Source organism: Clostridium sp. CM039, assembly GCF_055081075.1.
Genome location: NZ_CM143649.1, coordinates 3312844 through 3428186, shown reverse-complemented (window position 1 = coordinate 3428186; position 115343 = coordinate 3312844). Strand labels below are relative to the sequence as shown.

Annotated in this window: 105 protein-coding genes and 1 pseudogene (2 of these 106 only partly in view); 25 read left to right on the top strand and 81 right to left on the bottom strand. The window is 30.8% G+C overall.

Annotation, left to right across the window (positions count from 1 at the left end):
- From galU to ACWJJ2_RS16030, 13 genes are all read right to left on the bottom strand, one after another.
- Positions 1–91, bottom strand: the beginning of a protein-coding gene (gene galU, locus ACWJJ2_RS16090; protein WP_462953521.1) for a UTP--glucose-1-phosphate uridylyltransferase GalU. 824 nt of this gene lie to the left of the window's left edge; 91 of the gene's 915 nt are visible here — the first part of the coding sequence; it begins with the start codon at positions 89–91; the stop codon falls past the left edge of the window.
- Positions 92–183: 92 nt separating this feature from the next.
- A complete protein-coding gene (locus ACWJJ2_RS16085) occupies positions 184–351 on the bottom strand; it encodes a hypothetical protein (RefSeq protein WP_462953520.1) in 168 nt (55 codons plus the stop codon).
- Positions 352–406: 55 nt separating this feature from the next.
- Positions 407–1642 (bottom strand): glycoside hydrolase family 5 protein, encoded by a 1236-nt coding sequence (locus tag ACWJJ2_RS16080; RefSeq protein ID WP_462953519.1) that lies wholly within the window; start codon positions 1640–1642, stop codon positions 407–409.
- The gene (locus tag ACWJJ2_RS16075) at positions 1643–2008 is read right to left on the bottom strand and encodes a sugar nucleotide-binding protein (RefSeq protein WP_462954351.1); all 366 of its coding nucleotides are present in this window, start codon (positions 2006–2008) and stop codon (positions 1643–1645) included. It lies immediately after the preceding gene.
- A gap of 41 nt (positions 2009–2049) precedes the next feature.
- Entirely contained in the window at positions 2050–3147 is a 1098-nt protein-coding gene (locus ACWJJ2_RS16070; RefSeq protein ID WP_462953518.1) for an EpsG family protein, read from the bottom strand.
- 345 nt (positions 3148–3492) lie between these two features.
- Positions 3493–3723: a hypothetical protein gene (locus ACWJJ2_RS16065; RefSeq protein ID WP_462953517.1), complete on the bottom strand. Its 231-nt coding sequence runs from the start codon at positions 3721–3723 to the stop codon at positions 3493–3495.
- A gap of 613 nt (positions 3724–4336) precedes the next feature.
- On the bottom strand, positions 4337–5809 hold the full coding sequence (locus tag ACWJJ2_RS16060; protein ID WP_462953516.1) for a lipid II flippase MurJ: 1473 nt from the start codon (positions 5807–5809) through the stop codon (positions 4337–4339).
- A 19-nt stretch (positions 5810–5828) separates the two neighbouring features.
- Entirely contained in the window at positions 5829–6905 is a 1077-nt protein-coding gene (locus ACWJJ2_RS16055; protein WP_462953515.1) for a polysaccharide pyruvyl transferase family protein, read from the bottom strand.
- Positions 6906–7552: 647 nt separating this feature from the next.
- Complete coding sequence (locus tag ACWJJ2_RS16050; protein ID WP_462953514.1) at positions 7553–8620, bottom strand: glycosyltransferase family 2 protein; 1068 nt, start codon at positions 8618–8620, stop codon at positions 7553–7555.
- 23 nt (positions 8621–8643) lie between these two features.
- The gene (locus tag ACWJJ2_RS16045; protein ID WP_462953513.1) at positions 8644–9834 is read right to left on the bottom strand and encodes a Coenzyme F420 hydrogenase/dehydrogenase, beta subunit C-terminal domain; all 1191 of its coding nucleotides are present in this window, start codon (positions 9832–9834) and stop codon (positions 8644–8646) included.
- Positions 9835–9838: 4 nt separating this feature from the next.
- Positions 9839–11032 carry a polysaccharide pyruvyl transferase family protein gene (locus ACWJJ2_RS16040; protein WP_462953512.1) on the bottom strand — a complete coding sequence of 398 codons (1194 nt, stop codon included), beginning with the start codon at positions 11030–11032 and terminating at the stop codon, positions 9839–9841.
- Between the two features lie 233 nt (positions 11033–11265).
- The gene (locus tag ACWJJ2_RS16035) at positions 11266–12459 is read right to left on the bottom strand and encodes a glycosyltransferase family 4 protein (RefSeq protein WP_462953511.1); all 1194 of its coding nucleotides are present in this window, start codon (positions 12457–12459) and stop codon (positions 11266–11268) included.
- An 86-nt stretch (positions 12460–12545) separates the two neighbouring features.
- Positions 12546–13214 (bottom strand): sugar transferase, encoded by a 669-nt coding sequence (locus ACWJJ2_RS16030; RefSeq protein ID WP_462953510.1) that lies wholly within the window; start codon positions 13212–13214, stop codon positions 12546–12548.
- A gap of 645 nt (positions 13215–13859) precedes the next feature.
- On the opposite strand from ACWJJ2_RS16030, the gene ACWJJ2_RS16025 reads away from it, so the two are divergent.
- The 8 genes from ACWJJ2_RS16025 to ACWJJ2_RS15990 all read left to right on the top strand — a co-directional run bounded on the left by ACWJJ2_RS16025 (position 13860) and on the right by ACWJJ2_RS15990 (position 20727).
- On the top strand, positions 13860–14084 hold the full coding sequence (locus ACWJJ2_RS16025) for a DUF1659 domain-containing protein (protein ID WP_216303881.1): 225 nt from the start codon (positions 13860–13862) through the stop codon (positions 14082–14084).
- A gap of 55 nt (positions 14085–14139) precedes the next feature.
- Entirely contained in the window at positions 14140–14376 is a 237-nt protein-coding gene (locus ACWJJ2_RS16020) for a DUF2922 domain-containing protein (RefSeq protein ID WP_220319832.1), read from the top strand.
- A gap of 1263 nt (positions 14377–15639) precedes the next feature.
- Positions 15640–15798: a hypothetical protein gene (locus tag ACWJJ2_RS16015; protein ID WP_462953509.1), complete on the top strand. Its 159-nt coding sequence runs from the start codon at positions 15640–15642 to the stop codon at positions 15796–15798.
- Between the two features lie 203 nt (positions 15799–16001).
- Positions 16002–17819: a group II intron reverse transcriptase/maturase gene (gene ltrA, locus ACWJJ2_RS16010; RefSeq protein ID WP_258876409.1), complete on the top strand. Its 1818-nt coding sequence runs from the start codon at positions 16002–16004 to the stop codon at positions 17817–17819.
- A gap of 154 nt (positions 17820–17973) precedes the next feature.
- Positions 17974–19809, top strand: coding sequence for a group II intron reverse transcriptase/maturase (gene ltrA / locus ACWJJ2_RS16005; RefSeq protein WP_462953508.1), 1836 nt, complete (start codon positions 17974–17976; stop codon positions 19807–19809).
- Between the two features lie 74 nt (positions 19810–19883).
- On the top strand, positions 19884–20012 hold the full coding sequence (locus ACWJJ2_RS16000; RefSeq protein WP_216303880.1) for a YvrJ family protein: 129 nt from the start codon (positions 19884–19886) through the stop codon (positions 20010–20012).
- A gap of 193 nt (positions 20013–20205) precedes the next feature.
- Entirely contained in the window at positions 20206–20430 is a 225-nt protein-coding gene (locus tag ACWJJ2_RS15995) for a DUF1659 domain-containing protein (protein ID WP_165413853.1), read from the top strand.
- Between the two features lie 60 nt (positions 20431–20490).
- Complete coding sequence (locus ACWJJ2_RS15990; RefSeq protein ID WP_220319832.1) at positions 20491–20727, top strand: DUF2922 domain-containing protein; 237 nt, start codon at positions 20491–20493, stop codon at positions 20725–20727.
- Positions 20728–20862: 135 nt separating this feature from the next.
- Here ACWJJ2_RS15990 and ACWJJ2_RS15985 read toward each other — a convergent pair whose 3' ends face one another.
- The 28 genes from ACWJJ2_RS15985 to ACWJJ2_RS15850 form a co-directional block, all read right to left on the bottom strand.
- Positions 20863–21363, bottom strand: a complete 501-nt coding sequence (locus ACWJJ2_RS15985; protein WP_462953507.1) for a VanZ family protein — start codon at positions 21361–21363, stop codon at positions 20863–20865.
- 89 nt (positions 21364–21452) lie between these two features.
- A complete protein-coding gene (gene wecB / locus ACWJJ2_RS15980; RefSeq protein WP_462953506.1) occupies positions 21453–22601 on the bottom strand; it encodes a non-hydrolyzing UDP-N-acetylglucosamine 2-epimerase in 1149 nt (382 codons plus the stop codon).
- Positions 22602–22619: 18 nt separating this feature from the next.
- On the bottom strand, positions 22620–23846 hold the full coding sequence (locus tag ACWJJ2_RS15975) for a nucleotide sugar dehydrogenase (protein ID WP_462953505.1): 1227 nt from the start codon (positions 23844–23846) through the stop codon (positions 22620–22622).
- Complete coding sequence (locus ACWJJ2_RS15970) at positions 23833–25113, bottom strand: lipopolysaccharide biosynthesis protein (RefSeq protein ID WP_216303884.1); 1281 nt, start codon at positions 25111–25113, stop codon at positions 23833–23835. Before ACWJJ2_RS15970 ends, ACWJJ2_RS15975 begins: the two co-directional genes overlap by 14 nt.
- Before the next feature lies 1 nt (position 25114).
- Complete coding sequence (locus ACWJJ2_RS15965) at positions 25115–26221, bottom strand: glycosyltransferase family protein (RefSeq protein WP_462953504.1); 1107 nt, start codon at positions 26219–26221, stop codon at positions 25115–25117.
- A complete protein-coding gene (locus ACWJJ2_RS15960; protein ID WP_216303886.1) occupies positions 26218–27693 on the bottom strand; it encodes a hypothetical protein in 1476 nt (491 codons plus the stop codon). Before ACWJJ2_RS15960 ends, ACWJJ2_RS15965 begins: the two co-directional genes overlap by 4 nt.
- A 1-nt stretch (position 27694) precedes the next feature.
- On the bottom strand, positions 27695–28780 hold the full coding sequence (locus ACWJJ2_RS15955; RefSeq protein ID WP_216303887.1) for a glycosyltransferase family protein: 1086 nt from the start codon (positions 28778–28780) through the stop codon (positions 27695–27697).
- Positions 28781–28860: 80 nt separating this feature from the next.
- Positions 28861–30078, bottom strand: a complete 1218-nt coding sequence (locus tag ACWJJ2_RS15950) for a glycosyltransferase family 4 protein (protein WP_462953503.1) — start codon at positions 30076–30078, stop codon at positions 28861–28863.
- A gap of 82 nt (positions 30079–30160) precedes the next feature.
- Complete coding sequence (locus ACWJJ2_RS15945; RefSeq protein ID WP_462953502.1) at positions 30161–31558, bottom strand: GNAT family N-acetyltransferase; 1398 nt, start codon at positions 31556–31558, stop codon at positions 30161–30163.
- A gap of 52 nt (positions 31559–31610) precedes the next feature.
- A complete protein-coding gene (locus tag ACWJJ2_RS15940; protein ID WP_462953501.1) occupies positions 31611–32828 on the bottom strand; it encodes a DegT/DnrJ/EryC1/StrS family aminotransferase in 1218 nt (405 codons plus the stop codon).
- Positions 32829–33114: 286 nt separating this feature from the next.
- Positions 33115–33816 (bottom strand): CpsD/CapB family tyrosine-protein kinase, encoded by a 702-nt coding sequence (locus ACWJJ2_RS15935; RefSeq protein ID WP_462953500.1) that lies wholly within the window; start codon positions 33814–33816, stop codon positions 33115–33117.
- Between the two features lie 48 nt (positions 33817–33864).
- On the bottom strand, positions 33865–34557 hold the full coding sequence (locus tag ACWJJ2_RS15930; RefSeq protein ID WP_462953499.1) for a YveK family protein: 693 nt from the start codon (positions 34555–34557) through the stop codon (positions 33865–33867).
- Between the two features lie 245 nt (positions 34558–34802).
- Positions 34803–36707: a hypothetical protein gene (locus ACWJJ2_RS15925; protein WP_462953498.1), complete on the bottom strand. Its 1905-nt coding sequence runs from the start codon at positions 36705–36707 to the stop codon at positions 34803–34805.
- 1 nt (position 36708) lies between these two features.
- Positions 36709–37800, bottom strand: a complete 1092-nt coding sequence (locus tag ACWJJ2_RS15920; protein ID WP_220286360.1) for a glycosyltransferase — start codon at positions 37798–37800, stop codon at positions 36709–36711.
- Positions 37801–37912: 112 nt separating this feature from the next.
- Positions 37913–39289 carry an oligosaccharide flippase family protein gene (locus ACWJJ2_RS15915; protein WP_462953497.1) on the bottom strand — a complete coding sequence of 459 codons (1377 nt, stop codon included), beginning with the start codon at positions 39287–39289 and terminating at the stop codon, positions 37913–37915.
- A 35-nt stretch (positions 39290–39324) separates the two neighbouring features.
- Positions 39325–40374 carry an alcohol dehydrogenase catalytic domain-containing protein gene (locus ACWJJ2_RS15910; RefSeq protein WP_462953496.1) on the bottom strand — a complete coding sequence of 350 codons (1050 nt, stop codon included), beginning with the start codon at positions 40372–40374 and terminating at the stop codon, positions 39325–39327.
- Positions 40374–41084 carry a 2-C-methyl-D-erythritol 4-phosphate cytidylyltransferase gene (gene ispD, locus ACWJJ2_RS15905; protein ID WP_216303897.1) on the bottom strand — a complete coding sequence of 237 codons (711 nt, stop codon included), beginning with the start codon at positions 41082–41084 and terminating at the stop codon, positions 40374–40376. The genes ACWJJ2_RS15910 and ispD overlap by 1 nt, the downstream gene beginning before the upstream one ends.
- A 13-nt stretch (positions 41085–41097) precedes the next feature.
- Positions 41098–42177 carry a CDP-glycerol glycerophosphotransferase family protein gene (locus ACWJJ2_RS15900; protein ID WP_216303898.1) on the bottom strand — a complete coding sequence of 360 codons (1080 nt, stop codon included), beginning with the start codon at positions 42175–42177 and terminating at the stop codon, positions 41098–41100.
- A 56-nt stretch (positions 42178–42233) separates the two neighbouring features.
- Positions 42234–43649, bottom strand: a complete 1416-nt coding sequence (locus ACWJJ2_RS15895; RefSeq protein ID WP_220286355.1) for an O-antigen ligase family protein — start codon at positions 43647–43649, stop codon at positions 42234–42236.
- Positions 43650–43665: 16 nt separating this feature from the next.
- On the bottom strand, positions 43666–44805 hold the full coding sequence (locus ACWJJ2_RS15890; RefSeq protein WP_216303900.1) for a glycosyltransferase family 4 protein: 1140 nt from the start codon (positions 44803–44805) through the stop codon (positions 43666–43668).
- Between the two features lie 2 nt (positions 44806–44807).
- Positions 44808–45932, bottom strand: a complete 1125-nt coding sequence (gene wecB, locus ACWJJ2_RS15885) for a non-hydrolyzing UDP-N-acetylglucosamine 2-epimerase (RefSeq protein ID WP_462953495.1) — start codon at positions 45930–45932, stop codon at positions 44808–44810.
- A 5-nt stretch (positions 45933–45937) separates the two neighbouring features.
- A complete protein-coding gene (locus ACWJJ2_RS15880; protein ID WP_462952707.1) occupies positions 45938–47047 on the bottom strand; it encodes a capsular polysaccharide biosynthesis protein CapF in 1110 nt (369 codons plus the stop codon).
- Positions 47048–47129: 82 nt separating this feature from the next.
- Positions 47130–48146, bottom strand: a complete 1017-nt coding sequence (locus ACWJJ2_RS15875) for a polysaccharide biosynthesis protein (protein WP_216303903.1) — start codon at positions 48144–48146, stop codon at positions 47130–47132.
- Positions 48147–48233: 87 nt separating this feature from the next.
- Positions 48234–49481 (bottom strand): glycosyltransferase family 4 protein, encoded by a 1248-nt coding sequence (locus ACWJJ2_RS15870; RefSeq protein ID WP_462953494.1) that lies wholly within the window; start codon positions 49479–49481, stop codon positions 48234–48236.
- Positions 49482–49522: 41 nt separating this feature from the next.
- Entirely contained in the window at positions 49523–50419 is an 897-nt protein-coding gene (locus tag ACWJJ2_RS15865; RefSeq protein WP_462953493.1) for an NAD-dependent epimerase/dehydratase family protein, read from the bottom strand.
- A 66-nt stretch (positions 50420–50485) separates the two neighbouring features.
- Positions 50486–51070, bottom strand: a complete 585-nt coding sequence (locus ACWJJ2_RS15860) for a sugar transferase (protein ID WP_165413783.1) — start codon at positions 51068–51070, stop codon at positions 50486–50488.
- A gap of 39 nt (positions 51071–51109) precedes the next feature.
- Positions 51110–52981, bottom strand: a complete 1872-nt coding sequence (locus ACWJJ2_RS15855) for a polysaccharide biosynthesis protein (protein WP_220319813.1) — start codon at positions 52979–52981, stop codon at positions 51110–51112.
- Positions 52982–53330: 349 nt separating this feature from the next.
- Positions 53331–54167, bottom strand: a complete 837-nt coding sequence (locus ACWJJ2_RS15850; protein ID WP_165413785.1) for a YihY/virulence factor BrkB family protein — start codon at positions 54165–54167, stop codon at positions 53331–53333.
- Between the two features lie 146 nt (positions 54168–54313).
- Here ACWJJ2_RS15850 and ACWJJ2_RS15845 point away from each other — a divergent pair, with 146 nt between their 5' ends.
- A complete protein-coding gene (locus ACWJJ2_RS15845) occupies positions 54314–55144 on the top strand; it encodes a nitrilase-related carbon-nitrogen hydrolase (RefSeq protein ID WP_220286350.1) in 831 nt (276 codons plus the stop codon).
- Between the two features lie 699 nt (positions 55145–55843).
- Here the strand turns inward: ACWJJ2_RS15845 and ACWJJ2_RS15840 are convergent.
- Positions 55844–56113: a DUF1294 domain-containing protein gene (locus ACWJJ2_RS15840; protein WP_216303908.1), complete on the bottom strand. Its 270-nt coding sequence runs from the start codon at positions 56111–56113 to the stop codon at positions 55844–55846.
- 484 nt (positions 56114–56597) lie between these two features.
- Here ACWJJ2_RS15840 and ACWJJ2_RS15835 point away from each other — a divergent pair, with 484 nt between their 5' ends.
- The 3 genes from ACWJJ2_RS15835 to ACWJJ2_RS15825 all read left to right on the top strand — a co-directional run bounded on the left by ACWJJ2_RS15835 (position 56598) and on the right by ACWJJ2_RS15825 (position 58175).
- Positions 56598–56795: a helix-turn-helix transcriptional regulator gene (locus ACWJJ2_RS15835; RefSeq protein ID WP_216303909.1), complete on the top strand. Its 198-nt coding sequence runs from the start codon at positions 56598–56600 to the stop codon at positions 56793–56795.
- Between the two features lie 4 nt (positions 56796–56799).
- Positions 56800–57195: a hypothetical protein gene (locus tag ACWJJ2_RS15830; RefSeq protein WP_462953492.1), complete on the top strand. Its 396-nt coding sequence runs from the start codon at positions 56800–56802 to the stop codon at positions 57193–57195.
- Between the two features lie 158 nt (positions 57196–57353).
- Positions 57354–58175, top strand: a complete 822-nt coding sequence (locus ACWJJ2_RS15825; RefSeq protein WP_462953491.1) for an FtsX-like permease family protein — start codon at positions 57354–57356, stop codon at positions 58173–58175.
- Positions 58176–58315: 140 nt separating this feature from the next.
- On the opposite strand, the gene ACWJJ2_RS15820 is transcribed toward ACWJJ2_RS15825, so the two are convergent.
- The 8 genes from ACWJJ2_RS15820 to ACWJJ2_RS15785 form a co-directional block, all read right to left on the bottom strand.
- On the bottom strand, positions 58316–58939 hold the full coding sequence (locus ACWJJ2_RS15820; RefSeq protein WP_462953490.1) for a DUF2812 domain-containing protein: 624 nt from the start codon (positions 58937–58939) through the stop codon (positions 58316–58318).
- A gap of 14 nt (positions 58940–58953) precedes the next feature.
- On the bottom strand, positions 58954–59265 hold the full coding sequence (locus ACWJJ2_RS15815) for a PadR family transcriptional regulator (RefSeq protein WP_462953489.1): 312 nt from the start codon (positions 59263–59265) through the stop codon (positions 58954–58956).
- 242 nt (positions 59266–59507) lie between these two features.
- A complete protein-coding gene (locus ACWJJ2_RS15810; RefSeq protein ID WP_462953488.1) occupies positions 59508–60935 on the bottom strand; it encodes a HAMP domain-containing sensor histidine kinase in 1428 nt (475 codons plus the stop codon).
- Entirely contained in the window at positions 60925–61623 is a 699-nt protein-coding gene (locus ACWJJ2_RS15805; RefSeq protein ID WP_462953487.1) for a response regulator transcription factor, read from the bottom strand. Before ACWJJ2_RS15805 ends, ACWJJ2_RS15810 begins: the two co-directional genes overlap by 11 nt.
- Before the next feature lie 112 nt (positions 61624–61735).
- On the bottom strand, positions 61736–61882 hold the full coding sequence (locus ACWJJ2_RS15800) for a hypothetical protein (RefSeq protein WP_462953486.1): 147 nt from the start codon (positions 61880–61882) through the stop codon (positions 61736–61738).
- The gene (locus tag ACWJJ2_RS15795) at positions 61875–62618 is read right to left on the bottom strand and encodes a lantibiotic immunity ABC transporter MutG family permease subunit (RefSeq protein WP_462954350.1); all 744 of its coding nucleotides are present in this window, start codon (positions 62616–62618) and stop codon (positions 61875–61877) included. Before ACWJJ2_RS15795 ends, ACWJJ2_RS15800 begins: the two co-directional genes overlap by 8 nt.
- A gap of 35 nt (positions 62619–62653) precedes the next feature.
- Positions 62654–63400 carry a lantibiotic immunity ABC transporter MutE/EpiE family permease subunit gene (locus tag ACWJJ2_RS15790; RefSeq protein ID WP_462953485.1) on the bottom strand — a complete coding sequence of 249 codons (747 nt, stop codon included), beginning with the start codon at positions 63398–63400 and terminating at the stop codon, positions 62654–62656.
- Entirely contained in the window at positions 63393–64112 is a 720-nt protein-coding gene (locus ACWJJ2_RS15785) for a lantibiotic protection ABC transporter ATP-binding protein (protein WP_462953484.1), read from the bottom strand. Before ACWJJ2_RS15785 ends, ACWJJ2_RS15790 begins: the two co-directional genes overlap by 8 nt.
- Positions 64113–64748: 636 nt before the next feature.
- Between ACWJJ2_RS15785 and ACWJJ2_RS15780 the strand changes: the two genes are divergently transcribed.
- From ACWJJ2_RS15780 to lepB, 4 genes are all read left to right on the top strand, one after another.
- The gene (locus ACWJJ2_RS15780) at positions 64749–66977 is read left to right on the top strand and encodes a HelD family protein (RefSeq protein ID WP_462953483.1); all 2229 of its coding nucleotides are present in this window, start codon (positions 64749–64751) and stop codon (positions 66975–66977) included.
- 161 nt (positions 66978–67138) lie between these two features.
- A complete protein-coding gene (locus ACWJJ2_RS15775; RefSeq protein WP_462953482.1) occupies positions 67139–67690 on the top strand; it encodes an RNA polymerase sigma factor in 552 nt (183 codons plus the stop codon).
- The gene (locus ACWJJ2_RS15770) at positions 67674–67913 is read left to right on the top strand and encodes a hypothetical protein (RefSeq protein WP_216302450.1); all 240 of its coding nucleotides are present in this window, start codon (positions 67674–67676) and stop codon (positions 67911–67913) included. Before ACWJJ2_RS15775 ends, ACWJJ2_RS15770 begins: the two co-directional genes overlap by 17 nt.
- 22 nt (positions 67914–67935) lie before the next feature.
- The gene (gene lepB / locus ACWJJ2_RS15765; protein WP_216302449.1) at positions 67936–68475 is read left to right on the top strand and encodes a signal peptidase I; all 540 of its coding nucleotides are present in this window, start codon (positions 67936–67938) and stop codon (positions 68473–68475) included.
- Positions 68476–68685: 210 nt separating this feature from the next.
- On the opposite strand, the gene ACWJJ2_RS15760 is transcribed toward lepB, so the two are convergent.
- On the bottom strand, positions 68686–68871 hold the full coding sequence (locus ACWJJ2_RS15760; RefSeq protein WP_165414431.1) for a cysteine-rich CWC family protein: 186 nt from the start codon (positions 68869–68871) through the stop codon (positions 68686–68688).
- Positions 68872–69233: 362 nt separating this feature from the next.
- Positions 69234–69413, bottom strand: a complete 180-nt coding sequence (locus tag ACWJJ2_RS15755) for a hypothetical protein (protein WP_220319811.1) — start codon at positions 69411–69413, stop codon at positions 69234–69236.
- Between the two features lie 334 nt (positions 69414–69747).
- On the opposite strand from ACWJJ2_RS15755, the gene ACWJJ2_RS15750 reads away from it, so the two are divergent.
- A complete protein-coding gene (locus tag ACWJJ2_RS15750) occupies positions 69748–70446 on the top strand; it encodes a DUF1129 domain-containing protein (protein ID WP_462953481.1) in 699 nt (232 codons plus the stop codon).
- Between the two features lie 255 nt (positions 70447–70701).
- Here the strand turns inward: ACWJJ2_RS15750 and ACWJJ2_RS15745 are convergent, their stop codons facing one another.
- The 3 genes from ACWJJ2_RS15745 to ACWJJ2_RS15735 form a co-directional block, all read right to left on the bottom strand.
- Positions 70702–71151 (bottom strand): MarR family winged helix-turn-helix transcriptional regulator, encoded by a 450-nt coding sequence (locus ACWJJ2_RS15745; protein ID WP_216302441.1) that lies wholly within the window; start codon positions 71149–71151, stop codon positions 70702–70704.
- A complete protein-coding gene (locus ACWJJ2_RS15740; protein WP_462953480.1) occupies positions 71135–72478 on the bottom strand; it encodes an MATE family efflux transporter in 1344 nt (447 codons plus the stop codon). The genes ACWJJ2_RS15745 and ACWJJ2_RS15740 overlap by 17 nt, the downstream gene beginning before the upstream one ends.
- A gap of 474 nt (positions 72479–72952) precedes the next feature.
- On the bottom strand, positions 72953–73135 hold the full coding sequence (locus tag ACWJJ2_RS15735; protein ID WP_462953479.1) for a hypothetical protein: 183 nt from the start codon (positions 73133–73135) through the stop codon (positions 72953–72955).
- 138 nt (positions 73136–73273) lie between these two features.
- On the opposite strand from ACWJJ2_RS15735, the gene istA reads away from it, so the two are divergent.
- Both istA and istB read left to right on the top strand, forming a co-directional pair.
- A complete protein-coding gene (gene istA, locus ACWJJ2_RS15730) occupies positions 73274–74836 on the top strand; it encodes an IS21 family transposase (protein ID WP_258280587.1) in 1563 nt (520 codons plus the stop codon).
- Positions 74824–75567 (top strand): IS21-like element helper ATPase IstB, encoded by a 744-nt coding sequence (gene istB, locus ACWJJ2_RS15725; protein WP_258280588.1) that lies wholly within the window; start codon positions 74824–74826, stop codon positions 75565–75567. Before istA ends, istB begins: the two co-directional genes overlap by 13 nt.
- Positions 75568–75771: 204 nt before the next feature.
- On the opposite strand, the gene ACWJJ2_RS15720 is transcribed toward istB, so the two are convergent.
- The 10 genes from ACWJJ2_RS15720 to ACWJJ2_RS15675 all read right to left on the bottom strand — a co-directional run bounded on the left by ACWJJ2_RS15720 (position 75772) and on the right by ACWJJ2_RS15675 (position 85416).
- Positions 75772–75942, bottom strand: a complete 171-nt coding sequence (locus ACWJJ2_RS15720; RefSeq protein WP_462953478.1) for a hypothetical protein — start codon at positions 75940–75942, stop codon at positions 75772–75774.
- An 8-nt stretch (positions 75943–75950) separates the two neighbouring features.
- Positions 75951–76094, bottom strand: a complete 144-nt coding sequence (locus ACWJJ2_RS15715) for a hypothetical protein (RefSeq protein ID WP_462953477.1) — start codon at positions 76092–76094, stop codon at positions 75951–75953.
- 13 nt (positions 76095–76107) lie between these two features.
- A complete protein-coding gene (locus ACWJJ2_RS15710; RefSeq protein ID WP_462953476.1) occupies positions 76108–78111 on the bottom strand; it encodes an FtsX-like permease family protein in 2004 nt (667 codons plus the stop codon).
- Positions 78098–78865 carry an ABC transporter ATP-binding protein gene (locus ACWJJ2_RS15705; protein WP_462953475.1) on the bottom strand — a complete coding sequence of 256 codons (768 nt, stop codon included), beginning with the start codon at positions 78863–78865 and terminating at the stop codon, positions 78098–78100. Before ACWJJ2_RS15705 ends, ACWJJ2_RS15710 begins: the two co-directional genes overlap by 14 nt.
- Positions 78866–79207: 342 nt before the next feature.
- Positions 79208–81844, bottom strand: coding sequence for an ABC transporter permease (locus tag ACWJJ2_RS15700; protein WP_462953474.1), 2637 nt, complete (start codon positions 81842–81844; stop codon positions 79208–79210).
- Positions 81841–82524: an ABC transporter ATP-binding protein gene (locus ACWJJ2_RS15695; protein ID WP_462953473.1), complete on the bottom strand. Its 684-nt coding sequence runs from the start codon at positions 82522–82524 to the stop codon at positions 81841–81843. Before ACWJJ2_RS15695 ends, ACWJJ2_RS15700 begins: the two co-directional genes overlap by 4 nt.
- A gap of 118 nt (positions 82525–82642) precedes the next feature.
- Complete coding sequence (locus ACWJJ2_RS15690) at positions 82643–83848, bottom strand: sensor histidine kinase (protein WP_220286326.1); 1206 nt, start codon at positions 83846–83848, stop codon at positions 82643–82645.
- Between the two features lie 7 nt (positions 83849–83855).
- Entirely contained in the window at positions 83856–84521 is a 666-nt protein-coding gene (locus ACWJJ2_RS15685) for a response regulator transcription factor (protein ID WP_462953472.1), read from the bottom strand.
- A 417-nt stretch (positions 84522–84938) separates the two neighbouring features.
- A complete protein-coding gene (locus ACWJJ2_RS15680) occupies positions 84939–85136 on the bottom strand; it encodes a helix-turn-helix transcriptional regulator (RefSeq protein WP_462953471.1) in 198 nt (65 codons plus the stop codon).
- A gap of 1 nt (position 85137) precedes the next feature.
- Complete coding sequence (locus ACWJJ2_RS15675) at positions 85138–85416, bottom strand: hypothetical protein (protein ID WP_462953470.1); 279 nt, start codon at positions 85414–85416, stop codon at positions 85138–85140.
- 329 nt (positions 85417–85745) lie between these two features.
- Here ACWJJ2_RS15675 and ACWJJ2_RS15670 point away from each other — a divergent pair.
- The 3 genes and pseudogenes from ACWJJ2_RS15670 to ACWJJ2_RS15660 all read left to right on the top strand — a co-directional run.
- A pseudogene (locus ACWJJ2_RS15670) lies at positions 85746–85929 on the top strand (RNA-guided endonuclease TnpB family protein); the annotation flags it as partial.
- 117 nt (positions 85930–86046) lie between these two features.
- The gene (locus tag ACWJJ2_RS15665; protein WP_462953469.1) at positions 86047–86295 is read left to right on the top strand and encodes a hypothetical protein; all 249 of its coding nucleotides are present in this window, start codon (positions 86047–86049) and stop codon (positions 86293–86295) included.
- 15 nt (positions 86296–86310) lie between these two features.
- Positions 86311–86505: a hypothetical protein gene (locus ACWJJ2_RS15660; RefSeq protein ID WP_462954349.1), complete on the top strand. Its 195-nt coding sequence runs from the start codon at positions 86311–86313 to the stop codon at positions 86503–86505.
- A gap of 59 nt (positions 86506–86564) precedes the next feature.
- Here the strand turns inward: ACWJJ2_RS15660 and ACWJJ2_RS15655 are convergent, their stop codons facing one another.
- The 13 genes from ACWJJ2_RS15655 to ACWJJ2_RS15595 all read right to left on the bottom strand — a co-directional run bounded on the left by ACWJJ2_RS15655 (position 86565) and on the right by ACWJJ2_RS15595 (position 108855).
- A complete protein-coding gene (locus tag ACWJJ2_RS15655; RefSeq protein WP_462953468.1) occupies positions 86565–87596 on the bottom strand; it encodes a helix-turn-helix domain-containing protein in 1032 nt (343 codons plus the stop codon).
- Between the two features lie 639 nt (positions 87597–88235).
- Complete coding sequence (locus ACWJJ2_RS15650) at positions 88236–88559, bottom strand: hypothetical protein (protein ID WP_216302426.1); 324 nt, start codon at positions 88557–88559, stop codon at positions 88236–88238.
- Positions 88560–88977: 418 nt separating this feature from the next.
- Positions 88978–89229: a hypothetical protein gene (locus ACWJJ2_RS15645; RefSeq protein WP_220286322.1), complete on the bottom strand. Its 252-nt coding sequence runs from the start codon at positions 89227–89229 to the stop codon at positions 88978–88980.
- 150 nt (positions 89230–89379) lie between these two features.
- A complete protein-coding gene (locus ACWJJ2_RS15640) occupies positions 89380–92997 on the bottom strand; it encodes an SbcC/MukB-like Walker B domain-containing protein (protein WP_462953467.1) in 3618 nt (1205 codons plus the stop codon).
- Entirely contained in the window at positions 92978–94237 is a 1260-nt protein-coding gene (locus ACWJJ2_RS15635) for an exonuclease SbcCD subunit D (protein ID WP_216302420.1), read from the bottom strand. The genes ACWJJ2_RS15640 and ACWJJ2_RS15635 overlap by 20 nt, the downstream gene beginning before the upstream one ends.
- Positions 94238–94278: 41 nt before the next feature.
- On the bottom strand, positions 94279–98193 hold the full coding sequence (gene addA, locus ACWJJ2_RS15630; RefSeq protein ID WP_462953466.1) for a helicase-exonuclease AddAB subunit AddA: 3915 nt from the start codon (positions 98191–98193) through the stop codon (positions 94279–94281).
- A complete protein-coding gene (addB, locus tag ACWJJ2_RS15625; RefSeq protein ID WP_462953465.1) occupies positions 98193–101804 on the bottom strand; it encodes a helicase-exonuclease AddAB subunit AddB in 3612 nt (1203 codons plus the stop codon). Before addB ends, addA begins: the two co-directional genes overlap by 1 nt.
- Positions 101805–102812: 1008 nt before the next feature.
- The gene (locus tag ACWJJ2_RS15620; protein WP_220319792.1) at positions 102813–103148 is read right to left on the bottom strand and encodes a 50S ribosomal protein L7/L12; all 336 of its coding nucleotides are present in this window, start codon (positions 103146–103148) and stop codon (positions 102813–102815) included.
- Positions 103149–103367: 219 nt separating this feature from the next.
- Positions 103368–103706, bottom strand: a complete 339-nt coding sequence (locus tag ACWJJ2_RS15615) for a hypothetical protein (protein WP_220286318.1) — start codon at positions 103704–103706, stop codon at positions 103368–103370.
- Between the two features lie 344 nt (positions 103707–104050).
- A complete protein-coding gene (locus ACWJJ2_RS15610) occupies positions 104051–105775 on the bottom strand; it encodes a phospho-sugar mutase (protein WP_462953464.1) in 1725 nt (574 codons plus the stop codon).
- A gap of 582 nt (positions 105776–106357) precedes the next feature.
- Positions 106358–107749 carry a nucleoside recognition domain-containing protein gene (locus tag ACWJJ2_RS15605; RefSeq protein WP_462953463.1) on the bottom strand — a complete coding sequence of 464 codons (1392 nt, stop codon included), beginning with the start codon at positions 107747–107749 and terminating at the stop codon, positions 106358–106360.
- Positions 107750–107765: 16 nt separating this feature from the next.
- Positions 107766–108527 (bottom strand): FeoB small GTPase domain-containing protein, encoded by a 762-nt coding sequence (locus ACWJJ2_RS15600; protein ID WP_216302412.1) that lies wholly within the window; start codon positions 108525–108527, stop codon positions 107766–107768.
- A gap of 82 nt (positions 108528–108609) precedes the next feature.
- On the bottom strand, positions 108610–108855 hold the full coding sequence (locus tag ACWJJ2_RS15595) for a FeoA family protein (RefSeq protein ID WP_165413825.1): 246 nt from the start codon (positions 108853–108855) through the stop codon (positions 108610–108612).
- A gap of 295 nt (positions 108856–109150) precedes the next feature.
- Between ACWJJ2_RS15595 and ACWJJ2_RS15590 the strand changes: the two genes are divergently transcribed.
- A complete protein-coding gene (locus ACWJJ2_RS15590; protein ID WP_165413826.1) occupies positions 109151–110068 on the top strand; it encodes a transposase in 918 nt (305 codons plus the stop codon).
- A 307-nt stretch (positions 110069–110375) separates the two neighbouring features.
- Here ACWJJ2_RS15590 and ACWJJ2_RS15585 read toward each other — a convergent pair whose 3' ends face one another.
- The 3 genes from ACWJJ2_RS15585 to ACWJJ2_RS15575 all read right to left on the bottom strand — a co-directional run bounded on the left by ACWJJ2_RS15585 (position 110376) and on the right by ACWJJ2_RS15575 (position 114166).
- A complete protein-coding gene (locus tag ACWJJ2_RS15585) occupies positions 110376–111779 on the bottom strand; it encodes a sensor histidine kinase (RefSeq protein WP_268064060.1) in 1404 nt (467 codons plus the stop codon).
- 3 nt (positions 111780–111782) lie between these two features.
- Entirely contained in the window at positions 111783–112463 is a 681-nt protein-coding gene (locus ACWJJ2_RS15580; protein ID WP_165413827.1) for a response regulator transcription factor, read from the bottom strand.
- Between the two features lie 635 nt (positions 112464–113098).
- Positions 113099–114166: a C40 family peptidase gene (locus ACWJJ2_RS15575; RefSeq protein WP_462953462.1), complete on the bottom strand. Its 1068-nt coding sequence runs from the start codon at positions 114164–114166 to the stop codon at positions 113099–113101.
- 310 nt (positions 114167–114476) lie between these two features.
- On the opposite strand from ACWJJ2_RS15575, the gene ACWJJ2_RS15570 reads away from it, so the two are divergent.
- Both ACWJJ2_RS15570 and ACWJJ2_RS15565 read left to right on the top strand, forming a co-directional pair.
- Positions 114477–114731, top strand: a complete 255-nt coding sequence (locus ACWJJ2_RS15570) for a hypothetical protein (protein ID WP_165413829.1) — start codon at positions 114477–114479, stop codon at positions 114729–114731.
- Between the two features lie 165 nt (positions 114732–114896).
- Positions 114897–115343, top strand: the start of a protein-coding gene (locus ACWJJ2_RS15565; RefSeq protein WP_220286314.1) for a polysaccharide deacetylase family protein. 450 nt of this gene lie beyond the right edge of the window; only the first 447 of its 897 coding nucleotides appear in the window; its start codon is at positions 114897–114899; the stop codon falls past the right edge of the window.

The following is a 115343-nucleotide window of genomic DNA, read 5'->3' as shown; positions in this document are numbered from 1 at the left end:
TAGGTAACATCTCTTTAGGTAATGCCTTTGTGGCAGGTAGAAACCTCGTTCCAAGTCCTGCTGCTGGTATAATAGCTTTTTTAACTCTCATATAAATCTCTCCTTTTCACATTTTTAACCAAGTACCCGTCACCCTACTGAGGAGCGCCGCCGACGAGCTTGCTACTTCTATAAGCTTCGTAGTTATCCCCTCTGGCCATCCCCAAATTTTTTATCTCTATTTTTTTCACATTCTTCCAACTTCTTACACTCTAAATCTGCATCAAAAGTCCCATCGTCTCCCAGCTTTCGTATATACCATTTTATCGCAACGGTCTGATTCCTTACAGGGTTTGGAAGTAAATCGGACAATCTCTGTTACTAATTCCCAGAGTAGCCTTGCAAGTGGCTCTCCTTAATCTAAATACTAATCTGAATCAATAATATAAATAACACTTTGACTTATACTATATATATTTTTTACAATTCTACCGTTAAAATCTACCGCCTTAGTCTTATTACTAAGTAGCTCAATATTTATTGTATGCCTTTTTCCTGTTGTCCATAATGCATAGGCTACCTTATCTGCTTTTTTAAACATAAGAATATAATCAGAATCCTGTCCATTATTTATCCTTTTTACAAATTTATAATTTTTAAGAACAGTAGTTAATGTTGTAATGGCATTATAAGCGTCTTTAGGTTCTAAATCATTATAAACACATCCAAAATTATGCTCAGCATTTTTTTTGTCAACACCATCGTCCTTCCAATCATACCAAATAGTTAAATTTATTCCACACATTAAGTTAGTTAAATATTCCCTGACACAGTATTGAGCTTGCTTTGTTTCATCTAATGCTTGCCAAGTGGTTGAATATCCCCACTCACCACAAAATAGTTGTATACCTTCTTTATGCGGGTATTTGTTTATTAGATCCTTTATTTTATTATAATCGCCAATAACTGTTTCAGGATTACGTTGTCTATACGGATGTACACTTACAGCATCTATATATTTAAAAAAGTTGCTTTCACCTAAATACCCTAAATACTTGTAATCCATACTAGCCACCGCAGGTGCAACTATAAATGCGTTACTATCTGCAAACCTTATTGCAGTTATAGTATCCATTGCAAGTTTATAATAATTCTCTACACTAATCTTAGGTGTCCAAGATCTTTTATTTGGCTCATTCCATATTTCCCACATTATAGACTTTCCTTTATAATGTTTCACAGCTTCCCTTGCAAAATCAGCAAATGCTTGCCTTCCTTGTTCTGAATAAGGAGCTAATCCATTATCATATAGTACATTACTATAATCTAATATAAAGAGAATATTCATTTTATTTTTATTCATTTCATCCACAAGTTTATCATATTTTGAAAAATCATAAACTCCTCTACTTTTCTCTATATTCCTCCAAAAAATATCCATCCGTACAGTTTTGAACCCCGCATTATAAATTTTTTTTGTTTCATTAAGTTTAGAATTTACAAAATGTATATTTACACCTATTGAATTTTGCACTTCATTGCCCACAACAGGAATACTATCAACTTCAAAGCTCTTCTCATTTGATTCAATACCAGTTTTAATTAACGTACAAAAGATGAATACCATCAAAATAGCACATAATGTGATAGATACCTTTTTCATCTAATTATCACCCAAATGTTCTCTCAAAGCTTCCTTCCAGTCTCGAGTAGCATCCCCTGTAGTTAATTCCAACATATAATTTCTAAGCACTAAACATTCATATCGTTTTGATACTGCTGCTAAGTTTTTAGATCCTATTGTATTTATCTTATGCGTCATATATATTTCTGTCTCACTCTTATCGACAGCTGTAAGTGCAGCACGGTTTATAATTACATCTGGTTTATTTTCATTTGCACAACTATATACCTCATTACCGTTTGCTATTTCTAAACTCAATTTGCCCGTAATTATTAAATCAATTCCCTTTTTCTCTTTATATTGCCTAGCTACCTCTCTACCTAGCTGACAATTAGCTCCTGTAATTAATGTTTTAATAGTTCATTCACCTCTTTCTGTTCTAATTGTTAATTAAACCAAAAAAACCTATATGGTAAAACACCTGATATATTATCATTTAGTTGAACTAGCATAGGAATAGCAGTTATAATCGTTAGAGCATAATATAGGATGTGCTTCACTCTTCCAGAATTACTAATAATTAAAGGTATATAAATAATAATAAACAAAGAAAAATATATTTCAATACGACTTATTAATAAATTATTGTAGAATACAATCCCTATCACCACTGCTATTGTCAGTATTGCAGACAAAAGATATAATTCATCTTTAACTGGAAAATCAATATGCTTTTTATACTTTAAAATAATCATACATAATATAACAATTGACAGATAGAGTAATGTAACAATTACTTTCCTGCCTTGGCCTGTATCTGATATAGAAACTATTCCATCATTAAGGTATATTGAATACCTTGGGAATAAAACTAAAAATATATTTAGCACTTTGTCATATAAAAACATTGCAATTGTAGTTATAATAGCTAGTATATATATTTTTAAATTAGACCATCTTATTTTCTTTAATGGATATAATAATAAGGCTACAATTGCAGTATTGTGTACCAATATAGCTGTAATAACAAGCGCTAGGAATTTTTTTATGTTATTGTTTTTTAAATAGTAATATGAATTTGCAATTAAAACCACAGCTATAAATTGTCTTGAAATATTAAAACTTTTAAAATAAAAATATAGGGTAATATAATAATAAACTGACATTACTACATTCGATGAATTTTTATATATAAATGATCCTACACCAGCAATTATAATTATGCTATTAAAAACTGTTATCCACTGGGAATTATTAAATAAAAGCGAAACAGCCTTATTATAGACTGCATATAATGGCGCTGATTTTGTAACATTAAATATATCATTTGTATAATATATTTGTTTAAATAAATTACTATATAGTTCTGTATCAGTCCCAACGCTTGTACACCTTAAAGCCATAATTAAACCAAGATGAATACAAGTTATAATTATAAAAATCTTGTTACTTTTCTTTTTATTTCCATATTTACTTGTTGCATATAAACTTGAGAAAATACCATAACACATAACAATGAATATATTCGCTAAATAAAATACCATATTAGCCCCCCATTTATTGATGGTTCTTACTGTTTTTTTTTTAATAAAAAAAATAATGGAAATTATTTCATTTGACTCTATTATATCTATTTTAATTTTTTATTTCAATTAATTACTCACGCTGTTCGGCATTCTCCAAATATACTTTGCAAACCCGAATATTTACTATTTTTTCATTTTTCTACATATTGTTTAAACAGTATTGGTGCTGTATCAGATCCAACTGGAAACTAACAAAACTTATATTTATTTCGTCTAGCTTGCTTCCATTTGTATTATTGTCCTTATAATGTTAACTTAAGCTCAATTAAGACAGACCTAAAAATACCTCTGTAAGGAAAAAAACTATTCCCACATCAAACAATGGAAAAACAATACAAAGTTTACATTATCCATACCCAGTAGAGCTATGCTATCTTTATCTCGAAAGATATAATTCGATTGATTAGTAATTGATCCTATTTTTTTAGTTGTTGCTGTTGTAATAGAAACTTGATTACATATTTTATCTAAGAATTGCGCTTGGAAACTTATATTCAAATTTCCACTAGCTCCTATATAAGAAATACTCACCATTTATATAATATTCCCTGTTTAATTCTATAGGCTTCGGTAATAATTTTGAGCCAATTGGAATCTACTGTACATGTTAGTTTTACTGCTCTAGCCTTTCGACAATATATCTATCTTAGCTACTCTGTTTAGTACGGACTATATTTGCAGTAGATTCGTCATCACCAATTACAACTATACCTTAGTGTTTTAACCTAGATTATTTTCTATAATACATTCACAGCTTTGAATCGCAACATTGCTTTGCTTCGTCATTTGCAAGCATAGATACTTTTGGTACTCTATACCTCATTATGACCGCTCTAATAATAGCTTCTTCACAATGTCCTCTTAGTTTTTGCCTACATACAGTTACCCGTTTTCATTGGCTAAAGTTAATCACTTCTATGGATTAATATGCCACTCGCACTATAGCTTATCTCCCTTGTGTTCCCATATATTTGAACTTACCTATTTAATATGATAGTACAGGTTTCTCTTGATAGGCCTACCTGCCTAAATGTGAACACATCCATCTTAACTAATAAAGTTCAGCCTATCTGCTCAGCAAACACGCTGCGACATGCCAAATTAGAAAGTAGGCAAACTTTTTATAACTTCCCCCTTCTCAGTATTTTTATAATTTTACTTTATATACTTTTGCTCGAGCCAAAAACAAAACTACGACATAGATTACTATAACCATAATACCATACACAATTAGCGCCGCTAAATTGTTATATATCGGAAATTTATTTTTTATGATTAACGTTATTATAGTTGATATTGAAGCTGATACTAAGACTTTGCTGTTTTCTATAAATAAATTTTTCTTAGAAAAGTTCATACCATAACATTTCTTGAACCTAATTATAATACTAATAAAAGAGAATATCGCCGCAATTGATGTCCCTATTGCTATTCCATATATTCCAATAAATTTTGATAAGATTACACTAAATACAATATTAATAATACTTGCACTTACACTATTATAAAATGTTTTTTTGGTGTCACCTTTAGCATAAAAATATCTATAAGTTACATCTCTCATAACATTCATAGGTAAACCTATCATAAATGAAATACCGCATAAATAAACTATAGTAGTTAGTGAAGTATCAAAATTACCTCTTTGATACAGTAATGCGATCCCTTCTTTACCTACTACTATAAATCCTGAAACTACTAATAGCATAATACAATTAAATAATATAAAATAATCAAAAAGGCGCCTTTGACTATCTGATTTTTTTATACTCTCTGTTATTTTGGGATAAATATAAGTTATAAGATTTGCTACTAAAAGCATATTTATCATCGACATTATATTACTAGAATATGTAAGTGTAGATATCTGCCCCTCCCCTAGTCTAGACGCAATCATAGAATCAATCAATAAAGATATTTGATATAACCCCGAACTAAAAACTGTAGGCAAAAAAACTTTAAACATTGGAATTAAATCTTTATCCTTTAATTTAACAATTAACTTATACTTAAACCCACCTTTGACTGCAAGATATATCTGCAGAATTGTATTTATTAAACTAGTAATTAAAATATATAATACATATTGATAAATAGTTAATTCTTTATTTATTAGTATAAGAAATGCTAACAATACTGTTGTTAGCAAAGTCAATACTTTAGGAACATTATATTTTCCATTGCATTGAAAAATCGCATTGGTAACTCCAAGTATTGTATTAAAAAATCTACTTAATATTGTTATAAACATTACGTTACATGTTATTATTACAAATTCATCTGACCCTATAGAAAAAGTTGTTAATATATATTTCATTCCTAAAATAACTATAATCATAATTAAAATTGATAATAAGTATACAATAGATATAAAATTATTTATAGTATTTCTATCCTTTTTATTAATAATTGCAGGAATTAAAACAGTAGTAATTCCTGTGCCAATAAAGCTAAAAATAAAAGTTCCAATACTATTAGCAAAATTATATGCATCCATTTGAACTGTAGCACCAAATTTAGATGCTATGATTGACATCTGTACTAAAATAATAGCTTGAGTAATTAGTGTTAACAACACCATTGTAGATAGTTGACTATATGCATTTTTATTAGAACTCATTTTCCACACTCTCTTTTATTTATAAACTTAAATTATCGACTAATAATTTATCTAACATATTAAACTGGTTTTCTGAATCCTTTAAAATGTATTTATTTAACATTTTATTATTATTAATTACTCTATTAATATCCTCAAACTTTAAATCATTTATATTCTGTATATATTTAAAATTATTATCTAATCCAATATCTTTTAATACATTATATGTCTTATCGCTATAGATAATTGGATATAATCCCTGATTAAATACCTGGGAAAGTATACAAGCATGAAATCTAGTTCCAATAATATTTTCCATTGATTTAAATTTATTAATAAATTTATCTATATCGCCATCATAATTGATAACATTTATAGCGTATTTATATTTATCGTCTATTAAAGATATTATTTTATTGATTTCTGCTAAATCTCCTTGATCTTCACAAAAAGAATAAAAATAAATTTCCTTCCCATTCTCTATAAATTTCCAAGCAATCTCTGCAATTTTTTCTCTATATTCTTTTTCATAATTTTTTAATTTAGCTCTGCTAGATAAATCTATAACAGATATTCCTACTGTGTCCTTTATCTTATCAACCTCTTTTGTTTTTAACTGAAATACTATGTCTGGTTCCTTTCTAACTGTTGTCAAGTTCTTAAACAAATCATATGAATATTGATCTCTAAAACACACATCTGTTAATTGAGTAAATATTTTATTATATTTCAGTTTAAACTCTTCTCTGTCAAATGGTCCAAAATTTGCACCTATTACATATTTAGGTTTGCCTTTGAATATTTTTAAATTTCTTTCCCACCTTTTATATTGTCTTTTCGAATTTACACCTTGCATAAATATTGAACCTCCAATATATATGAGTGCATCAAATGACCTGTAATATATTCTATCTAAATTCAATATACTAAGCATTTCTCTAGTAATTATATTTTTCACTTTTAAGTTAATGTCTTTTGAAAATATTTCTTGATACTTTTTATCTGATGTGTATACATACCATTCAATGTTTTTATATCTATCAAAAAGTATTTTCAAAAATAAATCATCACCAAAATTACGTTTTAAATATGCTGTAACTAAAATTTTCTTCATTATTTCATCCCCTTATCCTTGTATCCTATCTATTAAGTTATATGGCCATTATTCTTCTCTAAACAAGTAAATATAATAAGTTTAAAGACCAACTATATGTCCCTTGAAAGAGATTGATATTTGTTATGCGGGTTGTCTCATAGATTAAAAAAAGTATTAATTAAGTGAAATCATTGCACTAAATTTCTATCTACGAGCCTTAACTAATACACTAGTTACCAACAAATCAATATATCTTATAGCCATTAGATTGCTTTTCAAAGTAGCTATAGATCACATCACTATATAAAATTCATCCTAAATTTGAAAATCAATTAAAATTAACGGGTTACCGCAAAGAACCTCAGGTACAAAAATCTGCGTGTTATTTTAATTCAATAGAAAAATTTTATATGGCACGACACCTAATATATTGTTACTTAATTGAACTCTTATAGGACTCTACTGCTTTGTTATAAATCACATAAAACGGAGCTGATTTTATCCCACTGAAAATATCTTCTTCATAATATATTTGATTAACCATATAACAATATAGTTTTGTATCCAACATCTATATCGCTAATGCATACCGGGATAATTGATCGCTTAAATCATCCTTTACATTTACATAAATCACTGTATTTACCTGTACTCATTACTGAATTTTAAAATATAGAATCAATAATGCTTTTTAATTTAAAAAGTGTAAACAATAAATAAGCCTTATTTTTTTTTGCCATCCAAAGTATTATTTTTTCATCAAACTTAAAAAAGCTCGTAATCGGTTTGTTTAAGGCAGTTTGGTATATACTCTCATTTAGCATTAGTCTAATTTCACGAATTTTTTTTTGCAAACTATTTGTATTCTCACGGTGAATAAACTTGCAATCAAAACTTCTTGCAATGCAAGAACAAACCATTCTCATATAACATAAATCAAATGCTTCCCTATAATCTTTTTCATATAAGGAAGCATAAAAGGACTCTAATATATTTCTATTAATATCACAAATATTAAAATGATAACTTCTAATAGCAGACGATTTATCTACTCTATAATGATTAAAATATCGGTTAATCATTATAACCCTATTTACCTTTTCAAAACAACACAAATTAAAAAATGCATCTTCTGATATAACAAGTTTTTCATTAAATAATATTTTATTTTTCTTAATCAATTCTGTCTTGTAAAGTTTTGCCCATACTCCTCTGATTGCTCCAACAGAAGTATTGTTAACTCGTTTATCATACTCTGGCGCAACGGTATCCAATGCAAGCATTTTCATATCATTAAAATTCGAATTATACCTGACTAATGGACTTGGATATATTTCATCTCTTTTGACTTGTCCTCTTGAGGTCTCATAATAATGATTCCATGCTAATATATCAACATCATTGTTTTCACTATAGTTAACAACATACTCAAGTGTATCATAATCAATCCAATCATCTGAATCAAGAAACATTAACCACTTTCCAGTTATAATTTTTAATCCTGCATTTCTTGCAGAAGAAACCCCACCATTTTTTTTATGTACTACTTTAATACGATTGTCCTTCTTGGCATACATGTCACATACCATACCCAAATTATTTTTAGATCCATCATCAACAATAATAATTTCTATTTCTTTCATTGTCTGCTTCATTAAGCTTTCTATACAGGTTTTAAGATACTTTTCCGGCACATTATATACCGGAACAATAACACTTACCAAAATTTCCATTTCATACACTCCAATACATTCTACTACTTCTTTAAAAATATTTTTACTATCTTTTTCATTTGCTTATAGATTCCTAATTGATAACTAGTTTGTCTTGCAAATCGTTCTGCCTTTACCCTTAATGTTTGCGAAAAATATTTATTTAACAAATCTTTTCCATCCATCTTTTGCATATCCGCAATGAATTGTTCTCTTTTATAACTTACCTCAACCGGATAGAACATTTCTTTCACCCCATCAATTGCTTTATCTACATCAATAGAACAGGATATTACTTCATCTTTAAGTAAATCTAAAAGTTTTTCTCCTTTTTCTGAGTGTATAATCATTCTGGTAGTTCCTTTATCATCATCCATGCCCTTATCAAAGACATCTACTGAAAAACAATCCCAGATAGTAAAATCACTAATTCGATATCTTTTCTTAAATTTGCATTGGTGACATGACGGTCTGACACAAATACCGGAAAAGAATGCTCTGAGCCATTGATCCGACTCAACCCCACTATGATACTCCTTCATATCTGAGCAGATGGTCATTGTAGAATACTTATATCCGAAATGTTTATCCCTAAACATGACCTTGTTAATTTTAGTACCCATCTCCACTTTCTTCATATCTAAATACTTTTTCCACAACAACGGTGATGGAACTGCACGACAAACTACATCTACTGTAATTAGATTATCATATTCTTTTCCAAGATAACATTTAAGGCCTTCTATCTGACAAGGAGTACCACTAAAGCAAACCATTCTATTGTTAGTCAAAAAATGCTTTGCTTTACTAAATGTATCTCCAATTTGGCTTTGGACATATTTACTGTTTCGAAATTTCTTTAAATCTTCCTCTGTTTCAACATATGTATGCTTTACTACATAATTCTCATCAAACCCTGCACCAAAAACCACCCCCCCACGCCTTAAAACATGATTAGCTATGGCAGTAAAAGCTCCACCAGAGGTACTTTCTCTTCTGATTTGATCATCCTTACTCTGAATAAGAAAGGCTTTTTGATCATGTTTTTCTTCAGAAGTCGGGTTAATAATTGGGCAACTATGCTCACAAATATTACACTTAATGCAGACCGATTTATTTACTTTTGGATATAAGAAACCTTCTTTATCCATTTGCATAGTAATGCAATTTTTAGGACATATATTAGCGCATGAACCACACCCACTACAATTTTCTTTTCTAGTTATTTCAATCATTACCTTAATTCCTCCGAATCTCTTCTAGTGCATTTAAAATAAATTGTTTGGATTCGTTTCGAAATACTTCAAGTTTTTCATTCACTTTATCATAGTCAATCCGCATCTTCATACATTTCGGAACGTCTTCATTTGCTTTTAATAATCGTTCTTCCAATCCTAAACGACTAAGGAGTGTATCTAATCTAGTATTTGTCGATGCCGAATTACTTTTAGTGAATCTTCTAAAAGTAAAAAATAATTTCCTGTTCAGTATCGAAAAAATACTTCCATGAAAAGAATCCGTAAATACATATTCAGCATTTCTTATCAAATTTACAAACTCACCTGGCCCTACATCATAAGGGGCTATATCTGCAAATTCACAATCGCTTTTTATGTACTCATCATTATGCAGTAAAGCCACTATCTTAAACCCAGTAGCTACTTTAAGGTTCTTAACAAATGCCCTTTGCTCCGGATTATTCCCTAAGAAGTAACAAAAAATATATTTTTCATCAATGATTCTTTCATTTTTTTGGATATCCATCCACTGCTCGGCAGTAAATAAAAGTGTTGGGTCACAAACCACTTCACATTTTCTATTTGCTAGCTGTTCTACTATTTTTTGGCCTGTCTGTTCTCTAACAGAAATATAATCAATTCTTTTCAAAAAATTTTCAGCTTTTTCCTTCTGATATTCAGGAAGATATGTAACGCCAAAACTGGTCGCATAAGAAATTTTTGGCACGTTGTCTGGAACAAATGTTAAAGTATAATAATCAGCATCTATGTTTGCTGGAGTCCACAACTGGTCACTTCCAACTATAATTGCTGAATAATCTTTACAAGCTTTTGATAATTCATCCTTGGAATCATACGGCCTAGATACTTTAAAATATTGATTGCCAAATGCCTCAAACATTCTGTTTCTAGTCGCAATCTGATTCCCAAAGGTGCTTTTTTTAAATTTTCGTTGCAGCGAACGCTTTACAGAATTCATTCTTCCTTTAAACATATCTTGATCAGTAATATTACGAAGATAAAACTTTAATTTTGATAAGGTAATTTCTTTACTGATCCCCGCTATATTAATAGTTTCATTATCAATATTCAGTTCATCAAAATACTTCTGAGTAGCATAAGCCTGTAATTGGCTACCATAATTTTTTTGGAAATAACAAGATACAATCCCTAATTTTTTCATATATTTCTCCATCCTATCTATTTTATTTTACTTTGCTTAAATAAATTCACTTTATCATACAATCTATTATATTTAGTTTCTTATCAACTTGAATTGCTATGACAAATTTCTAATTTTAGTTCTCAAACCGTTCCCGTTTTCTATCTTTTCTCTATGTATATCATATACTACCCTTCAACAGCGAATATATTTTACAAACCTATTACTCTTTATTGAACGTAATCTTTAACATAGTCTAATCTTCTTTATAATGCTTTATTTTGTTGACTTGTAGTTTTCATTACATTTTTAAATGAATTGTTTTTATCCCTTTGTTTAATAATTTCCATATATAAATCCTGATGCTCTTTCACAACTCTCTTTATATTAAACTTATTATTAACCACTTCATATCCATTAGTAATATATTTTTCACATAAAGTTACGTCGTTTTTTAATTTAATAATGTGATTCACAAAATCGTTTATATTATTATTTTCAATTAGTTCTCCATTAAAACCATCTTCAACAACATATGGTATTCCACCTACATTTGAGGCTATTATAGGTTTTCCCATTGCCATATACTCAGCTAACACTAATCCAAACCCTTCCCATTTTGAAGTTAAAATCCCAATATCAAATATTGATATGTATTTAGCTACCTCATTTGTCCATCCTGTTATCACAACCTTGTCTTTTAATTTTTTCTTTTCTATAATTCCTTGTATTTCTTCTTTTAAATCCCCATCTCCAACAAGTATAAAATAAGCATTTTCAAATGTACGAGATATCTTTTCTGCTATGCTTATAAATGTTTCCGGAGATTTTTGTTTTGTTATTCTTCCAACCATTCCTATTACAAAAGCATTTTGAGGTATATTTAATTTTGATAACACATCATTTCTAATATACATTCTATTATATTTAATTAAGTCAATCCCATTATATATAGTAATCATTTTATCTTCTTTTGCTATTTTATATTTAATAGCTAGTTTTTTTTCACCATCTGATATATTTATTATTTTTGCTGTATATCTAGCACAGATACGTTCAATAAAAGCATATATCGTTTTTTTCATTTTACTAGTATCCATAGAAAATGACCACCCATGCGCATTATAAACGCATGGAACCTTACTTCCAACAGCAGCGATCCTTCCAATTACCCCCGCTTTACTACTATGGACATGTATTATATCAGGATTAATGCTTTTTATATATCCTTTAATCTTTATATAAGCCTTTAAATCAAAAAATAATGACATATTCCTTTTCATGTTAACAACATGAACTTTTACACCTAATTTCTCCATTTCTTCTATCATTGACGGATAGTTTGGACAAATAATTTCCACTTCAAAATGCTCTTTATCTATATGAGAAAAAAACATTTTTAAATATTCCTCAACCCCCCCATTTGATTGAGTTATATGAAGAATTCTTCTTTTTTTCATGAATTGCCTCCTAACATATCTTAACTAGTGATAATTTGACTGTCTACTAACAAATCATATTATCACTTTCAATTCTCAACTAATCCTTACCTTGCCCCCTCATCCCCAAACAGCACTCCCACCGTTTTGAAGATAAGACTTATATCTATCCATGTATTTCTTTCTTCTATATACTCAACATCCATTTCCATCCACTCTTTAAAGCTAATATCACTTCTACCCCTAACCTGCCAATAGCAGGTTAGCCCTGGTTTTGCAATTAACCTTAGTTTTTGGAAAGATGTAAACTGTGTTACTTCTTTTGGCAGGCTTGGTCTCGGTCCCACAAGTGACATGTCTCCCTTTAATATATTAAATAGCTGAGGTAACTCATCTATACTTGTCTTTCTTATAAAGCTTCCTATTTTAGTTACTCTTGGATCTTCTTTCATCTTAAACATAGGTCCTGACATTTCATTTTTTGTTTTGAGCTTGTCCAAAAGACATTCTGCATCCATGCACATAGATCTAAACTTATACATTTTAAATTGCGTACCATCTTGTCCAACTCTACACTGACCAAAAAAAACAGGTCCCTTTGAATCGAGTTTTATCCAAATGCCAACAATAATCATCACTGGGCTTAGAAGTATTACCCCACATAAAGCACCTATAATATCAATTATTCTTTTAATTATAAAATATCCTACGCTTTTGTCATACTCGCGGACAATCTCCGCCTGTGTAACTTTTGAATTTCTTTCTAATTCTTGCATTTATGTTCCCACCCCCATTTTATTTTCCCAAAATTTCTATCTCCCCAAATAACAAGCAAATTGCCAATTAGAATTCTTCCAATTTCTACAAAATGTACCGCACCTTATTGTATAACTTTGTAAGTTTTATGTCAAATTTTAAACTCACCACTTCATTGATTTACTGTTCGCATACTCCGAAATACATCAAATCATTACTTATTTTACAGTTTTTGAAAAACGAAATTACCTTTAAATCGTTGTATATCAATGGTTTTTCATTCTACATCTATCGACCTTATACATTATTTTATAATCCTTTCACTTTATATATTGTAAAAAACCGGTCAATTTATTATCATTTCTTTTATATGATTAAATCCCCTATTAACATACAATTTTATACATTTAAATCTAATTTAACCACATAATTGATTATACCATAAAATTCACACTGTTTTCCCCATTATTTTCACAATAAAACAAGAATGCTAAGACTTTTGATAAAATCCTAGCATTCTTATTAGCTTTCATATAGATTCATCCTAAAACGTTGTTGCCTTGTTCTTTCTTAGCTCTTATATATTATTTTTCAAAACTCCGCACAAAATTTCAGAGCAGCATATATATTTAGTGAAAATAAAATAAAAGGAAGGAGTGATCAACATGGCAGTTGTATCTACAAAGGTATCAAGCGCACTAAAACTCACTATGAAAGTAGGGGTCGATATCGATGGTAATGACAAATTCGCAACAAAAACACTAGGTAATTTAAAAGTTACTGCAGTGGATGAGGACATTTTTGCAATAGGAAAAGCAATATCTAACATTAAAACTTATCCATTATTTACACTAGACAGACAAGACCAATTTAGCTTGGTTATGGAATAGTTTTTCAACTTAAAATTTAGAGTTAAATTAAATAATTAAAAGGAGGAAAAGACATATGCATAAATTAGTTATGAGATTTTTAACATCAATAGAAGGTAAATATTTCACTTTAACCGTAGATGACATTAAAGCTGATGAAAAGGGAGTGCCAACTATAAAAGAAGCTGAGGTAAATGCTCTTATGGATCTAGTTATTGCAAAGAACATTTTTGCATCAGCCAGTGGCAGCTTAACAGGCAAGAAAGATGCTAAAGTAGTTACTACTGATACTAATGAAATTGAAGTAGCATAGTAAAATTATCACCTGAGGTGAAAAAGCTTACAAATATATTTAAGAAACCTATAGAAAACAATTAGATAAAGCATATATATTATCTATAGCGGTGAGGGAGGTAATGCACTATGTATGATGCATTTATTAAACTGGTTAATACAGTTGGCTTCCCTATAAGTGTGAGTATATATTTATGTGCGACTTGTTGCTAGACAATACTGAGCGAGGGTTCAGAACAAAACTAGCCTAATTTAGAAATAAATTAGAACTATTATCATGATAGGTAGAATGATAGGGTAACGCCTTGAAATGCCTCCCTAAAACTACGATTAGCGTTTTAGTAGGTGAATACTAAAGGGTTAAAAGCTCGTTGAAGTCGGCTGAGATAGTACCCTAACAAATCCGATAGGATGTTGAGGAATAGCGAACCAGAGGTGGTCGAGTACTAAATAGGCCGGGGGTCTATAAAATATCTATGGTTAGTATGATACTAAGTATCTGACAAAATTGGGAATGTACAGGTCTAAAATATGAATACTCATAACTGGGTATACCACTACAGTGGGATAAGTGAGGACTAGTAAAATTATAGGTTATGAAAATCCTTATAGTGTTAAAGGCACTATCAAGCTTATAGGCTTAATCCAATGACCTAAGGATATATGCAAAGATAATGATAATGGAACAAGGTAAGCTGAGAATACGGAGATTTTACCGTCTTTGAAGTAGTAATAAGGAAAACAGCATAAAGCTGTACAACTTATTTTTATCTCAGTAAAGTGGTGCCACAGTACCGATAAAACCTTGATAATAAGGGGTGGAGGGATAGGCACTAGACAATTTGTTATTTGAAAATTAAATACTGAATAATTCAAGGTTCGGGTAAGACTAAGGTGCGACTTGTTGCTAGACAAAAGTAAGCGTGGGTTTACTACAAAACTAGCCTAATCAGCCAATTAAAACTTGGAAATTAGAACTGTTATTACGATAGGTAGAATGATAGGGTAACGCCTTGAAATGCCTTCACAAAGGTATACGAATAGCGTTTAGCTAAATAAATAGTAAAATGTTATAAGCTCGTTAAAATGCTTGAGAGCTACCGTAAGTAGAAGAAAAATAATCCCTACACGAAATGCGAACCAGAGGTGGTCGAGTAGTGATAGAGCCAGTGTCTATAAAATATCTATGGTTAGGATGTTCCATAAGGAACTGACGAAATCGGGAAGGTAAGGGTCTTAACTTACGATACTTAGAAATGAGTATAACACATAAGTGTAGTAAGTGTGGATAAGTAAAACTTTTAGTTATGAAAGTCCATATAATGTTATAGGCATTATCAAGCTTACAGGCTCATACCGATTACCTAAGGATATATGTAAAGATAGTAATAATGGAACAAGGGAAACTTGGAATACGGAGGTTTTACTACCAATGAAGTAGTGATAAGGAAAACGTAAGTATAACTTATCTTAATCCAAGCGAAAGTGGTGGCATAAAGCAAAGATGAATATTGTAATGATGTTCTAGCAATAGCCACTAGACAAAATGTTGATTAAAAATTAAATACTGAATAATTTCAAGGTTCGAGTAAGAAGAAGAGATATGAAACCGAAATTGTGCAAACAAAGGAGGAAGTAATAGACTTGAAGGAAAGCTTAAAATTAGAGAAAAAGCAAAAACTAAGAAATAATGAATATTACGCAATGCAACCAATACTTGACGAATTGTATAAGAAAGCTTGTAGTAAAAATAAATTTACAAACTTGATGCAGTATATAACGTCTAAAGAAAATATTTTACTAGCATATAGAAATATTAAGAAAAATAAAGGTTCAGCAACAGTTGGAACGGATAAACTTAATATAGATTTCTTTAAGGAAATGGATAATGATGAATTTGTGAAATATATACAAAATAAATTCAAAAATTATTTTCCCAAAAGTGTTCGCAGAGTAGATATTCCAAAACCAAATGGTAAAACTAGACCTCTAGGAATACCATGTATAGATGATAGAATAATGCAACAATGTATTAAACAAATAATTGAACCAATATGTGAAGCTAAATTTCACAAACATAGTTATGGTTTTAGACCGAATAGGTCAACAGAACATGCTATTGCAAGATGTATGAGTTTAATGAATCAAGCTAAATTACACTACGTTGTAGATGTAGATGTAAAAGGCTTCTTTGATAACGTAAACCATAGTAAACTAAAAAAGCAACTATGGAATATGGGAATACAAGATAAAAACCTCATAAGCATCATTGGTAAAATTCTTAAATCAGAAATACAAGGAATTGGAATACCGACAAAAGGAACGCCTCAAGGGGGCATAATTAGTCCATTATTAGCCAATGTGGTATTAAATGAACTTGATTGGTGGATAAGTTCTCAATGGGAAACATTTGTGACAAAACATAAATACTCTAAACCTGAACACAGATATAATGCCCAAAAGAAAACTAATTTAAAAGAAATTTGGTTCGTAAGATATGCAGATGATTTTAAAATATTTTGCAGAGATGCTAAAACTGCTCAAAAAATCTATAATGCTACAAGAAAATGGTTAGAAGAAAGATTAGGGTTAGAAATTAGTCCTGATAAATCTAAGATAACTAATCTAAGAAAGAATTATACAGAGTTTTTAGGTTTTAAACTAATGGTTAAACCTAAAAAGAATAAGTATGTATGTCAAAGTAGAATGTGTGATAAATCTGTTCAAAAGACTATTAATAAGTTAAAAGAACAAATTAAAATAGCACAAAAAAAATGTATTGCAAAAGAAATATCAAAGTTAAACTCCATAATATTAGGAAGTCACAACTACTACAGGTGTGCTACCAATGTTGTAAAGAATTTTGGTTACATTAACTTCTTAGTTACAAAAACCTTAGAAATACGATTAAGGAATTATATATCGGATAAACCGAAACTTTCGGAAACCTATAAACGGTTATACGGTCAATATAAAGGTAAAATAAGAACGATACAAGGAATGACTATATTTCCAATCTATGGTTGTAGAACTAAAGTCGCATTATGTTTTAATCAAGTGAAATGCAATTATACTGAAAAAGGAAGAAAGGCAATCCATGTACAACTTAAAGGTAGTAGCATTAAACTAATAAAATACTATTTGAGCACTGTACACGAAAGTCAGACAACTGAATTGAGTGATAATAGTATTTCACTTATAGCAGGACAACAAGGCATGTGTTACGTTACTGGTGAGCCACTAGAAATTGGAAATATGGAATGTCACCACAAGATGCCTAAACAATTAGGCGGAATGGATGAATATAAAAATCTTGTATGGTTAAAAATGAGTGCACATAAATTAATACATTGCACACTACCCACAACTATTGAAAAATATCTAGGTTTATTGTCCCTTGATGAAAAAGGGTTAAAGCGAATTAATTCTCTAAGAAAGCAAGTAGGAAATTCAGTTATTTAATTAAATAAAAACAAATTGTTGGAACGCCGTATGAGCTGGAAACTCTCACGTACGGTGTGAGGTGGGGGAAAAGTTGGAGATAACTTCAAAGATTTACCTATCACTATAGATATGAACCTAAATTTGTATTTATACAAAGGAGGAAGTAGTAGACTTGAAGGAAAGCATTCTAGAGAAAAGACAGATACTAAGAAATAATGAGTACTACACTATGCAAAACACATTCGATAGCTTATATGAAGATAGTAGTAAAGGTAAAAAATTTACTAAGTTGATGCAATATATAGCATCTGAGCAAAATATTTTATTAGCCTATAGAAACGTTAAGAAAAACAAAGGATCTATAACTGCTGGTACTGATAAACTAAACATTTATTATATCAAGAATATGGGTATAGAAAAATATGTAAAACATATTCAAGATAAGTTCAATAACTATCAACCTAAGAGTGTAAGAAGAGTTGAGATTCCAAAAGCTAATGGAAAAACAAGACCACTAGGAATACCTTGTATTGATGATAGAATAATTCAGCAATGTATAAAACAAGTATTAGAACCAATATGCGAAGTTAAATTCCACAATCATAGTTATGGATTTAGACCGAATAGGTCAACCCAACATGCGATAGCTAGAAGTATGTTCTTGATGAACCAATGTAAACTACATTATGTGGTTGACATAGATATTAGCGGTTTCTTTGATAATGTTAATTATAGCAAATTAAAAAAGCAAATGTGGAATTTGGGAATACAAGATAAAAATTTATTAAGCATAGTGGAAAAAATCCTTAAATCAAAGATAGAAGGTATAGGTATTCCATATAAAGGAACGCCTCAAGGCGGGATTATTAGTCCATTACTATCCAATATTGTGTTGAATGAATTAGATTGGTGGATAAGTTCTCAATGGGAAACATTTGAAACTTCTCATGACTACAGAAGTTATAGAAAATCCGGTCAAATAGATGTTAGTCATAAATATACGGCAATGAGAACCACTAAACTAAAGGAACTTTGGCTAGTGAGATATGCGGATGATTTTAAGATTTTTTGTAAGGACATAAAAACTGCACAAATCATTTTTATTGCAACTAAGAAATGGCTTAAAAAAAGATTAGGATTAGACATAAGTATGGAAAAATCTAAAATAACCAATCTTAGAAAAAATCATACAGAGTTTTTAGGCTTTAAGTTAATGGTTAAACCAAAGAACAAGAAATTTGTTTGTCAAAGTAACATGTGTGATAAAGCAAAAATCAATACTATAAATAAGTTAAAAAAGCAAATAAGAAAAATACAGAAAAAACCGACACCTAAAGAAGTATGTAAATTAAATGCAATAATACTAGGTATCCATAACTACTATAAAATAGCAACGAGGGTTAGTATAGATTTTGGTGAAATAAATTTCTTAGTAAGAAAAACCTTGAATATAAGACTAAGAGGGTTAATGAGTAATAAGCATAAAAAATCCAAAAGTTATGAAAAATTATATGGAGATTACAAAGGTAAAACCCATTCAATTAGAGATGTGACAATCTTCCCTATAAGTTTTGTGAGGACCAAAAATGCCACAAGCCTTACTCAGAGCATCTGTAATTATACCCCAAAAGGAAGGGAGCTAATACATAGTAAACTAAAAGGATTTAATACTCTTATTAAGTATCTTTTGATAAATATAGATATTAAAAATAGTGTTGAGTTTAATGATAATCGTATATCCCTAATGATTGGACAAAAGGGTAATTGCTATGTAACGGGTAAAAGACTGATAATAGGTAACATGGAGTGCCATCATAAAAAACAGAAAAGTGATAATGGTACAGATGAATATAAGAATCTAGTGTGGTTAAGTCATGAAGCACATAAATTAGTCCACTGTTCAACAGTGGAAACAATTAATAAATATGTGAATGAGTTGGATTTGAATGCTAAAGGATTGAAATACATTAATTCTCTAAGAAAGTTAGTAGGAAATTCAGTTATTTAATAGAATAAAATACAAAATGTTGGAACGCCGTGTGAGCTTGAAAATCTCATGCACGGTGTGAAGGAGGGGAAAAGGTGGAGATAATCTCAAAGCCTTACCTATTCCTATTGGTTAGATTTGAGAAGAAAATTGAGGACCTCAATAAATCTATCGCGGGTTTAACTATAGTTATATCCACCGTTATAGGAAAATCTGAAAAATAAGGGTACCATTATAGATTGGTATTCTTATTTTTTTATTTCTTCTACTCTAAAATCTCTCCCTGTTCATAACAAACTTTAAGAAATTGTGGTGTCATATAATAGATTGCCATATAAATTTTTCAAACCTCCGCACAAAATTTCAGTGCAGCATATATATTTTGTGAAAGCAAAATAAAAGGAAGGAGTGATCAACATGGCAGTTGTATCTACAAAGGTATCAAGCGCACTAAAACTCACTATGAAAGTGGGGGTCGACATCGATGGCAACGACAAATTTGCAACAAAAACACTAGGTAATTTAAAAGTTACTGCAGAGGATGAGGATATTTTTGCAATAGGAAAAGCTATATCTAACATTAAAACTTATCCATTATTTACACTAGACAGACAAGACCAATTTAGCTTAGTTATGGAATAGTTTTTCAACTTAAAATTTAGAGTTAAATTAAATTAAATAATTAAAAGGAGGAAAAGACATATGCATAAATTAGTTATGAGATTTTTAACATCAATAGAAGGTAAATATTTTACTTTAACCGTAGATGACATTAAAGCTGATGAAAAGGGAGTGCCGACTATAAAAGAAGCTGAGGTAAATGCTCTTATGGATTTAGTTATTGCAAAGAACATTTTTGCATCAGCGAGTGGTAGCTTAACAGGCAAGAAAGATGCTAAAGTAGTTACTACTGATACTAATGAAATTGAAGTAGCTTAGAAAGATAGTTTCTCGCACTAAACTGGTATCTATAGAACAGCCACTTTGAAAAAAGTGCTTGATCTATAGGTGCTTTTTTGCATGTTTTATATGAAGCTATTGTTCCACAGGTTAGAGTTCCATACTATAAAAAAACTAGTGAGCGTTTTTTTTAATCGAATATCTAGCATATATCTTATAATATGCTAGATAAAAAAATCCCAAGCCTATTAAAGAACCTCCGAAGTCTATTAACACATCGCTTACTGATGAGCCCCTACCTAAAACAAACATTTGATGGTATTCATCAGTTACTGCATAAAATAAGCATATAAACATTATACAAAATAAAGCATCCCGTCCTTTAAGTTCAAATAAAAATAAAAAATTTGCAACAAACACTGCTAATATACCATACTCAATTGCATGTGCATTTTTTCTAATAAGTATATTTATTTTTTTATCTCTTAAACTTTTAGGTAACACGCTGGGTTTCGCCTTAGTTAAATTATTTTTACCCTCCAAAGCATTCTTATTGTTTCTTATAGATTGAACAATTTCATAACTTCGCAAATTTGACGATGAACCAGGTTTAGAAGAATTATAAAATATTAATCCCATCCATAATAAGCATAATACAATACTTAGTTTTTTCAATATATCACCATCCAATCTTCCAATAAAATATATTATATCATGCTTTAATATAATCCTTCTAATTTTAACATTTAATAGCGGCTATGAATTTAATATTCGCAAAACTCTTCCGACTTAACTCCTAATCCAAATCTATAAAGTATCGCTGCCACTATTCTCTCCGATGCTCTTCCATCTCCATATGGATTAATAGCTTTAGCCATTTTTTGATATTCTGCTTTATTTAAAATTAACTCATTGGCCATATTATAGATATCATCTTCAATAATTCCAGCTAATTTAACAGTACCAGCTTCAGAAGCCTCTGGTCTTTCGGTCTCTGTCCTTAAAACTAATACTGGTTTCCCTAAAGCTGGAGCTTCTTCTTGTAAACCTCCTGAGTCCGTCATAACCATATAGCTTCTATCTATCAAGTTATGCATGTCTTGAACATCAATTGGATCAATCAAATAAATTCTATCCTTATTTCCAATAATCGAATTAACAGTTTCTCTAACTGCTGGATTCAAATGAACAGGATAAATAAATGATACATCCCTATGATCTTCAGCTAATCTTTTGATAGCATTGCAGATATTTTCTAAAGGTTCTCCGAGATTTTCTCGTCTATGAGCCGTAACAACAATATATTTACTTGAATTAAAATCAATTTTTTTAAGTATTCTATTTTTAAATTTATAGTCTTTTCTTACAGTATGTTTGATTGCATCAATAACAGTATTGCCTGTTAAATAAATATCCTTATTAATGCCTTCACTTAACAGATTTAACTTATTTGTTTTTGTAGGTGCAAAATGCATCTCAGCTATACTCCCAGTTAGTTTTCTATTCATTTCCTCTGGAAATGGTGAATACTTATCAAAAGTTCTAAGTCCAGCTTCAACATGACCTACAGGCACTTTGTTATAAAATGCTGCTAATGCTCCTGCAAAAGTTGTTGAAGTGTCACCATGAACCAGAACAATTTCTGGTTTAAGTTCTAGGATAACTTCATTTAATCCATTAAGCGCATCGCTGGTTATTGTAGTTAACGTTTGCCTTTGTTTCATAATATCTAAGTCATAATCTGGTTTTATATCAAATATTTCCAACACTTGATCAAGCATCTCTCTATGCTGAGCTGTCACACACACGTAGCTTTCTATTTCAGAGTATCTTTCTAATTCTTTAACCAGCGGTGCCATCTTGACAGCTTCTGGTCTCGTCCCAAATATACTTAATATTTTGATTTTATTCAAGAACATCACCACATCTTTCTATAATTTATAAGCATTATCAAAAACACAAATATTTTTAGTATCAAGAACTAACTTATTCTTGATTAATTTCATATTATCCACAATATGATTATGAGCTACCATAATAACCAATATTTCTATTTCATTAATAAAATCTTCAAAGTCCATAAACTGATGATCAACAATTCGAGTTTTAACAAATGGATCAAATACTTTTATACCGAATGCTAAATGCTCATCCATTTTCTCTAAAAGTTGTAATGTTGGACTCTCTCTTGTATCATCAACATTTTCTTTATATGTCAATCCATATAAACCAACTTTTGAAATATCCTTAATACCATATTCTCTCATTATGTCTCTAATTCTACCTAACACATGAGTTGGCATAGAATCATTAATCTTTCTTGCAGATAGAATTAAGCTTGTTAAATCAGGATAATCCCCCACTAAGAACCATGGGTCAACTGATATGCAGTGACCACCTACACCCGGTCCTGGTTGTAAAATGTTTACCCTTGGGTGCATGTTGGCAGTTTTAATAATTTCATAAACATCCATATTGTCTACTCTGCAAATTTTAGTAAGTTCATTTGCGAAGGCAATATTTATATCACGATACGTATTTTCAACGACCTTGGACATCTCAGCCGTTCTGATGTCTGTAACTATTATTTCGGATTTACAAAAACTAGAATATAATAATTTTATTTTTTCACCGATTTCCTTAGTATCAGCACCAATTGTTCTTGAATTAAATTCAAGTTCATGAATCATGTTTCCAGGTATAATTCTTTCAGGAGCATGAACTAAGTGAACATCTTTTCCGATTACAAGTCTTCTCTTTTCAATTTCAGGACGAACATACTTATCAATTGATCTCGGCGATATCGTAGACTCAATAATTATTATCGAACCTTTTTCACAAACATCTAACACATTATTTACTGCTGAAATAACATATTTAGGGTCAATCTTTTTACTTTCTTTGATGTATGGTGTAGCAACAGCAATTATATAAGTATCTGTTTTGATATATTCAGTGGTAAACTTGATGCCATTTATTAATGCGTCATCAAATAACTGCCCTAAGCCCTTTTCTTCAAAAGTAAGTCTCCCTTCACTTAAAGTTTTTACCAACTCTTTATTATAATCTGTCCCTATTATGTTCGCCCCATTTTTAGCAAACATTAAAGCTGTTGGTAATCCTATATAGCCTAATCCAATTATATTAATTTTTGACATGATTGTCACTCTCCTTACTCAATTTATACATAACAATAATCATATTACTATGCATAATCATATATAGTAATGAAATCAATAGTAAGAACTGCTCGATTGGTAAGTTTCTAAAATAGGAAATTAAATATACAGCAAATTCTCCCACAAGCAATATACTTTGTAAAATCAACTCAATATGTTGCTTATTTGATACAATAAAACTTGTTGTGAGTGATTCTGCAATAAGCCTTAAACAAAACATTGGTGCAAGTAATCTCACATACTTCCCGGCTGTTTCCCACTCCGCTCCAAAAAACAAAGAAAATATCCAAGGCGCTAATATAGCCATCAGCATAATCATAGGAATAATAATGATTGATAACACTATTATTGTTTTTCTGAATGTTCTTTTATAATTTCCACATTCCATTATTTCTTTAACTGCGCTATCGAAAAATACCCTTGCGATATTAGCACTAATTACAGAAAAGGGGATACCCAAAACACGATATGATAATGAATATAATCCTAACTGTTCTGTAGAATAAACACTTTTAATAAAAAGATTAATGCTAGAATATATTGAAGTAGTTATTAATGCAGAAGATGCATTGTAGATAGGTTGTTTTCTATGTTTTAAAAAAGATTTTTTAATTGCCTCAAAATCAATTTTTTTAAATTCTCCCATTTTCTTTCGAATATCTTTTGACTGACGGCCTAAACCGACAAATGAACTTACTATTTGAGAACAGATTAAACCCGGTATTCCAACATTAAACAAACCACTTATAACCAGCAAAGTATTGTTAACTCCTGATTTAATCACCGTAACTGATGAAATCAATTTATATAATGAATTCTTGTTGTTGTGCGCAAGTAGAATATTATTTAATCCATATGCTGCTAGCAAAACAGTTATTGCGCAAATACACATCCACAATGAAAAACCAGAATAGTCACTTCCCATAAAAACCATTCCATAAACAATTCCAATAATTACGCTTAATGGTATAAAAAGAAATAGACATAGTTTCATAACAGAATAAGTATCTTTTTCAGTTTTTGCTACAACAATGGCCATATCATATTTCAAACAGATAACAGGCCCAAACAATGATACAGCAGTTGCTACCACTGTATAGGCTCCCAACTGTTGCGGTGTAAACAGCCTAGTTGTAATTGGAGATACAATTATAGAAATAACTTGCGCTATTAAAGATCCACTTGCCAACATAGAAAAAGATAGTAAAAATTTATTCGCTTTAAATCTATTCCAAAGCTTTTTCATTTTAAGTAATAACCTCACTATTAATAATTTTCAGTATTTCACAGGCTATTTTTGAGTTATGCTTGTCGACAGAGATACTTGAAACATAAGATTCAACCCGTTCTTTATAATCACCCATATTGTTGCTTACTTTAACAATCCCTTTATAAAAACAATCATCAGACTCTCCTATACCGTACTTTGCACAAAAATCCTTTAGCGGTAAGTTTTCAGTCGTTACAATTGGCAGCCCTTCAGCTAGATATTCATATACTTTTCCTGAAGCACAATACTTGTTATTCAAGTCGTTTTTATGATAGCTGACTATACCAATATCGCATCTTTGAACAATATATCTTAGTTCTGGTAAAGGGACTTTACTGATTAACATTACATTAGTCAGATTATTTGTATCAATAATGTATTGTATAATTCGCTTATCTTCATCAGTTCCATCTCCAATAATATATAATCCATAATCGTTTGGAAGTTTTGCCATAGCAGAAACAAGTTTATCTGTAGTTCTCAAAACTGATGTTCCTCCAGTACTTACGATATTTACTTTATATTTAAAGCAATTACTATATTTTTCATCTAATGCTTTTTTATCATACTGTCCTGTTAGAAATCTAATATTTTCAAAGACTAGTGGAAATGTTTTTAATTTATATTGTTCAAACATAATTTTCGACCGATAATCATTAGCACATAATACCACATCAGATTTCTTCATTAGAGCAGTCTCAAATTTACAAAATAGTCTGCCAGATATGTTTTTTATATCTTTATAAAAATAAAGTTCTCTAACATCTTGCACTATAAATTTTGGTTTAAACAGTTTTCTAATTATTAAAGCAGGTATAGATGCAAAAAGGTTATCGGAAAATAAAATATCAATATTTTCAATTTCCTTTGCAGATTTCAAACAAGTGAATAGAAAAGAAATATACAAGCGCAAACTCAAATATTTTGATTTATTTATATTCACTATGTTTTCTTTAACATTACTACACTTACTATTACCACAGCATACTAATGTAACGTCACCTATTTTTTTTGCCACATTATATATTTCTGTGAGTCGACCATCATACTCTTTTATTCCATATGAAATTAATAATATATTCATTTATTAAATCCCCCAATAGTCTTTATGCACTTTGAGCATTCGTCTCTAATTGTTAACGTTATTCGATTAGAATTATTCTTAAATAACTTTGCTACAAAGTATATTAAACCTGCAGTAAAAAGCATAATGGTAGAGAGGCTAATTAGAGGCGGTGTGTTAGCATAAATATTAGTAACAAATCTAATTAAAATATATCCAACGATATAAGTCATTTCATATGAATTTGTTTTATTAAAATATTTTTCTAATTTAATTGAAATAAATATATTTAAGCATGCAATTATTGGTGAAAATAACGCTCCAAAATAAATATAGCCATAACCTAAGCCAGAGATAACATGACCGTTCGCTTTACTTACTCCATAAATAAATGTGTTAAAGTACTCTGTTGTCATCATCATTTTGTTTTTCAATAAAAAACTAACACCAAATATTGAACGCCCAAAATCATAAAACATATTCATTATATTTAAATCCGTTACCTTTTTTAATTCAATTGTGACTGCTAGATTTTGTGTTCCAAAGAAATAAGCTTGCAAGTTTTTAGAGATAAATTCTAAATTTACATTATTTGCATTCAGTGCAGCTGTATATGAACCATAATAAGCTACAGAAAATTGTTTATATATAGTCATAACAAAAGCAACTGATATTGCAGTTATTACTATATAAGTAATTATTCTCTTTCTATATTTTTTAAAAGCTCTAGTCAAAATAAATATTACTACTAAACAAGTATATAATTGTTCAGATCTTCTACCTCCGATAATAATCCCCACATTAATAATTCCAACAATTATTGCATAATAGACATACCGTTTTTTTCCTTTTGATTCATATCTATTTTTACAGTAACTTACACTCCAAACAAAAAAGAATATCACACCACTTTTTATAATATATCTTAATAATAGAATGGGGGTGCTTGTAATATCAACAAATGCTTCCGTTTTTTCAGTCGAAATGAAGAACAATTTGATTATATTCAAGTTTCGACCAATTAATAAATACAAACTTAAAGCTATGAATATGAATATTAGATAAATATATTTATTTCCCTTTAATTTAAGTTCATCATTTGGTCTTAATGGAACTTTATTAGATAACACCATAATCCATAAGAAAAAGCTAGTAATAATTAACTCATACGGCACGAGCCATATAGCTAATTCAATGGACCCAGTAAAAGTTTTCATATATGAAATACCATTATATACACCCGATAAAGAACTGACAATTGGTATTAATACACATCTTATCCATGATAACAATATCGTAAAATAAACTGTTATTTTAAATTTTTTATATCTAATTAAATTTGAAAAAATCAAAATAAATACAATTAGGAACGTTAGTGGATGTATCCACAATAATTGATATCCATCAGCAACTGAGTTTTTGGGTAATATACAAATAAGAACTCCACTTATAGAGCTTATAATAATTGTAAAATTTATTAGAAATTTTTTCATTTTAATCTTCCTCTATGAAAAGCTTATTCATTAATAAATCTAGCTTTTTATGACCTTTTAATATAACTTTTTTGAACTCTTCACAGTTCTCATGAATTTCGTCTTGATTTAGCTTACGATACCAATTATACAAATTATCACCTAAATTATTAAAGCCATCTTTTTCTATAGCATACCCAAAACCATATTTACATGATATTTCTTCCATATATGTGTTTTTGAATACTAAAATAGGAACATTAAGATAAGTTGCATAATACAATTTAATGGATAATGCAGTATCCAAATTAACCTCTCCTACTCCATATAAATTGTAAATAATATCTGCATCTTGAATTAATCCAGCTGTCTCATAAGGTTCAAATCTTCCAGAACAAAATACATTATTTATTTTTTTTTCTTTAGCGTAATTTACAATAAGTTCAGAACCTTCTCCATAAAAATTAAGTTTAAATCTACTATCATTGCCCAGGTAATCAATCAATCTATAGCAATTATCATATAAACTCATATATCCAATATAAGTAATATTGATTGGACCTTCCGCGTCTTTTAATTTTGTATGAGGAGTAGAATCAGCCAAGACTTTCATATTCATGCTATGTATTATTACATAGTCGAACTCAGGTAAATATCTTTTAAATCCTTCGGATGACAAAGTAGAAAACGCTGATGAATATACTGCACTTTTTAGTTTAAACTTTACTATGGGATTATCTTGAAAGTAGATATCTCTAATATTTAAACAATATTTTTTATTAAAATGCTTTTTTAAAATATTTGAAAACATAAAGGCCGTAAATATATTCCAAGATATAATAAAGTCATATTTGTTTTCCAATAATATCTCTTTTGCAAATTTTTTAAAACCCCAATAACTAATTAATTTTCTAAAAAAGGACCATTTACGCTCTATATTTAAATCATATTTGTATACATTTGTTGCATTATTATTTTCTTCAGCATTATACTTATCAATATAGATTAAATCATAGGGTATATTGTTTTTATCTAAAAATTCAGTATACAAACTAACTAATGTCATATGTTTTAAATTTACTGTACTCAAAATGCATATCTTTTTCATGTATATGTTCCTCCATATAATATTTATATATATATTTTTGTAAGATTTAAGTCTTCACCTAATTTCTCTAATATCAGTATTTAAAATTTTTCAGTAATCTTTCCTGAAAATAACTCAATAAATTTAAGGGTATTCGTATTTCTCCCATAATACTTCTTCCCAAATTCATGTCCAATTTCAGCCAAACTTTCACGCTTTTCTTTATTTTTATATAAATCAAAAATTGCATCTGCCACTGCTTTAGGATCATCGTTTGGAGCTGAGATCCCCATTTCATTTTCATTGAACATCTTATAATAATCAGAGTCATCATCCACCGAATTCACAATAGTCCTGCTACATGCCATAAGCAATCCAGCCTTACTTGGCACAGAGTTTCCAATGATTCCTTTCTTCAAAGGAATTAAGCAAATCGAGCAGGTGCTATAGACATCTGAAACCATATCCTGTGGTTCGAGTGGATAAAAAACTATATTATCTAACCCACGTTTTTCTTTTTCTCCTATAAAAGCAGCCCTCTTACTACCTTGGCCTATCATCTGAAACTCTATATCTTTGTAACCTTTGAGTAAATCCGCAACATTTAAAACCATTTTGTAATCAAATACATATCCCATTGTTCCTGCATATTGTACATAAAACTTATTCTTTTGAAGATTATATTTCTTAACAAAACGATTATCTTCCCATAGAACTTCATGTACTGTTCGATCATCAAACCAGTTTACTATTGAAAAAATTTTCTTAGGTGGAACCCCCTGCTCCACCACTTTCATTTTCATGTCTTCAGAAATAACTGTTAATATATCACTATTTTTGTACGCTACTTTTTGAATTTTATAAAATACCCATTTAATAAATCTATTGTTTATAACACCACTACTAACAGCACTACCTGGAAACATGTCTTGCACACTATATAATATAGGTTTTCTCATAAATAATTTCAAAAGAACAATTGAAAACACTACTGTGGGGCAAGACTGAACAAAGACTTCATCAATATCTTTCATCTTTATCCATATTTTAAAACATTTGAAAGCATATAAAGCCTCCTCAAAATACCTATGAATAAAGGAATTTTTATTAATTATCTTCCTGTTAATAACAGTCATTTCAAGATTACGTTTATTTTTCAATGTATCTGGTATTTCACTATTAATTTTTTTTCTTCTACTCTGTATTAAATGAATACTAAATCCACTATCGAGTAAGTCTTCTATTAATGAACTAACTAAATGGTTAGATGGACCTGGTGTGTCAAATCCTTCCGTACATATAAACAATATCTTTTTCATCGCTTCCCCCTTTTAGCTAGTCACAACAAGCTTATGCATTTAGAGTTATGTCCTTTTTATTATGAATCATCTGCTTTTCAATTTATCTATTCAAAGAAGCCACTGCTTCGTCCATGAATTCAAATCCCATATCCTTATTAGGCCAATAATGATAAACCGATCTAATCTCCTTAACTCTAAAACCATTTCTCACATAAAAATTAATAGCATTTATATTGTTACTTTGTGTACCAACTCTTATATCTTTAATATCCTTATGGTTATCATATATATATTTTTCTAAATATATCATCATCTCTTTACCTATAAATCCATTTTGCATGCCTTCTTTAACTGAAATTAATTCTATTATTGCGGTATTAGTTTTATGCTCTAATGAAAATAATATATATCCAGCTACTTTTGAATCCATATAACAATTTATAAAATATTTATTTTCATTTAAGAAAGATGATTGAACCCACTGCCCATAAACATTTTTAGCTTTGGCTTTATTTAAATATGGATCATTGAAAAATCTAGAATGCTTATAGGAATTTTTACTTATTTCTAGTATTTCGTTGTTAACCGGCAACTTATTTTGAATAGCTATATCGAATTTATTAGCATGTTTTATAGCTACATTTATTTCTTTAGTGAACTGGAAATTTATATCGGTTACAAATGCACCTGATAATTTGGATATATATAAATTGTTAATCGAATCATTATTTACATTATCTATGACATTAAACTCATTTTTTTTTAATACTTTGCTTATTATGTTCCACTCTTTGCTCCCTATTGTTTCATCTAAAGTTACTCTTCCACTATTAACCCCAAAGTAATTAGTATCCCATTCTAAAAATTTATAATGAAGTTTGTTCATTTTCATCTCTTCTTTTCTGAGCTGTTCACAATTATATATCCCCCGCTTTAATAATATAACAACTATTGTTTTAATAAATATTTTTAAATCAAGTACAAATGATACATTATTTACATAATACAAATCATTCTGTATCCTTTCTTTCCACTCAATAGAATTTCTATGATAAACTTGGTTATATCCGGTAACACCTGGTAAAACATTTAATTTATTCTTTTCATCCTTTGTGTATAAACTAAAATGATCTTCCAAATCTGGCCTTGGTCCAATAAAGCTCATATCCCCCATTAAAATATTAATTATTTGTGGTATCTCATCTATGCTTAGCTTCCTTATGACCTTACCAATCTTCGTAAGTCTAGGATCATCAACTGAATTAAATGTTGAACCGTCATTATTCCTTATATCCGGCGCATTTATTTTCATAGATCTAAACTTTTTAATATTAAATATTTTACCATTCTTCCCTAACCTTTTCTGAGTATATATTATTGGTCCTACGTCTTCTAATTTAATAAATAAACCTATTACTATATAAAATATCAAAAATGCAGGTAATATTATTAATGCTAATAAGAAATCAATTATTCTCTTAAAAATCCTTTCATACATTCCTTTTCCCCTCACATACAATATTAAAGATCGTCTTATAATTGATGTCAAACTATGATAAACTAGGTGCTACCTCACCCGTCATAATTTCTTTTAAGCTCTCCACCACATACTCGACCTGTTCGTTCGTTAATCGCTGATATAATGGCAATGTAATCTCATTTTTATACATGTCAAAAGCATTCGGATAATCTATTATATCGAATCCCAACCTCTTATATGCTGTATGCATCGGCAATGGTTTATAGTGTACATTTGTTGCAATATCCTTTTGTGCCATTTTTTCTATTATTCTATTTCTATACGCTTCATCTTTACCAATGAGCCTTACCAAGTATAAATGACCACTTGATGAAAACCCTTCTCCATAATGCTTCATAGTTTCAACATTACATTCATTTAATGCTTTATCATACATTTCAATAATCTGTTTTCTTCTTTCCAAAATACCGTTGTATCTCCCAAGCTGTGCTAATCCCAAAGCTGCGATTATATCAGTCATATTGCACTTGTAAGCAGGATAAATAATGTCATATTCCCATGAGCCGACCTTTGTTTTTGCCAGTGCATCCTTCGACTGACCATGAAGAGAAAGGAGCATATATTGTCTATAAATTTCTTCATTATCAATCTCATGAATATCACGCCATGTAACTGCACCACCCTCGCCTGTGGTTAAATTTTTTACTGCATGAAATGAGAAGCATGTAAAATCTGCTACCTCTCCACTTCGTTTTCCTTTATATGAAGCACCAAATGCATGGGCTGAATCAGCTAATACTACCACTCTACCAAATGCCTTCTGAATGTCATTCGCTGGTCTATAAAGTTCCTTTTTTCTATTAACTATTTCAAATATCTTATCATAATCACACATCACCCCTCCAATATCTACTGGAATGATTACCTTTGTTTTTTCTGTTATTGCTTTTTCTAATTGCTCATAATCCATTTGAAAAGAGTTCTTTGCAGTATCCACAAGGATAATTTTAGATCCTACATGATCGATAACGCTTGCTGAGGCGGTATATGTATAAGCAGACGTAATGACTTCATCTCCTTTTCCTACCCCTAAAACCCTAAGTGTCATTTCCATGCTTGCTGTATCTGAATTTAGGCATACCACTTTTGAGGTGTTCATATACTCTGCCATTTTTTTTTCAAACAATTTTGTTTTTGGCCCTGTTGTTATCCACCCTGATTTCAATGTATCTATAACTTCATTGATTTCAATTTCTGAAATGTCTGGTGGCGAAAATGGTATTTTCATATTTATCCCCCTCTTATTTTAAAGATTTATACTCTATTTTACTCACATATGCTTCAGATTGAAGCACCAATATATAAGTTGTTTTATGTTGTATATTTCATATTGTATGTAATTTTCTTTAATTGTGTTCCAAAAACTTACATTTGATCCGCAATGCATCACAAAAAAATAAATAGATAGAATTTGCTGCAGTTCGCAAATTCTATCTATTTTGTGGTATTTATCTTTTTGATTTTTTTCTACTGCTCTTTCCTTTGCTATTATCGCTGTATTAATATTGAAAGTGTTAATAGCCACTCTTTTTTAGATCTAATTTATTAATTACTACTCCTAATATTTTTGCATTAACCTTCTCAAGGAGTCCTTTAGATTTAATAACTGAATCTCGTTCCGCTTCCCCTGAAGAAATAACTAACAGACAGCCATCCGTATACTGAGCTAGAATCTGTGCATCCGTAACTAATATTATTGGAGGAGTATCTAATATTATAAAGTCATATATTTCCTTTAATTCCTCAATAAAATCTTTCATTTTTGCAGATCCTAAAAGTTCCGCTGGGTTTGGAAGCTTTGTGCCTGAAGCTAAAATATAAAGGTTTGTTATTTCAGTTTTCTGAATACATTTATTTATGTCTACTTCATTTTTATCTACCAAAATATTAGACAAGCCCTCTGCGTTAGAACACCCGAAAACCATATGTACATTTGGCTTTCTTTGATCACAATCTATTAATAAAGTCTTACTTCCACCTTGGGCCATAACTATTGCTAGATTTGAAGCAGTAGTAGTTTTCCCCTCTCCTGGTCCTGAACTAGTTACCAGCAAGGTTTTAATCTTTTTATCAAAAGAAGAGAATTGGATATTAGTCCTAAGAGTTCTATACGCCTCTGCGATTGGTATATTAGGTCTTTTAAATGCTATTAAGCCTAATCCTTTCATATATTTCACTACCTTTACTAATTTTTTTTGAGTAAACGCGTTAATCATCACCTGTGGTGCTGTAATATCATCACCTATGGTGCTGTTAATACCTTCCTATTTTATATATGCTGTCATTTTAGGTATTACTCCTAAAATCGGTAATCCTATATATATTTCCACATCACTTTCGGTCTTTATAGTGTTATCAGAGTATTCGAGTATGAACACAAGTCCCACGGAAATTATTAATCCTATTAAAAATCCGATCGCCATGTTTCTTACTTTATTAGGGCTAATAGGATTGGTTGGCATATTTGCCTTATCCATTACCTGTATCTCTCCACCTATAGGATAAACCTTTTTTGAGGATTCTATAAAAGAAGTTGAAATCGCATTTATAACTTTAAGGGCCTCTTGAGGGCTTTTACTCTTAGCACTAATTATTAGAATTTGAGTTCCAGTTTGGGGAGTAACAGTTATGCTATCTTTGATCTGGTTTAGAGTTAAATTACCCTTTAGTTCGTCCAAAGCTCCCTGTGCTACTAATTCAGATTGAGCAATTTTACTATAGGTTTCAACTAAATCTTGATACATCTTTACATCATTGTATTGTGTAGACCCGCTAGCAGTACTTTGTGGCTTTCCTATTATTACACTTGTTTTTGCCTCATAAGTTGGTTTAATAATATAAAAGCTCATTATACCTGCTATTATAATGGCCACTACAGTTATAGAAACTATTAACCATAACCTTTCTTTTAGTATTATAAACATTTCTTTAAGACTAATATCCATTTCTTGATCCACTCATCTTTCCTCCCAGTAAATTACTAAAAAACAAAAAGTATACATTACTATTAATGAATTCACTTCGCTAAGGACTACTAATTTTATTTTTAATTAATCTGCTGAAAAACATAAACTCGCTGTCGCTCAAACATATGTTTTTCTTAACGCATCTTAATTAAAAATAAAATAAGAAGTTCTAAAGCTCGCTTCAATGCATCATATGTAATATATACTTTCTTTGTGCATAAAATATTTGCTCTAATCTACTTTACTTTTTTAAGAACAATACTGTCATTATTCTTTTTCACATAATATAAAGTATCCTTTTTAATGGATTTACTCCCACCTTCAAAAATTTTTCCATAGGTTTTGTTAAACCCATTATTAGTTTTAAATATATACACGTAGCTATACTCATTTTTCAGTTTTTCTGCCCATTCTTTTGCACTTATGTCTTTAGTCCAAATATCACCCTTATAATATGGTTTACCAAGACTCCAACTGCCTACGCCCAAATTAGTTTTTATAGGTGTTATATTATATCTGCTAACCCAATAATCAAAACCATTAGTTGCAACAGAAATAAAATACACTTTATCAGTTTTAGGGTTTAATACCCCTTTTATCTTTGTTATAGGCGCGTAAGGTCTACGTTCTTCTATTGTATTTTTTATATTGTAAGGGGCCAATATAGTATTACTTATAACTGGAGTTACATTTGTAATTAACAATAAAAACAATAACATGAAAATAGTACATGATCGCTTAAATTTAGAATCGTATTCTTTTTCTTTTAAACATATGATTACAACTAGAAAAATCAAGACACCTAAAAGATAGGTACTTGTATACCTTGAATAGGATGCTAAATTAGTAGCTTCATACTCTGAATATGTAAACACATATAAAATTAGTAATGAGGCAGTGTATATAATACCTCCCATGAATACTGTTATAACTCCTAATGAATACCGACCTTTTTCCTCTTCATTAGAAACAAAGGTTATTAGTATAGTAGAAATTGCTATAAGTATTACTACCCAACCCATTAATGATAATTTAAGTATATAGTTTGTTAAAAAAACCTCTGTAATTGCTTTGAAAAAATTATTTATTGTTACAAATTGGTAATGCAATGCATTTCCAGTAAATAAATCTTTAAGATTTTGTAGACCAACTTCGCTTGTATTCCAGGCTACATTCGTTTTTGTGATTTTAAGATACATAGCCCATGATTTTTTTGATATTATGGCAGCAAATACAGGACATAAAATTAGAACTATTCTTTTTAAAGTATTAATCTTCGTGCCCTGATTAATGTATAACTTTAACTCCTCTCTTTTTGCAAAAAAGAGATCTACAGCAATTACTAAAATAGCTATAATCGCAAGTCCAAATCCCGGAGCTTTTGTGAGCGTTAATATAAATAAGGTTAAACTTATATTAAGAATTTTAAAAGTACTTAGTTTGTTCCCATAATGGGTTATGAGTACATTTGCAAACATAACTCCGAGGATTGCATCCACCATTATATTAGTATAAAAATCCTGGAAGAATGCTAAAGGGAGTATTAATATGAAAATAAATCGAATAACTATCTTGCTAAAGTTTTTGTGTTTTACATTAATAAATATAGGCATCATTAATGAAAAATATAATATATTCATAGCCCTGTATAAATTACCCTCTGTAAACTCTCCAGATAGTTTTACCCAGAAGTATTCAAATAATGCGGTTGCAGGAGGATACCCCCTAAATGTGGTAGTTGCCTCTGGATGATTACCAAGAGCATCAAAGATATACATGTTTTTAACTACAGTTCCCCAATGTGAAAATTCATCCCAAGATGTTAGCATTCTTCCTCTTTGTGCCCACCATGCAATTACGAAGAATATCGTGAATATTACAAATCCCGGCGTTAAAACATTTTCTATGAAATTTTGCCTATTTCTATAAATATTATAACAACAAAAAACGATACTAATTAATCCAATTGCAACTACGGTGTATACACCGATTTCTAGTAAGCCTAGCATTGCAAATAAATATAAAATAATAATTATTATAAAAATCCACATTGAGAGAGTTTCTTCAATTTTTTTATTAAATTTCAAGGAAATCATAGCAGCTCCAGAGCATAATAACGCAAAGATGAGTATTAGATACATATTACAACTCCTCTGAAATGTTCATTTTCTTAAAAACCCACTCTTTTTGAATTTTGTAACTTATAAGTGACAAGATACCATCTATTATAACTTTTATAACAACCTCAGAACGCTTGAAAACAAACCAAGTAGCCGATACACTTAGTCCTGACACTAACATAAGTGTTAAACATAACACATAATATCTAACTAACACTAATTTATCATAAGTTTTATGTTTAAATACTGCATTTTTATTTACATTATAGTTAAATAAGGAAGATATAATTCTGGAAACAATAGTTGATAACAAAATGAAATATTCCGGTGTTATATTATAAAATAGTTTTGTAAACATCGTAAATAAGCCAATGTCCAAAACAAAAGATAAAAATGATGATGACATAAATTTAAAGAAAACTCCATAAATTTTTATTGAATCTTTTATTGGATTAAAATGGGATGATTTATTTTCTTCTATGTAAATAGTATCAATACATACTTCATCAATAGCAATATTTTTGCTCTTGCATTCAAGTAGCATGTTGGTTTCATACTCAAACCTTTCTCCATTAACACTCATTAAATCCAACGCAAAATCAGATGAAATAGCTCTTAACCCTGTTTGGGTATCCCTTACTTTTATTCCAGCTATGAGTCCAAACATCCTTCTAGTCATTATATTTCCAAACCTGCTTCTGAAAGGAATATTTGATTTTGAAAAGTTTCTAGACCCTAATATTAATTTTTCTGGATTATCTATTAGCCTCTGTGAAACTTTTATAATATCTTCAATACCATGCTGGCCATCAGCGTCCGCCGTAACAATTCCAACGCAATCTTTGCAATTGTTAAGAAAATAATTAAAACCTGTTTTAAGTGCTCTACCTTTGCCCATATTTTTTGCATGAACCAATATGTTACATTGTTTTTTAAGCCCCAATTCATTGAAAATTGGTTTATACTCCTCACTACTTCCATCATCCACTATGCTAATATTTGTAAAACCTGCCTTTGTAAGATTGTCTACTAAAGTTATTAGTTTAGTATCCGGATTAAAAGCCGGTATCAAAATCGAGATATTTTTTGATATATCTATTTTTTTACCATTCATTGTCGCACTCTCCTCATTAATACTTATATTTAAATTATATCCAAGTAATTTTTAAACAAACAAAAACTACCGAAATGTATTGTTATACATTTCGGTTGTTTTATTATAATTTTTATACTCTATCTTTTTTTCTACTCTTTATCATTAAGAATATGTCTTTAATATCAGCATTAAATAAAATGTATTCTGTAATCATCATACTGATAATAAACATAAACGCTTTGATTAATGATGGAATAGGAATTATCCTAACAATTTGATAACAACACAAATATACTATAAAATGTATTATCTCATTTTTGTGTATTTCAAGTCCCTTAAAGTCAAATGAAGAATATACATACCATACAACTAAAGTAACAAGTGTAGCATATGCAATCATTACGGGATTCTTTAATACGTATGTCGCAAATGCATTTAATATAAATGCTAATGCTACCATTTTAGAGGCTACAATTAAATACTCCTTGCCCCTTTTTCCTACTTTATAAAGATTTGCATATAAAACATTTGTTAAAGAAATGAACGGTATCCCTATTATTAATATTCCTAGCACTTCTAAGGATGGTATATATTCTTTTAGGAAGCTCTTTACTATAAACTCCAGCACAAAATAACCAGCAGGTGCAAAACTACATATTAATATAATGTATTTTTTAACATTTGAGACGACTTTTGCGTCATCCTTACTTCTTGCTAGATAAGGATAAAACAAGACTGTGATTGAATTTATTAAAACTATAAATAAGCTTAGCATCGATACCGCAAAAGAATAAAATGCAAAATCGTTATCTGTGAATTTTATTTTAACAAACCATCTATCCAAAGTAACAAATAGAAGACTTATAGCGTTTGCTATCATTATAGTAAAACCCATACTTGTTATGGATTTTATTTCTGAGCGCTTTATCTTTTCTGATTTTTTTGCTGAGAAAATAATTAACGCTCCACTAACAATTGCTAAAACCATATTTCCAACAACTTGAATCTGCATATATAAAATTGGCGATTTTATAATTAATATAACTGCAAGAATAGATGATAAATTTACTATATTTTGCGCTATTCTTATTACTACATATTTGTTGAATTCACCTGTTGCTCTATATAATAGAGAAACAAATAACACAATCTGAAACGGTAATATATAAAATACAAAGTACCTAAACGCTATATCTTTTATAAAAAATATTGAAACTATAAATAAAATAGCTACTGCAGCTATTACAATCTTTAGCATAACATAGAAATAGCCTTTTATTTTTTCTTTTTTTATATCTGTTATATCTTTACCACCCAATATTAAATACATTCCATCTGAGAATCCAAAATGGAGCATTCCTGCATATGTTATATATAACGTAAATGTTTTTAGATAACCATAGGATTGCATATCAAGAACCTTTGGTATCAGTAATCCATTCAATATACCAATCAATATCCCAAAGCATTCTACAAATATTACTCTTACTGATTTTTTTATATTCATTTAATTTCCTCTAATTTCATTTAATTTATATTGCTTTAAAATTTAAAATTCATAATGTATTTTCCAAGTGCCCTATTTTCTGATTCTACTTCGAATACTCTATAATAATCTTTAATTCCATAGATAGGTGCTACCTCTAAAATTAATTTTGAAATATCCGATCTAAAGTCAGGTTTTTTAAGTAGCTCTGCTGCAAATTTAAAATCTTCTACATTGCTTCTTGTAATTCCATAAAATGCTAATCCTTTTTCTAATACTTTTCGGGTATTAATTTTTACGGGATTTTCTGATACACCTGTTAATACCATTTTAGATCCTGGAAGTATTGAGTTAATAATCTCATCAATTCCACTCTCAGACGCGACGCCACCTATACATTCAAATGCAACATTAATTTTGCTTTTCTTAATATCTGAATCATTTGATAGGTAAGTTTGAACACCAACAAATTTTTCTAATTTTTCTTTGTTATGGCCTATCACTATAATGGGACCATTGTGTATCTGCTTTAATACGCTGCATATTATATACCCAAGGATGCCATCACCCCAGATCCCTATAACATCATCCGGTTTTAATACTATTCTACGAATTGCTGTATTTGCCACAGAAATTAGTTCTGAGAACACAGCAATATTCGAATCAATATTATCCTCTATCTTTACAAGATTGTATGCGGGATATGCAATATAATCCTTAGAAAATCCATTGTAACTACTTGAGGCAAATAATGCTTTAGGGCAGTAGTTTTCTCCTAATCTTTTATCACTAGATAAAGCAATATCAAATTCATCTTGTTTATCTTTTGGAATCATTATATTTGGGACTAGTGCAACTTTATCTCCCTTATTAAAGGAGTTTGTAGGATCTTTCACTACTGTACCTATAGCTTCATGAATCAAATTTATTGGATATTTTAAGTTGAGTGTTCGCTCGTCACGACTGCCAAGGTAATACCTTAAATCAGCTTTACATATAGCTGCTGTTTCAATCTTTACCACTACATGTCCTGTACACACTTCTAAATCCTCTATATAAATTTCAAATCTCTTAGATTGAACTATTTTAAATCCTCGCGTTAACATTATATTCTCTCCAGTTTACTCATTTTAATTATGGACTTTAATAAAAGTAAATCTTCCATTGTAGTAATCTTAAAATTGAGTTTATCTCCGTTTACTAGATGAACTTTTTCGCCATAATTTAATACTACCCTACAGTCATCAGTAGAATCTTGAAGTTTCGATTTTGCCGCACTTTTATGAGCATCCATTATAGTTGAATATTTAAAGCTTTGAGGAGTTTGACCTAAGTATAACTCTTTTCTCACTGGAATAGATGATATAGTATTCTCGTCTTTGCTTTGAATTATAGTGTCAGTGGCAGGGATAACAGTATCTACGGCGCCGTATTCTTTAGCCCCTTCAATATTATCACCTATTATTCTATGAGAAATTAGTGGCCTTGCAGCATCATGAATAACTACAATATCATCCGATGTTACATCTTCTTCAATTGCCTTAAGCCCTGCTAAAACGGATTCCTGTCTTGTTTCTCCACCATCCACTATCCATTTCACTTTATTAAGTTCGAACTTTCTAGTCCATATCTTTATATCCTCATGCCATTCTTTAAGGCAAACAACAGCTATTGCATCTATTTGTTCATGTATATCAAATGCTTCAATTGTATGTACAACTATTGGTTTACCATATATATCAATAAACTGCTTAGGTTGATCAACTATACCCATTCTAGTACCTTTTCCACCGGCAAGTATAATAGCAATATTCATTAATATCTACCTCCTATTTTTTATCTACAAGATCTAATATTAAACTCCACACTCTTTTGCAGCTATTTCCATCCAAGTAATGATAGAAGTTCTTTTGAGCTGCTTCTCTAATAGCTATATATTCGTCCTTTTTGCTCGTATCTTTTATGTAACTCATTAAATTATCAATGCATTTTAATTTAGGACCAGGAGTATCTATATAGCTAGTAAAATCTATAGCAAGTCCTCGTTTTTCTTCATACTGCTCTATATCATATGGCATAAAACAAATTGGTCTATCTAGTACTAAGTAATCCACATAAATTGAACTATAATCAGTAAGTAGCATGTCAGACACTGCCAGGATACTTTGAGTGGACATTTCTTCATCAAAATCCATTGTTAAAATGTTACTCATATTATCAAAAACTTTATCATCTATTAGCCTCTCTAAATAGTGAGGACGATAAATCATTTTCCAATTTTGCTGTCCCATAAACTCATCAAACTTTATCCAGTCCTCTTCAGTAAATGGGAAAGCTTTTTCTATTTCGTAACCTCTCCAAGTTGGACAAAACAATAAAATTTTCATTCCGAAAGTATTATGTTTTGAGTCGAACTTTTTCCTACATCCAGAGATGTATTCTTTGTCAAACAACATATCATTTCTTGGTAATCCAAGTGGCATATAATTTGGAAGAGGACACTTATCAAGTTCTGTAGATCTTAAAAAATACGTGCTATCTCTTTCAGATAGTGTTACAACATTTTTTATTTTAGTTCTAATACCCTTATAGATATCCATTGTTTTTTTAATATCAAGCTCACTATTTCCTGGAGTATTTTTAGTGCCATACCCATGACTCATAAAAACACCATTTTTAGTTTTTGAAAAAACGCTAGTTGTATAATCAGAAACAACAGCAGAATAATTTTTAAGCATCTGACTTGCTCTTATAATATAGTGTAAGATTTTAATATTTTTATACTTATAAAAACTGCTATATTCCACTACAATGTCAGATCTATTTTTTTTTATGTTTTTTTCATAATAATTGAGTAAAGCTTTTATATTATCTTCAGTCTGAGATGTTAATAATATTCTCTTTTTCAAAGTTTTTCTCCCACCTTAATTATAACCTACGAAGCTATTCCCCATAGGTTCTGTATTTAAATATTACCAGTTTTGCTTTCTTTGTAGTGGTGATCTGCCGCTGATGCAATTCCAAGGCAAAACCACATAATATATGTCGCTTGGAAATTTAAAAGTATAAATGATTGTATCAAACTTATAAATGCTGCTGACACAATAGGAAGTACGCAACAAATCCTGAATTGCAATGGAATATTTTTCAATTTAATTACTACATAATAACAAGCAGAAAATAAACCTGCAAGGTATAATATTAACCCTACTAGTCCCCATCCCATCCAAGTTTCAAGTATGAAATTATGGGCAGGTCGTGGTGCTTTGTTTGCATTGGCTATTTGCTCCTGCATAGGTGTTAATTCTTTTTTCGGTTCTATCTTTTTCGTAGATGTTTTCTCTTTTATAGGCGTTTGCTCCGCAGTTGGTGTTTCTACTTGAGTTTTAGTGGGTATTTCCTTATATGCTACTGCAAATGTACCAGCTCCCAAAACAGGATTCTTCTTTATTGAAGTCCATGCTTTTGCCCAGAATATGCCACGTATTTTATCACTAGCTTCAGTAGTTGCTACACTATCCTCTTCTGCATCTTCAGGTTTTGGTTGTGCAAGGCCTGGAATTCTAGTAACAATAACAGAAAATGATCTATATACATTACTTTTGGATTTCATAAAATTTAGTGATGTAGCAATTATTGTAACAACAATACATGCCATAGTAAATAATATAACTTTTTTAAGTGAACACCATTTAAATCCAAATACTAATAAAAAGGATACTGTAAGTACGCCCCCCATCATTACCCATCCTGAGCGACCCCCGGAAAGGAATGCAAAAACCATACTTATCCCCATATTTGTATATGCAATTGGTGCAATCCATGATGGTAATCTTTTTTCCTTGCTTTCTTTTATTGCCCATACTGTAAAAGAAATAAACATGATACATATATACATATATATATTGATATTATCTAAAAACTTCAATTTTCGAATATCTGAAAATCTAAAACAATCGATTAATTCTCTTATATTTAATGCAGAATAAAGAACTATTATTCCACTTAAAAGCTGGTTTACTTTTGGTTTGTATTCATCAATTAGAAAAAATATAGATGAACCAAGTATTAATGATCTTATTGGCCATATTGTATCCTTGAATGGTAAATGTAGTATAGTTCGCGCACCAAATAGTATAACGAAATATATACCAAATCCAAACAATATCCTAAATACTTTTTTTGATAATACAGGGAAAATATAATTACGCTTATATACCCCACGATAAATAAACAAGTAAAGAAAAAATCCTATTGCGATTATTTCTGATAAGGCAATGCTCACAGGTCCCATGGGAAATAATACTATAGTTCCTACTATTAATAGGCAGACAAGTTCTATAACCCAAAACCGTTTGTTAAATGATAAAAAAAAGCTCATACTTTCTTCTCCTTTATTACTTTAAGATAATATTTTCTATTCTACCTACAAATGCTTTTCTATTATACTCAGCTAAACATTCATGATAATTTTTCTTAGAATATTTAATATAGTTTTCATTACATTTCTTTATAGCTTCACATATTGAATCTGGATCTTTTTTATTGCATTCCGCTCCATTTTCTCCATCCTTAAATATATCTATTATCCCACCTTGAGTTGTGGTTATAATAGCGAGCCCATTCCCCATTGCTTCTAAAATGGAAATTGGTTGACCTTCATTTGGATAATATGTAGGAAGACAGAATACATGATTATCTTTAAGTAGAGCTGCTTTTTTATCACCTTTAACAACCCCATGATATGTAACGTGCCCCCCAAGTTCTTTACTCATTTCATTAACAGTATTAACTATTTCTGCTTCTATGTTACCTGCTAAATTTAAATGAAATTTGAAATTTTCTTTTTTAAGTTTTATGCAAGCCTTCAGTAAATCTAAAATACCTTTGCTCTGCATTAGGTTACTTAAATATAATATTTTTAATTCTTCTATTTTACAATTATTATTCAGTTGATTTTTTTGTAATTTTTGCGCAAATTCTTTCTCTGTCAGCATATATTCGTCCTGAACGCCATTCTCACAAACAAAAACTTTATTTTTTTCAAGTATTCCATCGAACATTGCTCTTAGTGAATCACCTAGAACTATAACACCATCTGTTTTATTAAAATAAGATGTTAATGCTTTTTGCTTTTTTACATCTACTGAGTCATACATAACGCGGACAAATCCACCATGAAATTCAATATAACATTTGGTTTTTTTAAAATTAGCCACGTTTATAAATGGAGTATACTTCAAAAATCCCAAATAACTTTGTGCAGGCGTAATATATACTACATCAAATTTTTCAAATAATATCTTGTAGCATCCAATAGCTATTGGCCTAACACTATTCAATATTTTTTTAATACTAAATTTACCTTGCGCCTTTAAACTTGTAAAAGTTCTTTCTGCATTACTGTCTATAAATTCAACTTCATGGCCATTTTCTAATAAGCCAGCTAAAAGCATTTGATTAGACACAGACATACCTGTTATAGGGTCTGGAAATGGTCCTATCATTAAAATTTTCTTCTTTTTTTCTGGACTCATTATTACTTCCTCCATATAAACTTGTTTATGGCGCTTGTATACCCTTGAATAATATTAACAACCTTTATACCAACATTTATATCTGTATAATCATGAGCTTTCACAGTTTTTTCTCCTAATGATTTTTGCATAGTTATCATTTCTATAGCTTGAGTTATGCTATCAGAAGTTATTCCACCAAGTATTACTGAACCTTTGTCAATTGCTTCTGGTCTTTCAGTACTTGTTCTTATTGAAACCCCTGGGAATTCCATAATGTTCGTTTCTTCCGCAAGTGATCCACTATCAGATAAAACGCAGAATGAATCTTTTTGAAGTTTATTGTAATCATAAAAACCGAATGGCTTTAATTGTTTTATATTTTTATGAAATACTATCCCTTTTTCTTCAATTCTTTTCCAGCTTCTTGGGTGTGTTGAATATATAACTGGCATATCATAAGTTTCTGCTATTGCATTTAACGCATCTGTTATACTCTTAAAGTTTTCTTCATTATCTATGTTTTCTTCTCGATGAGCACTTACCAAAATATATTTACCTTTTTCAAGACCTAATGTTTCGAGCACGGGACTTTCATCAATTTTTTCCATATATCTATGGAAAACTTCTGGAAGTGGTGATCCAGTAACAAAAGTATATTCCTTTCTCATTCCTTCTGATAACAAATATCTTCTCGCATGCTCTGTATATGCCATATTAACATCACTTGTAACGTCAACTATTTTTCTATTTATTTCTTCAGGTACATTTTGATCAAAACATCTGTTTCCTGCTTCCATATGGAATACAGGGATTTTTAATCTTTTAGCAGCAATAACACTAAGGCAACTGTTTGTATCCCCAAGTATTACTAATGCATCTGGTTTTTCCTTAACTAATATTTTATAACTCTCAGCTATTATGTTACCCATAGTTTCTCCAAGATCACTTCCTACAACTCCTAAAAAGTAATTTGGTTCTCTAAGCTCTAGCTCTTTAAAGAAAACATCATTAAGTGTATAATCCCAATTTTGACCTGTATGTACAAGAATATGATCAAAATATCTGTCACAAGCTTTTATAACTTCCGATAGTCTTATTATTTCAGGTCTTGTTCCTAGTATTGTCATTACTTTAAGTTTTTTCATAAGTTCTATACCTCCAAGTGAAATGTGTCTGGTTTTTTTGGATCAAAGCATTCATTAACCCACATTATTGTCACTAAATCGTTCTCACCAATATTTACAATAGAGTGAGTGTATCCTGTAGGAATATCTACTACTTCTAGTTTATCTGCATTAACTTTATATTCAATTATTTTATCTGTTCCTATCTTTCTAAATCTAATAACTCCTTCACCACTAACCACCATAAACTTTTCGTTTTTAGTATGATGCCAATGATCACCTTTTGTTATTCCAGGTTTGGATACATTTACCGAAACTTGTCCATTTTCAGCTGTTCTAATAAATTCCGTAAAAGATCCTCTGTTATCTTTATTCATTTTTAAGTCATAAGAAAATTTATCTTCTGGTAAAAAGCTTAAGTAAGTACTATAAAGCTTTTTAGTAAGTTCATCACCCATATTTGGCACACTTAAGTCAGATCTGCTTTCCTTAAAGCTTCTTATCTTTTTCGCAAGGTCCCCTAGTTTAATATTATGCACAATAGGTACATAACAATATTCGTCTTTTTTGCTTTCCATGTTTTCTAATGCTCTAATAAATTCATCTAATACATCATCTATATAACATAAATCTAAATCAGCATCTGAATTTGATATCTGTATTTCTATGCCTCTTGCAATATTATGACAGAAGGTAGCTACTACAGTATTATAATTAGGTCTACTCCATTTACCAAATAAATTTGGCAATCTATAAACCAGTACCTTTGCCCCAGTTTCTTTATTGTAAGCAAATAATAAATCTTCGCCTGCCTTTTTGCTGATGCCATAAGGATTTTCTTTTTCTGCTTGCACAGAAGATGTTATAAGCACCGGTGCTTTATTATTATTTTTTTTAAGAAGGTCAAGAAGCACTGATGTAAATCCAAAATTACCTTCCATAAATTCACTTTCATCTTTTGGGCGATTAACTCCAGCTAGATGAAAAACAAATTCACATTCTTTAGTGTATTTTTCAAGAAGTGATTCTTCAGTTCCTAAATCATATTCAAATATATCTGTATAACCTTTATTTTTAAGTTCTGCTATAATGTTTTTTCCTACAAATCCTTTTGCGCCAGTAACAAGTATTTTCATATTTACCTCACATTTCGTCTGTTTTATTTAAACAATTCCACAATACTAAGTATTAATACCTAATATTGTGGACTTCACTAATTTAAGAATTGGTTTTTAATTCTTCTTGTATATAATCAAGTTTAAGTAACTTTTCTTTTATCTGCTCTACATTAAGAATTCCAGTGTTTTGAGAGTTATATTCTTGCTCTGTGGATAGTTTTATATCGCCTTCAACAAAATATTTATCGTAGTTAAGATCTCTTTTATCTGCTGGAACTCTGAAAAATCCCCCCATGTCCTGAGCAACTACAAACTCTTCTTTTGTAAGAAGTGTTTCATATAGCTTTTCTCCATGACGAGTACCTATAATTTTAACTTCATTTTTCGAATTGAATAATTCACCCACTGCTTGTGCTAAATCTCGTATTGTTGATGAATCAGATTTTTGAACCATTATGTCGCCCGCCTTGGCATTTTTGAATGCAAATATTACAAGTTCCACAGCCTCATCGAGGCTCATAAGGAACCTAGTCATATTAGGATCTGTTACAGTTAAACATTCTCCATTCTTTATCTGTTCAATAAATAGTGGAATTACTGATCCTCTTGATGCCATAACATTTCCATATCTAGTACCACAAATAAGTGTCCTATCCGGAGATACTGTTCTAGCTTTAGCCACAAATACTTTTTCCATCATAGCTTTTGAAATACCCATAGCATTTATTGGATATGCTGCTTTGTCAGTGGAAAGACATATTACTTTTTTGACTCCATACTCAATTGCTGCTGTAAGCACATTATCTGTTCCTATTACATTAGTTTTTACCGCTTCAAGAGGGAAAAACTCACAAGATGGAACTTGTTTTAAAGCAGCTGCGTGGAATATATAATCTACTCCATGCATAGCATTTTTTACAGAGGCTATGTCCCGTACATCACCTATGTAGAATTTAATTTTATCATTTTTATATAATTTTCTCATATCATCTTGTTTCTTTTCGTCCCTTGAGAATATACGAATTTCTGCTATATCTGTATCAAGAAATCTTTTCATTACAGCGTTCCCAAAAGAACCTGTTCCTCCTGTAATTAATAATGTTTTACCTTTAAACATGGTATATCTCCTCCAATTTCAAATTATTATTTACTTGTTAAGCTAGTTATTATTTACTTGTTTAACAAGTTATTTTTTAATTGTTATTTAAATATTATTGTTTAATTGTTCTACTACTAAATTTTTTACAAAATATTTATCTATCCTATTTAACAATTCTTGCTTGTTAAAATTATTATCATAGTAATTTCTTGCATTTGCCCCGAGCTTTATTAAAAGTTCTGGTGATTCATTAGCGAGCTCTATTATCATATCTGAGAGTATCTGCGCATCTCCAGCTGGGCCACAAACACCTGAATTTGATTCTTTGATTATTTTATCAGTCTCACCGTCGGCTGATGCAATAATTGGTATACCACAAGCCATGTATGACTGTAGTTTAGCCGGAATAGTCATTGAAAACAGTGGGCTACCTGTTAAGCACAAGAAAGCGACGTCACTTGCTGCCATAAACTTTGGAATCCGGGTTCCAGGTTGTTTTGGAATAAAATTAAACATGTCTTCCAACCCACCTTTATGTACAAGTTGCATTAATTCTTCTTTATATCGACCATCTCCGATAATGTTAAACCGGATTTTTTTATTTATATTTTTATCTTTTATAAATGTTGCGGCTTTGGGTAATATATCTAACCCTTGTGCATTACCAATATTACCGGCAAAAGTTATATTAAATGCATCATCATTTGGAATTTCTTCAATGCACTCTTTCTCAAGCGGCACATAGAAATCTTCTGCATATTGTGGCCAGTACTCTATCTTATCTAGTGCAACGCCACGATTGTGTATTGATTTAACAAAACTATTTGATGTGGTGAAAATATGAGTACAGCCGGAATATATATGGTCAACCATCTTACCTATAGCGCCAATTATCCTTTTGTTAGTTATACCTGTAATTATTTCAACATTTTCAGGCCAAAGATCTTGAACATACAAGTAACATGGTATCTTTCTTTTTTTAGCATACCATACACCAGGTAAAGCTTGTGTCATGGGTGATACCTCAAATATAAATACATAATCAGCTTTTATTTTTGTGAACATCTTCCAAAAGAATCCGGATACAACAAAGGACAAATAGTTTAAAGCAAGCATTACTGAGCTCTTTCCTCTGGGTATTAGTGGTATCCTAATTATCTCAATACCATTATACATTTCTTTTCGCTTCTTAAACAGTCCATACCCCTCATAATATTCACCTTTGGGATAATTAGGTATTCCAGTTATAACTGTTACTTTATATCCCCTTTTAACCCATTCTGTACAAATATCATTTATACGAAATTGTTCAGGGTAAAAATATTGCGCTATAACTAAAATGTGTTTTTTCATCTCATTATCCCCCTTCTTTAGTATTTCTATTTTTCCACAACTTATTTTTTTGTATCAACCGTTTCTGTTGTAGCAACTGCCTCTGTTGCCATAATCGATGATTTCAAATCTCTAATTCTATAATCCTCTTTATAATCAGACATGCTCTTCTCATAAACCAAACTGCCAAATACCTTACTAAATGTTTGGATTTTTAAACCCATAAGACGTAATAAGGGGTTGAATATTTTAGTTAACCTAATTCGCGTGCCATGAGATTCTGCAATAAGCTTCACCATCTCTGAAGTCTTAACGTACTCACTATTTTGTGGAAAGAATAGTCCGCTCTCTTCATTTACAATCATCAATCTAATAAACTCACACAAATTATCTATATGAAGCATACTTCGCTTATTGTCAATGTCAGGGAAAACAGGCAGCTTCTGAGCAAGTTTTGCTAATTTCGGGTAATTCCCTTTAGACCCTTTCCCATAAATCATAGGTGGTCTAAGAATAACAATTTTAAAATCATCACTCTCTAAAGGTTTTATTCCTTTTTCTGCTTGAATTTTACTGTCTCCATAAAAATTACTGGAAATTAGAGCAGTGTTTTTATCTATGATTCTTTCCCCGTTAACATTGCTGCTATCACCATAAACAATAATGCTACTCATAAAAATAAACTGCTTAACGCCAGCTTTCTTTGCTTTCTTAGCAGTCTCTACGGTAAGATCACGATTGACTTTATAATATAACTCTTCCATTTTAGGGTCTGATGAGACGTGCGCTATACCTGCAACGTGAAAGATTACATCATACTGCGTAAAATTTTTTTCTTTCCATGAATCGTCCTTCATATCCAATGTGTCTGTAGAATATTCATCAGAATATTTCTCTAGGTATTTCTCAATGGATGTACCAATATAGCTATTAGATCCTGTTATAAGTATTTTTTTCATCTCAACATCATCTCCTTCTTAGCAGAAAGCTTCATATGTCTCAGCTTACCAGTATCGCTAATAGTCTTAAGCTCTACTTTTTTTTTGCCCATCATCGCGGACACCCTCTGCTTTTAAAACTTTGGATACCGTTTTAAATAATATTTTCACATTAAGTGATAATGATTTATTGTTTAAATAATATACGTCATGTGCTGTTTTTTCAGAATCATCGTTCTCATCTCGTCCATTAATTTGAGCCCATCCAGTAACTCCTGGAAGTAGTTTATGAACTCCTGCCTTTGTTCTCATTTCCTTAAGCTCAAGCTGATTATATAAAGCAGGTCTTGGTCCCACAAAAGTCATATCCCCAATAAGTGTATTAATTAATTGTGGAAGTTCATCAATACTAGTTTTTCTTAGGATTTTACCAATGCACGTTATATAACTTTTTGAATTATCAAGTTTATCAGTTGCTACATTAGGAGTTCCAATTTTCATTGTCCTAAACTTATACAATTTGAATAATTCATTATTTTTGCCTATTCTCATCTGGGTAAAAAATATTGGCCCTTTTGAATTAAGCTTTATGATTATCCCTATAATTAAAAATAGCGGTGATAACAACACTATTATAAGTATACTAATTATAACATCCAGAAATCTCTCCATATTATGCCCCCTGTTTTTTTAAATTACTCTACTTTTTTATTACTCTTCTACACTGGTGTCTTCAATTTCCGCAGTACTTCTATTATATGTCGGAACTATTTCTTCTATTTTTGAGAGTAATAATGTTACATCATCTTTCTCGATAATAGCATTAAGCTCTCCCAATCTATCTTTCATAACATCCAAATCACTAAACGTTGGTTTACCAATAAAAATCTTTTCATGTTTAGTATTAATAAGTCCCTCTTCACTCATTAATAGTTCTTCATAAAGCTTTTCTCCCGGCCTAAGACCCGTAATTTCTATTTTAATGTCTTTGTTTGGCTCAAATCCTGAAAGCCTTATTAAATCCCACGCTAAATCATATATCTTAACAGGTTGCCCCATATCAAGCACAAAAATTTCTCCGCCTTTTGCGTATGCTCCCGATTGAAGTACCAATTGTGCTGCTTCGGGTATTGTCATAAAGAACCTAGTTATATATTTATTAGTAAGTGTAACTGGACCACCATGAGCTATTTGGTTTTTAAATAGGGGTATAACGGACCCGTTACTTCCTAATACATTTCCAAATCTAACTGCCACAAAGTGTGTTTTACTTATTTTGTCCATAGATTGTATAATCATTTCACACATTCTCTTAGTAGCACCCATGACATTGGTTGGGTTTACCGCTTTATCTGTGGATATCATCACGAATTTTTCTACATTAAATTTATTCGCGCACTCTGCCATATTAAATGTTCCAAACACATTGTTTTTTATAGCTTCCATAGGGCTTTCTTCCATTAGTGGAACATGCTTATGTGCCGCTGCATGGAAAACTATATTGGGTAAATACTTTTCAAATACATTCTCAAGTCTTTGTTTATCCCTAACAGATCCTATTAATACTATTAAATCTAATTTCGGATATTTATATTGAAGTTCCATTTGAAGATCATAAGCATTATTTTCATATATATCAAAGATAATTAATTTCTTAGGTTCAAATTTTATAATTTGACGACATAATTCAGAACCAATAGATCCACCGCCGCCTGTTACTAGTATGGTTTTATCGCGAATGAAACTTGCAATGCCTTCCATATCAAGATCTACTGCTTTACGACCCAGTAAGTCCTCAATCTCTACTTTTCTAATTTGACTTAAGGAAACTTTCCCGTCTATTATGTCATACATTCCTGGAATAATTTCTATCTTGCAGCTTGTTTTTTTGCATATTTCGAGTATTTGTTTTTTATCTTCATCTTTTATGGTAGGAATAGCTATAAGTATGGTTTCTATATCCTTATCTTTTGCTATAGTAGGTATGCCTTCTCTACTTCCAAGAACCTTCACTCCCATAATAGTGTTTCCTTTTTTGTAATCTTCATCATCAATTACAGCTATCGGTACATATTTACTTTGGTTACTGCTCTTCATTTCTTTTATAACCATAGCTGCAGCTGCTCCAGCACCAACTATCATTACTCTCTTTCGAGCACCTTTACTAACATTACAATTTACAATGTTTCCGAATCTATCAAAGATTCTAAAGGACATCCTAAGTCCAACTATAAAAATAATGCTAAAAGCGCAAGATACTATGCTTACCCCATAGGCATAATTATGTCCAATAATTCTAATGAAAATTGTAGTAGCAATGTTCCCAGTAAGACACGCACCTATAACCATCATAAATTCATCTATACTTGCATAAGTCCAAAGGCTTTCATAAAGCTTAAAGACAAAAAAGCAAGCTATGTAGATAACTGTCACAATTAACGCTATTTCTTTAAAGTCACTTGAATAGAACTTGAAATTTTTATAATTATATCTGAAAAAGATAGCTAATATATATGCTAAGTTTATTAGCACTGCATCACTTAGTATTAATATTGGTTTTTTCCATTTTCCTAGAGTTTTCATATAATGCACCTCTTTATTTTATATATAATAAAATATGATTGTTTTTTCTAATGTTATCAAAAAATGTATTAATTACAATTTAATACACTTTTTTTCAGTTTCACTGCAGTATTAAGTATACCATAATACCTTTAAATAAGTGTTAATATTTTATGAAACTTGAAATTTCACAATTCAAAGCTATTTTTTAGATCTTATATGCTATCCATTATATCATTATATCATTAAATACTAGCCAATTTCACATAATAACTCTAGTTAAATTATCTCCTATGGAGCTACTTATCTCCCATGGAGCTATTCATTATCTCCCATGGAGCTAATTATCTCCTATGGACCTGAAATGTCGTTAATACTTTTTACACCTAGGTTTTTGTTTGCCTTCTCGCTCAAAGGCTAACAACGCATTAACCTCTCCCCCTAGTAGTATTATTATGGAAATTATATAAAGCCAAAGCATAAGCACTATTACTGCTCCTATTCCACCATACAGACCAGAATAGTTGTTAAAATTATTAACATAATACGCAAAACCTAATGAAGATATTAACCACCCTAAAGTACTAACAATAGCTCCAGGAATTACCTCTATCCATGTTAATCTTCTACAAGGAGTATAATGATATAATGCTGCAAATGTAACTGACATCCCACCTAAAGATACTAGGTATCTTATAATATCCCAATCTAATATAAACTTACTAGATAAATTTAAACGCGTCGCAATAACCCCACCTATCATTTGTCCAAAAACTACTAGGGCTACTCCCACAATAATAGCTACTACAAGCCCTAGCATAAATAATATAGATATAGCTAAGGTTTTCCAAAAAGGTCTTGTCTCTTCCTCATCATAGGCTTTATTTAATCCCTTTATTATAGCTCTAAAACCACTAGATCCTGACCACATTATACCTATTATACTTATGGATAGTAAATTCACATTTCTTGAATCCAGCACCTCTATAACTGTAGTGTAAATTAAATCAAAAGCACTCTTGGGCATTATTTGATGTAGATATATCAGCACATCTTTACTTTCTAGATTGCTATAACTTAACATGCTAATTAGTAGCAATAAAAAAGGAAAAAAAGACAACAATAAATCATAAGCCAGTTGAGCTGCCAATGCAGTAATATCATCATCTATAACTCTACATACAAGTTGTTTTAAATTATTTAACATAAAGTAACCACCTTTTCGTTACAATTTATATACTGTTTTCAGTTCAACTGCAAAACACGCAGGAGAAATTCAATGCTTCCGCATTTTATTCTTACTCTGATATAATATGTATTATATGAAGATATTATTAATAAGGAGTCGATACTATGAAATTAGCACTAGCTCAATTGGATATTGTTTGGGAAGATAAAACTAAGAATAAAGAAACCGCAATACAATTTATAAAGCATGCAACTACTGAAAATGTGGATATTATTTTTTTCCCTGAAATGACTTTAACAGGCTTTTCTGTGAACACTTCTTTAATAGGAGAAGATAATAATGAAACCGTAGAATTTTTCAAGGAAATGAGTTCTAAATTTAATATTTTCATAGGCTTTGGGTATGTAGAAGGAAGAACAAATAGTAAAAACAAATACTCTGTAGTGGCGCCTCCGGTAGTACATGGAGGCGTGCCACGAGTAATGCATCGAGACGTGCCCCAAGACAAGACTCTTGTGACTTACACTAAAATTCATCCTTTTTCCTTTGGATGCGAAACTGAATTTTACCAAAGTGGAAATAAAATCAACTACTTCAATGCTTTTAACTTTACTATCGTCCCTTTCATCTGCTACGATTTACGTTTTCCAGAAATATTTCAGATAGCATCTAAGACTGCTACCTTAATAACCATTGCAGCTAACTGGCCTGTAGATCGACGTGATCACTGGATTACCTTACTCAAAGCAAGGGCCATAGAAAATCAGTGTTATATAGCAGGTATAAACCGAATAGGTGAAGGAAATGGATTAACCTACAGTGGTGACTCCATGATTGTAGATCCACTAGGCAACGTAATAAGCAACTTATATATGGATGAAGGTTTAGTTATAGCGGATATCTCTGAGGAGAACGTAACTCAGATTAGAGAAAAATTTAGACTTAAATCAGATAGAAAAGAAAGTTTGTATTGTGAATTGTTTTCAAGCAATTAAAAATCTTATCCACAATTCAGACAAAGTTATCCCCTAAAGGGGGATAACTTTGTTTATTAGCACGCTAAATAAACTATATTTTGATAATAAATACAGTCTCGTGAAAATTTATTCAATTTTATACACTAGTTATCCACAAATTTGAACTTTACTTGTCAAACTCTTATAACATAATGTTTTATTTGATTTATCATTTAATTTCTTTTTAAATTCAAAGTTTCTTTATAAGTTATTGCCTACTTTTTATATTATATAAGTAGCACGTCACCTATTATAACCTCAAAATAGTAAAATTTCAAGACAAAATTATGAAACTTATAGAACCATGTAAATTTTTGTAAAAATGTGAATATCAGACCGTAACGTAAGTAGTGCTCTTTAATGTTTTCTATCATTATAATAGAGACTTAATATCCATAACAGAAGAAATTTCAAGCTTACTATTTCCAGATAATTTACAATCTATCCACAATTTAAACAAAGTTATCCACTAAAAGAGGATAACTTTTTATAGTATATGCTTTTTAAACCGTATTATACTAACAAATACAGTTTTTATAATAATTTATTTAATTTTACAGAATAGTTATCCACAATCTTGAAATAATCATATTGCCTTCTTATGGTCCTTATTCATTCCTATAATTTCCCTTTATTATACCCTCAAAGCGCTAACATTTCAAGGCAAAATTATAAGAATTATATCATTTTATAAATGTATTTGAAAAATACAAACAATTGAACTACAAGGATCAATGGTATCCCTATTACAAACTTGTTATGCTTAGTTTTATGCCTAAATAAACGCATTCCTATAAAAATACCCAAAGCCCCAAAAGCAGAAGCTATAGTGAAAAGGGTGTTCTCTGGAGTTCTCCATTTCCCCTTTTGCGACTTTCTCTTGTCTGAATACATGGCAAAAATACCGTATAAGTTAATCGCCAAAATATAATATAAAAATAATTCCATGTTTTTTCCTCCATTTTAATTGTTTATTAGTAAAAAAACGTTATTATAGCACCTTTTTACTTGATATCTATATAGGGACTCCCACTTATAGAAGTGGGAGCCTTCCCTTCTGAAATGTCGTTAAATCATCTCCTGCGGAGCTGCAACAGCTTCGTAGAAGCTACATTAACGACTTCAGAAGGATATTCATACTCCCACTGAAGTTTTTTATTTGTTAGGGTAATCAACTCCTACTTATAGAAGTGGGAGCCTTCCCTTCTGAAATGTCGTTAAATATATCTATATAGTACTGTACATTTTTACGCACGTCAAAATGTTTTTTCATTCACAAATAATAGCCATTACGTTACTTTCATTTTTTTGACTATATTTATAAATACAAAAATTTGTTAAATTTAAAAAATTTGTAAAGGCAACTTTATATTTGAAATTCGTTGATGTATAATAAATTGTAAAGTTACCTTTACGTGAAAGAGGTGTTTGAATGAAAAATCTTATAAAGAGTTTAAGAGAAGGAAGCAATTTAACACAAGAGGATTTAGCAAAGTTATTAGAAACTTCAAGGCAGACAATAATATCTTTAGAAAAGGGTAAGTATAACCCGTCCATTATGCTTGCTTATAAACTATCAAAAGTGTTTAATAAAAAAATTGAGGAAGTATTTATTTTTGAGGAGGAATAAAATAATGAAAAATCAGAAGCAAGGTGATTCAATAATTATAGGTGCTGGAGTATGGTCAGTTCTTTTTATAGGAATGGGTATTTTTGACCTTGTAACAAAAAAGAATGGCTATTGGTCAGGATTTTTATTAGGCGGCCTATCTTTTATTTATCTTATTTATCTATTATGGAAGACAAAAGGCAACACAAATGAACGATATGAAGATGAAAGAAAAAAATTTGTTAGTGATAAATCTAAAAGCATGAGTTTTGATAAGCTGTTTGTTTTTATGGTTATATTTGAAATTTTAATTAAGAAACAAAAAATTAAAATGGATTCTCATTCAGCAATCATGGTAATTATGGGTAGTGCACTTATAATACAATTTATCAGTTATTTAGTTTGCAAATCCAAATACTAATGATTGAAATTAAATAAAAAATCAATAAGGGTAGATCCAACATTTCTCTTATTCACACCAAAAAGAATAAAAAACAACTTATGTATTTTTTGACAAGCAAGTAAAAATCACCTAAAATGGAATGTTAACAAGTGATAAAGAAAGGAGTAGTTATAATTATGAAGATTAGTACCTTACATTTATTTTTAAAAGATGCTTCAAAAAATCTTAGAAAAAATCCTACTACTAGCATTTCCTCCATTGCTACAATAATGTCAACGTTATCTATTTTAGGACTATTTGTGCTATTCATATTGAATCTTAAAATGGGGATGATCGGTATTTATTCCCAATCCGAAGTACGGGTTACTTTAAAAGATGATATAAAGATTACTGATCAGCAAAGTATACATAAAAAAATAAAAGAGGCAAATGTTGTAACTGATATTACTTTTGAAAATAATACTCCCCTATCAGCATCATATATACTTAAAGTGAATGGACCAGATGATATACCTAAAATAATTTCTCAACTTAATGGGTTACAAGGTATAAATAAAATTAGCGGTGGTCAAAATGTTCCGAGGAAAATTTCGGTGCAAATTAAAGTAATCCAATGGATAGGAGTGATACTTTTCCCTATACTCATTGTAGCAACATTTTTTTTAATTAAGTTTACAATAAAACTTGCTATATATCCAAGACTTAATGAAATTAATTTAATGCAATATCTTGGTGCAACAGATTGGTTTATTAGATGGCAATTTATTTCTGAGGGAATGATAATTGGATTTCTAGGAGCAGTATCCGCAGTAATAGCAATTTATTTCTTATATAGTTTTGTATATATACAGGTAAATTCTTATTTTGCAACAGTGTTAATTAATTTTATAGCTCCGTCTTTTATATTCACAACTATATCATGGAGCTTTGTACTTATTGGAATAATTCTAACTACTATAGGAAGTATTTCGGTTATAAAAAAATTCTTAATAGTTTAAAAAAGTTATAACGATTACCAAGGAACAAGCTTCGTGATTGAAGGCACTGCAAAATGCCTTCAATAGTTAAGTCGTGATAGATTACAACCTATCACGACTTATGATAATTATACCCTACTTATCATATTTCCCAATCATTCTTATATCCGGTTTTTAAGATTTGTCTTTTGATAATACATTTGTGCTTTTACTGCGAAAATAGCATATAGAATAATTAAACAAGGGAAAATCAACCACATATACCCTCTCATCATTGCGAAAGGTGTTTCAAATAAGAATGACTCCCAAAAGGACGTTCCTGTTTTTTGCCATAATCCAGGCGTATAGTACAATAATTTCGGATTCAATACTGCAGCAATATCAATAGTTTTTGTCATAACGAACACTATCGATATTGGAATATAAGATACTACCAATGATAGCCACATATTTGACAATTTCTTGTATCTCTCTGCTTTAGAAGAGAGATCAGAAAAAATATCATCACCAGCACTTTCATCTATTTTTTTGAAGTATTGTTTTCCAGATGTTTTTGTACCAGCAATATGTTCCCACCCGCAGTCCTTAAAAAGGATAATATAATTTTGAAAATCGTCCTTTGACTTAAAATTGCGATAATCTATTTTTATAATAGTATTGTTAGGTGAAGTTTTACGAAATTCATATTTTGTATGTTTTTCATCCAATTCCCAACCTCGGTTTGCCATTTCATTTAACCATTTTTCTTCTTTATCAAAGCTGACATAGCATCTAATTTTTTTCATATTGACACCTCTCTCTATTTCAAATTATTCTGAGTAATCTCAATCATATGTTTCATTCTTTCAAAATCAAGAAGTAATACTTTCTTTCCTTCGTCTGTGATAAGATAAACTTTACGCCTGTTGTCATCACTTTCAACGGGTTGAATAAACTTTAATTTCAGCAAATTTTCAATGGCTCCGTATAAAGTACCTGCCGCTATTCTTACCTTCCCGCCGCTTAACTCTTCAGCTTTTTGCATAATTAAATATCCATGTGCTGGTTCAAGTAGAGATAAAAGAATGTAATAAACTGTTTCTGTAAGTGGTAAATTTTTATTTTTTTTCATTTAGTTCTCTAACTCCTTTCTTATAAAGTTTAACTATATAGTTATATGATATACAGCTTGACTGTATATGTCAATACTAAAAAACCATACTTTTATTAATTCGTATGCATTAATCTCTTTCCGATTAATTAATCCTAAAATAAGTAGCGATGCTTTCGATAACATTAAATACTTCCTTTCATATATAACATTCACCTTTAAGTACAGTAATTGCGAAACAAGTGGTGCGCTTATATATTATTCTATAAGTGCACCACTTGTTTTTTTGAAACATCTTCTATTATGAAAAATTCAACTGTTGCTCCATTATCTTCATTGTTATAAGCTAAAATTTCTCCCTGATAATTTAAAACAATTTTTTTGGAAATATAAAGACCTAGACCAAAATGATTTTTATACGAATCATTTTGATAAAATGCATTAAACAATTTTTTTGTATCTTTTTCTTTAAATCCCCTACCTGTATCAACGCACTTAAAATAAATTTTCTTATTGTTATTTTCATCAAATACAATAAGTTTTATATTCCCGGCATCCGTAAACCTAAGGCTATTATGTAATATATTATCCAGTACACGATTTAGCATCGATTCATCCAATAAATAATATTTCTTACTCAAATTCACTTCAAATTGAACATTTAAATTTTTCTTACTTGCTAAAAGAGATATTTCCTCTTTTTTCTCCATCAGAAGATTATTCAAATCAACTTTTTGTATTCTAAGTAGAAAATTTAAATTTTCCACTTTATATACTAAAGATAAATTCTCAGTAAGAGATATCATTTTATTACAATTTTTATTGATTATTTCTATGTAGTTATTAATAGAAAATTCTTTTTTATCTTTTAATTCATTTATTAATTCAAGTTCGCCCTTTATCACTGTAATTGGAGTTCTTATATCATGGACAATTGACGATGTTATCATTTTTCTATCATTCTCTAACTTTGACAATCCCTCTACAGTCTGTTTTAACGTATTTATCATTATATTGAAAGAATCTTGTATGGTTTTAAATTCTTTTCCTTTAAGTCCATCAATTTCAAATGAAAAATTTCCTTCTGATATTTTAGTTGCCGAATCAAGTAATATCTCAATATTTTTTGATATAGATTTGTATAATTTTTTAGTAAATAAAAATAAATAAATAACAAAAAAGACTAAAGGAGAACCAATAAGAGTAATATATACAACTACAGCTGCTGGATTTTCATTTACATTATTAATCAGATATCCAAATGGAGCTTTTATAACGTAGATATATTTTATATAGTTATCTTGTATTAATGGTATACATCTATATATATAATTGTTTTTAACAGTATCAGCGCCTATGCATTTTACTACATTAATATTTTTGTTTATAATATTTACATCTCCAAATAAGTGCTTCCCATTAAGGTCTACAACTTCACCTTGAATCTTGTCAGTATATGAATTTAGATTTATTAATTGGCCTTGTAATATTAAGTCTTTATTAATTACAATTTTTTGTTCTATTCTATCTAAATATTTAGAATAGTAGTCTGTTGTTTTAGTAAAGTTCGTAAGTATTAATATAAACATTAAAAGAACCATATATGCAATAATTGTTGATATTAAAGTATATGAGAATATTTTAATAACAAGTAAATAAAAATCCCTTTTAATTGTTCTATTAGTTTTCATTGGTTATCTCCCATTTGTATCCAAACCCATAAACTGTATTTATATATGAATTGTATGAATCCTTTTGCTTGATTTTTCTCCTTATATTTTTTATACTTTCCGTAACAGTTTCTAAATAACTTTCTGAATCACTGCCCCATACTTTATTGAATATTTGTTCTTTAGATAACGTGATATTTTTATATAACATAAAAAGCTTAATTATCTCATATTCTTTCTTTGTTAGGTTCAATTTTACACCCATACAAAAAACTTCTTTTGCTAGGATATCGATAATTATATTCTTAGAACTTAGAATATAATTATCGGTTTTTGTAATTCTTTCTTCACGTCTTAAATGAGATTCAATTCTCGCCATTAATTCTTTTAATCCAAATGGTTTTGTAATATAATCATCCCCACCAGCTGAAAGTGCGGTTACCTTATCTTCCTCTAAATTCTTTGCACTTAAAAACAATATTGGACAACTAACTTTTCCCCTAATAATACTACAAATTTCTATTCCATCTATACCATCCATCATTATATCAAGTATGATTAAATCAAATTTATTCCTAAGAATATTTTCTAAAGCTTTAGTTCCATCTTCATATGCTTCAACATAATAATTATGTGCTTCAAGATACTCTTTTATCATTCTACAAATATCTTCATTATCATCCACTACTACTATTTTTTTTTGCTTCACTATAAATCACCTGATTTCTATTTAATTAAATTCTCACTTATAAAATCTATTTTAATGAAAATATATAATACATGGAGTGTTTTAATTCTTCTAAGAATTCTACCACAGTTTTTTATACAAAAGAATTAATATTAGATATAAATGTTCCATATCTGCCTCTATTATTAGATATACATACAACTAAAAGCCCTATTCCATACATTACGTATTTATCCATTGACATTGCGCTTAAAAACAATACTTGAAATTTATTATTCATAGGATTTTCGGCCTTCCCACTTACTAAACCAAATAAGGCTAGCAATTAGTAGCATAATTGTGACTAGGATTACAAATGGAAGGTATCTTCCATACAGCAACGCAGAAAATTCTGATGTAACTACTCCTGTGGAAAGTGGCATTTCAGGAATAAAGCATTCTGGAATTTTCGAAAGGCGTGCAGACCATGTCCACGGAATGAACAGCCATACTTTATCACCAAGTGAAGTTGTGCCCATAAGTGCAGCAATTAGAAAGCCTACTCCACCTAAGGAAATTGAGGCTCCCATTCCAAATTTAAAGCTTAAAAATAGGTAAAATACATACAAAAACAGACAACTAATAATGGTTAGCAATGAACCTTGAAAAAATAGACCATATTGAATGTTCTCTATGTGCAGAATAAACCTCATCCCAATCAAAAGAATAAAAGCAGAAAAAAACATAGAAATAGTTGTCATAATCTCAAGTAAAAGCAATTTGCTAAGATAGCTCGTTGTTCTGGAAACAGTTGAACTTAGTATTATGCTAAAATTTCCTGCACTTTCTTCCGCATCACCAATAAGTCCTGAACTCAAACTTACTAGAACGGGAAGAAAAATTGATATTACCATAAAAAAAGCATCATAAATTTGATATTGTAATTTATTATTGGAACAATACCACAGCATAAAAATAGGATAAGTTATGGTTATCACAATAAAAACAAGTCTAATTTGAGTCCGTTTTGTTTTCATCCAATCACCAGATAGACATCTAAATATATTCAAAGTTAGCACACTTCCCTTTTAGAAAACCAAAGTGATGTAAGGCACGAGGTTATAATCAGAAATCCAAGTGACACAATAATCCCAATTGGAATTACAGATGAATTCATTAATAGACTGCCCTCTTGAAGTATAGTACCATTTGGGTGTACATGAGCAATAGGACACATTAAACGCAGTGGCCAGCTCCAGGGCATTAATATCCATGATGCCTCAGGAGCCATAACAACGCCTGCCGCAAGTCCAATTAAGGCACCTCCAATTGAAGCAGGTGTACCCAGCCATGTTGAAAGGAACAAGTAAACTGGTATCAAGCCAACTGATGTAATCCAAATTACCATACCTGCCTCACAAACTTTAAAAAAAGGAACCGCATTGCCTTTGCTTAAAACTCCAGCAAAAAATACAAAGACTATGAGCATTATTGAAGATATAAATGTATACAAAGCGATGATTGCTATTTTACTAAGCCACACTCCTATACCTTTTACATTATGCGAGCGCAGTCCTCTATAATTTCCTGATTTTTTTTCTTTAGCATTTGACAGAGAACATAGTAATGCAGAACCTAGTGGTATAAATATAAGTGGCCACCAGTTAAAAACTGTAATAATAAAATATTCTTTTTTAACTTCCATACTAGCCATAGTAACCATTGCATACAATATAAAAAAAGATGGAGCCATGACAATGATCTTTCGAGAAAATGTTCGCTTGTATTTTAGGTTTTCAGATTGCAAATAATTAAGCATTACATTCTTCCTCCTCTTTTCTACTTTCCTTCACAATTTTCATAAATAGTTTTTCTAAATCATCATCTTTATGAATTTCATCCTGATAACCTAATATTCCATTACTAATAATACCAATGTATTGAGCAACTTGCTCTACTTCTGAAAGCATATGGCTTGATAAAATTACCGTAATACCCTGAGACGGAAAAGAACGGATCAATTCGCGAAGTTCTTGTATTCCAATAGGATCAAGTCCATTGGTGGGTTCATCCAAAATTAGAAGTTTCGGATGAGTTAAAAGTGCAATGGCAATTCCCAAACGCTGTTTCATACCCATTGAAAACTGTGACGCTCTCTTCCTACCCGTATTCTTTAAATCTACAGTTTCAAGCACCTTATGTACTTGTGAATTAGGCAGATTTAATAATTTAGTGTGTACTTTTAGATTTTCCTCAGCAGTAAGATTGCCATAGAGTGCCGGAGATTCAATCAATGCTCCAATATCTCTTAAATCTTTTCTATTCCATGGATGTCCATCAAATATTATATTACCTGAAGTTGGGCGTAAAAGTCCTGTTATCATTTTTAATGTTGTTGATTTCCCTGCGCCATTTGGACCAAGTAGTCCATAGATAGAATTCCTTTGCACCATTAGTGAAATATTATTAACTACATTTTGCTTTTCAAATTTTTTACACAACTCTTCTGTTTGCAAAATATAAGAGTCCATATATTCATCATCCTTTCATTTACTATAGTTTTATTGTACTAAACAATTCTAAGGATTTTATGATGATTTCAAACATATTTATGAATACTCTAAAATAAATTCCTTTAAAGACTCTATTTGGAAATGATGCATGGATAAGATATGAAGATATGATGATGATACAATTTTTAAATTACTGAAAATTAAGTGGAGGAATTGGACTGATAAAAACTGGAGAAGCGATCATCCATTTTGGATTATGAGAAACTTCAGATGACTTTTCTCCTTTTCTGTATGAATAGAATATATTTACAATGCTTAGAGGATTGTGAAATACCCTCAAAGTGAAAGGAACTCAATTACTATTGTTTTACTTTCACTTTGATTAGTTGTAATAAAAAAAGAAGGCATCTAATTGCCCTCTATATCTCTGTTATTAAATTGTTACTATTAATTTCTTTTACAGGTTTAATATTAAAAACTGTACTAAAATAAAAAAAACCACGTATAAGCTTTACTTAAACAGGATTTTTAGCTATAATAAAATGTGGATATGATTATACGACATAATAAACCTACTATATATTTCACTTTATTATATCACATAATGAATGTCCATGTCAATGATTTTTATAAAAAATATGGGAGAGTGAAAACATGAATGATTACGAACTAAATAAACAAGAGGAACTTGTATATCTTAAAAGTACAGTTAACTTCCTCGAAAAAGAATTACGTAAAGACGAATATGAGATAAATTTTAGAAAAAGAGACCTTATTGCTTCAAGAAGAGATATGTGGCAAGAATCTGTTCACTCTTCAAATGATCTTGATAGGATTCCAGAAATGCTCCAACAACTCTCTGAAGTTGATAGTCAAAATTATAATTATGAAAAATCGGTGGAACGAATAAAAAAATATACACGGATTTTAAACTCACCTTATTTTGGAAGGTTTGATTTTAAGGAAGATGCTTATAATGATACAGATCAGATTTATATCGGTCTTTATAATTTAATAGATAATGATACAAGTTCAATTTTAATATACGATTGGCGCTCCCCTATTTCAAGTATGTTTTATCAGTGCGAACTTGGTAAAGGATCATATAATGCCCCCTTCGGAATAATTTCGGGTGATATTTTTATGAAGAGGCAATATAAAATTGAGAATTCTGAGCTTAAGTATTTTTTTGATAGCAGCATAACAATTAATGATGATATCCTACAAGAAGTGTTAAGTCACAATTCTTCTTCAAATATGAAAAATATAGTTGAAACCATTCAAAAGGAACAAGATGTAATTATTAGAGATACTGAAAATGAGCTTTTGATTGTACAAGGCGTAGCTGGAAGCGGTAAAACATCTATAGCACTACATAGAATTGCATATTTGCTTTATGTTGGTATGGGATCAAAGCTATATTCCAATAATATTATTATAATTTCTCCTAGTTCTGTTTTCAGTAAATATATTTCTGGAGTTCTACCAGAACTAGGCGAGGAAAACGTAGAGGAAACTACTTTTGACGATATTGTAGTTGATTTTTTAGATAATAGATTTATATTTGAAAGTAGAAAGCAGCAACTTGAAACTTTGATTATTAATGATAATCAACAAAATTTAAATATAAAAATGGAGAACACTAAATTTAAAGGTTCGAAAACATTTGTAACTATTTTGGATAGATTAATACATTATTATGAGCATAAATTAACGCATTTTGAAGACTTATATTATGATGGAAAAATTATTGAAACAAAACAGCAGCTAAATAATCTTTTCTTAAACGGTAAAATGAATATGCCAATATCAAAAAAACTTAAAAGAATTGAAAGTATGATGCTTAGTAAAATTCATCCTTTAAGAAAAGCAAGACTTGAAAAAATTCAGGGAATTGTTCAAAACGGCATAGGACATGAATTAGAACTAAAATCTTTTAGCAGATTAATGGCAATTAAAGAAGCTAAAGTATTAATGAATCATATTCATAAATTTACTGAGGTTGATTATTCGGATTTGTATAAATTACTATTTAATAAATCCGGACTTCTTTTAAAACTTTCGCAAGGGTTAGAATTACCAAAAAACATTAACCAAATGGTATCAGAAACCATAGAAAGTCTCCATAAAGGCTATATTAATTACGAGGACTGTGCTCCCCTTTTATATATCAAACTAAGGCTTAACGGTAGTCGCGCGTTTTCAGATATACGGCAGGTTGTTATTGATGAAGCCCAAGATTATTATCCACTTCAATACGAAGTCTTTAATCTTCTGCTACCTAGAGCTAAGTTTACAGTACTCGGTGACTTTAACCAAACTCTCGAAAAACGTGGTGATAAATCTATATATGATGATATAGAGAAAATTCTACACAAGAAAAAGAGCATAAAGCTTTCTATGAATAAAAGTTTTAGGTCTTCTATCGAGATTAATGAATTTACTCAGAAAATATTAAATAGCAAACAGGAGTTTGTTCCCTTTGAGAGACATGCATCGGAGCCGCAAATTATATTTAAAGACAATGAAGAGTTGCTTTATGAGACTATAATCCAAGATATTCATAACTATGAAAGTCGTGGTTATGAGTCTATTGCAGTTATTTGCAAAACGGAGAAAGAAACCCTATTGGTTCAAAAAAAGCTATCCAATTTAACTAACATTAAATTGTTAAATACAGAAAGTACTGACAGTATAAAGGGTACCCTTGCTATTCCTTCTTATATATCAAAAGGTCTAGAATTTGATGTAGTACTTGTGTTCAATGTTTCAAAGGACAATTATAACAGTGAGTTTGATAGGAATCTTTTATATGTAGCCTGTACGAGAGCACTACATCAGCTTTCTATTTATTATACAGGAGAAAAAAGTGAGTTTATTTAATGTATAAATCATTCTGAAGAAATCTTAATATTTTTTATTATATTTTAAATTTTTTCAGGGGATTTCTTCTTGTTGTGTTACTAAAGATATGAAAGCCTTTGAAAATATGGTAAATTAAGAGTAATTATACTTTAGTACTACAGATGGTTAGGTGGAAATATATGATAAAAAATATTTTAAATATGAATAAAGAAAATTTCAAGAAAATATATGAAACAAATTTTAATTCTGTCTATTCTTTTGTATTTTTAAGATTAGCAGCAAACAAAGAAGCCACCGAAGACATAGTTCAGGAGACCTTTATCAGTGCAATGAAAGGACTCATTAACTATAAAGGTACAAGTTCCCATAAAACTTGGCTATGTGGAATAGCAAAAAATAAAATATTAAATTATTATAGAACTAACATTAGAAAAGAAGATTTTGCTTACGCAGAAGAACTAGATTATGTAAAGGATAACCAAGATATTGAATTTATGATTATAAATTTGGAAACTAGAAAAATAATTCTAGAAACCTTAAATAATTTGAAACCTATTTATAAGTATGTCCTTATTCTCAAATATATGGATGATCATAGTGTAAATGAAATTGCAAATTGTTTATGCAAAACTCCAAAGTCTATCGATGGCATATTACAAAGATCAAAAAATAGTTTTAAAAAAGAATTTCTCAAAATATCAGGAGATGAATTATATGATAAAAGAAGATAAACTCTTAAAAGAAATGTTTAAATTCATAGATGTAGAAGTTGAACCTCCAGATGGAACGAAACAAAGAATATATCAAAAACTTTTTTATAATTCAAATCAACGCAGTTGTTGGTGTTTATCTTGTCTTTCTTGGGTTGCAGAAAAATTTTTGAAGTTGTTGATTCAGGTATGGATTTTAATATGTATTTTTATGACTATTTTCAGTCCAACTATCGCATTTTAATTTTCACGAGGAGGTTAAATAATTGAAATTTTTAAAATATTTTATCAAAGAGTGGTTATTCCCCATACTTGTAGCAATAATCTTGGCAATTCTAATATATAAATTCCTATTTTTTAATATTACAGTTCCCTCGGAATCAATGTATCCGACTATAAAGATAGGCGATAAAATTACCGTTACAAGAGTTTATAATAAAGATAACCTAAAAAGAGGTGATTTAATAGTTTTTGATTCTGAGGAATTAAAAATACCATTAATAAAAAGACTTATAGGACTTCCAGGAGATGAAGTTATTATAAAAAATAAGGGGCAAGTTTTTATTAATGGAAGCAAAATTGAAGAGCCATATGTAGTATATATGGAGGATTTAGATAAAAAATTTAAAATTCCAGAAAACAAATATTTGTTTTTTGGAGATAATAGAGCTAATTCATTTGATGCCCGAAGATGGGAAAATCCGTACATAGATGGTAAAGATATAAAAGGAAAAGCACAGTTTATTATATATCCATTTAAGAGATTAGGAAAATTTGTAATTGGAGATGATGCTCTTAATCATTAGAATTATTGACATTTGTTTTAGTATTACTATACAAACATTTTGACCAAACTGAAAGTAACACAATTGATATTGTGTTACTTTCAGTTTATTAATATACACTTAATATGTTAACCCCAACATCTAACGACATGGGGGTACTTTCGAAGATATATAAGAAGAATGTGAACTAAATTTAAAATTAACGCTGTTTAATATATTCACTAATTTCATTTATTTCTGGTGTTTTTCTAAACAAGACTTACATACACAAGCTTTACCCTTTTTATCATTAGGAATCAAATCTAAAATGTACTTAGGAACTTTAACTGTATCACACCAACATCCACCTTGACCATGTTGACAATTATTGTCTTGTCCACAAAGTGGACATATCCTCTCTAATCCTTCTACTCTCACTATTATCACTCCTTCATCTTTTTTTACATTTTAAAAATGCTATTATAAATATAATAACATTATTTTACATGATACTATACTTTAATAAATATCTGTCTACACTACTACTTGTACAAATATAATACATATGAAGAGCTATCTAATGCAATTGCTAAATATATTATTGTTTAGGTTATAAATTCACCATAATATATTACAATTCAGATTTTAAAATAGAATAAACACATTGGTCATACTTACTTTCATTAATCCAATAATGTTCTCTTAACCTTCCATCTATTTTAAATCCATAGCTTTCACTTATACATTAGCTTAAATTTCTACCTTGATTCAATTACAATCTAATTTTAATTATAATGTATTTATATTTTTAATTTCCATATTTGATTTTTCATTTCAACTATGTTTGTTCCAATGCTTTTAATTGAACTATTTTCTTCACTTGCATTGTCAATCTTTACCTCTAGTCTGACTAAATGTTTTTCAATATCATCTAATTTTTTTTCAAGCCTTTCAACCTTATCTAAAGTAATTAATCCCATAAACTCATCCCCTCTTATTTATATGTTATGATTCAAGAAGTTCTCATACTCCTATGAACTATATAAAATATATTAATTTATCATGTTTTGCTATGTTGACATAATCATTTATTTTTAAGAACAAATTATACACAATTTATAAATTTGCATCAATAATCGTCCTTCAAATAAGAAACCCAGTTTCTCAAACTTCATTCGTTCCTACAAATTTGGCACAAATAATTTATTTAATTATACCACAATCACCATAAAACATGTATATTTTACCATTTATAGATGTGTAATAGCATCAAAGTGAAATATAATATATTTAAAAATTATGAGGAGGAAAAATATGAGTAATGTAGAGAGTGATATCAAAGAAAACCTCAAGCTGAGCAAGAGTCTAACAGAAGAAAATGATAGAATATTTACAGATATAGTTTGTTATTTGAGGGTAAGTAATTTAAGTGACGAAGAGCAAGAAGAAATTATTAGTGATATATTGAGAATGTTTTTAGATTGGCAAGAGGAAGGTAATACTGTAAAAAGCATGTTGGGTGAGGATTATAAAAAATTCGCTGATAATATAATATCTGCTGTAAATCCTAAAACCCATGTTCTAAAAACAATTAAAAAGTATTTAGGACTTACTATTGAAGGATTTTATATGATTTTCACTGTAGATTTTATTTTCTTATACTTACCTAAGTTGGCAAAAGGAAGTCATGATTTTAATGTTACTTATGACTACACATTATCTATGTTATTAAACGGTTTAATTGCAGTTGCAATATTTTCTATATCGATAAATTATATAGGTAAAAATGCTTTTGAACTTTCAAAAAAACATTTTTCTAATCTTGCTAATTTTATATTCGGATGTAGTGCTATGGGTTTGATAATACTTTTGTTATTATCATCGAAATTAAGCCCTATAATAGTCTTCTCCATGAATATTCGCTATATTATAGGTATAATAGCAGTTTATTGGGTTTATAAAGGGGTAAAAAAAATAATGAAATCTAAAGTGTTATGGATCCCGGAAAGTTAATAACGCCCTTCAACAATTCGGGATCAATATTAGAATTACTCGCATTTGTTTTAGTATTGCTATTTTAACATTTGGATCAAATCATTTAAGCACCAAATTGAAAAATATTGGTTAATAATACTCTCAATTCTTATAAGCAATTCTACTAGTAGGTTGTTCTTCTGGTTTGGTACATTCTGATCATATTTGTTTCGAACTATTCAGATTTTGTTCGGTAGAAGAAATGAGTAACATCTTACATGTTTTTTTCTCATTTTATTCTGAATCCACTTCTAACGCTTGTAATAATTGTTTTAAGAAAGCATGGCTGTTTTTAATCATGGCTGTTCTTTCATTAGAATCCATCTTTAGTAATGCACGTTCCTCAAAATGAAACAAGTGCGAAAGAATCTCATCAGCATATTGTCGTCCTTCATCCGTGAGCAGGATATACTTGTTCCGCTTATCCTCATCTGCGACTTTTTTTCGGATATATCCTTTTTTCTCAAAGGTTTCCAAAATGGTACTCACTGTTTGCTTGGGAAACAGGAGCTTTTCGCAAATAAACCGCTGTGTGCATTGATTTGGATACTCACGGATGGTATAAAGCGCAAAAAGCGCATTTGATGTAAGCCCGTGTGACTTCGCCCATTTTTCATAGAATGCACTGATCCCGAACCAATAATCATAATAACTTTTTACCTGATCTTTAATTTCGTTGCTCATACAAAATCGCCTCCCTGCTTCTAAATTTCATTGTATGGGCAATAAGTAAAATAGTCAATAGGATCATGGTTAATAGCTGCGCCCCCGGAAGTGCCATCCATACCCCTTTAATCCCCCAAATATGTGGTAATGTAAAAACGCACAATGGTGTGAAAAGAATAGGGTCTAAGTAAACAAGCAAGGTGGAGAAGAGTGTTTCTTCGCAGGCATAAAAATAGGAACTAAACAGCTTTCCAATGCCCATCATCGGAAAAGCAACGCAGATGATTGGCAGTGCCGAATCAATGATTCTTGCAGTTTCTTCCGATGTGGCAAAAAATTGTGGTAGCAGTGTTCGTGCTGGGATTGAAAACAAGAGAAACAAACCACTGAATGTGACAACCGCTAAAAACCCTTTGTTACGTATCTTTTTCATAGCTTTGTAGTTTTTCGATCCATTGCAATAGCTGATTAGTGGTTGCATGCCTTCTCCGATTCCCTCTAATAACAAAAGGACTGAAGCAATTAAGTAGTTGATAACCGCATACGCTGAAACTGCTAAATCTCCGCCATAGGCAAGGCACTGCCAGTTATTAAATATGGTAATGAGCGATGGCATGAGTGATAATCCAAAGGGCGAAATGCCTATTTGCATCATTCGTCCAATCATCTTTTTGTTCAATTTAAATTGAGAACGCTCGATTTTGTTTTCTTTTTGCTTCCACAAGCAAATGATACTGCAAACAACTGTAATTGCTTGAGCCAAAACCGTTGCAAGGGCAGCTCCCGCAAGTCCCATAGGGATCACCATGGTAAAGCAGGCGTCCAATACGATATTTACAATTAAGCCACCTCCCATAATAATCATTGCCTGCACGGTTTTGTGGCTGTTTCGTATAAGTGGTATTAAACCGGAAGCTATGATTTGCATACTGCCACCGATGGCAATGATACGGATATATGAAATCGCGGCGTCATAAATCTTTCCGGTTGCTCCAATAGCTCTGACAAGGGTGGGACTAAAAATTACGAGAAAAGCAGTAACGACTACACTTACAGCAAGTAACGCAAAAAAAGTATTCGCTCTTGCCTCATTAGCCCTTTGGTTGTCATTCGCCCCCCTGTAAGTGGACATAAGGACAGAGCCACCTACTCCAATTCCCATACCCAATGAAAGCACTAAAGCAGTAATTGGCCAAACAAGACCAATCCCCGCAAGACCTATATCACCAACTGCGTGACCGACAAATAATCCGTCTACGATGGTATAAAGACCGTTCAGCAACATAGTCAGCATGGATGGGATTACAAATTTAAAAAACTGTTTTTCAATTGCTTTTTGCTCCATGTGTTCACCTCAAATAGTATTAGTCTGTTTTCGGACTAATATTATTTTAACATGCCTTTTCTTTTTTGTCACGCGGTCATTTTTAGTAAAAGTGATATATCATAATGTTCATTTTTTCTTTCTTACTACTTTTCTTACTCCTAAAATCATCAGGTCTAGTAAATTAAATATCACTCCTAAATTAACTAGTTATTTGTACCCAATAATTTATTTATACCATACCATTATAAAACATATTTTAGGGGTAGATGAAATTGTAAACATATTATCATTCCCATGTCTTAGAATATATGCACCGTTAGTGGTCCTGTTATTATGACATTTCAAATATACAGTTATTTTTGAAACATCTTAATAACTCAATTACACTTATGTTACATTCAGAATATCAATATACATTTAATATATTAAAACCCATATCCAATGATATGTCTTAACTTATAATTAATTTACCTAATATAATGCTCCTTAGCTTTATATTTTATTAATAACCTTAATTATTTCAACATCTAAATGTTCTCTTAGAATATGCAAAATCGCACTAAGACTTTTCTTTTTAAAAACTAACTCGTTGGAGCCAACATTATTGTAATATAGAATTTGCACTTCATGTGTTTTATTGTAAATCTCTACTTTTTTCAATTTACTCCATGCCATACAAGCATTGCTGTTAGCGGTAAACTAAAAGGGTGATATTTCGGCAAACAAAAAAGGAGAATAATTTCCAGTTAAGTACAATAATAATTCCTTCTCTGATACAATTAGAGATATATTTTACAGAGGGGGAATTTAAAATTGAAAGGATGGAATATGTTTAGTGAAATAAAACAATATAAAGCACTTGGATTTAATAAATCACAGGTTGAAAGAGCTCTAAATATAAATTACAAAACAGTTCAAAAGTATTGGGACATGGATCCTGGTGAATATGCTAAAGTCACTATTCAATCGAAGAATAGACATAAAAAAATTGATATCTACAAAGATGATATTTTAGAATGGATTACTGATTTCAGAGATATGTCAGCAGCACAAGTACTTGATTGGATAAAGGAAAGATATGGTGATGTAAAATTTAAAGAAAGGTCTTTAAGGCTTTATATTAGTAATTTAAGGAAAGAATACAATCTGCCTAAGGCTTCGCCAATAAGACAATTTGAGGAAGTACATGAACTTCCCATGGGCTACCAAGCTCAGGTTGATATGGGTCAAATATGGCTCAAAAGATTAAATGGAAACAAAGTAAAAGTGTATTGCTTTGCAATGGTTTTATCACATTCAAGGTATAAATACATACTTTGGACAGACAAACCATTTACTACCGCCTCTTTTATTGATGCTCATAATCGAGCTTTTGAATATCTTGGTGGTATGCCTATTGAAATAGTGTATGACCAAGATCGTGTGCTTGCAGTAGCCGAGAATTCTGGAGACATTATTTATACCGAAGGTTTTCAAAATTATATTAATACTATGAAATATAAAGTTAGGCTTTGTAGAGGTTTTGATCCTCAAAGTAAGGGGAAAATAGAATCTGTGGTAAAATACTCAAAATATAACTTTGCTATAAACAGAGTATTTATAGATGTTGATTCCTTTAATGAAGACTCATTCAAATGGCTAGATAGAACAGGCAATGGTAAAAAACATGAAATAACGAAAAAAATACCGGCAGAAGTGTTTGCTCTCGAAAAGAAACACTTGCTACCAGTACCTGAACTCTTTGAAAAAAATTCATCTAATACTAGTTTAACTTATGCTGTACGAAAAAACAATGTAATTTTGTATAAACAGAACAGGTATCAAGTGCCCAAAGGAACTTATAGCCCAGGTAAAGAACTTAAATTAATGATAAAAGGCTCCAAAATGAATATAGTTGATTTTGATACAGGTGTATTAATAGCAAGTCATCAAGTAAGTACAAGGCAGGGTGAACTTATAAAAATAATTCATCCCGAAAGGGATATTCACAGTTCTATTGACCAAGTTTATGAAAGATTGTTTTTTGCTCTCGGTAAAACTGAAAATGCAAAAATGCTACTAGATGGCATAAAACGTGAAAAACCAAGATACTGCAAAGATCAATTTGGATCAATACTAAATATAGTACATTCATATGAAGCTTCGCTAATAGAACAAGCATTGAATTATTGTGTTATACGAAACTTGTGGAGTGCTGGAATGTTTAAAGAAACCCTTGAATATCTTGCGATACAGGATATTGCAAAAGTTGATAAAAAATCTGTAATTGACAAGTTATCTATACCATCAAAGTATAGAGGGTTAAAACCGGAAGTAAGAAGTATAAGTGACTATATTGATGCTTTGAAGGAGGACAAGCAATCATGGAGAAATTAGAATTAATCAAAGAGTATGCCAAAAATCTTAAGCTAAACTATTTAAATGTAGATGCAGATAAAATTATTGAAAAAGGCGAGTTAGGTAATGTTTCCTATCAAGACTTTCTGTTATCAATACTTAAAAATGAGGTTGGTTTGAAGGATCAGAAAACACAAGAAAAAAGACTTAAATATGCTGGCTTTCCAGTTAAAAAGACAATGGAGGAATTTGATTTTCTATTTCAAAAATCAATAACAAAGAAACAAATAAACAGACTCATGGAAATGGAATGGATAGATAGGATGTATAATCTTATATTTTTAGGCCCACCGGGCGTTGGGAAGTCTCACACAGCTATTGCCTTGGGTTATAAAGCCGTTGAGGCAGGTTATAAGGTAAGTTTTGTAACTATGGATAATCTGATGCATGTTTTGAAAACTCAGCAGATATCAAGAAAAAGCAAAGGTAAACTAAATAGAATCCTTTCTTCAAGCCTCGTTATAATTGATGAGGTCGGATATCTTCCTATAACTAGAGATGAGGCTAATTTGTTCTTTCAATTAATATCATCCCTTCATGAACAGGCATCACTAATTATAACTTCTAACAAAGGATTCGAAGAATGGGTAGAACTTTTAGGAGACCCAGCATTAACAACAGCTGTATTAGATAGAATATCTTATAGGTGCGAACTTTTTAACATGATTGGAAAGAGCTATAGATTGGAGCACAGAAAATCTATATTCTAGCAGTTAAATGGTAAAAATATACTGGGATAAATTCAGTAAAATAGTTTGCCGAAATTTCTCCAAAAGTACTTGCCAATAACAATTGCCATATGCCCAAAATCCATTCTCATAAATACCTTGTTTTAATTTTGAAATAAGGTACGATTCAATAAATAAGCCTAATCCAAGTAACATATCAATGGACTTTTGCCTTTTATAAATCATTTAACTTCCTACTATTGCACCGATAAGAATCACCACACTCCTAAAGGGTTTACTTGGCAAATGAACTCCAAACAATAATATATCTATTCCATTTTCATTTATCTTACAAGCAGAATAATATTTATCATCCTTAATACTTTTTAGGTTATATAATTTCTTCCACAACTTCATCTCACTATTTATTTGTTTTTCTTACGTTCAATAATCCTCACAACAATAACTATAGCAATGATTACTACAGTTCCTCCAATGACTGGCGACCACCATTTAATAGTTTGAATAATTCCTTCAGATACTCCTAAATTTAATAAAGAATTTCCCATATTATCCTCTCCTTTATTTTATTTTTTGTTCGATAATAATTTGTTTTGCATTTTCGTAAGTTGCAATGAAGTACACCATATACAATGCGATAATAATTGCAAAACTAGGCAACATATTTGCTCCAATAGACATTTGAAGAGTTAACTCCACTTTCTCTATTACTGATTTAGTAATAAACGTGGATAAGACCATTGACATAATGAGTGGCACAATAAAGTAAATTCCAATCTGTAGAAACAATGTTCTGCGAATCATTTTCCCATCAGCACCTATATTGGCTAATGTTTGATATCGTTCCTTGTTATCTTGCGTTTCAGTTAATTGTTGAAGTGCCAGTACTGCCAAACAAATTATAATAAGCACAAGACCGACATAAGTACATACAAATCCAAGAACTCCATATGTTCCAAAATACGCATTCTCCATAAAATCTTTTGTTATGAAGTAAATTTTCCCATCAATATATTCATCACTCCATACTTTATTCATCTGTTCGTACAATAGATTTCTATTCGCATCTGCCTTATAAATACCGTTTAATAAATATGATTCTGGTATTAACTTTGTAGCAATTTCATCTGGTACAATAATTGTTCCCTTATCATTTGCACCTATGGGTTCAATTAGTGCAAATGTCTTTTTTATAGGTTCTGCTCTTTGTGGTGTTAATTCTTGACCAGAAACTGTAATCTTCCCATTGCTTTTTAAAAAATGATCTACATAAAACATTGTGTTCTTGTACGTTGCATTTATAAGATATTGGTTTTTAGATAATCTAATTGGCTTCTCCTTTTGAAGGACCATTTGTTTATTAAAGTCCGTCTCTGACATAAAGGCAACTTTAGATTTTGGCAAGTCCTTATCAACAGTAGCTAATTTCACGACTTGCCCCGTAAACATATCTCCATAGGTATAACCCGCAACATATAGAATGCTCTCAGAATAATCCTTCAAATTATCTTGCATATGAATTCCATCTTTTTTGGATTTCTCTAGCGGAGTTACTTTACTCTTATTCACAGGCAACATAATGGTAACATCATAAGGTGTAGATCGCTTCGCTATATTCTTCATTTCACCAATAAGGCTAAACCCTGTGCCAAGCACTACAAGCGAGCACAAAAGCAATCCACTAATAACTGTGATAACAATATAATTTGTCTGAAGCTTGCTACCAATTTGTCTAAATAAGAATGGATTCAATCCATGAAAGTACATACGTTTATTTTTTTGAACAAACGAAATCATTACACTAGACGCGGTATAATAAAATAATAGAATACTAACTCCTATAAGTACCATAACTTTAGGCAGCGTTGTTTGGTTAAGTCCAGTACTTGAAAGTATGTATGCACCTAAAATCATACAAATTGCTGATGTAACAAATAATAAAAATGAAATCAATTTATTATGAACTCGCAATTCTTGATTCTTTCTGTCTGCTGTCAATAAATCAATTAATTTTACTTTAAAAATCGAACGCGTGTTAAATATCATAACAACCACAAAAATAATAGCAAAGTTAATAATTGTATCTTTTATAGCCGGAACAGATATAGACAACTGAAATGAAGACATGTCAGTTCCAAATAATTTTAATGCTATTATCGAAAGTCCTTGAGACAATATCACCCCTATACCTAATCCAATTACTAAGGAAAATATACCAACCAAAACAATTTCCCCCACAAAGATAGATGAAATGCGCCACTTGTTCATGCCAAGTGTCATATACATTCCCATTTCTTTCTTTCTTCTTTTCATAATAAACTGATTTGCATATAGTACAACAAAAGCAAGAATCACAGCAATAAGTTTTGATATAAGTCCTATATATTGAGTCAAAATATTGCTAAACATTTTCATTACAGACGATAATTTGCTTAATCCTGGTTGGGATGCTACTGAATTAAATGCATAAAATAAACTAACCGCCAGGGCCAATGTCAAAAAGTAGACCACATAGTCTTTAATACTCCTACGTACATTTTTAAAAACAAGTTTAAAAAACATCATCAGCCTCACCTCCTAAGACAGAAACAACTTCCATGATGCTATTAAAGAAGGTTTTTCGGTCATGACTGCCTTTATATAACTCATTGAATATTTTTCCATCCTTAATAAAAATGATCCTTTTACAAAAGCTTGCATTATACGCATCATGAGTTACCATAAGGATTGTGGCCTCTTGATTACGATTTAAATCTTCCAAACTTTTTAATAGCATTTTTGCAGATTTACTATCAAGTGCTCCTGTTGGTTCATCTGCTAAAAGTAAAGATGGATGAGACACAATAGCACGAGCTGCTGCCACTCTTTGTTGCTGTCCTCCAGACATTTCATAAGGATACTTATTAAGTACTTTCTCTATATTTAAAGCCAAAGCTACATTATCTATTTCTTGTTTCATTTTACTTACTGGGCAATGATTAATGGATAAGGCTAATGATATATTCTCATATGCTGTCAATGTGTCCAATAAGTTATAATCTTGAAACATAAATCCTAATTTTGCGCGTCGAAATTTGGAAAGCTTACTTCCACTTAAAAGAGTGATATCTTCTTCGTCTACATATACATGTCCTGATGTAATAGTATCAATGGTAGAGATACAGTTAAGTAATGTGCTTTTCCCACTTCCACTAGAACCCATGATCCCCAAAAATTCACCTTTATTAACTTCAAAAGAAACACCATTTAATGCATGTGTAACTTTACCTTTATTTCCATATACTTTTTTGATATTTTGAACTTTTAAAATTGTATTCATCTGTATCACTCCTCTTTTCTTATCTCTTACACTACTTTATCATTTTTTTATTTTTTCAACTATCGATTAACCTTACCGTAGCATTACCATTTTGTAAGGTTTCATCACCAAATGTGATAAATCCTCTCCTATATATTTAGTATAACTTTGTCAGCATCTATTTTTATAAAAAAGTAAAAACGTTATTCATTCACCTCATAAATGTTATTTGTACCCTATCATTTGTAACATCTGCTTGTTTTTTTGTAAAAATTTAAAATGCTTGCTACTAAATATAGTAGCAAGCATTTTTATATATTTATTTTACTTCTTAAACACAATTCTAAATTGTTATTGCATTGATTATACTATTTCGTCTTTGATTGATTCTATTACATTACTTTTTTTAACGCCTGTTGAAGAAATCTCATACGCCAAAAATATAGATGCAATTATAAGCATAGCATACGTTAAAATTGGTACAACTGGAAAAACAGATATAAACTCAGACCATGTGATTAACGTTAATCTTAACATATACCAACAAATAAATAATACTATTGGTATGCTAACAATAATTGGTGTTAATGCAAAAAACAAACCTTCTATCATCAACATTTTATTTAATCCCTTTGGTGTTAATCCTACTGCCCGAAGCATAGCAAATTCTCTTTTGCGCAGTCTAAGATTATTAGAAATGGTAGAAAAAGCATTAATAATGCCAATTATTCCAAACATTATGGCTACAGAGAAAATACCAATAGAAACGGCTTTTTGAATCAGTTTGTCATTATTTTTTTCTTCGAGTAGACTCCATATACTAAAATCTTCGGATCCAAGATAAGAACTGCAAATTCGAGTTAGTTCTTTCTTCACACGTGGGCTAGCGCCATCAACAACCAATAAATCAATTGCCATACTACTAGATTCAAGCATGCGTTCTGGCATAAAATTACTAACTAGTTGCTGATAGGTTTTCATAGGAACTATATATGCTAAGCTGTATCCACCCATTTCTAGCTCAGAGGGAGAAATCTCTGTAACATGGCCCACTTGAGCATTAAATTTATAATTTGTATTCATATCATTTTCTATTTTTTCGTTTATTACTAGCTTATCGCCTTCTTTTATATTTAACAATGGTATTTTTTGCACAACTTTTGAATTCTCTGATACATAACGTGTGCTATCTAATAATACTCCTGTTGTCACACCATCCTTATAATATGATTCATCATCAGCACCAATTTTTTCACAATACTTTTTAAATGATTTATCGCTTAATCCAACTAAATTTGTTATAATTCTATGCTTTCCATTTTCACTCAATATATTATATTTGTTGAAGTTTACCTTAGCAAATCCTCCATATTTAGCAAAAACATCTGACTCCTGTTTTGATGTTACATAAGTTGAAGTACGTACCTGTCTTTGAATGACACTATCTCTAACTTCAGGCAGAGAAATAACTTCATTTATCATCTTATCACTTGGTTTATCAATCATTTTTAGGCTAATCTTCATATCATGAGTAGGTATTTCAGCGTTTTTAGAATTGGCTAAATTGAAGATGGCTATAATGTTCATATACCCCGCTATTAAGATAAAACACATTGAAAGAGACAGTACAGCCGTACGCAAAGCCTTTTTGTTAGCCGAAAATTGTGATATTGCTAGTTCACCTTCTATACCAAATATTTTTTTGATTATTAAGTGGGATTTTTGTTTTTTAAATTTTACTTTGGTACTATTCTGGCGTATTCCAGTAATAGCTGATACTTTCATCATTTTTCTTGCAGGAATATATGCTGAAACTAAAATGGTAATCAATGAGACTATGATTGAAAAACCAACTACTACCCATGAGAAAGAAACATATGCATTCCTATAATCTTCTGTAACACTAAGAATTTTATTAACTTTAGAAAACACAATATTACTAAATAGATATCCTATCATGATACCAATTGGTAATTGAATAATCCAGAGTAAAAGTCCTTCATAGAGAACAGACGACTTAATTTGCCTTGGAGTTGCTCCTAAACTTTTCAGAATACTTAGTTCCTTAATCCTGCTGTTAGCAGATAAAGAAAATGCATTATAGATAATAAGAATAAATGACCCCATAACTAGTAACATAATTGTTATTGCCATTGCTATCATCATAATGATTTGAGTGTTTGCACCACTTTTATCGCTAATCCCATATAAAGTTAATAAAGGCGTATTATACCTAACTGGATACTCTCCATGTTCATTTTTGGTTAATCCCGTAGATTTCGCAATCTGCGGTAATGTTTCATAGATTGTGCGAGGGTTCACAAAACGCATATAAACCGTAAGTTTATCTTTAGGCTTAATGTGTGAAGGATCCAAGTATCCCATGGCGGCATATCCAGGGAAGGCAGAACTCCCGGAAATATCCAATTCTCCAACTATGGTATATATATTAGTTTCTGTTGTCTTAAACTTCTCGCCTGATTGTTTGTAATCATTAGGTCTAATTAGTTCACTACCAAGCATTCGATTACCGGTAGGAAGAGTCAACTTATCGCCAATTTTATATGAAGGATTATCCGCGAAGAATAATTTTGATACAACAATTTCTCCGAATTTTTTAGGAAGTTTACCTTCAGTAAGAGTGTTTTTTAAACCCATGTCTAGCCAAAAATTTGTATTAGCATCTCTCAGTGATAGATACGGACGTTTTGTATTGGAAAGTTTAGCAGTAACCCACTGTCCTTTAATCATCGTGGATTCAACCTCGGGATTTTCTGTGACATATTTTAATTTATCACCAGATATAGAGTCAAATAATTCCCCATTCCAATAACCTGTATTTTCAATTGTTGTGGTTAATTTTGTTTCCCATTTAGAATGTATAAATATACATAGTGAGCATAGAAGTGCTGAAGCAATTATAATAGCAACTAGTATAGAAATTGTATGTCGCTTATTCTTTTTCATATGGTTATATGTGTATTCATTCATAATTTTCATTTTTTAATTACCTCATCTGTCACAATTCTGCCATCCTCAATTGTAATCACTCTATCTGCTGATAATGCAATTTTTTCGTCATGCGTAATCAATATCATAGTCTGATTATATTCTTTATTTGAAACCCTCAACATCTCAAGAATAGCTTCTGTATTTGCTCTGTCAAGATTTCCAGTAGGTTCATCTGCTAGAATAATAGACGGTCTATAAATTAATGCTCGTGCTATAGCAACTCTTTGTTGCTGACCTCCTGAAAGCTGATTTGGTAGATGACTGAGCCTTTCGTTTAAACCAAGCATTTTTACAATCTTATCAAATTCTTCTTTTTTAGGTTTTTTACCATCCAGCAGCATAGGCAATAATATGTTTTTTTCTACATTTAGTGTAGGAATAAGATTATAAAACTGATATATTATTCCTACTTTCCGCCTTCGAAATAAAGCTAATTCAGTCTCATTCATTGATGAAATATCATTGTCATCGATATATATTTTTCCTTTTGTAGGGTTATCCACTCCCCCTAACATATGAAGAAGTGTAGATTTTCCTGATCCACTTGATCCAATTATTGCAACAAATTGTCCTTTGTTTATCCTCAAATTTAAATTATCCAATGCAGTTACCTTTGTATCACCCATTCCATAGGTTTTTGTAAGATTTTCAGTTCTTAATATTTCCAAAATATTCTCCCCCTCTTTAATAAGGCCTGCTATCATAACATTTAGTTATTTTAGTCCTTATTTTCTTCTAACCCCATTATATCTTTGTTAAGTGACCGTTCGGTGACACTGCTTGTCATTAATTCAAATAAAACTTAATTGTGAATCGCGCTCCCCCTGTTTTTTTATTTTCTGCTCGAATTTCACCATTTTGTTTCTTAACTATAGATTGAGCAAGAGCAAGTCCAATCCCTACACTATCTTTGGCTGAATTTTCGCCTTTGTAAAATCTAGTAAATAAATGTGGTATATCCTTTTTATGAAATCCTTTTCCATTATCTTCAATAATAATTTGTGTGCAAATAGGGTTTTGTTCATACACTATGGAAATTTCACCTCCACATGGTGTATGTTCTACACAGTTTTTAACAACATTTAAGATGACTTCATTGTTCCAATAAAAATCTCCCATAAAAGCTACATCACTATCCTCTTGAATAGAAAGTTGTTGCTCCTTTTTTTCTATCATTAAGATTAATGGCTCAACAGCAGTACATACCAATTCATAAACATTAATCCATTTACATTCTAATGTTAAGGTTCCTACATCTAGTTTAGAAAGTATTAACAATGACGAAACCAAATGATTAAGACGGTATATCTGAGCTGAAATACGCTCAATATACAAAGCATCCTCCCCATTTATAGGCCTATCATCTAATAATTCAATCATAAGTGACATTGACGTAAGTGGCGTTTTCATTTGGTGAGAAATATCTGCAAGGTAATTTGTTAATTTTTCTTTTTCTTTCCTTTCTTTTTCTCTGGTTTCTCTAAGAAGCACAACTGTTTTATATAGTTCATCTTCTAAAATAGAGAATTCGTCTTCTTTCTTCTGAGGATTTATTCTATAATTTCCTTCGTTGATAGCGTAAAGATATTCTGCAAGATTATCGATACGTTTACGCTTTATATGATTTAGACCTATCAGAAATCCTCCAAAACAAAAAAAGAGTAAAGTGATCAAAAACAAAATACCAACCGTAACTATATTAAAACTTTTACGATTATTATAAGAACCATATAAAAAATCTTCACTATATCCATAGTGCTCTAATATTTTTTTCCCTTTATTAATTTCTGTTATATTATTAGTTTTTAGCGATGATATCAATACTTGTTCAATATTAGGATCAGCCTTAACACCAAACGCTATAATCTGTGCGGCTTTTTCATAAAAAATCTTCTCTGTCTGCTTAAAAATGAAATTTCCAAATATAACACAAAAAAATGTTATACATAAAAAACTAATAAACATCCATACAGTAAATTTCTTTTTATTCATATCCCTCTTACTCATCCAACCTATAACCTATTCCTCTCACTGTTTTAATAATTGTATTATTCGTAAGTTTTTGACGAAGACGCTTTATAGCTACTGATAATGTATTATCATTTACAAATTCCCCATCGATATCCCACAGTTTTTCCAATAAAACCCCTCGTGTTGAAGTACGGTTTTTATTTTCTAATAGATGCCTAAATAGATTGTATTCACCAATTGTAAGTTCTATTTCGAGATTATTTTTATATACCTTTGTTTCTGATTTAATCATTTTAATATTCCCACACCATAGAACATCTTCTTGTATCTGCTGTTTTACAGTTCTCCGCAAAACAGCCAATATACGAGAATGCAAAACACTTAATTTAAAAGGCTTGGTGATGTAGTCATCCCCTCCAATATCTAGTCCTTTTACAATATCGCATTCTTCATCCCTAATAGTAAGAAAAATAATAGGAATGTCTTTAATTTCTTTTACATAGCGGCAAAAATCAAAACCTGACCCATCAGGTAAATTTAAATCTAGTAATATTATGTCAATGTCTGTTTTAAAAAGCTCTTTCCCTTTTTTAAAATTCTCTGCATGTATAACTTTATAACTGTTTCTCAATAAAAATGACTTTATACCTAAAGCAATTGTTTCATCATCTTCAATCAAAAAAATCTTAAGCATTCTCTAACCTCCTTAACCCTTACATTTAACAATCACACTATTTTTCTTTTTAACTTTCAAGTATAAATAATTTTTCTACCGTAGTATTTAATAGTATAGCAAGGTTCATAGAACATAACAACGCACCAAGAAATTTCCTCACAATAATGACTCCATAATGTAAAAATTTTTTCTACAATTTTTTTTTAATACTAACCTAAACAAAATGTAAATAGTTTTATACTTTTGTTGATTGTGGTATAAAAATAATTTATAGATTAAGTGGCAGGATTCCCACCTGTTAGAATATACACCCTGTCGGGACGCACCGCGAATCGGTGCCATACCCCTAGTACATTTTAAAGCTATTATATTATATAAAAAAGCCATTCCCTTGCTAAAAACAAGTTAGTTAAATACATGAAAAAAGAGAGAAAATTAATCTCTCTTTTTATAAAATTCCATAACTTCTGACCTGCTAAACAATGTGCTTTTCTTTGATTTTTTAACAGGAATTAGCTTTGATTCTTTTAGTAACTGGCTGACGTATTGCCTTGAACATCCCAGTAATTCTGCGACTTCTGCAGTGTCTAAAATTTCTTCCTGTAATATTTTGACTAGTTTATTTCTATCCACGCTAAACCCTCCCTATTGGACTGTATTTGAGCCAATCATAATATGATTCAGAGCCTTTCCTACGCAACATTCCTAACGCATGATATACGATGTCTATGCTCCTATAACTTTTAACGCTATCATAAGCCACATAAATAAATTTGTCCTGTCTTATGAATCTTAGCACAGGAATATTATCCTTAGTAGTCATGAATGCGATCATTAAGTCGCTGTCAATATCCTTTGAAATTCGTCTTAATTCACTTACTAACGTATTGTACTTGTTAATGTCTAATAGCAATTTAACTCCTCCTGTGATACAATTTAGATAAGGTAAGGGATATTAGAGTATCCCTTACCTAAGTAGATTATTTAGTTTTGGCTACTGATGTAAATAAACCCTTTAATTTGCATACTTTTAGAAAGACTGTGCAATTGTTAGGGTTTATTTTTTTTGCTTGTTTTGCTATTTGTAATCTTCATGTTTCATCACCTCCCAACAACATAAGTATACCATATTCACTTTGCATATGCAAAGTGAATCGACAAAGAAATTTATTTAAATAATGTCGTAGTCAATTTCTTAAAGGATTATTATATTAAATAGAGAATTACTAAAGTATAATTTATGTATCTAAACTTGAAAAGGAATTGTCAAGGAAACAAAAGGTAGTAATAACAGAAAGAAAGCTAAAATAAAAGCAGCAAAATTACATAAAAAAATAGCTAATCAATAGCTGATGCTAGCTTCACAGAATTTAGAAGAATGTTAGAGTATAAAGCTAGATGGTATGGTAGAAAAATAATAATAGCAATGTAATAAAAGATATATTGTTAGAGAGGTTGGAATGACCTTGATAGCTTGAATAAACTTGTAGCATTAGCTATATTGATCAAGAAGCTCCCACCTCTTAGGTGGTGAGTAGTTCACTTGTACACTATATATAAGGAAAATGTAGGGGTGTTTGCAATGAAAGAAAAATATTTAGTAGTAATTAACAGGGGTTACGATAAAGAAGACATATTCTATATGGGTGACAGCATCATAATGGCATATAAACGACTTAAAGAATTGCCTTATGCAAATAAAGAGCTATTGTTTGCAAATGTTAAAATGGTCACTATGTTTAATAAATATGAATTGATTGAGAGTTATGATGTAATTAAAAAAATATCTTGATTTGGAGTGAGTAAAGTGGAAAAAAGCAAACGAACAACATACAATCAAAATTGGGAAGAAAAGAATAGGAAATATTCTAGTTATCTAAAGAGTAGGAGCAGTTGCAAATCATTTATACGCAATCACGCAACCATGGAAGACATGGAATCAATATATCAGTTAATTTCAGAAAGAAAAAAAATATTATCAGATGAAGGCGAGAACAGTTAGTGTTCTTGTCTTTTTTTTACTATTCTGAATGTTTGCAACGATATATAAGAAAATTAGTCTTAGTCCAATAGAAATTTTATCCTAGGATCATTTTTGACAAAATCAAGGGTTTTGTCTTTTTTAAATGCCCCTTTTACTAATCTTTCATATTTTTCTTTGCCCCAACTGTTGGTCACATTAAATTTCATATGCTTATATAGTTTTGACTTCATAGCATCATCCATGCTACTTGCTTCATTTACCATATTTATAATCATTTCTATAGCTTTATCTTTATCCTGTTTTTCTTTTGCATACCATAAATCTAACGAATATTTATGGTATGCTCCTAAATCAAATGCATCAGCGACCTTTTTAGCACGCTCTATGTATTCTTCTGCTTCACTAAATTTCTTTTCTTTATATGACAGATTTATCATTAGAGATAACGCCCCAAAGGTTTCATGAGCATTTTTCCTTAATTCACCCTCATAAATGCCATAAGCTTCATCAATTTTCCCGCTACTTTCATATAATAATGCCTGTTGAATTTTTTTATCCACCTCTACTTCTGGAATTTTATCTAATAATTCTTGAGCTTTTTTATACTCTTTTTTAGCCCTATACATTGCTGATAATTCTAATTTTGCCATAGAAGCTGTCTTTTCTTTACTACTTGTTGCTACAAGTTCAAGCCAAACGATGATTTTCCTTTCATACTTATCTTTTTCCTCAATTTGAGGCCCTAATAAATATATTCTTAATACTACTGATATCCAATATATCAACTCATCACAATTTGGATATTTTTTAATTAAATCACTGGCCTTTCCAAAAGCCTTTTGGAGTCCCTCTTTTGATGCCATTTCACCTACCTCTTTTGTAAGCTTTTTTACTTCTACATCTGTTAATTCCTCATCAAATGCCAATAATGTATTAACATCAATTTTTAAAACACGTGCAAGAGGTGCTAACAGTGCTATATCTGGGCATGATATTCCATTTTCCCACTTATTTACTGCTGGTGTACTTATATTTAAATAATTAGCAACTTGCTCTTGAGTAAGATTTTCCTTTTTTCTATAATTTCTAATAACCTCACTTATTCTCATAAAATTAACTCCTCCATTTTTTTGTACATTTAATTAACTTAGGACTTCGTTAATTAAATGATATCAAATCTATATAATTTAAACAATTGAAGAATTTTCATCTTTTATTCATAAAAATTAACTATTAGTTAATTTAATTTTCCTAATAAAAACATTTAGAATCTTACTTATGATACAGTATTTCCACTTGCAAGCATAGCCTTAACCATTTTATATCAATGGTTAAAGCTAAAAACAACCTCCGTTACTTATGATACGATTCAGCGTTCCTAATCATAATACTTTTTCGCCGTTAAGTCACCATATTTCTTAACTCAACAATACGCGAGTTAGCTAAAGCATTTGGTGCATACAATCCAGCTTCTAAAATAGCTTACTTTCTCCATAATATTGGAGTAATAAACCGAACGGAAATAGTAGCAACGTATTACCCAAAATATTCTTAATCCAAAATCTAAGACGTTTCAAAACTAAATATGTATACAGTTATTTTTGAAACATCCTAATAAATCTACCGAGTATTTACTACTTGGTAGCTTTCTAATATCTTTTATACTTAATAAATCAATAATTTTTCACTCCTGCTTACCTCTTTTTAATTCACCAAAATAATATGTTTACAAAAAACTGGTGCAAATTCTATTTGCACCAGTTTTTTAAGAACGAAATAGCATCTCCAAAATTTAACATTAGAAGTGAAAAAATAAGCATTTGCATTAAAACTTGTATTAAGTTTATATTTTTATTAAAGTGAGTTTTTTTAACTCCATAAGGGTTTTTGTGAATAAAGACATGGAAAGGGGTGTATAAAAAAAATATTACCACCATACCCATAAGATAATTTTTTGTTACATAGGATGAAGCTAGTATTAATACAAATGACATATGCAACCAGATCAAATATCCATAAAAAACCTGTTCTAAACAGAACCAGAAATATTTTACTATTTTACTTTTATCCATATAGTAAAAATCCCTCCTAACCATTAGTTTAACGTATAAATAACACTCTCTTATATTAACATTATATGGTAAATTTTAATATAGTTGTATGTCTCTGCTTGAATTCCAAATATTTCTTAACTATATGTTTAGGCATTAGTTAAGCTCCTGGTGGTCCAGGAGCTTTTATTTCTTGTTCCTTATAGGAGTAGTGCCAACTAAGCTGTCATGAAGTGCAAAACAGTTAAATTTTATTTAATGGCTATGTTAGACAATAATGATGATAATACATCTAAAATTGGCTTGTCCATTTAATACAAGCCAATAAACTTTTCCCTAATCATTATGAAATATAATATTTTATGATAGCTAAAATATTGTAAAAATACGATTAATGGATTATTTAAGGAGAACACGTATAGGCTACTAAAAATTATACTTATACATTCCTAAAAAATTTTGTAAATACAGAAACAAAGATTATAATTAATCCACTTAAGAATAAAAAAGTTGCTTCTCCTTTTTTATTCTTAATATATGAGGAATACCCATCTAATATACTCATGATACCTAATAATAGAAATACAATTGACATTGCAATTCCACTATTAATGATATTAAATATGCATAAAACTGATAATATAAGAGCAATTAATGAAATTAATGTCTTACTACCTTTTAATTTTTTCAACTTATTACCTCCCAATAAAATAATATTCTAAACTAAAAACAATTGTTTACTAAAAAATACTTTGTTTATATACTAATTATATTAGAATTTCTTAATCAAATGTCACATTTAAGCTCTTATTTCAATTCATATAGGAGAAATTTCATACTCTTACGTATACTCTAGCTTTACCTTGCTTCCTCCCTGTCCCTGCTCTGACGGCGTAACTATTAGTTTTACAGGCACTCTACTGCGAAGCTCCTCCACATGACTTATTATTCCCACAGATAATGTACTTGAATGAAGTTTTTCAAGTGAGTTCATTACTACTTCTAGAAGATTCGTGTCTAGTGTACCAAATCCTTCATCTAAGAAGAAGAACTCTAGTGGAGCACTCCCTTTTAACTGAATTTGTGAAGACAGCGCAAGCGCAAGACATAGTGAAGTTAAGAAGGTTTCTCCACCGGACAATGTATTGGTTTCACGTCTTGTTCCTCCATTAAAATCATCTCTCATTACAAAGGCTCCATCAGAATCAAGCTCCAATGCATAACGTCCTCTTGTTATGTCTTTTAATCGTTTTGAGGCTTCCATAGATATGTATTTTAGCTGCTTCATAGCTACATATTCCACAAATTTATTCCCTTGAATTAATGTATCAATTTCTCTTAAAAGACTAAGCTTGTGTTCTATAGCGCTTCTCTTTATTATAAGGTTTTTAACTTCTAGTAGCTTTCTTTCCATTTCCTCAAGGGCCCTATATTGAGCTCCTATTGCTTTGGTTTTTTCTTCTAAAATCTTCCCAAGTACTTCTCTTTTTTCTTTTACCTCTTCAAAGAGTGTAGCGTCTATTTCTTTTCCATTAAGTAAATTTTCTACTCTTTGTAAATTATCTATTATGCTACGTTTAGATTCTTCATACTGTTTTATTTCTTTTTCAATTAGTAACAAGTCTCCTCTTGAAATTAAATAAAGACAAGCTATTTCAGCATTTTCAAAGGAATTTTCTTTAAGAGCTATGTCTAATTTTTTTTCTCCATCTTCTAGCATCTTTAAAAGCATTTCGCTTTTGTTTTCTTCACTGGTTTTTTGAGTGTCTAATCTTTGCTTTTCTATATTTTCTTTTTCTAAAATATCTTTTAAACTAGCCTCAATTGATGTTATATCCTTTATTTCATTTTTCACCTTTTCTATTTCAATTTTAGGTGTACGATCCATCTCTTGTGTAAATCCACAGAGTTCAACTATTTGGATAGTCAAACGGTCTATTTCTGCCTTCTTTTCCTTACCGCTGGTTTCTATTTCCGTTTTTGAAGTGGTAAGATCCCTTAAGCACTTGTCTACGTCAGATGCTTCCTTTTCTAATGTTACTAGCTCTACTCGAAGCTTCCTTGCCATGGCAGTTAGTTTTATTACCTCATTGTCTATATCTTTAAGTTGCTGAATTTTTTCCTTTATGGATACTGATGTTATACTACCACTTTGATTTTGCTTAAATGAACTCTCCTGATTAAGCAAATCTACTTTTAAAAGCTCATGCTTTTCGCGCAGCAGCTTTAATCTGCCTTCTGCAATAGACAACTCTTCATCTATTACTATTAGCGCTTCGTTTTCTTTTCTTAAACCTTCTCCAAGTTTTACTTCTTCCATATCTACTTTGCTTTTTTCATCACGTAGCTTATTTAGCTCTAAGTCTATCTCAGTTTTTTGCTTGTTGTAGACTTCTAAGTTTTCCTTAAATTGAATTAATGAGGATTCTCTTGCATCTTTCTCGCGGCGAAGCTCCTCAATGTTTATGTCGTGAAGCTTAACATTAACTATTTCTAATTGGCTATTTATATACTCCTCATCACTTATTAACCTCACAAGTTTTATTTGCTCTTTTTGATAATCTTTAGATAAATTTTCTAAGTTTAACTCTCCACTTTGCTTTAAACTTTTCTTACCTTCTAAACCAGTATTCACTATTAGATCTGCTACTTTTGGATGATGCTCCGACCCACACACTGGGCATAGTCTTGGCTTACCAAGTTCGTCTCCCTCTTTTAAACTAGAGGCTAAAACTGCTGCCATGTTAGCTTGTTCTATTTCCTTTATCTCACCTTCTATAATTTTAAGCTGAGCTTTCACACTTTCTATAGATTCTTCTGCATTTTTTAGATTTAACCTACCTTTTTCGGTTTCAATGTTAATATTTCTATATTTCCCTTGTAGTTCACCCTTTATTTTATGGTTTTCTACAGCTTTCTCTAGGGTATCCCGTAGCGAACTATAGGCCTCCTGTTTTTCTAGCAACAAAAGATTATCTCCCGGGAAATTATTTGCTATTTTCTTACTTTTTTCTTCTAAAAGAACTAGTTTATTTTGTTTGCTTTCCTTAAGTATAATAGCTTCTCTATGCATTAACTTTGTGGTATGTGCACCCTTCTTTAAATCTTCCCCTTTTTTCTTAAGCTCTTGTACATTTTTCGTTGCGGCCGAAACTTCTAGTTCACTGTTATAGGCATTATACAATTTTTCTCTATATTCTGGTGGTATTTCTATTCCACTTAGTTTTTCTTCAGTAACGCCCAATTGATTTTCTATTTTCGACTTATTGGTAACAATAATTGCACTTTTTAGATTTTTCTCACTTATATTGCTTCTAATCTCTTTATGCTGTTTTAAAAGGATATCTTTTTCCCCCGCTAGATAGCTTATTTTCTCTTCAATATTCGTAGCTTGTTTAAGACTTACTTCCTTTTCAATTAAAATAGGAAGTTTATTGTTTTTATCAGTCCACGCTTTATCATAAGAAGTTTTTGTAATATTCAGCTTTTGACATACAACTAAAAAAGCACTGCTTAGTTTTTGAAGTGTATCCTTGTTTATCGCTAATCTTTTTTTAGTTTGATATACATTGTCAATATAGGGTTTTACATTTAATGCTGAACTTCCCCTCGTAAATTTTTCTTTTTTATTTTTTATTTCTGGTGCTTGTTTATTTAAGTCAGCTTCTTTTTTTACATACTGGCTTTTTTCTTGTTGTAGCTCCCAGATAGTTTTATATTCCTCGTACTCTTTATCCACAGTTTTTTTATCAGCCTTAATTTGTTTTTCTTCCTGCTTTAAACCATCTAGTACGGATTTTATTTCATTATGGCCTTCTTCACCTACATCTTCATATCCCTTCATTTCCCCCTGAATCATAGTTTGAGTCTTTAGGTTTTCATTTCTAACTGATCTTATTTTTTCATAAAGCTTGGTACCGTATTTTTCTAAGGCAAATATTCGCTCTAGCATATTTCTTCTTTCTTTTCCTGTAAGCTTTAAAAATTCATTGAATTTACCTTGAGGTAACACGACTGACCTTGTAAAATCCTCAACTTTCAGTCCTATTATTTCTATGATTTTCGTGTCGATGTCCTTTGGTCCTTCTGCTAGTACCTTGTTTTCATCAGCATTTTCCTTATTTATTTCTATAAGCCTTGCATAAGCAGTTTTGAAGTTTCCAGTTTTTAATCTCTTTATGCTTCTTTCTGCTCTATATAGTTTTCGGGTTTCCCCTAGTCCTATTTCAAAATCGAAGCTTATTTCTACTACATTTGTTTCTGTGTTTACAAACTCTTTGGTGTCTCTGGATACTTTTCCATAAAGAGCTATGGTTATCCCATCTAAAATTGTGGATTTACCACTAGCTGTTGGACCGAAGATACCGAAAAGTCCTTTTTCCGTAAGTTTTGAAAATTCAATAGTTTGTTGCTGTACAAACGAATTTAGCCCCTTTATTTTAAGATTTACTGGTTTCATCTTTGGGTTCCTCCTCTTCATCTAATGCTATGTTTAAAAATAATTCCATAATTTCATCCGATGGCTCTAGCCCACCTTTTGCCTTTGTAAAATATTCTCTAAACATTTCCTCCATGGATTTTTCCCTTAGGCTTTCCTCTAAATCTGCTTCGCGTTCTATCCCCTCAAGTATTGGCTCTATGGAAACTATATCAGGTCTAAGTCTTTTCATTTCTTTTATGTTTTCGGTGCTTATTATTTCTTTTGTCTTTATTTCAAGGTATACCCAGATGTTTCTTTCGCCCTCACTTTTGCATTTTTCTATCGCTTCCTCGGTGCTGTTACATTTCCATACTTCTATAGGCTTGTAGTTTCTAAACATTATTTGTGAGACTTCCGCTTCGCCCCCAGCTTTAACATCTACGAGGTACGCTCCCTTGCTATAGTTTATTTCGCTTTTGCTATATTGAATTGGGGATCCGCAGTATCTTATCATCCCCTTAGTTCCTGGCACTTTCTGTGGTCTATGAAGATGACCCAAGGCTGAGTACTGAGCTTTCTTTGGGAATTTAGATGGTGAAACTGAAAGACTTCCCCCTAGTTGTATACTTCTCTCTGACCCACTTTCCTCTCCACCCATAACATAGAGGTGTGACACTGCTAGGTTTACAGTATCTTCCCTATATTTATCAGATATATTTTCAAACAGTTCTCCTATTCTGTCAGAATAGCTTTTTTGCCTCTCTTCATCATTAATCTCTATTGAAAGTACTTCATTTAACCTTTTTTCACTTGGATAAGGTAGTGTTATAATAACTGCTTTTTCCCCTCTTATACTAAGCTCTAAGTACCCCTCGCCGCTTTCTATTATTTCAAAATCACACTTTCCGTCATTGTTAAATTCTCCAAATACGCCTTGCCTTGCTATACTCTTTGGTTCCCCTAAAAGTACCACCCCATGACCGTATGCAAGAGGGCTCGGTGCAACTAATCTTTCTGGATTATCATGGTTACCTGCCACAACTAACACTGCAGTTTTCCCGCTACTTGTTATATCCTTAAGTGTGCTATAAAACATTTTTTCAGCTCTTGCTGGTGGATTTCCATTGTCATAGATATCTCCAGCTATAAGTACTAAATCTATATTGTTTTTTTCAACTATTTCTATAAATTCTTCTAGAAATTCTTCCTGTTCCTCTAGTCTACTGTATTGCTCTAAAGTCTTCCCCAGATGCCAATCGGAGGTATGAAGTATCCTCATTTGTATCTCCCCTTTTTTAGGTTTTTCAGTTTCGCAGAAGATTATTTAACTTCTACGGCTTCATCGTTACTGAATAAATATAGGTAACTTTCTTTAACTTTTTTCCCAAGTGTTGCTTCAATTGCCTTTGCATAATAATCTAGCTGAGATTTATATTTCTCTATTAAGAGATTTACATCTCCATTTTTTAAGGAGTCTGTTTTATAATCCACTAAAACTATCTCTCCATTTTCCTCAAAATAGCAGTCTATTATTCCTTGAAGCATTATTTTTTCCTCTCCATATATTTCGATTGGGAGGTTTTTATCTATATCTGTTGACTTAATTTCCATATGGAACGGTATTTCTCTTTTTAAAGCTTTTTGATTATAAGCTTTTATCATTCTTTGTCCAAGATCTGTTTTAAATAACTTTAATAATTTATTGACCCGGACGGATTTGCCCTCTTCTTTTGAGATTAGCAATTTTTCAACGTAAGTCTCAATTTGTAATCCTATTTCACTTGTGGTTGCCACTTTAGTTAAATCTAATCTTTGCACCACTGCATGCATAGCGGTTCCTTTTTCTGCGGGGGTTAATCCCTTCGCCTCTTCTAGGAATTTGGGCTTATTTATAAGTTTTGGCTGGTACATATTGTTTGAATCGCCTTCAGTAATTTCTGCATTAAATTTTCTTTTAATCTCTGTTACTGTAAGTACTGTAGGCATTTTTGTGGACATTTCGTACTTATAAATAAATCCTAGCCTTTTTTCTATTTCAAAGATGAACTTCTCATCTGTAGGTTCTTCCTGAAGTGCTGTTAGCTTTTCCTGTGAGCTAACAGTAATTTCTTCTTCATAATTGTCGTTTTTCTTTATGTTTTCTCTATTCCAGAACCTTACCGTAAAGCTTGCAGGATGACTTAATAAATTCGTTGTACTATCATCTATTTCTATTAGTTCACGCAATGGTTTTCCGTCTGCATGCCTTATTATCGCCGGCACTATCCAATCTAAATAGCTTTTACCTTTTAAAATTTCATATTCTCCTAGCTTTTCACTATTCTCTTCTAAACTAGAACTCATTCTAGTTAAATTTCTCTCTGTATTTCTCATTGACCCAGTTATTATTAGCTTTTCCTTCGCTCTTGTTAAAGCTACATATAGTACCCTCATTTCCTCTGCAAGACTTTCTATCTTTATTGTCTTTTTAAGCGCTTGTTTTAGAACTGTAGGATAAGAAATTCTTCTAATTGGATCAACAAAATCTGGGCCATAGCCTAATTCATGATGAAATAATATACTCTTATTTATATCCATTAAGTTAAAGTTTTTTCCCATGCCACTTAGAAATACTACAGGAAATTCTAGCCCTTTACTTTTATGTATACTCATTATCCTAACTACGTTTTCATTTTCCCCTAAGGTTTTAGCACTGCCCATGTCTCCACTACTTATTTTTAACTTGTTTATGAAATTTATAAAATTAAACAGTCCCTTGTAACTAGTTTCTTCATATTGCCTTGCCCTTTGGAAAAGCACTCTTAAATTAGCTTGTCTTTGGGTCCCTCCTGGCATGGCTCCTATATAACCGTAATAACCAGTGCTAGTATATAAGTGCCATATGAATTCATCAATGGGCATATACGTGCAAATTTCTCTAAAGTGGTTTAATTTTTCAAGGAATTTACCGAGTTTTTCTGATTTTTTAGTGCCTTCTAAGTTTACCATTGCTTCATAAAAACTTACTTCCCTTTGACCTACTCTTATATCTACCAGTTCCTCTGAGGTAAACCCTCCTATTGGAGAACGGAGAACTGCTAGCATAGGAATATCCTGTCTTGGGTTATCTATAATTTGAAGTAAACTCATGATTATTTGAATTTCTATGGTACTAAAATAGCCTGTGCCTGTATCTGCATACACCGGTATGTCTTCTAACTTCAATTGTTCTAAAAATGAGGGTGCCCAATTTGAGGTGGCCCGAAGTAATATTACAATATCCTTATATTCAACGTATCTATAACCTTTTATTTTTTTGTCATAAATTTTAAAAGCTTTTTCATCTTTATGTAGCATTAATTCTTTTATTCTTTTTGCAACAATTCTAGCTTCTAATTCAATATTTGTAGGGGTTTCATCCTCATTTGTTTTGCCATGTCCCTCACCTTCAGTTCCATTAGTTGTTAACCGTCCCTCATCTTCGACCTCTTCACCTTCGTTTTCTTCTCCTGCATCTTTAACTTCCTTTTCAATAAGATGTAGCTCCACTGCTCCGCCTATTACTCCAGGACCTTCAAGTTCATCAAAGTGAGCTCCTAAATTCAACGCTTCCTCATCTGTATAGTCAAGATCTCCAATGTTTTTGCACATTATTTGTTTGAAGATATAATTTACTGCATTTATAACCGGTCCACGACTTCTAAAATTTTTGTATAGAGTTATTTTTCTGGTTTTTTCGCCGTCAATTTTTGAATAACTATTATACTTTGCTAAGAAGAGCTCTGGCCTTGCCTGCCTAAATTTATATATACTCTGTTTTACGTCTCCTACCATGAATACATTTGGGAAACCTATTTTTTCTCTTGAAATTATATTTAATAGAGTTTCTTGCACCATATTACTGTCTTGATATTCATCTATCAGAATTTCTTCATATTTATTTCTTAGCCCAACTGCCACTGCGGAAGGTTCTGGTTTTCCCTGAGCGTCTATTACTATTTCCCCCTCTTCATTTTTTTCCATCAGAATGTCAAGGCAGTAGTGCTCAAAATCATTGAAATCTATAATTGAACGTTCCTTTTTCTTTTCTCTATATTTTTCCTGTAAATCTATAACAAGCTGAGATAGTTCACGCATTTGTGGATACAATGTTTTTATATCTCTTAAAGCCGTTTCTGAATTTGCATTCATTATTTGCTGCCCCAGTTCCCCTAATTGTTTCTTAACCTTATTTCTTATCTCTTGTACTACCTTTTGTTTTTCCTTATCTTTGCAGGCTTTTATCGTGGTTAGTTTTGGGAAGGTTAAACTTTCAAACGCTTCTGCTAAGCTTTCAAAACAATTGCTTTCAGCGCTTATTAAATCTGCAATTAACTCTAAATCTGATTTGAACACTTCGTAATATAATGCTATAGCTTCATTGTTTTCTATGATTTTCAATGCTTTAATCATTACTTTTTCAATGCCTAGTAGCTCTATTTTAACATCTTCCATTAAAACCTTTGCCCAAGGGGTATTACTAAAACTATACCCATCTTTTATGTTAAAATCCTCTGCAGAACCCCGTAGCCATTTTGTTGGATTTGTAGAACTCATGGCAAAATTATAAAGGCTTAACACTATAGACTTAAGGCCTAAATCTTCTTTATTATTACTATAGGCTTCAACAAGTTTTAAGAAACTAGAATCCTCGATTAGATTTATAGAGCTAGTATCCTTTTCTACAAATAAATCGCTATCTTCATCTTCGGTTTCATTTTCATCATTCATTTCTACATATCTATCCTCAAATAGTTCCTCTAGAGCTTCTTGTTTTAAAAGAACTGCTTCTGTTGCATCTGCTATTCTAAAATTAGGGTCTAAATCTACTATATGAAAATTGCTTCTAATAACCTCAAGGCAGAAGGAGTGAATAGTTGTAATGCTGGATTTATTTAATAAGGTTAACTGTCTTTGCAGTAGTTTACTTTGTGGATTTTTATAAAGTTCCTTTGAAATAGCCGCAGCTATTCTCTCCCTCATTTCGGATGCCGCCGCGTTCGTAAATGTAACCACTAATAACTTATCTATATCAGTAGGCCGATCTTCATCTGTTACTATCTTTATTATTCTCTCAACTAGTACTGCTGTTTTACCTGAGCCTGCCGCTGCAGCTACTAGAACGTTGCAATCGCGAGTATAGATAGCCTTTTTCTGATCCTCGGTCCATGAAACCTCTGTTTTTACATGTTTAATTTCATTCTCACTCTTTAACATTACTCCTCATCCACTCCGATCTCTTGAGTCTTTACACTATTTTGCTTAATTTCGACTGACGATAAGAGTTCCCATATTTCCTTGTCTCTCTTATCTTTTATTATCTTATAGGTATTTTCCTTTAATGTAGGATCAAATTGGCAAATAGCCGTGTATTCACAATAAGCACAAGGTGTAGCATCTTTTTTCTTATATGGCTTTATGTCTATTTCTCCACTTAACATTTGTTCACAGGTGCTTATTAGGTTTTCCTTTACATGGCGGAGTAACATTTCAAACTGCTCCTTAGTTGCAACTGATGATCTTGAGCCTAACTTCCCATCCTTTTTTATAGATGCTGGGACAACTAGAGATGCGCCTTCAATATTTCTATCCATTTCCCTAATTATCTTAGTATCTGCTAGTAGTAACCCCTTCATTTTTAAAGCCTTCATTATTGCTTTTTCCAGTTCTTCTTCATCTAAATTATTTTTAGCTTTTATTACTGGGTCATCTATTTTAAAGTACAAAATACCTGCTGGGAAAATCGGCTCCTCTGAAATTTCGTTTTCTTTAGAAATTGCTCTTTCACTTTTAAGCATGGCGTCTAAATACGTCAATAGCTGTATTTGAAGTCCGTAATATACATCGGATAGTTTAAAATCCTTATTTCCAGATTTATAATCTATTATCCTGTAAAATTCTTCTCCTTCATTAATTAACTTATCTACTCTATCTATTCTACCAACTAGATTTACTACTTCCCCTGTGGATAGTTCTACTTTTATTGGTGGATAATCTCCATCTTCAAATCCAAAGGATACTTCATAGCCAAAGGGTTCAAATCCACTGTTTTTCATTTGCTCAACTATCACCATAATAGTTCGTTTTAAAACTCTTTTTAACCGCTCTGTAAAGTACTTGTACCTTGGGGTACTGTTCAATATATAGCCACTTATGCCTTCCTCTGCTTCTTTTTCTACAATACTTGCTATATTTTTTTCACACCATTCACGCTGAAGGTCCGCCCATTTTATTTCATTTTTATCCACAAGCTTTGAAAAATCATCAAGTACACTGTGCATAAAGCTACCTAAGTCTGGAGATGAAAATGTAAAAGTTTTTCGCTCCTTAGCTTTTAGGCCATATTGCACAAAATATGCAAAGGGACATTCTTCATATTTTTCTATTCTAGATACGCTAAAATAATTTTTGTCTCCATAAAGTAGTTTTACTTTTTCTTTCTCAAGCATTTTCATTTCATTTTTGTAGTCAAATCCCTGAAACATGGTGTTGCTTTTTTCTCGCCATAAAGGGTCCTTTTGGTACCACTTATAAATCTCAATCCAAAGTGGCGATATAACTCCCTCCTCTAAATATTTTCTTAGATAAAATATCAGCTCGTTAAATGTTGGAACTTTAGCACACAGCTGCTGCAGCATATCATTCGTTTCTTGTAGCCTTTCACTAAACTGAGTTATATTGCTCTCTTCTATTAGACCTTTGAACAAGGCGTTAAACCTAGATATTATAATAGAAGGTCTTAACGTTTTGCCTTCATAATCTGCAATAGGATAACTTATATTTAAATATTTACTTGGGATGGTTATTGTAGCATAGATTAAATACTGCTCATTAAACACCTCAGTTTTTGTGTCATTTGCAAGTTCTAATGCATTTTCTTTTAAAATCATTCTATCATTGTCCGTTAATATTCCATCTTCCTTGTTTGCCATTGGGAATACTCCATCATTTACCCCTATAATGTACAGTGCACTTATATCATGACTTTTTATGCGCTCCACGCTGCTAATAGTTACTCCATCTAGTGCAGGTGGAATAATTCCCATTTGATGTTTACTAAATCCCATGGATAGTACTTTTACAAAGTCCTCAAGGGATAGGGTTTCATTGCCAAGGACTTCCACCATCTGATCTAATAGTTCCATAACTAAGTTCCATATTTTACTATACTCGGTAACGAGCTCTTGCGCACCTTCCCTTTTGAAATTTTCTATCCACTCCTCTATTGTTTTATATATATTTATAGTTTCTAGAAATTCAAATAAAGTTGTGCATATTTTTTTTGTGGTACATCCGCCTTTTAATTTTTCTTTGAATTGTAGTAGTGGATTTATGACTTTCTCTCTAGTATCATTTAAAATTTTAATAGTGGCTTCTATTCTTTCAGCTTTGTCCTCAGGAGAACCTGCAACTTTTTCTACAGGTTTCTCTGCACTTTGTGATGCAGCTTCGTCTATGCCAGCTTTATCATTATAGTAGTCTCTAAAATAGTATTCTATTTTCTCCTGCCATAGATCAGGTTCTGTCCATTTTCTTTTGCCCTTTATGCCCGCTGCTATTACGAAGTTTTCTAGTATGTCTATATGCTGCTTTTCTATATCTAAAAGCCCTGTTTTAAGATACCTAAACATTGCCTCATAGCTAAAGTTCTTAGTGAAAATCTCAACGACTCCGGTTATTAGCACAATTAAGGGGTTACTTGTTATATCCTTTTTCTTATCTATAAATAATGGAATATTATATTCTGTAAATATGGCTTTAATTAACTTTTCATAGGAAGGTAAGTCTCTTGTTACTACTGCTATTTTATTAAATCTTATATTCTCATCCCGGCATAGTCTTAAGATATCCTTTGCCACGTGTTCCACTTCGCAGTATCCATTAAGAGCTTTAAATACCTTTATGTTTTCACATTTCTCAGTACTTGGTGTATATGGGAATGCAAAATAATTTTTTTCAAGAAAAGATAGTTCATTATTGTTTTTAAATTTATATTCTTTATTACCTTCCAGCTCTATAGGTGCTTCGATACTTGTCCCACTATCCTCTGCTAAACTTAAAAGCTTATTTTCTGTAAACTTAATGGAATAAAATGCATCAGATTCCTCCATACATTTTGAATGCTCTGAGCTTTTTAATGGAAGCGTTATATTTATCCTCCTAGCTTTTTTATATAGCTTTTCGAGTATTCCATACTGTTGTGGTGTAAATCCTGTAAACTCATCGATCCAAAACTCAGAACCATCAAAAATATTGCATTCATCAAGGGCACTATTTAAGCGTGTTAAATCGTCATCTGGATCCACGTAGTTTTTATTTAAAATATTATCAAATTCTCCGTATATAAGAGATAAATCCATTATTTTATCCACTAGCAAGGTGTTTTCCCCTAAATTGCCTAATGTCTTATTTAAATCTTCAACAGAAACATTATATTTTTTAAACTCTGTAATTGCAGAAGCTACATTATCTACAAAGCCTTTTTGTCTAGCCGCTCCTTTAAATACCTTGAGTTCATCTTTCTTTTTTTGAAGTATGCTATGAATAAGCATTGCCTTTCCTGAAGTATCCATAGGTTTACGGGTTATGCCTCCAACCTCGCTAAACACTTTGTACGCTAATCTATTAAAACTAAGTACTTGGACGTTCTTTATTCCTGTAGATCCAACTACTTTTATAAGATTTTTTTCAGCTTGAAAGGAAAATTGTTCTGGTACCAAAAGTACTAAGGGTTTTTCGCTTTCTTTGGTACTTCGTTTTTCTATGTCCTCTAAGCAGAACGTACTCTTCCCTTTTCCAGCTCCTCCGTATATAAATCTTAAACTCACAAAAACACGTCCTTTCTTTTAATTTATTATATATAATTTCCCCACATAGTTCGTTTTGTATTTATTATATTATACCATGCGGGACATATTAGACTTGAATGTTTAAAGATATTTCAGAAGCAAAGTCTCCCATTTCTATAAGTTTGAGTACCTACTATAAGTAGGAGTTACTTGCCCTAACAAATAGAAAACTTCAGTGGTAGTATACCACTACTTCTGAAGTCGTCAATTTATCTTCTGCGAATCTGTTGAAGCGACCCAGGAGATGATTTAACCACATAATAACTTAAAATATTTGTATATTAGGCAAAATAAAATTAACTGACGAAAAAGATTGAAATATATAATTATTATACATATTATTCATATAGATGCATTTATTTCGTCATACTTTTACATTCTTATATAAATGCAACCCTTTAACGCAATTTTCAGTATATTTTCATTACATGTATGTTTAAATATGTTTAAATATATTTAAATACAAGAAAAAAGGGTCTAAAGATGAAATCTATAAAACATCAACTAATTATCATTGCTATATTAATTTTAGGAATACCATTTTTTATATCAAATTTAATTTCTGATTATTACGTGTCGAATCAATAAAAAAAAGATGGGCGATTTAAAACTTGAAGAATTGAAAAATATAGTTAAAAAATATAGTGCTAAAAATAGTTATGCTTATGTAATAGACTGAGAGAGGTTTTAAGTAGTTGCTGAGGAAGTAAGAAGACTTGCAGAACAATCCGTGAAACTGTAAATAACATTCAATATGGCGCGGATGGAGAATTTGTAAGCTCCATGTCAGATGAAATTGCACAAGCATCACAAAATCAAGCACAGCTTGCACAAAAACTTAATGAGTTGGTTCAAAAATTTAAAATTTAAAGTTTAGGGTCACTTGGCACACTTAGAATTAACATATACTAAAATTGGCTTGTCTATTTATTACAATCCAATAATTTCCCACTAATAATTATGAAACATAATAGACGTGTAAATTACCTATTTTAATTCCTTTTCACTTAGAGCATCAATATAATCTTTGCCTTCTTTGAGCCCTATTCCAGTAGCCATTCTATATTTTTTAATTGCTTTGATATTTTTGCCTTCTAAAATAAGGCTTTTTAATTCAGCCATTGTTTCATCTGACACACGCATTTCACCCGGCAGTCCTATTTCACTCGGAATACCAACTTTATCCGCAATCATATTTAAAGTTCTCTTCATTTGCGCAATGTCAACTCGCATCATACTAATAGTATTTGATGTACTTGATATATTTAACACTACTCCCACTACTCCCGCTACTATAAGTACCAAAATAAATGTATCACTCATAATTTCACTCCTTTCAACTTTTTCATAATATTACATTTATGCATAATAAACTATGGTTTATTTGCCTACTAATCATAATGCAAATTATAAGCAATCGTAACCTGGTAATATTTAAAAATTAGATATCTTTAAATTTAAAAACCACTAAAATTGGTTTGTCTATTTCCGACAAGCCAATAAATTTTCCCACAATAATTATGAAACAATATAAAATATTGTTTATTTTATCTTCTTAAGTTTCAGATTTAATATAATCTGATTCATAATTGATAAAATACCAATTACAATACAACTAATATTATTATTTTTAAAAGTGTTAGGGAATGCTGCAAATAAAAACACCCAAATTATAAGCATTACTCCTAATGCTATGTCACTTGTTCCAATTATTTTAACTGCACTTGTATAATTTTTATTTAATTTCTCCTGAAATTGAGGACTAAAAAACACCTTGAATTTCAAACTATATTCATTAATTTTTTTAAAAACATTATAGTTTAAGCTAAAACCTAGCCCAACAAAAATTAATGATATTATAATCACTACTAAATTAATCATCTCCTGCGGAGCTGCATATTAACGACTTCAGAAGGGTATTTACACTCCCACTGGAGTTTTATTTTTGCTAGAGTGATTAACTCTCACTTATAAAAATTGGAGACTTTCCTTCTGAAATGTCATTAAATATCCTCATACTGAAATTCCCCTTCTCAATTTATTAATTGTTGCATCTATACAACTATTGATATTCCATTTTAAATTTATCATGAGCCTTTATGGTACAAGTATAACTGTAAATTCATTAGGGATAAATCTAGTTGTATTTAGGAATCCATGCAGTGCAGCCGAATGCATTCAGCGCAATGCATGGATCCCTTTAATATATTATATGTTTCTTATGTTTATTTTGTACTTTGAAGTTTTTCCATAATTATATCTTTCATTTCTACCAATTTTTCTTCTGCAGCTTTTAAAGTTTCTCCCTTTGAGTACATGTATATTTTAATTTTTGGTTCTGTACCTGAAGGTCTTACAGCATACCAGCTCTCATCATCAAAGTAGAATTTAAGTACATTAGATACTGGAATTCCACTAGATTCTTCTGTACCATTAATTACGTCATAAGCTTTTTCTATATCGTAATCTATATATTTAGTAAGCTTCGCAGTGCCTATTGTCTTTGGATTATCTTTTCTGTATTCTTCCATCATTCTAGAAATTCTTTCTTGTCCTTCTATGCCTTCTAGAACTAGAGATATTAGGTTTTCTCTATAATATCCAAATTCCTCGTATATCTCATTTAATATATCTATTAGAGTTTTCCCTTGTGATTTATAGTAGGCTGCAGCTTCACATAAAAGCATGGAAGATATCACTGCATCTTTGTCACGAACGAAAGTCCCAGCAACATACCCAATGCTTTCTTCGTATCCAAATATAAATTCATGGCTATCATCTTTCTTAAAATCATTGATTTTACCACAAATATTTTTGAATCCTGTAAGTACTTCGAAGGTTTCCACGCCATATTTCTTAGCTATTTGCCTGCCTAAATCCCCTGTTACTAGCGATTTTACTATGGCCGCATTGCTAGGAAGCGTGCCTTTTTCTTTCATCCCTTCTATAACATATTTTATTAATATAGCCCCTGTTTGATTACCATTGAAAGCAACATATTCTCCATTTTTATCTCTGACCATTATAGCAAGTCTATCGCAATCCGGATCTGTAGCTATTAATAACTCTGCCCCTTCTTTTTTACCAAGTTCCTGGGCATATTTGAAGGCTTTTACATCCTCTGGGTTTGGGTATCCAACGGTTGTAAAGTCTGGATCTGGGTTTTCTTGCTCTGGCACTACTATTATATTAGTAAAACCTCTTTCCTTTAGTACTCTTCGTACAGGCATATTCCCAGTACCATTTAGAGGTGTATAAACAATTTTTATATCTTTATCTATGTTATCCCTTAAAGCTAGTCCCTTTACTTTCTCCATATACTCATCATCCATTGCTTTCCCGAGCATTACTATTAATCCTTTTTCCTTAGCTTCCTCAAGATCCATGATTTCTATGGTACTAAAATCTGTAATGCTCTGAATTTTTTCTGTTATACCATTTGCAGTAGATGATAAGATCTGGGCACCATCTTCCCAATATACCTTGTATCCGTTATATTCTTTAGGATTATGGCTAGCAGTCACAACAATTCCTGCAGCGGTACCTAACGTTCTTACTGCATAAGATAGTTCTGGAGTAGGCCTTAATTCCTCAAATAAATAAGCCTTTATTCCATTTGCTGCTAAAACTTGTGATGCTGTAGCTGCAAATTCAAGTGAAAAATGTCTGCAATCATAAGCTATTGCTACACCTCTATCCATATATGCTTGTCCATAACCTTTAATATAATCCGCAAGCCCTTGCGTTGCTCTTGAAATTATGTATAAATTCATTCTATTAAGTCCCGCACCTAACTTCCCTCTTAGCCCTGCAGTTCCAAACTCTAAATCCATGTAAAATCTATCTTCAATTTCATTATTGTCTTTTGATATTGACCTTAATTCTTCTCGAGTCTTTTCATCAAAATATTTATTATTTAACCATTCTTCATATTTTTTTATATAAGTCATTTTAACTCCCGCCTTCCAAATAATTACCATTTGATAACATTATACATTACTTCCCATACATTTTAAACACCTAATAATAATTTTTAGGATAAATTTTACATATAGTATAAATATCTGTAACAACTTATCCTTTTGCACATATAATATATTAGGATACCTTAATGGCACTTCAGAATGAATTCCTCCTTGGATCCAATTGTGCTTATTATTATTTCAACAATAGTTAATAACCATTAATTAATTATTTATCCTTCTGAAGTCATTAACGGTACCCTTTTAGTGATTTATCAATATAATCTTTACTTTAAAATGAAAGGGAGTAGTTCGTAAGGCTTTGCCTTATACATCAAATCGACATACTGGCTTACGCCCGGTTTGGTGCAAGATTTACTTGGAACAAGACTTTTGTTTTAGCAAATTCGCAAGATTTGTTAAAACAAAAGTCTTTATTTTTTTCATATATATTTGTGAGGGACAGTTTAATGTTCAATTAGTTGTTAACTGTCCCTGGGGTTTTGACCAGACTAAAGTTCAATTAGTTATTAACTGTCCCTAAGGTTTTGTTTTAAGGTTTTGTTTTGACTACATGAAAATCCTATAAATTTTGGTGGTACAAAAGCATATGATTATAGCAATGGCTGTGGGCATTAATACAGATAATATTGTCCATTTTATACTTCCGGTTTCTTTTTTTATAGTCCATACTGTTGTGGCGCACGGAAAGTGCAATAGTGAAAATAACATTGTGTTTATGAGTGTTAAGTATGTCCACCCATTGTTTAGCAAAATCTCCCTAAGCTGATCTATACTTTCAAATTGAAGCATGGATCCTTTAGATAAGTATGCCATTAAAAGAATAGGTAGCACGATTTCATTTGCTGGAAATCCTAAAATAAAGGCTATCAAAATAAAGCCATCTAAACCTATGGCATTCGCAAAGGGATTTAGAAAATTTGCTGCATGGGCTAGTATACTTATATCTCCAATCATGACATTGCCAAGAATATAGGTTATAGCACCAGCGGGCACAGCTACCATTATAGCTCTTCCCAACACAAACATGGTTCTATCAATTATAGATGTATATAATACCCTTCCGAGTTGAGGCTTTCTATAGGGTGGCATCTCTAATGTAAAGCTTGAGGGCATACCTTTTAGTATTGTTTTTGATAATGTATAGGATGTTAGTAATGTAATCCCTATACCTATAAGCACTAAAAGCACTACCATCAGTGCAGCTATAACAGACCTACTAGCAGGCGTTATACTCACTCCTACAAACACCATTGATAGAGCTATAAGAGTTGGGAATCTACCATTACAGGGTACAAAATTGTTGGTTACAATGGCTATAAGCCTCTCTCTTGGTGACTCAATTATTCTGCAGGCTATTACCCCGGCAGCATTGCAACCAAACCCCATACACATAGTTAGTGCTTGTTTTCCATGACAGCAAGCTTTTTTAAAAGAATGGTCTAAATTAAAGCATATTCTAGTCAGATATCCAGCATCTTCAAGTAGTGTAAATATAGGAAAGAATATTGCCATAGGTGGAAGCATTACGGCTACTACCCAGGCGAAAGTTCGGTATACTCCTAGTACTAAAAGGTTATTTAGCCAAAGGGGAACTTGTATATAGATAAAGAATAAACTGATCTTTGCTTCTATCCAAAACAAGAATTTTGACAAAAACTGTGAAGGATAATTTGCTCCCTGAATTGTAAGCCAAAATATCACTGCTAGCAGTAGTATCATTATTGGGATACCCGTTTTTTTAGAGGTAACTATGTCATCAATTTTTTGCTGAGACAATAACCTTTCAGTGTCTTTTATAACAGTTTTTCTTGTTATATCCTCCGCCGTTTTATAAATAGTTTCTACAATGGTGTCTCTTATGTTTTCATTGTTTTGTGTTCTAAAAAGTTTTGATTTTTTTAGAATCGCCTTAATATTTGCGTCTTCCTTTAGATTCAACAATTACACCTCCCTATTAATTACTTCTTAAGTCATAACCTAAAAATTTGCTTATAGAATTTAAAAGCGATTCATCTCCATCTAGAAGTCTTAATGCAAGCCATTTAGCATTAATTTTGTCCTTAAAAATCGAGATAATCATTGGGGTGAGCTGTTGCTGCTGCTGCGTAATACTTTTAGGATATTGAATTTGTACGGGACAGGTATGAATTTTATTAGTGCATAAATCATATATGGTATCTTTTAAAATATTCATGCCTATATTACTTCTTGCAGTAGTTGGCACCACCGGTATACCTAATTCCTTTGATAAAGCTTCTATATTTACACTTATGTTTTTACTTTTAGCCTCATCCATCATATTTACACAAGCTATTACTTTATCAGTAATCTCAATCACCTGCAAAAGCAAGTTTAAATTTCTCTCAATACACGTGGCATCTAAAACAACCACTGTTACGTCTGGCTTTCCAAAGCAAATGAAGTCTCTAGCTACTATTTCTTCGACAGAACTTGCAAGAAGAGAATAAGTGCCTGGCAAATCCACAATAGTAAAGTCTGTGCCTTTATGACCATATTTCCCTTGAGAGTTTACAACGGTTTTCCCTGGCCAGTTTCCTGTATGCTGATGAAGTCCAGTCAGTGCATTGAACACTGTACTCTTTCCCGTGTTTGGGTTTCCTGCAAGTGCAATGACATAATCTTCTTCTTTTAATTTCTCTACATTAAAAAGATCCTTTAATCCCTGCTTATTACTAGAACTGTAAGTTAGCCCCATTTTTTCTCCTTTCTCTATTAATATTTATATTTATAACTATTTAGCTCTGAGATGACATTTAACAGTCATTGTATTCTAATAGCTACAATTCTATGTCTCTTACTATAATATTTTGAGCTTCCTCTTCTCTCAGTGCAATACAAGTATCTCTTATAAGATATGCCGTTGGATCTCCAAAAGGACTCTGCCTAAGTACGTGGATAGTGGTGTTTGGCACTATCCCTAAATCCAGCATTCGTTGTCTTGATAAACCTTCCGAGAGCAATTCTACCACTTGCACTTTTTTCCCTACTGCAATTTCTGTTAGTTTTACTATTAAGGTTTCCATTTTTTCACCTGCCTTGATATTGTCTTATGACCCACAAGAATAAAAAACAAGTAAAGATAACGAAAAATAGACTATGCTAGAATAGACTCGTATACTGATTTGTTATTTATTTTAATGTGCCTTTGCTTTATATTATGTGTTTAAGGCTAAAATCGTCACTTAAAATAAAAAAAGAAAAGTTCCCAACACCGGGGACGGTTAACAACTATTTAAACTATTGACTTTAGAATATGAATATCATCCTGACCCATAGGCAATAATTTTAAGAAAAGCTTATGGGAAAGGATGATTTTTTATGTCAAGAACTTTTAGATTAAAAAGTGAACAATCTATATATCATATTATGTGCAAAAGTATTACTGAGGTAGATTTATTCAAGGATTCTGATGATAAGAAAAAGTATTTATCCCTTATAAAAAAATATAAGATCCTATATGATTTTAAACTTTATGGGTACTGCCTAATGAATAACCATTTACATTTAATAATTGATGCTAACGGATCAGACATATCAAAAGTAATGCATGGAATAAATTTTTCTTATGCAATGTATTTTAATAAAAAACATAAAAGGGAAGGTCATCTTTTTAGAGATAGGTTTAAGAGTATAATAGTTGCTAATGAAAGGTATTTAAAGACCTTATCGCTATATACACACAATAATCCTACAGCCATAGTGGAATATAAGGATTGTCCTGAAAAATATGCATTTTCTAGTCTAGCAATATTCTTAGGGAAAAGACGTGATTCTTTTAAATTAATTGATTATGGATTTATTATGAGTCTTTTTGGAAATAGCCTTAAAAGTGCAAGGAAAAATTACTATAACCTTGTTTTTAGAGACAACGAAGAAAAGCTGAAAGAAGAAATTGATTTTGAATTCGAAGATGAAAAAACAGAGTATAAAAGTGATAGGAAAATACTTATAAGAAACTTTAAACCAGAGGATATAGCCGAATTTATAGCGTCAAAACTAAACGTATCAAAGGTTCATCTTTATATGAAGTACAGCAGAAAACTTGTAAAAGCAAAAGCGTTAACAGTTGTTCTAATGAGAAGCCTCTGCAACTTTAAATCCTGTGATATATCTAACACACTTGGGAACATTACGCAGGCTAGAGTATCAAAATTAAGCACTATCGGTATAGAATTAATTGGAACAGACGAAAAATACGAAAATATTATAGGTGATTTTATTAAATCCTATGCTTAGCCATTTGTAATAAACGAAAATTTTTCAGAGAATAAAATATGGTTATTTTATTCAAATATACTTGGACAAGCATACATAAATATGATCTTCTATTAATGTATAAGATAAAATTATTAAAACAAGTTCTCTTAAATATGCTGAGCAATGAAAAAATACATGTTTTTTTAAACATGCATCTTTTCATTACTCGTTAACCGTCCCTATCTATTTCACCATTTGTTTAATTGTTTGTTAACCGTCCCTATCTATTTCACCATTTGTTTAATTGTTTGTTAACCGTCCCCACTTTTTATTTTCTTGAGGTTAATCACAAAGCCCCATTAAATTTTACAGTTACAACGCAACCCGCGCCTTCTTTACTTTCCACTTCTATATTTGCTTTATGAATGGTTAATATATTGCGTACAATAGTGAGACCTATCCCTGAGCCTTCCATTTCATGTCTACTTTTATCTCCCCTATAGAGCCTTTCGAATATATAAGGTAAGTCTTCTTCCTTAATACCAATGCCTGTATCTTCTATTTTTAATATTACTTTTTCATCAGCTTCTTTTAAAGCAATATCAATTTTCCCCTGCTTGGGAGTAAATTTAACTGCATTTGAAAGCAAGTTAATAATTACCTGTTTTATTTTATCTCTGTCTCCTAAAATGTTGCATTGTTTACTTGTGTTTAACTCTAAGGTCATGTTAATATTCTTATTTTCTGTTATTAATTCAAATTCTTTTACAACTGAAGAAAGGATATCTTTCAAAGAAATTTTCTCCGTGTTTAATGCTATTTCTTCTCCTTCAACCTCTTTTAATGCATTTAAGTTGTCTATAAGCTTTCCAAATCTAATAACTTCTTCATTAAGATAAGTCAATCTTTCATTATCTACGGGGAAAATACCATCAATCATAGCTTCAAAATTATTTTGTAAAATATTAAGAGGCGTTCTGACTTCATGAGATATATCTGATATTAACCTCTTTCTAAGGACATCCTGATGCTGAAGCTTTTCTCCAAGTGTATTTATGCTATTTCTTAAATCTTCAAGTTCTAAAATGCTACTCTTATCATTTGCCCTTGCATTATAGTTTCCATTTGAAAGATTGACTGAAATCTTTGAAACTTGCCTAAGCGGAGTAGAGAATTGCTTCGAAATAAAAAGACTAATTAATATTGTTATTAAAATTGAAAGTACAACACTTAAAATAATACTCTTATTTATTGAGAGTTTAAAATCCACATCCTCTTTGGATAATAGAACTGGTGCGTATTGCCCTATTTCTATGTATCCTACAATCTTGTCCTTAGATTTTATTTCAAAGGTACTTGTAGTATAAACCCCTTCATTTTTGACGTGCATAGTGATATTAGTATTGTTAACTATGTCATTAGCGTTCATTCCCCAAACGGCTTTTTTATTTTCATCCTTAAGAGTAAGGCAGTATCTACTCATATAGGCTTCATGCATAATTTCTATTCCTGAAGTTTCTGACCACTTACCATTTTTTTTATATACTTCTTCTAAATATTTTACTATTCTAATATCCCTCTTATTTTGTATTTCGACTAAGTACCTGTTGAAGGTTCTTGATATTGTTATATTCACTAAAAGTGTAGATAAAAAAAGTGCTAATATAGAGGTGCATACCAAAATAATACTTAACCTTTTTCTTATGCTTTGCGTAAATTTTATACTTCGCATAAAGTTTATGATTCTCATAAATTAATCACCACCAAATTTATAACCAATTCTAGTTACGGTTATTACATATTTAGGATTTCTACTGTCTTCTTCTATTTTTTTACGTATATTTTTAATGTGTACATCTATCGTTCTATCAAAACCTTGAAAATCTATTCCCATTATTCTCTCAATAAGCTGCTCTCTTGTGAATACTTTTCCCCTGTTAGATGAAAGAATATGCACTATGTCAAATTCATTTGGTGTAAGAGCTATTTCTGTCCCGCGTACCTTAATTATTCTTTTGTCATAATTAATTTCTAAATCTCCATTATTATAAACTTTTGTTTCAAACTTATTTACATTAATCCTTCTAAATAAAGCATTTACTCTTGCTGTTAGTTCTCGCGGGCTGAAAGGCTTAACAAGATACTCATCTGCTCCAAGGTTTAATCCTTGTATTCTATCTTCTAATGTACCCTTTGCCGTAAGCATAAATATATGCACTTCAGAAATTTTTCTTAGCACACCGCACACCTCTTCGCCAGATATGTCCGGTAGCATTAGATCCAAAATAACTAATCTGAATTCAATTTTTTCGAAAAGTTTTATGCCTTCCAGTCCCTTTGTGGTGCAATGTACTCTATAGCCTTCTTTTTCAAGATATGCTTTTAATATTTCTGAAACCTTTTCTTCATCTTCAATAATCAATATATTATCCATGTTTAATTACCCCTTCTTTAATCCTAATAGTTGATAGTTACACATTTTTATATTATAAAAGCTAAAAGGTTGTTAACCGTCCCCACTTATTTCTTGAATAAAAAGACAAATGATTGTTAACTGTCCCTACTTGTTTAAATTAAATTCCGATCATTATTATATTCCCCTAAGGTTTAGCATAATCGATATATACAGGAATTGATAACATGAAAGTGAAATTCTGCAAGAAAAATCAATTGTCTAATGCTGTTATTACTATGATAACCGAAACTCATCCTAATATAAAGATATCCAAATAAAATGCGCTTAAAAATACCATAAATTCAATATTCATCCTATTTCAAAGGTTAATAAAGAGCTATTAGTAATCATGGATACTAAGATTTGTAATATGATAAAGTAAATTATAATCATAGAAAAAATTTATCAAAAACTTATGTAGTTGTTATGAAGATTATCAATTTGGAATTATTTTGTGAAAATAAACTCCTCGTAAAACTTTAAAAACGATTAACAATTATAACTAATAATTGTTAACCGTCCCCACTATGTTGTATGGTAAACATAAAATTCTCTTTCGTTTGCACGTCACAAAGGAGAAATTTTATGCTTTACTATTTTTAATTATGTACTTTCTATTTCACTCGTCTAGCTGATATAAAATCTGATCTTGTCATAGCTGAAACTTTAACCACATCTCCTGTACTAGGAGCATGTATATATGTATTATTCCCTACATATATACCTACATGATGGGGATTACCAACGCTTCCAAACAACACCAAATCTCCGGATTGAAGGCTATTTCTAGACACTTGTACGCCATCCTTTATCTGATCAAAGGTTGTCCTTCCTATGGATACTCCAAAATGTGCATATACATATTGCGTAAATCCTGAGCAATCAAATCCCGCTGGCGATGAACCGCCCCATAAATATGGTGTGCCAAGAAAGTTAGAGGCATAGGCTATTACAGCATTACTTGATGGAGTAACTGCGCCTCTTGAAGGTGTAAATTTAGGTGATGCTTCATTTGCTTTTGTTATGTTTTTAGTTGCTAATATTTGTGGATTGCTTGTCCCTACTGGAAGAAGTTTTTCCTTGCTATTTCGCTCAGCCAGTAATTTGTTTTGTGATTCTTTAGTTGCGATCATCTTATTTAACTTCTGCTTATTTTCTACTTGTAGACTCAATAATACCTTCTTTGTCTTGTTTAAATTTTGCTGTTTTTCATTTAATTCTTTTCTGGTATCTTCAAACTCATCCATTACTTTTTTATCATACTCTATAACGGTTTTTATATTTTCTACTCTTGATACAAAATCACCGAAACTCTCTGAATCAAGTATTATGCTCGCATACCCATTAAACCCGTTTATGTACATGGTTCTCATCCTACTATTAAATACCTTCTGTTCTTTTTCAGCCTCTTTTTCGACCTGATTAATCTCCACTGCGGCACTTTCAATTGCCTTTTCAGTTTTAGATATTTTATCTTTATTCTCTTCTGTTTTAGCCATGTTTTGTTGAATTTCATTATCAAATTCTTCTATTTTCATTTCGATTTTTTCTCTTTGTCCTTCAATTTTAGATAATGAGTCATTCTTCTGCACCTCTGCATTTGGTCCAACAGCTAATACAGTTACGTTTGAATTAAAAATTAATATCATCATAACTGCAAGATTTCTTAATGCATTCTTCATTAGTACATCCCCTTCATTTGTTTAGAATTTATAACTTCCTAAGAAATATACCACAGTTTTATGTATTTGTTATGAAAATTGTCCATTTTTATGCAATTGGGAAACATTACATAAAATAAACTTCTCGTGAAACCTGACAAAACGGTTAACAATTATATTAATAATTGTTAACCGTCCCCCACTTTGTCTGCAAAAACATTACCTTATTTATTAAAAAAACCCATTATTTATTAATGCAGAAGTTGAGTTATAACACATTGCAGTGTATAATATTGTCGATTGGTAAGTTTTACAAGGAAGGAGAGTAAGAATGAAAAAGAAAAATATTATTTCCATAATGCTTGTTAGTGCCCTATTTTTAAATTCAATATTTTTTTATTTCTTTAATAACAGTAAAATAAATGCTAATAAACTCAAAATTGAATCTTTAAGAATCGAATTTGATTCTCTAAAAGGTGAAAATCAGACTTTAACAAAGACAAATTATCAATTGATTGAAACAGCTTCTAGCGTTTCAGAAAAAGTTAATAGGTTTAAATCATCTCCTTCGGAGCTGAAGTATTAACGACCTCAGAAGGAGCTTTATACTTCCACTGAAGTTCTCTGTGTGTTCGGGGGATGTAACTCCCACTTATAGAAGTTGGAGACTTCCTTCTGAAATGTCGTTAAACCTATTACAAATTGATATAGATAATATATGTACATGAATATAAAAAAGGAAGGTATTACTATGAGAATTTCAATCATAGAAAAAAAGCACTCATTAAAATTCCTAATAGTAAAAATTTCTATTTTTACTTTATGCATTACTTCGTTTTTAGGAGTCGCAGTTAGCCAAGTAACCGTAGTTTCAAGTGAACATCAACATAGTTTATTGTCGCATCAAATAGCTCAGATTCATGAGGACAATAAGAAGTTAAAATCACAAAATAAGATCCTCGAAAGTACTATCAAAAAGGATGAAGTCTTATATAAATCCAAATTAGATAATACTAAAATAGCTTATTTAACCTTCGATGACGGGGTATCTAGCAACACTTTACAAATTTTAAAAGTCCTAAAAAAATATAATATTAAGGCTACTTTTTTTGTAAATGGTCACCCTGAATCAAGATTTTTGTATAAACAAATTTCTGACGATGGGCACACTTTAGCTAATCACACTTACAGTCATGAT

Excerpts from the sequence above, each read along its gene's own strand:
- ACWJJ2_RS15835 (WP_216303909.1), top strand. The coding sequence starts at position 56,598 with ATGAAAAATCTTATAAAGAGTTTAAGAGAAGGAAGCAATTTAACACAA.
- ACWJJ2_RS15950 (WP_462953503.1), bottom strand. The coding sequence starts at position 30,078 with ATGAAAAAGATATTGTTTATATGTACGGAAGGATTTGACACACCAGGT.
- ACWJJ2_RS16040 (WP_462953512.1), bottom strand. The coding sequence starts at position 11,032 with ATGGAGAAATATATGAAAAAATTAGGGATTGTATCTTGTTATTTCCAA.
- ACWJJ2_RS16030 (WP_462953510.1), bottom strand. The coding sequence starts at position 13,214 with ATGCAAGAATTAGAAAGAAATTCAAAAGTTACACAGGCGGAGATTGTC.
- ACWJJ2_RS15620 (WP_220319792.1), bottom strand. The coding sequence starts at position 103,148 with ATGAGTGATACATTTATTTTGGTACTTATAGTAGCGGGAGTAGTGGGA.
- ACWJJ2_RS15860 (WP_165413783.1), bottom strand. The coding sequence starts at position 51,070 with ATGGAGAGATTTCTGGATGTTATAATTAGTATACTTATAATAGTGTTG.
- ACWJJ2_RS15650 (WP_216302426.1), bottom strand. The coding sequence starts at position 88,559 with ATGGATAAAAGTAAAATAGTAAAATATTTCTGGTTCTGTTTAGAACAG.
- ACWJJ2_RS15795 (WP_462954350.1), bottom strand. The coding sequence starts at position 62,618 with ATGAAAACAAAACGGACTCAAATTAGACTTGTTTTTATTGTGATAACC.
- ACWJJ2_RS16050 (WP_462953514.1), bottom strand. The coding sequence starts at position 8,620 with ATGGAAATTTTGGTAAGTGTTATTGTTCCGGTATATAATGTGCCGGAA.
- ACWJJ2_RS15815 (WP_462953489.1), bottom strand. The coding sequence starts at position 59,265 with ATGAAAAAAAATAAAAATTTACCACTTACAGAAACAGTTTATTACATT.
- ACWJJ2_RS15975 (WP_462953505.1), bottom strand. The coding sequence starts at position 23,846 with ATGTCAAAAATTAATATAATTGGATTAGGCTATATAGGATTACCAACA.
- ACWJJ2_RS15915 (WP_462953497.1), bottom strand. The coding sequence starts at position 39,289 with ATGAATATAAAAAAATCAGTAAGAGTAATATTTGTAGAATGCTTTGGG.
- ACWJJ2_RS16060 (WP_462953516.1), bottom strand. The coding sequence starts at position 5,809 with ATGAGTTCTAATAAAAATGCATATAGTCAACTATCTACAATGGTGTTG.
- ACWJJ2_RS15880 (WP_462952707.1), bottom strand. The coding sequence starts at position 47,047 with ATGAAAATACTTGTTACTGGCGCAAAAGGATTTGTAGGAAAAAACATT.
- ACWJJ2_RS15820 (WP_462953490.1), bottom strand. The coding sequence starts at position 58,939 with ATGAAAAAAATTAGATGCTATGTCAGCTTTGATAAAGAAGAAAAATGG.
- ACWJJ2_RS15845 (WP_220286350.1), top strand. The coding sequence starts at position 54,314 with ATGAAATTAGCACTAGCTCAATTGGATATTGTTTGGGAAGATAAAACT.
- ACWJJ2_RS15910 (WP_462953496.1), bottom strand. The coding sequence starts at position 40,374 with ATGTTAACGCGAGGATTTAAAATAGTTCAATCTAAGAGATTTGAAATT.
- ACWJJ2_RS15800 (WP_462953486.1), bottom strand. The coding sequence starts at position 61,882 with ATGAATAATAAATTTCAAGTATTGTTTTTAAGCGCAATGTCAATGGAT.
- ACWJJ2_RS15810 (WP_462953488.1), bottom strand. The coding sequence starts at position 60,935 with ATGAAAACTAATAGAACAATTAAAAGGGATTTTTATTTACTTGTTATT.
- ACWJJ2_RS15955 (WP_216303887.1), bottom strand. The coding sequence starts at position 28,780 with ATGAAAAAGATATGCATTTTGAGTACAGTAAATTTAAAACATATGACA.
- ACWJJ2_RS15750 (WP_462953481.1), top strand. The coding sequence starts at position 69,748 with ATGAGTAATGTAGAGAGTGATATCAAAGAAAACCTCAAGCTGAGCAAG.
- ACWJJ2_RS15775 (WP_462953482.1), top strand. The coding sequence starts at position 67,139 with ATGATAAAAAATATTTTAAATATGAATAAAGAAAATTTCAAGAAAATA.
- ACWJJ2_RS16055 (WP_462953515.1), bottom strand. The coding sequence starts at position 6,905 with ATGAAGAAAATTTTAGTTACAGCATATTTAAAACGTAATTTTGGTGAT.
- ACWJJ2_RS15925 (WP_462953498.1), bottom strand. The coding sequence starts at position 36,707 with ATGTATCTAATACTCATCTTTGCGTTATTATGCTCTGGAGCTGCTATG.
- ACWJJ2_RS15940 (WP_462953501.1), bottom strand. The coding sequence starts at position 32,828 with ATGAAAATACCATTTTCGCCACCAGACATTTCAGAAATTGAAATCAAT.
- ACWJJ2_RS15965 (WP_462953504.1), bottom strand. The coding sequence starts at position 26,221 with ATGAATATATTATTAATTTCATATGGAATAAAAGAGTATGATGGTCGA.
- ACWJJ2_RS15895 (WP_220286355.1), bottom strand. The coding sequence starts at position 43,649 with ATGAGCTTTTTTTTATCATTTAACAAACGGTTTTGGGTTATAGAACTT.
- ACWJJ2_RS15825 (WP_462953491.1), top strand. The coding sequence starts at position 57,354 with ATGAAGATTAGTACCTTACATTTATTTTTAAAAGATGCTTCAAAAAAT.
- ACWJJ2_RS15785 (WP_462953484.1), bottom strand. The coding sequence starts at position 64,112 with ATGGACTCTTATATTTTGCAAACAGAAGAGTTGTGTAAAAAATTTGAA.
- ACWJJ2_RS15640 (WP_462953467.1), bottom strand. The coding sequence starts at position 92,997 with ATGAAACCAGTAAATCTTAAAATAAAGGGGCTAAATTCGTTTGTACAG.
- ACWJJ2_RS15840 (WP_216303908.1), bottom strand. The coding sequence starts at position 56,113 with ATGGAATTATTTTTATATTATATTTTGGCGATTAACTTATACGGTATT.
- addA (WP_462953466.1), bottom strand. The coding sequence starts at position 98,193 with ATGTTAAAGAGTGAGAATGAAATTAAACATGTAAAAACAGAGGTTTCA.
- ACWJJ2_RS15715 (WP_462953477.1), bottom strand. The coding sequence starts at position 76,094 with ATGGGAAATTCTTTATTAAATTTAGGAGTATCTGAAGGAATTATTCAA.
- ACWJJ2_RS15865 (WP_462953493.1), bottom strand. The coding sequence starts at position 50,419 with ATGAAAAAAATACTTATAACAGGATCTAATAGCTATATTGGTACATCC.
- ACWJJ2_RS15830 (WP_462953492.1), top strand. The coding sequence starts at position 56,800 with ATGAAAAATCAGAAGCAAGGTGATTCAATAATTATAGGTGCTGGAGTA.
- ispD (WP_216303897.1), bottom strand. The coding sequence starts at position 41,084 with ATGAATATTGCTATTATACTTGCCGGTGGAAAAGGTACTAGAATGGGT.
- istB (WP_258280588.1), top strand. The coding sequence starts at position 74,824 with ATGGAGAAATTAGAATTAATCAAAGAGTATGCCAAAAATCTTAAGCTA.
- ACWJJ2_RS15735 (WP_462953479.1), bottom strand. The coding sequence starts at position 73,135 with ATGGCATGGAGTAAATTGAAAAAAGTAGAGATTTACAATAAAACACAT.
- ACWJJ2_RS15635 (WP_216302420.1), bottom strand. The coding sequence starts at position 94,237 with ATGAGGATACTTCATACCTCCGATTGGCATCTGGGGAAGACTTTAGAG.
- ACWJJ2_RS15945 (WP_462953502.1), bottom strand. The coding sequence starts at position 31,558 with ATGTATGAAAGGATTTTTAAGAGAATAATTGATTTCTTATTAGCATTA.
- ACWJJ2_RS15575 (WP_462953462.1), bottom strand. The coding sequence starts at position 114,166 with ATGAAGAATGCATTAAGAAATCTTGCAGTTATGATGATATTAATTTTT.
- ACWJJ2_RS15720 (WP_462953478.1), bottom strand. The coding sequence starts at position 75,942 with ATGAAGTTGTGGAAGAAATTATATAACCTAAAAAGTATTAAGGATGAT.
- ACWJJ2_RS15595 (WP_165413825.1), bottom strand. The coding sequence starts at position 108,855 with ATGGAAACCTTAATAGTAAAACTAACAGAAATTGCAGTAGGGAAAAAA.
- ACWJJ2_RS15685 (WP_462953472.1), bottom strand. The coding sequence starts at position 84,521 with ATGCTTAAGATTTTTTTGATTGAAGATGATGAAACAATTGCTTTAGGT.
- ACWJJ2_RS15850 (WP_165413785.1), bottom strand. The coding sequence starts at position 54,167 with ATGTTAAATAATTTAAAACAACTTGTATGTAGAGTTATAGATGATGAT.
- ACWJJ2_RS15960 (WP_216303886.1), bottom strand. The coding sequence starts at position 27,693 with ATGAAAAAATTTCTAATAAATTTTACAATTATTATAAGCTCTATAAGT.
- ACWJJ2_RS15740 (WP_462953480.1), bottom strand. The coding sequence starts at position 72,478 with ATGGAGCAAAAAGCAATTGAAAAACAGTTTTTTAAATTTGTAATCCCA.
- ACWJJ2_RS15780 (WP_462953483.1), top strand. The coding sequence starts at position 64,749 with ATGAATGATTACGAACTAAATAAACAAGAGGAACTTGTATATCTTAAA.
- ACWJJ2_RS15615 (WP_220286318.1), bottom strand. The coding sequence starts at position 103,706 with ATGATTAATTTAGTAGTGATTATAATATCATTAATTTTTGTTGGGCTA.
- ACWJJ2_RS15995 (WP_165413853.1), top strand. The coding sequence starts at position 20,206 with ATGGCAGTTGTATCTACAAAGGTATCAAGCGCACTAAAACTCACTATG.
- ACWJJ2_RS15705 (WP_462953475.1), bottom strand. The coding sequence starts at position 78,865 with ATGAATACAATTTTAAAAGTTCAAAATATCAAAAAAGTATATGGAAAT.
- ACWJJ2_RS15590 (WP_165413826.1), top strand. The coding sequence starts at position 109,151 with ATGTCAAGAACTTTTAGATTAAAAAGTGAACAATCTATATATCATATT.
- ACWJJ2_RS15570 (WP_165413829.1), top strand. The coding sequence starts at position 114,477 with ATGAAAAAGAAAAATATTATTTCCATAATGCTTGTTAGTGCCCTATTT.
- ACWJJ2_RS16025 (WP_216303881.1), top strand. The coding sequence starts at position 13,860 with ATGGCAGTTGTATCTACAAAGGTATCAAGCGCACTAAAACTCACTATG.
- ACWJJ2_RS16020 (WP_220319832.1), top strand. The coding sequence starts at position 14,140 with ATGCATAAATTAGTTATGAGATTTTTAACATCAATAGAAGGTAAATAT.
- ACWJJ2_RS15755 (WP_220319811.1), bottom strand. The coding sequence starts at position 69,413 with ATGGGATTAATTACTTTAGATAAGGTTGAAAGGCTTGAAAAAAAATTA.
- ACWJJ2_RS15855 (WP_220319813.1), bottom strand. The coding sequence starts at position 52,981 with ATGAAAACTCTAGGAAAATGGAAAAAACCAATATTAATACTAAGTGAT.
- ACWJJ2_RS15790 (WP_462953485.1), bottom strand. The coding sequence starts at position 63,400 with ATGCTTAATTATTTGCAATCTGAAAACCTAAAATACAAGCGAACATTT.
- ACWJJ2_RS15690 (WP_220286326.1), bottom strand. The coding sequence starts at position 83,848 with ATGAATAAAAAGAAATTTACTGTATGGATGTTTATTAGTTTTTTATGT.
- ACWJJ2_RS16070 (WP_462953518.1), bottom strand. The coding sequence starts at position 3,147 with ATGGTATTTTATTTAGCGAATATATTCATTGTTATGTGTTATGGTATT.
- wecB (WP_462953495.1), bottom strand. The coding sequence starts at position 45,932 with ATGAAAAAACTTAAAGTAATGACAATACTAGGAACAAGACCTGAAATA.
- ACWJJ2_RS16035 (WP_462953511.1), bottom strand. The coding sequence starts at position 12,459 with ATGAAAAAAAGAAGAATTCTTCATATAACTCAATCAAATGGGGGGGTT.
- ACWJJ2_RS15870 (WP_462953494.1), bottom strand. The coding sequence starts at position 49,481 with ATGAAAAAACACATTTTAGTTATAGCGCAATATTTTTACCCTGAACAA.
- ACWJJ2_RS15875 (WP_216303903.1), bottom strand. The coding sequence starts at position 48,146 with ATGTTTAAAGGTAAAACATTATTAATTACAGGAGGAACAGGTTCTTTT.
- ACWJJ2_RS15610 (WP_462953464.1), bottom strand. The coding sequence starts at position 105,775 with ATGACTTATATAAAAAAATATGAAGAATGGTTAAATAATAAATATTTT.
- ACWJJ2_RS15745 (WP_216302441.1), bottom strand. The coding sequence starts at position 71,151 with ATGAGCAACGAAATTAAAGATCAGGTAAAAAGTTATTATGATTATTGG.
- ACWJJ2_RS15890 (WP_216303900.1), bottom strand. The coding sequence starts at position 44,805 with ATGAGTCCAGAAAAAAAGAAGAAAATTTTAATGATAGGACCATTTCCA.
- ACWJJ2_RS15935 (WP_462953500.1), bottom strand. The coding sequence starts at position 33,816 with ATGATTAACGCGTTTACTCAAAAAAAATTAGTAAAGGTAGTGAAATAT.
- ACWJJ2_RS15600 (WP_216302412.1), bottom strand. The coding sequence starts at position 108,527 with ATGGGGCTAACTTACAGTTCTAGTAATAAGCAGGGATTAAAGGATCTT.
- ACWJJ2_RS15920 (WP_220286360.1), bottom strand. The coding sequence starts at position 37,800 with ATGAATGGTAAAAAAATAGATATATCAAAAAATATCTCGATTTTGATA.
- ACWJJ2_RS15700 (WP_462953474.1), bottom strand. The coding sequence starts at position 81,844 with ATGAAAATTATGAATGAATACACATATAACCATATGAAAAAGAATAAG.
- ACWJJ2_RS15990 (WP_220319832.1), top strand. The coding sequence starts at position 20,491 with ATGCATAAATTAGTTATGAGATTTTTAACATCAATAGAAGGTAAATAT.
- ACWJJ2_RS15710 (WP_462953476.1), bottom strand. The coding sequence starts at position 78,111 with ATGATGTTTTTTAAACTTGTTTTTAAAAATGTACGTAGGAGTATTAAA.
- ACWJJ2_RS15655 (WP_462953468.1), bottom strand. The coding sequence starts at position 87,596 with ATGAGAATAAGTGAGGTTATTAGAAATTATAGAAAAAAGGAAAATCTT.
- ACWJJ2_RS15970 (WP_216303884.1), bottom strand. The coding sequence starts at position 25,113 with ATGAAAAAGCTTTGGAATAGATTTAAAGCGAATAAATTTTTACTATCT.
- ACWJJ2_RS15580 (WP_165413827.1), bottom strand. The coding sequence starts at position 112,463 with ATGGATAATATATTGATTATTGAAGATGAAGAAAAGGTTTCAGAAATA.
- ACWJJ2_RS15585 (WP_268064060.1), bottom strand. The coding sequence starts at position 111,779 with ATGAGAATCATAAACTTTATGCGAAGTATAAAATTTACGCAAAGCATA.
- ACWJJ2_RS16045 (WP_462953513.1), bottom strand. The coding sequence starts at position 9,834 with ATGATTGAAATAACTAGAAAAGAAAATTGTAGTGGGTGTGGTTCATGC.
- ACWJJ2_RS16065 (WP_462953517.1), bottom strand. The coding sequence starts at position 3,723 with ATGGTGAGTATTTCTTATATAGGAGCTAGTGGAAATTTGAATATAAGT.
- ACWJJ2_RS15770 (WP_216302450.1), top strand. The coding sequence starts at position 67,674 with ATGATAAAAGAAGATAAACTCTTAAAAGAAATGTTTAAATTCATAGAT.
- ACWJJ2_RS16080 (WP_462953519.1), bottom strand. The coding sequence starts at position 1,642 with ATGAAAAAGGTATCTATCACATTATGTGCTATTTTGATGGTATTCATC.